The 115,343-nt window shown below is 71.0% G+C and carries 98 protein-coding genes and 2 pseudogenes (2 of these 100 running past the window's edge); 39 read left to right on the top strand and 61 right to left on the bottom strand.

Features of this window, described 5'->3' with window-relative positions; genetic code table 11:
* Window positions 1–686, bottom strand: a pseudogene (locus tag CFN78_RS09650) (helix-turn-helix transcriptional regulator) (it extends 257 nt beyond the left edge of the window).
* Window positions 687–915: 229 nt separating this feature from the next.
* On the opposite strand from CFN78_RS09650, the gene cysD reads away from it, so the two are divergent.
* Entirely contained in the window at window positions 916–1,827 is a 912-nt protein-coding gene (gene cysD / locus CFN78_RS09645) for a sulfate adenylyltransferase subunit CysD (protein WP_094862279.1), read from the top strand.
* A pseudogene (cysC, locus tag CFN78_RS09640) lies at window positions 1,827–3,415 on the top strand (adenylyl-sulfate kinase). The gene cysD and the pseudogene cysC overlap by 1 nt, the downstream one beginning before the upstream one ends.
* 152 nt (window positions 3,416–3,567) lie before the next feature.
* On the opposite strand, the gene CFN78_RS09635 reads toward cysC, so the two are convergent.
* Both CFN78_RS09635 and CFN78_RS09630 read right to left on the bottom strand, forming a co-directional pair.
* Window positions 3,568–4,632 carry a tartrate dehydrogenase gene (locus tag CFN78_RS09635; RefSeq protein ID WP_094862278.1) on the bottom strand — a complete coding sequence of 355 codons (1,065 nt, stop codon included), beginning with the start codon at window positions 4,630–4,632 and terminating at the stop codon, window positions 3,568–3,570.
* Window positions 4,632–6,098 carry an NAD-dependent succinate-semialdehyde dehydrogenase gene (locus CFN78_RS09630; protein ID WP_094862277.1) on the bottom strand — a complete coding sequence of 489 codons (1,467 nt, stop codon included), beginning with the start codon at window positions 6,096–6,098 and terminating at the stop codon, window positions 4,632–4,634. Before CFN78_RS09630 ends, CFN78_RS09635 begins: the two co-directional genes overlap by 1 nt.
* Window positions 6,099–6,246: 148 nt before the next feature.
* Here CFN78_RS09630 and CFN78_RS09625 point away from each other — a divergent pair, with 148 nt between their 5' ends.
* The 4 genes from CFN78_RS09625 (at window position 6,247) to CFN78_RS09610 (ending at window position 11,486) form a co-directional block, all read left to right on the top strand.
* Entirely contained in the window at window positions 6,247–7,503 is a 1,257-nt protein-coding gene (locus CFN78_RS09625) for an aspartate aminotransferase family protein (protein WP_094862276.1), read from the top strand.
* A 16-nt stretch (window positions 7,504–7,519) separates the two neighbouring features.
* Window positions 7,520–8,020, top strand: coding sequence for a DUF3830 family protein (locus CFN78_RS09620; protein ID WP_094862275.1), 501 nt, complete (start codon window positions 7,520–7,522; stop codon window positions 8,018–8,020).
* 221 nt (window positions 8,021–8,241) lie between these two features.
* Window positions 8,242–9,888, top strand: coding sequence for an FAD-binding dehydrogenase (locus CFN78_RS09615; protein WP_094862274.1), 1,647 nt, complete (start codon window positions 8,242–8,244; stop codon window positions 9,886–9,888).
* A gap of 44 nt (window positions 9,889–9,932) precedes the next feature.
* Window positions 9,933–11,486, top strand: coding sequence for an acetolactate synthase large subunit (locus CFN78_RS09610; RefSeq protein WP_094862273.1), 1,554 nt, complete (start codon window positions 9,933–9,935; stop codon window positions 11,484–11,486).
* A 381-nt stretch (window positions 11,487–11,867) separates the two neighbouring features.
* Here the strand turns inward: CFN78_RS09610 and CFN78_RS09605 are convergent, their stop codons facing one another.
* Both CFN78_RS09605 and CFN78_RS09600 read right to left on the bottom strand, forming a co-directional pair.
* Complete coding sequence (locus CFN78_RS09605) at window positions 11,868–14,036, bottom strand: 3-hydroxyacyl-CoA dehydrogenase NAD-binding domain-containing protein (RefSeq protein WP_094862272.1); 2,169 nt, start codon at window positions 14,034–14,036, stop codon at window positions 11,868–11,870.
* A 13-nt stretch (window positions 14,037–14,049) separates the two neighbouring features.
* Window positions 14,050–15,261, bottom strand: a complete 1,212-nt coding sequence (locus CFN78_RS09600) for an acetyl-CoA C-acetyltransferase (protein ID WP_094862271.1) — start codon at window positions 15,259–15,261, stop codon at window positions 14,050–14,052.
* 154 nt (window positions 15,262–15,415) lie between these two features.
* On the opposite strand from CFN78_RS09600, the gene CFN78_RS09595 reads away from it, so the two are divergent.
* The 3 genes from CFN78_RS09595 (at window position 15,416) to CFN78_RS09585 (ending at window position 19,312) form a co-directional block, all read left to right on the top strand.
* On the top strand, window positions 15,416–16,612 hold the full coding sequence (locus tag CFN78_RS09595; protein WP_094862270.1) for a TetR/AcrR family transcriptional regulator: 1,197 nt from the start codon (window positions 15,416–15,418) through the stop codon (window positions 16,610–16,612).
* Between the two features lie 160 nt (window positions 16,613–16,772).
* On the top strand, window positions 16,773–18,068 hold the full coding sequence (locus CFN78_RS09590; RefSeq protein ID WP_094862269.1) for an acyl-CoA dehydrogenase family protein: 1,296 nt from the start codon (window positions 16,773–16,775) through the stop codon (window positions 18,066–18,068).
* A gap of 32 nt (window positions 18,069–18,100) precedes the next feature.
* Window positions 18,101–19,312, top strand: a complete 1,212-nt coding sequence (locus CFN78_RS09585; protein ID WP_094862268.1) for an acyl-CoA dehydrogenase family protein — start codon at window positions 18,101–18,103, stop codon at window positions 19,310–19,312.
* A gap of 97 nt (window positions 19,313–19,409) precedes the next feature.
* On the opposite strand, the gene CFN78_RS09580 is transcribed toward CFN78_RS09585, so the two are convergent.
* From CFN78_RS09580 to CFN78_RS09550, 7 genes are all read right to left on the bottom strand, one after another.
* Window positions 19,410–20,462 carry an alpha/beta fold hydrolase gene (locus CFN78_RS09580; RefSeq protein WP_094862267.1) on the bottom strand — a complete coding sequence of 351 codons (1,053 nt, stop codon included), beginning with the start codon at window positions 20,460–20,462 and terminating at the stop codon, window positions 19,410–19,412.
* A gap of 132 nt (window positions 20,463–20,594) precedes the next feature.
* Window positions 20,595–21,107, bottom strand: a complete 513-nt coding sequence (locus CFN78_RS09575) for a GNAT family N-acetyltransferase (protein ID WP_094862266.1) — start codon at window positions 21,105–21,107, stop codon at window positions 20,595–20,597.
* The gene (gene map, locus CFN78_RS09570) at window positions 21,104–21,871 is read right to left on the bottom strand and encodes a type I methionyl aminopeptidase (RefSeq protein WP_094862265.1); all 768 of its coding nucleotides are present in this window, start codon (window positions 21,869–21,871) and stop codon (window positions 21,104–21,106) included. The genes CFN78_RS09575 and map overlap by 4 nt, the downstream gene beginning before the upstream one ends.
* A 94-nt stretch (window positions 21,872–21,965) precedes the next feature.
* Window positions 21,966–23,120, bottom strand: coding sequence for an acyl-CoA dehydrogenase family protein (locus CFN78_RS09565; RefSeq protein WP_094862264.1), 1,155 nt, complete (start codon window positions 23,118–23,120; stop codon window positions 21,966–21,968).
* On the bottom strand, window positions 23,117–25,117 hold the full coding sequence (locus CFN78_RS09560) for an acetyl/propionyl/methylcrotonyl-CoA carboxylase subunit alpha (RefSeq protein WP_094862263.1): 2,001 nt from the start codon (window positions 25,115–25,117) through the stop codon (window positions 23,117–23,119). Before CFN78_RS09560 ends, CFN78_RS09565 begins: the two co-directional genes overlap by 4 nt.
* A gap of 16 nt (window positions 25,118–25,133) precedes the next feature.
* Window positions 25,134–26,747 carry a carboxyl transferase domain-containing protein gene (locus CFN78_RS09555; RefSeq protein ID WP_094862262.1) on the bottom strand — a complete coding sequence of 538 codons (1,614 nt, stop codon included), beginning with the start codon at window positions 26,745–26,747 and terminating at the stop codon, window positions 25,134–25,136.
* Window positions 26,748–26,869: 122 nt separating this feature from the next.
* Window positions 26,870–27,688, bottom strand: coding sequence for an SGNH/GDSL hydrolase family protein (locus tag CFN78_RS09550; protein WP_094862261.1), 819 nt, complete (start codon window positions 27,686–27,688; stop codon window positions 26,870–26,872).
* Window positions 27,689–27,837: 149 nt separating this feature from the next.
* On the opposite strand from CFN78_RS09550, the gene CFN78_RS09545 reads away from it, so the two are divergent.
* Window positions 27,838–28,428: an SACE_7040 family transcriptional regulator gene (locus tag CFN78_RS09545; protein WP_094862260.1), complete on the top strand. Its 591-nt coding sequence runs from the start codon at window positions 27,838–27,840 to the stop codon at window positions 28,426–28,428.
* Window positions 28,429–28,559: 131 nt separating this feature from the next.
* Window positions 28,560–28,988, top strand: coding sequence for a hypothetical protein (locus CFN78_RS09540; protein ID WP_240519358.1), 429 nt, complete (start codon window positions 28,560–28,562; stop codon window positions 28,986–28,988).
* Window positions 28,989–29,010: 22 nt separating this feature from the next.
* Here CFN78_RS09540 and metX read toward each other — a convergent pair whose 3' ends face one another.
* The gene (gene metX, locus CFN78_RS09535) at window positions 29,011–30,156 is read right to left on the bottom strand and encodes a homoserine O-acetyltransferase MetX (RefSeq protein WP_094862258.1); all 1,146 of its coding nucleotides are present in this window, start codon (window positions 30,154–30,156) and stop codon (window positions 29,011–29,013) included.
* The gene (locus CFN78_RS09530; RefSeq protein ID WP_094862257.1) at window positions 30,153–31,466 is read right to left on the bottom strand and encodes a bifunctional o-acetylhomoserine/o-acetylserine sulfhydrylase; all 1,314 of its coding nucleotides are present in this window, start codon (window positions 31,464–31,466) and stop codon (window positions 30,153–30,155) included. Before CFN78_RS09530 ends, metX begins: the two co-directional genes overlap by 4 nt.
* A 368-nt stretch (window positions 31,467–31,834) precedes the next feature.
* Here CFN78_RS09530 and CFN78_RS29110 point away from each other — a divergent pair, with 368 nt between their 5' ends.
* The 3 genes from CFN78_RS29110 (at window position 31,835) to ald (ending at window position 34,774) form a co-directional block, all read left to right on the top strand.
* Entirely contained in the window at window positions 31,835–31,978 is a 144-nt protein-coding gene (locus CFN78_RS29110; RefSeq protein WP_165777499.1) for a hypothetical protein, read from the top strand.
* Entirely contained in the window at window positions 31,978–33,528 is a 1,551-nt protein-coding gene (locus tag CFN78_RS09525; RefSeq protein WP_094862256.1) for a PucR family transcriptional regulator, read from the top strand. Before CFN78_RS29110 ends, CFN78_RS09525 begins: the two co-directional genes overlap by 1 nt.
* A gap of 139 nt (window positions 33,529–33,667) precedes the next feature.
* Window positions 33,668–34,774, top strand: a complete 1,107-nt coding sequence (ald, locus tag CFN78_RS09520) for an alanine dehydrogenase (protein ID WP_094862255.1) — start codon at window positions 33,668–33,670, stop codon at window positions 34,772–34,774.
* Here ald and CFN78_RS09515 read toward each other — a convergent pair.
* Entirely contained in the window at window positions 34,771–35,499 is a 729-nt protein-coding gene (locus tag CFN78_RS09515) for a TetR/AcrR family transcriptional regulator (protein WP_133116313.1), read from the bottom strand. The genes ald and CFN78_RS09515 overlap by 4 nt on opposite strands.
* A gap of 4 nt (window positions 35,500–35,503) precedes the next feature.
* Window positions 35,504–37,063, bottom strand: coding sequence for an MFS transporter (locus CFN78_RS09510; RefSeq protein ID WP_240519352.1), 1,560 nt, complete (start codon window positions 37,061–37,063; stop codon window positions 35,504–35,506).
* A 459-nt stretch (window positions 37,064–37,522) separates the two neighbouring features.
* Here CFN78_RS09510 and CFN78_RS09505 point away from each other — a divergent pair, with 459 nt between their 5' ends.
* From CFN78_RS09505 to CFN78_RS09495, 3 genes are all read left to right on the top strand, one after another.
* Window positions 37,523–38,653 (top strand): ABC transporter ATP-binding protein, encoded by a 1,131-nt coding sequence (locus CFN78_RS09505; RefSeq protein WP_094862253.1) that lies wholly within the window; start codon window positions 37,523–37,525, stop codon window positions 38,651–38,653.
* Entirely contained in the window at window positions 38,653–39,537 is an 885-nt protein-coding gene (locus CFN78_RS09500) for an ABC transporter permease (RefSeq protein ID WP_094862252.1), read from the top strand. The genes CFN78_RS09505 and CFN78_RS09500 overlap by 1 nt, the downstream gene beginning before the upstream one ends.
* 103 nt (window positions 39,538–39,640) lie before the next feature.
* A complete protein-coding gene (locus CFN78_RS09495; RefSeq protein ID WP_420807868.1) occupies window positions 39,641–43,405 on the top strand; it encodes an ABC transporter ATP-binding protein in 3,765 nt (1,254 codons plus the stop codon).
* A 171-nt stretch (window positions 43,406–43,576) separates the two neighbouring features.
* On the opposite strand, the gene CFN78_RS09490 is transcribed toward CFN78_RS09495, so the two are convergent.
* From CFN78_RS09490 to CFN78_RS09470, 5 genes are all read right to left on the bottom strand, one after another.
* Window positions 43,577–43,969: an Imm32 family immunity protein gene (locus CFN78_RS09490; protein WP_133116312.1), complete on the bottom strand. Its 393-nt coding sequence runs from the start codon at window positions 43,967–43,969 to the stop codon at window positions 43,577–43,579.
* A gap of 179 nt (window positions 43,970–44,148) precedes the next feature.
* A complete protein-coding gene (locus CFN78_RS09485; protein WP_133116311.1) occupies window positions 44,149–44,553 on the bottom strand; it encodes a hypothetical protein in 405 nt (134 codons plus the stop codon).
* Window positions 44,554–44,564: 11 nt separating this feature from the next.
* On the bottom strand, window positions 44,565–49,163 hold the full coding sequence (locus CFN78_RS09480; RefSeq protein ID WP_094862249.1) for a DUF6531 domain-containing protein: 4,599 nt from the start codon (window positions 49,161–49,163) through the stop codon (window positions 44,565–44,567).
* Window positions 49,160–49,474, bottom strand: a complete 315-nt coding sequence (locus CFN78_RS09475; protein ID WP_094862248.1) for a type VII secretion target — start codon at window positions 49,472–49,474, stop codon at window positions 49,160–49,162. Before CFN78_RS09475 ends, CFN78_RS09480 begins: the two co-directional genes overlap by 4 nt.
* Before the next feature lie 28 nt (window positions 49,475–49,502).
* Window positions 49,503–50,045, bottom strand: coding sequence for a YbaB/EbfC family nucleoid-associated protein (locus CFN78_RS09470; protein WP_094862247.1), 543 nt, complete (start codon window positions 50,043–50,045; stop codon window positions 49,503–49,505).
* A gap of 259 nt (window positions 50,046–50,304) precedes the next feature.
* Here CFN78_RS09470 and CFN78_RS09465 point away from each other — a divergent pair, with 259 nt between their 5' ends.
* Window positions 50,305–54,102: a multifunctional oxoglutarate decarboxylase/oxoglutarate dehydrogenase thiamine pyrophosphate-binding subunit/dihydrolipoyllysine-residue succinyltransferase subunit gene (locus tag CFN78_RS09465; protein WP_094862246.1), complete on the top strand. Its 3,798-nt coding sequence runs from the start codon at window positions 50,305–50,307 to the stop codon at window positions 54,100–54,102.
* Between the two features lie 66 nt (window positions 54,103–54,168).
* Here CFN78_RS09465 and CFN78_RS09460 read toward each other — a convergent pair whose 3' ends face one another.
* Entirely contained in the window at window positions 54,169–54,474 is a 306-nt protein-coding gene (locus tag CFN78_RS09460; protein ID WP_094862245.1) for a hypothetical protein, read from the bottom strand.
* Window positions 54,475–54,589: 115 nt separating this feature from the next.
* Here CFN78_RS09460 and CFN78_RS09455 point away from each other — a divergent pair, with 115 nt between their 5' ends.
* From CFN78_RS09455 to CFN78_RS09445, 3 genes are all read left to right on the top strand, one after another.
* Entirely contained in the window at window positions 54,590–55,465 is an 876-nt protein-coding gene (locus tag CFN78_RS09455) for a helix-turn-helix domain-containing protein (RefSeq protein WP_094862244.1), read from the top strand.
* Window positions 55,452–55,688 carry a DUF397 domain-containing protein gene (locus CFN78_RS09450; protein WP_094862243.1) on the top strand — a complete coding sequence of 79 codons (237 nt, stop codon included), beginning with the start codon at window positions 55,452–55,454 and terminating at the stop codon, window positions 55,686–55,688. The genes CFN78_RS09455 and CFN78_RS09450 overlap by 14 nt, the downstream gene beginning before the upstream one ends.
* A 62-nt stretch (window positions 55,689–55,750) precedes the next feature.
* Window positions 55,751–56,278 carry a GNAT family N-acetyltransferase gene (locus CFN78_RS09445; RefSeq protein ID WP_094862242.1) on the top strand — a complete coding sequence of 176 codons (528 nt, stop codon included), beginning with the start codon at window positions 55,751–55,753 and terminating at the stop codon, window positions 56,276–56,278.
* A gap of 42 nt (window positions 56,279–56,320) precedes the next feature.
* On the opposite strand, the gene CFN78_RS09440 is transcribed toward CFN78_RS09445, so the two are convergent.
* Genes CFN78_RS09440 through CFN78_RS09425 form a run of 4 tightly spaced genes read right to left on the bottom strand, consistent with a single transcriptional unit; the run spans window position 56,321 to window position 59,698 of the window.
* Window positions 56,321–57,211 carry an ABC transporter substrate-binding protein gene (locus CFN78_RS09440; protein WP_094862241.1) on the bottom strand — a complete coding sequence of 297 codons (891 nt, stop codon included), beginning with the start codon at window positions 57,209–57,211 and terminating at the stop codon, window positions 56,321–56,323.
* A complete protein-coding gene (locus CFN78_RS09435; protein ID WP_094862240.1) occupies window positions 57,208–57,915 on the bottom strand; it encodes an ABC transporter permease in 708 nt (235 codons plus the stop codon). The genes CFN78_RS09440 and CFN78_RS09435 overlap by 4 nt, the downstream gene beginning before the upstream one ends.
* Window positions 57,912–58,601, bottom strand: coding sequence for an ABC transporter permease (locus CFN78_RS09430; RefSeq protein WP_094862239.1), 690 nt, complete (start codon window positions 58,599–58,601; stop codon window positions 57,912–57,914). Before CFN78_RS09430 ends, CFN78_RS09435 begins: the two co-directional genes overlap by 4 nt.
* 2 nt (window positions 58,602–58,603) lie before the next feature.
* Window positions 58,604–59,698 (bottom strand): ABC transporter ATP-binding protein, encoded by a 1,095-nt coding sequence (locus CFN78_RS09425; protein WP_094862238.1) that lies wholly within the window; start codon window positions 59,696–59,698, stop codon window positions 58,604–58,606.
* Window positions 59,699–59,813: 115 nt separating this feature from the next.
* On the opposite strand from CFN78_RS09425, the gene CFN78_RS09420 reads away from it, so the two are divergent.
* On the top strand, window positions 59,814–61,430 hold the full coding sequence (locus CFN78_RS09420; protein WP_240519351.1) for a bis-aminopropyl spermidine synthase family protein: 1,617 nt from the start codon (window positions 59,814–59,816) through the stop codon (window positions 61,428–61,430).
* 48 nt (window positions 61,431–61,478) lie between these two features.
* Here the strand turns inward: CFN78_RS09420 and CFN78_RS09415 are convergent, their stop codons facing one another.
* Window positions 61,479–62,687 (bottom strand): NAD(P)-dependent malic enzyme, encoded by a 1,209-nt coding sequence (locus CFN78_RS09415; RefSeq protein WP_094862236.1) that lies wholly within the window; start codon window positions 62,685–62,687, stop codon window positions 61,479–61,481.
* Window positions 62,688–63,195: 508 nt separating this feature from the next.
* On the opposite strand from CFN78_RS09415, the gene CFN78_RS09410 reads away from it, so the two are divergent.
* Window positions 63,196–63,798 (top strand): dTDP-4-dehydrorhamnose 3,5-epimerase family protein, encoded by a 603-nt coding sequence (locus tag CFN78_RS09410; RefSeq protein WP_094862235.1) that lies wholly within the window; start codon window positions 63,196–63,198, stop codon window positions 63,796–63,798.
* Window positions 63,799–63,808: 10 nt separating this feature from the next.
* Here the strand turns inward: CFN78_RS09410 and CFN78_RS09405 are convergent, their stop codons facing one another.
* Window positions 63,809–64,255, bottom strand: coding sequence for a hotdog fold domain-containing protein (locus CFN78_RS09405; protein WP_094862234.1), 447 nt, complete (start codon window positions 64,253–64,255; stop codon window positions 63,809–63,811).
* A 99-nt stretch (window positions 64,256–64,354) separates the two neighbouring features.
* Here CFN78_RS09405 and CFN78_RS09400 point away from each other — a divergent pair, with 99 nt between their 5' ends.
* The 4 genes from CFN78_RS09400 to CFN78_RS09385 all read left to right on the top strand — a co-directional run bounded on the left by CFN78_RS09400 (window position 64,355) and on the right by CFN78_RS09385 (window position 67,264).
* The gene (locus tag CFN78_RS09400; RefSeq protein WP_094862233.1) at window positions 64,355–64,936 is read left to right on the top strand and encodes an acid phosphatase; all 582 of its coding nucleotides are present in this window, start codon (window positions 64,355–64,357) and stop codon (window positions 64,934–64,936) included.
* An 11-nt stretch (window positions 64,937–64,947) separates the two neighbouring features.
* Entirely contained in the window at window positions 64,948–65,442 is a 495-nt protein-coding gene (locus tag CFN78_RS09395; protein ID WP_094862232.1) for a GNAT family N-acetyltransferase, read from the top strand.
* A gap of 191 nt (window positions 65,443–65,633) precedes the next feature.
* Complete coding sequence (locus CFN78_RS09390; protein WP_094862231.1) at window positions 65,634–66,848, top strand: aminoglycoside phosphotransferase family protein; 1,215 nt, start codon at window positions 65,634–65,636, stop codon at window positions 66,846–66,848.
* Between the two features lie 26 nt (window positions 66,849–66,874).
* Window positions 66,875–67,264, top strand: coding sequence for a hypothetical protein (locus CFN78_RS09385; RefSeq protein ID WP_094862230.1), 390 nt, complete (start codon window positions 66,875–66,877; stop codon window positions 67,262–67,264).
* 24 nt (window positions 67,265–67,288) lie between these two features.
* Here CFN78_RS09385 and CFN78_RS09380 read toward each other — a convergent pair whose 3' ends face one another.
* Window positions 67,289–67,768 (bottom strand): hypothetical protein, encoded by a 480-nt coding sequence (locus CFN78_RS09380; protein WP_094862229.1) that lies wholly within the window; start codon window positions 67,766–67,768, stop codon window positions 67,289–67,291.
* Window positions 67,769–68,178: 410 nt separating this feature from the next.
* Here CFN78_RS09380 and CFN78_RS09375 point away from each other — a divergent pair, with 410 nt between their 5' ends.
* The gene (locus tag CFN78_RS09375; protein ID WP_094862337.1) at window positions 68,179–69,105 is read left to right on the top strand and encodes a diacylglycerol/lipid kinase family protein; all 927 of its coding nucleotides are present in this window, start codon (window positions 68,179–68,181) and stop codon (window positions 69,103–69,105) included.
* 283 nt (window positions 69,106–69,388) lie between these two features.
* A complete protein-coding gene (locus CFN78_RS09370) occupies window positions 69,389–69,643 on the top strand; it encodes a WhiB family transcriptional regulator (RefSeq protein WP_094862228.1) in 255 nt (84 codons plus the stop codon).
* 348 nt (window positions 69,644–69,991) lie between these two features.
* On the opposite strand, the gene CFN78_RS09365 is transcribed toward CFN78_RS09370, so the two are convergent.
* Window positions 69,992–71,548, bottom strand: a complete 1,557-nt coding sequence (locus CFN78_RS09365) for a sensor histidine kinase (protein ID WP_094862227.1) — start codon at window positions 71,546–71,548, stop codon at window positions 69,992–69,994.
* Window positions 71,549–71,936: 388 nt separating this feature from the next.
* Between CFN78_RS09365 and CFN78_RS30285 the strand changes: the two genes are divergently transcribed.
* Window positions 71,937–72,011 (top strand): 50S ribosomal protein bL37, encoded by a 75-nt coding sequence (locus tag CFN78_RS30285; RefSeq protein WP_098515123.1) that lies wholly within the window; start codon window positions 71,937–71,939, stop codon window positions 72,009–72,011.
* Between the two features lie 72 nt (window positions 72,012–72,083).
* On the opposite strand, the gene rsrA is transcribed toward CFN78_RS30285, so the two are convergent.
* Window positions 72,084–72,425, bottom strand: a complete 342-nt coding sequence (gene rsrA / locus CFN78_RS09360; protein ID WP_094862226.1) for a mycothiol system anti-sigma-R factor — start codon at window positions 72,423–72,425, stop codon at window positions 72,084–72,086.
* The gene (locus CFN78_RS09355; RefSeq protein ID WP_094862225.1) at window positions 72,422–73,057 is read right to left on the bottom strand and encodes a sigma-70 family RNA polymerase sigma factor; all 636 of its coding nucleotides are present in this window, start codon (window positions 73,055–73,057) and stop codon (window positions 72,422–72,424) included. The genes rsrA and CFN78_RS09355 overlap by 4 nt, the downstream gene beginning before the upstream one ends.
* A gap of 307 nt (window positions 73,058–73,364) precedes the next feature.
* Between CFN78_RS09355 and ybaK the strand changes: the two genes are divergently transcribed.
* A complete protein-coding gene (gene ybaK / locus CFN78_RS09350) occupies window positions 73,365–73,841 on the top strand; it encodes a Cys-tRNA(Pro) deacylase (RefSeq protein WP_094862224.1) in 477 nt (158 codons plus the stop codon).
* A 17-nt stretch (window positions 73,842–73,858) separates the two neighbouring features.
* Here ybaK and CFN78_RS09345 read toward each other — a convergent pair whose 3' ends face one another.
* Both CFN78_RS09345 and CFN78_RS09340 read right to left on the bottom strand, forming a co-directional pair.
* Entirely contained in the window at window positions 73,859–74,470 is a 612-nt protein-coding gene (locus CFN78_RS09345) for an alpha/beta hydrolase family protein (protein WP_094862223.1), read from the bottom strand.
* Window positions 74,467–75,300, bottom strand: coding sequence for an SOS response-associated peptidase (locus CFN78_RS09340; protein ID WP_094862222.1), 834 nt, complete (start codon window positions 75,298–75,300; stop codon window positions 74,467–74,469). The genes CFN78_RS09345 and CFN78_RS09340 overlap by 4 nt, the downstream gene beginning before the upstream one ends.
* Before the next feature lie 167 nt (window positions 75,301–75,467).
* Between CFN78_RS09340 and rsgA the strand changes: the two genes are divergently transcribed.
* Window positions 75,468–76,472, top strand: coding sequence for a ribosome small subunit-dependent GTPase A (rsgA, locus tag CFN78_RS09335; RefSeq protein ID WP_094862336.1), 1,005 nt, complete (start codon window positions 75,468–75,470; stop codon window positions 76,470–76,472).
* Window positions 76,473–76,566: 94 nt separating this feature from the next.
* Window positions 76,567–77,436 carry an SCO4651 family lipoprotein gene (locus CFN78_RS09330; RefSeq protein WP_094862221.1) on the top strand — a complete coding sequence of 290 codons (870 nt, stop codon included), beginning with the start codon at window positions 76,567–76,569 and terminating at the stop codon, window positions 77,434–77,436.
* 77 nt (window positions 77,437–77,513) lie between these two features.
* Here the strand turns inward: CFN78_RS09330 and pruA are convergent, their stop codons facing one another.
* The 4 genes from pruA to CFN78_RS09310 all read right to left on the bottom strand — a co-directional run bounded on the left by pruA (window position 77,514) and on the right by CFN78_RS09310 (window position 81,821).
* Entirely contained in the window at window positions 77,514–79,142 is a 1,629-nt protein-coding gene (gene pruA / locus CFN78_RS09325; RefSeq protein ID WP_094862335.1) for an L-glutamate gamma-semialdehyde dehydrogenase, read from the bottom strand.
* 121 nt (window positions 79,143–79,263) lie between these two features.
* Entirely contained in the window at window positions 79,264–79,911 is a 648-nt protein-coding gene (locus CFN78_RS09320; protein WP_094862220.1) for a CatB-related O-acetyltransferase, read from the bottom strand.
* Window positions 79,912–79,914: 3 nt separating this feature from the next.
* Window positions 79,915–80,418 carry a DUF6912 family protein gene (locus CFN78_RS09315; RefSeq protein ID WP_094862219.1) on the bottom strand — a complete coding sequence of 168 codons (504 nt, stop codon included), beginning with the start codon at window positions 80,416–80,418 and terminating at the stop codon, window positions 79,915–79,917.
* Window positions 80,415–81,821, bottom strand: coding sequence for a WS/DGAT/MGAT family O-acyltransferase (locus CFN78_RS09310; RefSeq protein ID WP_094862218.1), 1,407 nt, complete (start codon window positions 81,819–81,821; stop codon window positions 80,415–80,417). The genes CFN78_RS09315 and CFN78_RS09310 overlap by 4 nt, the downstream gene beginning before the upstream one ends.
* A 111-nt stretch (window positions 81,822–81,932) precedes the next feature.
* Between CFN78_RS09310 and CFN78_RS09305 the strand changes: the two genes are divergently transcribed.
* Window positions 81,933–82,706, top strand: coding sequence for a TrmH family RNA methyltransferase (locus tag CFN78_RS09305; RefSeq protein ID WP_240519350.1), 774 nt, complete (start codon window positions 81,933–81,935; stop codon window positions 82,704–82,706).
* Between the two features lie 4 nt (window positions 82,707–82,710).
* Here CFN78_RS09305 and CFN78_RS09300 read toward each other — a convergent pair whose 3' ends face one another.
* Complete coding sequence (locus CFN78_RS09300) at window positions 82,711–83,115, bottom strand: HAD-IA family hydrolase (RefSeq protein ID WP_240519349.1); 405 nt, start codon at window positions 83,113–83,115, stop codon at window positions 82,711–82,713.
* A 195-nt stretch (window positions 83,116–83,310) separates the two neighbouring features.
* Here CFN78_RS09300 and CFN78_RS09295 point away from each other — a divergent pair, with 195 nt between their 5' ends.
* Window positions 83,311–83,883, top strand: a complete 573-nt coding sequence (locus CFN78_RS09295; protein WP_094862217.1) for an Rv3235 family protein — start codon at window positions 83,311–83,313, stop codon at window positions 83,881–83,883.
* A gap of 99 nt (window positions 83,884–83,982) precedes the next feature.
* Here the strand turns inward: CFN78_RS09295 and secA are convergent, their stop codons facing one another.
* The 8 genes from secA to CFN78_RS09255 all read right to left on the bottom strand — a co-directional run bounded on the left by secA (window position 83,983) and on the right by CFN78_RS09255 (window position 94,473).
* The gene (gene secA / locus CFN78_RS09290; RefSeq protein WP_094862216.1) at window positions 83,983–86,877 is read right to left on the bottom strand and encodes a preprotein translocase subunit SecA; all 2,895 of its coding nucleotides are present in this window, start codon (window positions 86,875–86,877) and stop codon (window positions 83,983–83,985) included.
* A 265-nt stretch (window positions 86,878–87,142) separates the two neighbouring features.
* Window positions 87,143–87,820 (bottom strand): ribosome hibernation-promoting factor, HPF/YfiA family, encoded by a 678-nt coding sequence (gene hpf / locus CFN78_RS09285; protein WP_094862215.1) that lies wholly within the window; start codon window positions 87,818–87,820, stop codon window positions 87,143–87,145.
* Between the two features lie 567 nt (window positions 87,821–88,387).
* A complete protein-coding gene (locus CFN78_RS09280; protein WP_240519348.1) occupies window positions 88,388–89,095 on the bottom strand; it encodes a ComF family protein in 708 nt (235 codons plus the stop codon).
* A 124-nt stretch (window positions 89,096–89,219) separates the two neighbouring features.
* Window positions 89,220–91,001, bottom strand: coding sequence for an LpqB family beta-propeller domain-containing protein (locus tag CFN78_RS09275; RefSeq protein WP_420807867.1), 1,782 nt, complete (start codon window positions 90,999–91,001; stop codon window positions 89,220–89,222).
* A complete protein-coding gene (mtrB, locus tag CFN78_RS09270; RefSeq protein ID WP_094862214.1) occupies window positions 90,998–92,710 on the bottom strand; it encodes an MtrAB system histidine kinase MtrB in 1,713 nt (570 codons plus the stop codon). The genes CFN78_RS09275 and mtrB overlap by 4 nt, the downstream gene beginning before the upstream one ends.
* A 7-nt stretch (window positions 92,711–92,717) precedes the next feature.
* Window positions 92,718–93,395, bottom strand: coding sequence for an MtrAB system response regulator MtrA (gene mtrA / locus CFN78_RS09265; protein ID WP_094862327.1), 678 nt, complete (start codon window positions 93,393–93,395; stop codon window positions 92,718–92,720).
* A 157-nt stretch (window positions 93,396–93,552) separates the two neighbouring features.
* On the bottom strand, window positions 93,553–94,209 hold the full coding sequence (locus CFN78_RS09260) for a dTMP kinase (protein ID WP_094862213.1): 657 nt from the start codon (window positions 94,207–94,209) through the stop codon (window positions 93,553–93,555).
* 81 nt (window positions 94,210–94,290) lie between these two features.
* Entirely contained in the window at window positions 94,291–94,473 is a 183-nt protein-coding gene (locus CFN78_RS09255; RefSeq protein ID WP_094862212.1) for a hypothetical protein, read from the bottom strand.
* A 276-nt stretch (window positions 94,474–94,749) separates the two neighbouring features.
* Here CFN78_RS09255 and CFN78_RS09250 point away from each other — a divergent pair, with 276 nt between their 5' ends.
* Complete coding sequence (locus CFN78_RS09250; protein ID WP_094862211.1) at window positions 94,750–95,697, top strand: hypothetical protein; 948 nt, start codon at window positions 94,750–94,752, stop codon at window positions 95,695–95,697.
* 51 nt (window positions 95,698–95,748) lie between these two features.
* Here the strand turns inward: CFN78_RS09250 and ahcY are convergent, their stop codons facing one another.
* Window positions 95,749–97,221, bottom strand: a complete 1,473-nt coding sequence (gene ahcY / locus CFN78_RS09245) for an adenosylhomocysteinase (protein ID WP_094862210.1) — start codon at window positions 97,219–97,221, stop codon at window positions 95,749–95,751.
* A gap of 157 nt (window positions 97,222–97,378) precedes the next feature.
* Between ahcY and CFN78_RS09240 the strand changes: the two genes are divergently transcribed.
* Window positions 97,379–99,760, top strand: a complete 2,382-nt coding sequence (locus tag CFN78_RS09240) for a hypothetical protein (RefSeq protein WP_094862209.1) — start codon at window positions 97,379–97,381, stop codon at window positions 99,758–99,760.
* Window positions 99,761–99,788: 28 nt separating this feature from the next.
* Here the strand turns inward: CFN78_RS09240 and CFN78_RS09235 are convergent, their stop codons facing one another.
* The 10 genes from CFN78_RS09235 to CFN78_RS09190 form a co-directional block, all read right to left on the bottom strand.
* The gene (locus CFN78_RS09235) at window positions 99,789–100,736 is read right to left on the bottom strand and encodes a hypothetical protein (protein ID WP_094862208.1); all 948 of its coding nucleotides are present in this window, start codon (window positions 100,734–100,736) and stop codon (window positions 99,789–99,791) included.
* Between the two features lie 81 nt (window positions 100,737–100,817).
* Window positions 100,818–101,735: an ABC transporter ATP-binding protein gene (locus tag CFN78_RS09230; protein ID WP_094862207.1), complete on the bottom strand. Its 918-nt coding sequence runs from the start codon at window positions 101,733–101,735 to the stop codon at window positions 100,818–100,820.
* Window positions 101,732–102,124, bottom strand: coding sequence for a GntR family transcriptional regulator (locus CFN78_RS09225; RefSeq protein WP_094862325.1), 393 nt, complete (start codon window positions 102,122–102,124; stop codon window positions 101,732–101,734). The genes CFN78_RS09230 and CFN78_RS09225 overlap by 4 nt, the downstream gene beginning before the upstream one ends.
* Before the next feature lie 129 nt (window positions 102,125–102,253).
* Window positions 102,254–103,921: an amino acid permease gene (locus CFN78_RS09220; RefSeq protein ID WP_094862206.1), complete on the bottom strand. Its 1,668-nt coding sequence runs from the start codon at window positions 103,919–103,921 to the stop codon at window positions 102,254–102,256.
* A gap of 85 nt (window positions 103,922–104,006) precedes the next feature.
* Window positions 104,007–104,921: a cation diffusion facilitator family transporter gene (locus tag CFN78_RS09215; protein ID WP_094862205.1), complete on the bottom strand. Its 915-nt coding sequence runs from the start codon at window positions 104,919–104,921 to the stop codon at window positions 104,007–104,009.
* 121 nt (window positions 104,922–105,042) lie between these two features.
* Window positions 105,043–106,275, bottom strand: a complete 1,233-nt coding sequence (gene manA, locus CFN78_RS09210) for a mannose-6-phosphate isomerase, class I (RefSeq protein WP_094862204.1) — start codon at window positions 106,273–106,275, stop codon at window positions 105,043–105,045.
* Window positions 106,276–106,330: 55 nt separating this feature from the next.
* Window positions 106,331–107,422, bottom strand: a complete 1,092-nt coding sequence (locus CFN78_RS09205) for an SIS domain-containing protein (protein WP_094862203.1) — start codon at window positions 107,420–107,422, stop codon at window positions 106,331–106,333.
* Complete coding sequence (locus CFN78_RS09200) at window positions 107,412–107,636, bottom strand: Trm112 family protein (RefSeq protein WP_094862202.1); 225 nt, start codon at window positions 107,634–107,636, stop codon at window positions 107,412–107,414. Before CFN78_RS09200 ends, CFN78_RS09205 begins: the two co-directional genes overlap by 11 nt.
* A 40-nt stretch (window positions 107,637–107,676) precedes the next feature.
* A complete protein-coding gene (locus CFN78_RS09195) occupies window positions 107,677–109,068 on the bottom strand; it encodes a phosphomannomutase/phosphoglucomutase (RefSeq protein ID WP_094862201.1) in 1,392 nt (463 codons plus the stop codon).
* A gap of 194 nt (window positions 109,069–109,262) precedes the next feature.
* Window positions 109,263–109,640, bottom strand: coding sequence for a DUF3499 domain-containing protein (locus tag CFN78_RS09190; RefSeq protein ID WP_094862200.1), 378 nt, complete (start codon window positions 109,638–109,640; stop codon window positions 109,263–109,265).
* 102 nt (window positions 109,641–109,742) lie between these two features.
* On the opposite strand from CFN78_RS09190, the gene CFN78_RS09185 reads away from it, so the two are divergent.
* Window positions 109,743–110,201: a metallopeptidase family protein gene (locus CFN78_RS09185; RefSeq protein WP_094862199.1), complete on the top strand. Its 459-nt coding sequence runs from the start codon at window positions 109,743–109,745 to the stop codon at window positions 110,199–110,201.
* Window positions 110,202–110,230: 29 nt separating this feature from the next.
* Here CFN78_RS09185 and CFN78_RS09180 read toward each other — a convergent pair whose 3' ends face one another.
* Window positions 110,231–113,473, bottom strand: a complete 3,243-nt coding sequence (locus CFN78_RS09180) for a glycosyltransferase family 2 protein (RefSeq protein WP_240519347.1) — start codon at window positions 113,471–113,473, stop codon at window positions 110,231–110,233.
* Between the two features lie 195 nt (window positions 113,474–113,668).
* Complete coding sequence (locus CFN78_RS09175) at window positions 113,669–113,953, bottom strand: WhiB family transcriptional regulator (RefSeq protein WP_165777498.1); 285 nt, start codon at window positions 113,951–113,953, stop codon at window positions 113,669–113,671.
* Between the two features lie 244 nt (window positions 113,954–114,197).
* On the opposite strand from CFN78_RS09175, the gene CFN78_RS09170 reads away from it, so the two are divergent.
* Window positions 114,198–115,001, top strand: coding sequence for a site-2 protease family protein (locus CFN78_RS09170; RefSeq protein ID WP_094862197.1), 804 nt, complete (start codon window positions 114,198–114,200; stop codon window positions 114,999–115,001).
* A gap of 27 nt (window positions 115,002–115,028) precedes the next feature.
* Here CFN78_RS09170 and CFN78_RS09165 read toward each other — a convergent pair whose 3' ends face one another.
* Window positions 115,029–115,343: the 3' end of a hypothetical protein gene (locus tag CFN78_RS09165; protein WP_094862196.1), read on the bottom strand. The gene runs 561 nt beyond the window's last position; only the last 315 of its 876 coding nucleotides appear in the window; the start codon falls outside the window, past its right edge — the gene reads right to left on this strand; its stop codon occupies window positions 115,029–115,031.

Below are 115,343 nucleotides of genomic sequence, written 5' to 3'. Positions count from 1 at the left end.
GGTCGCGGACGAAGGCGCCCGCGTCGCCGCCCGGCAGGTCCCGCTGCCGGAAGCGGGCACCGGTGGCGGCCGGGCCGGTGAGGCGGTCGACCCGGAAAGTGCGTCAGTCGTGCCGGTCGAGGTCCCAGGCGAGGAGGTACCAGCGGCGGCCGAGCGAGACCAGCCGGTACGGCTCGACGTGCCGGTCGCTCGCCGCCTCGGTGCGCGCGGTGTACCGGAAACGCAGCCGTTCGTCGTCCCGGCAGGCCTGCGCGAGCACGGTCAGCGTGACGGCGTCCACGGCCGGGCCCTGGCCCCAGCCGACCGGCACGGTGTACTCCCGCAAGGCCTCGACGCGCCGTCGCAGCCGGGGCGTCATCACTGGACGACCTTCGTCAGCGCCCGCACCGAGGTCTCCTCGATCCCCTCGACCGCGCCGCGGCCGTCCGCAGCCCGACTGCGATCGCCACGGCCTCCTCGTCGTCGAGCAGCAGCGGGGGCATGGCGGCCCCGGACCGCAACTGGTAGCCCCCCGCGACACCGCGGGCCGCGTCGACCGGATATCCCAGCTCGCGCAGCCGGTCGACGTCGCGGCGCAGCGTCCGCTCGCTCACCTCGAGGCGAGCGGCCGGCACCACGCCCGGTCAGTACCGGTGGGTCTGCGGCAGGGACAGCAGTCGCAGCATCCGCGAGCTCGTGTTCGCCATGGCTCCAGAGTCCCCCGTATTCAGGTCACGAACCGGCCGGAATGGCCCCAGCGTAGCTCGCGCCATCCGGCGACCTACGGCGCTTGCGGCCCTGCCGAAAGTTCACCTACGGTCGTCGGGCCGGGTACATATCACCGGGAAACAAGCCGGTGACCAGGCATTACAGCGGGCCTCCGCCGGAGAACCCGGGCGGAACGGTGAACGATTCGCATTCGGTCCGGGAGGCGGCGTGAGAACGGCGTACGAACTGTCCCACCTGCGTGCGCTCGAAGCGGAGTCCGTGCACGTGCTGCGCGAGGTCGCCGCGACCTTCGAACGCCCGGTGCTGTTGTTCTCCGGTGGCAAGGACTCGGTGGTACTGCTGCACCTGGCGATGCGCGCGTCCTGGCCCGCCCGGCCGCCGTTTCCGGTGCTGCACGTGGACACCGGGCACGACTTCGACGAGGTGCTGGAGTTCCGCGACCGGACCGTGGCCGAACTCGGCGTCCGGATGGTCGTCTCCCGCGGGCAGGACGACATCGACGCGGGACGGGTGACCGAGGAGACCGAGCCGGGCGCGAGCCGCAACCGGTTGCAGACGGCCGCGTTGCTCCGCGCGATCGGCGAGCACCGGTTCGACGCGGTGTTCGGTGGCGCGCGGCGGGACGAGGAGAAGGCCCGCGCCAAGGAACGGATGTTCAGCTTCCGCGACGAGTTCGGGCAGTGGGATCCGCGCGGGCAACGACCGGAACTGTGGAACCTCTGCAACGGCAGGCACCGCAAAGGCGAGCACATCCGGGTCTTCCCGCTGTCGAACTGGACCGAACTCGACATCTGGTCCTACGTCAGCGCCGAACGGATCGCACTGCCCTCGTCGTACTATGCCCACCGGCGCGAGGTCGTGTCCCGCGACGGCATGCTGCTCGCCGCCAACCGCTTCCTCGAGCTCCGGCCCGACGAACGGCCGTACCTGGCAAGGGTCCGCTTCCGCACCGTCGGCGACGCCACCTGTACCGGTTGCGTGGAATCGGCCGCCGCCACCCCCGAGGAGGTGGTGGCCGAGGTGGCCGCCACCCGCCTCACCGAGCGCGGCGCGACCCGTGCCGACGACCGGATCTCCGAGTCGGGCATGGAAGACCGGAAGAAGGAGGGCTACTTCTGATGGCGCAGCTCCTGCGGCTGGCGACGGCGGGCAGCGTGGACGACGGCAGGTCCACCCTGATCGGCCGCCTGCTGTTCGACTCCAAGACCGTAGTCGACGCGCGCAAGGGCCTGCTGGAGCAGTCGCGGCGGCACGCCTTCGTCGCCGGCCTGCTCGGCATCGGCCACCTGGTGGTGTGCGTCAACAAGATGGACCTGGTGGGCTGGTCCGCGGAGCGCTTCGCGGAGATCCGCGAGGACTTCCGCCGGTTCGCGATGAAGCCGGACGTCAGCGATCTGACGTTCGTGCCCGTGTCGGCGCTGCACGGGGACAACATCGTGCACCGCAGCACCGAGATGCCGTGGTACGAGGGCACTTCGCTGCTGCACCACCTGGAGAACGCGCACGTCGCCTCCGGCCGGAACCTGATCGACGCCCGGTTTCCGGCGCAGTACGTCATCCGGCCGCGAACCGAGGGCGCGCCGCACGACTACCGCGGCTACGCGGGAACCGTCGCGGGGGGCGTGTTCAAGCCCGGCGACGAGGTGTTGGTCCTGCCCTCCGGTCTCACCTGGCGGATCTCGCACAGCCACGGCCCGTGCGGTGTACCGGTGCCAGAGGCGTTTCCCCCGCAGGCGGTGACCATCCGGCTGGACGACAAGCTCGACATCGGCCGCAGCGGCGCCGTCCCGGCAACCGTCCGTACGCGGGACAGGACCTGGACGCGATGGTCTGCTGGCTCACCGGTGAGTCCACTTTGGACTCGGGGCGGACGTACACGATCCGGCACACCACCCGCACGACCCGCGCGGGCGTGCGCGGCCTCGACTACCGGTTCGACGTCCACTCCCTGCACCGGGTCACAACGGCGAGGTCCTTGTCGCTCAACGAGATCGGCCGGATCAGCCTGCGCACGCAACAGCCTCTGCTGTTCGACGCCTATCGGCGCAACCGGGGTACCGGCAGCTTCATCCTCGTCGACGAGTCGACGAACAACACCGTGGCGGCGGGCATGATCACCGGCCCGAGCGGTCAGGGCTCCGGGGTGGTGTGGCACTCCGGAGCGGTGACCCGCGAGGAGCGCGTCTCGCGGGGCGGCACCGTCTGGCTCACCGGCCTTTCCGCTTCGGGCAAGTCGGCCGTCGCGGTGGAACTGGAGCGCGCGCTCGTCGGCTCGGGACGCCCCGCCTACCTGCTCGACGGCGACAATCTGCGCCACGGGCTGAACGCGGGTCTCGGTTTCGGCGCCGCTGACCGGGCGGAGAACGTGCGGCGGGTCGGCGAGGTGGCCCGGCTGTTCGCCGACGCGGGCATCATCGCGATCGCGTCGCTGATCAGCCCGTACCGCATCGACCGGGACCGCGTCCGGGCCGCACACCAGGCGGCCGGGCTGCCGTTCACCGAGGTGCACGTGGACACCCCGCTGGAGGTCTGCCAACGGCGCGACCCGAAGGGCATGTACGCCAGGGCACGGGCAGGCGAGATCACTGGCTTCACCGGGATCGACGATCCGTACGAGGCGCCCGCCGACCCCGAGGTACTGCTGCGGCACGGGGACGGCGACCCGGCGTCGATGGCCGCTCGCATCGTCGCGCATCTGGATTCCTGACCCGGCCGGCACCGCCCCGGCATGCCGTATCGCACGACACGGGGTGCTCTGCCGCGCGACACGGCATGTCGGAACGCGCGACACGGCATGCTCTGCCGCGCGACACGGGGTGCCGGGGCACGCGACACGGCGGGCCGGGGTCGGGTTCGGGTTCAGCCGAGGGCGGCGGCGACGGCGTCGCCGAGTTCGGCCGTCGTCGACTTGCCACCCAGGTCCGGGGTGGCCACCGAGCCCTCGGCGAGCACCTGCTCCACGGCGTCACGAACGGCCTGCGCGCAGGCGGTTTCACCGAGGTGTTCGAGCATCATCGCACCGGCCAGCACCTGCGCGACGGGGTTGGCGATGCCCTGCCCGGCGATGTCCGGTGCGCTGCCGTGCACCGCCTCGAACATCGACGGGTACTCCCCCGGCGGGTTGATGTTGCCCGAGGGCGCCATGCCGAGGCCACCGGTGACGGCCGCCGCGAGATCGCTGAGGATGTCACCGAACAGGTTCGAGGCCACCACCACGTCGAGACGTTCGGGCTGCTGCACCATCCGCGCCGCCAGAGCGTCCACATGGCACTGTTCACTGTGGACATCCGGGTACTCGGCGGAGATCTCCGCGAAGATCTCGTCCCAGTACGGCATGGAGTGGATGAGCCCGTTGGACTTCGTCGCCGAGCACACCCTGCCCACGCGGGTTCTCGCCAGTTCGAAGGCGTACCGGATGATCCGCTCCACCCCGACCCGGGTGAACACCGACTCCTGCAGCACGAACTCACCGGGCTGGCCCTTGTTGTGCCTGCCGCCGAGTTCGGAGTACTCGCCCTCGGAGTTCTCCCGGACGATCACCATCTCCAGCTCGTCCGCCGACCGCCCGGCCAGCGCCGAGGTGGTACCCGGCAGCAGCCGCACCGGGCGCAGGTTGACGTACTGGGCGAACGCCCGCCGCAACGGAATCAGCAAGCCCCACAAGGAGACGTGGTCCGCGACGCCGGGGAACCCGACGGCACCGAGAAAGATCCCGTCGAACGCGGAGAGCTGCGCGACGCCGTCCTCGGGCATCATCGCCCCGGTCTCGGTGAACCGTTCACAGCTCCAGTCGAACTCGGTCCACTTCAGCCCGAAGCCGTGCAGCGCGGCGGCACGGTCGAGCACCTTGCACGCCTCGACGGTGACGTCGACGCCGATCCCGTCACCCGGGATCGTCGCGATGCGGTAGTCCTTGCCGGCCATCACAGGCCCACCGCGACGTACTTGGTCTCCAGGAACTCCTCGATGCCGACGGTGCCGCCCTCCCGGCCGAGCCCGGACTGCTTGATCCCGCCGAACGGCGCAGCGGGGTTGGACACGATCCCCTGGTTCAGCCCGATCATCCCGGCCTCGAGGCGCTCGGTGACGCGCAGGCCCCGCTTGAGGTCACTGGTGTAGAGGTACGAGACGAGCCCGTACTCGGTGTCGTTGGCCGCGGCCACGGCCTCGTCCTCGGTGTCGAACGGGGTGATCGGCGCGACCGGGCCGAAGATCTCCTCCGAGGCGAGGTTCGCGTTCTTCGGCACGTCGGTGAGCACGGTGGCCTGGTAGAAGTTGCCCGGACCGTCCACGGCGGAGCCGCCGGTGAGCACCTTCGCTCCCTTGTCGGTGGCGTCGCGCACCAGGCCGCCGACCTTGTCGATCGCCGCCTGGTCGATCAGTGGGCCGACGACCACACCGTCCTCGGTGCCGCGTCCCATCGGCAGTCCGGCCATCCGCTCGGTGAGCCTGCGGGCGAACTCGTCGGCGACGCCGCGCTGCACGTAGAAGCGGTTCGCCGCGGTGCACGCCTCACCGATGTTGCGCATCTTGGCCTGCATGGCGCCCTCGATCGCGGCGTCCAGGTCGGCGTCGTCGAAGACGATGAACGGCGCGTTGCCGCCGAGCTCCATCGACGTGCGCAGCACCTTCTCCGCGCACTGCTCCAGCAGTTTGCGGCCGACGCCGGTGGAACCGGTGAAGGAGAGCTTGCGGGCCCGGCCATCGCGGATCAGGGGTTCCATCACGCCACCGGAATCGGTGGTGGTGATCACGTTGACCACGCCCTCGGGCACGCCGGCCTCGGCGAGGATGCCGGCCAGCGCGAGCATCGACAGCGGCGTCTGCGCGGCGGGCTTGATCACCGAGGTGCAGCCCGCGGCGATCGCTGGGCCGATCTTGCGGGTACCCATCGCCATCGGGAAGTTCCACGGCGTGATCAGGATCGCCGGGCCGACCGGCTGGCGGTGCACGAGGAACCGGCCGCTGCCGTTCGGGGCGACGGCGTACCCACCGTCGATGCGCACGGCCTCCTCGGCGAACCAGCGGAAGAACTCGGCGGCGTAGGTGATCTCGCCGCGCGCCTCGGCCAGTGGCTTGCCCATTTCCAGCGTCATCAGCAGCGCGAGTTCCTCGTTGCGCTCGATCAGCAGCTCGTAGGCCCGGCGCAGCATCTCGCCGCGCTCCCGGGGGGCGATCGCGGCGAACCCGGCCTGGGCCGCGACGGCGGCGTCCAGCGCGGCGGCACCGTCGGCCGGCGAGGCGTCCGCGATCTCACACAGCGCCTTGCCGGTGGACGGATCGTGGACGGCGAAGGTCCTGCCGCCCTCGGCCGGCGTCCACTTGCCGCCGACGAACAGCTCCTTGGCGACCGCGTCGACCACTCCGGTCTCGCTGGGTGTCGCGTTCATCCACCTGCCCCTTCCCTATCCGCACGAGCGCGAATTCGGCCGAGCGCGCACGTGATTGCGCAGCTCCGAAAGCCATGCTACGAATATTGTCAACAATCGACAACACCGCGCGCATCACGAACTCGCACCCCGAAGGAGCGTCGCTGCCATGGCCCAGCTCTCCCCGCTGCTCAAGCAGGCCACCCCGGTCGTCGTCGATCACGGCGAGGGTGTGTACCTCTACGACACCGAGGGCAACCGCAACCTCGACTTCACCGCCGGGATCGGTGTCACCAGCACCGGACACTGCCACCCGCGCGTCGTCGCCGCAGCCCAGGAGCAGGTCGGCAAGCTCATCCACGGCCAGTACACGACCGTGATGCACAAGCCACTGCTGGAGCTGACCGAGCGCCTCGGCGAGGTGCTGCCCAGCGGACTCGACTCCCTGTTCTTCGCCAACTCCGGCAGCGAGGCCGTCGAGGCCTCCCTGCGGCTGGCCCGGCAGGCCACCGGCAGGCCGAACGTGATCGTCTTCCACGGCGGCTTCCACGGGCGCACCGTCGCCACGGCCTCGATGACCACCTCCGGCACCCGCTTCAGCGCGGGCATCTCGCCGCTGATGGCCGGCGTGCACGTCGCCCCGTTCCCGAACGCGTTCCGCTACGGCTGGGACGTCAAGACGGCCACCGACTTCGCCCTGCAGGAGCTGGACTACCTCTTCGCCACGGTGAGCGCGGCGAACGAGACCGCCGCGTTCGTCATCGAGCCGGTCCTCGGCGAGGGCGGCTACGTGCCCGGCAACACCGAGTTCTTCGCCGGGCTGCGGCAGCGCGCCGACGAGCACGGCATCCTGCTGATCATCGACGAGGTGCAGACCGGTTTCGGGCGCACCGGCAAGTTCTGGGGCCACGACCACTTCGACGTCCGGCCGGACGTCGTGGTCATCGCCAAGGGCCTGGCCAGCGGCTTCCCGCTGTCCGGCATCGCGGCCTCGAAGGAACTGATGAGCAAGGCGTGGCCGGGTTCGCAGGGCGGCACCTACGGAGGCAACGCCGTCTCCTGCGCCGCCGCGGCGGCGACGCTGAGCGTCATCCAGGACGAGGGCCTGGTGGAGAACGCGGCCGAGCGCGGCCGTCAACTCCTCGACGGCGCACGCCTGGTGGCCGACAAGACCCCGGCGATCGGCGACGTCCGCGGGCTCGGCCTGCTCGTCGGCTCGGAGTTCACCACCGCCGAGGGCAAGGCGGACAGCGCCACCGCCGCGGCCGTGCAGAAGGCGGCCGCGGCGCGCGGGCTGCTGCTGCTCACCTGCGGGGCGCACATGAACGTCGTGCGGATGATCCCGCCGCTGGTCGTCACCGCCGAGCAGATCGACGAGGCGCTGGCCATCTGGGCCGACGCGGTCGCGTCCGTCACCGGCAACTGAGAGAGGGACCCCGGAAGTGGCTCGCTACATCACCATCACGCTCGACAAGCGGGGCGTCTCCTGCCGGGCCGTGCTGCTCGACGCCGAGGCACCGCGCACCTGTGAGGCCGTGTGGAACGCCCTGCCGCAGAGCGCGTCCGCCTACCACGCCAAGTACGCCCGCAACGAGGTCTACACGCTCGTGCCGCCGTTCGCGGAGCCGAAGCCCGGGCGGGAGAACCCGACGATCACCCCGATCCCCGGCGACGTCGTCTACTTCGGCTTCGAGGCGTGGGAGATCGGCAACCCGGCGTACGGCTACGACGAGGGCAGCGAGGCGCACAGCGATCAGGGTGCCACCGACCTGGCGATCTTCTACGGGCGGAACAACCTGCTGATCAACGGGGACGCGGGCTGGGTACCCGGCAACGTTTTCGCCACGATCACCGAGGGCCTGCCGGAGATGGCCGAGGCGGCACAGGATCTGTGGCTGCGCGGCGTCGAGGGCGAGACCCTCAGCTTCGCCCGAGCGGAGTAACCCCACCGCCATTCGTCGACATATTGCGGTCCCCAGAATCGCAATATGTCGACGTATTGCGGTTCGTGGGGCGCGCAATACGTCGACGTACTGCGGCAGGCGCCCTGGTCAGGGGCAGGTGGAGGGAGTCGCGGCCGGAACTCACGTCCGGGTGAGGTGCCGCCTGGTGCGATAGCGTTCGTACGTTCGCAGTGGGCGCATGCCGGAGAACGGAGACGTGAATGGACGCGGATGTCATCGTGGTCGGCGCCGGGCTCGCCGGGCTGGTCGCCGCGAGCGAACTGGCCGACGCCGGCCGCCGGGTGATCCTGGTCGAGCAGGAACCCGAGGCGAGCATCGGCGGCCAGGCGTTCTGGTCGTTCGGTGGCCTCTTCCTCGTCGACAGCCCCGAGCAGCGCAGGTTGCGGATCAAGGACTCGCACGCGCTCGCCTGGCAGGACTGGGAGGGCACCGCGGCCTTCGACCGGCCGGAGGACCACTGGCCACGGCAGTGGGCGAAGGCGTACGTCGACTTCGCCGCCGGGGAGAAGCGTTCCTGGTTGCACGGCAAGGGAATCCGCTTCTTTCCCGTCGTCGGCTGGGCCGAACGCGGCGGATACGGAGCGGTCGGCCACGGCAATTCGGTGCCCCGCTTCCACATCGTCTGGGGCACCGGGCCCGCCATCGTGGCCCCCTTCGAGCGCCGCGTCCGCGAGGCCGTGCGCGAGGGTCGCCTGGAGTTGCGTTTCCGGCACCAGGTCGACGGGTTGACGCTCACCGGCGGCGCGGTCGACGGCGTGCGCGGCACCGTCCTCGAACCCAGCGACGTGGCCAGGGGAGAACGCAGCTCCCGCGCCGGCGTCGGCGAGTTCGAACTGCGCGCGCAGGCGGTGATCGTCACCTCCGGCGGTATCGGCGGCAACCACGACCTGATCAGGAAGAACTGGCCCGCACGGTTGGGCACACCGCCCGAGCACATGCTCTCCGGTGTCCCCGCGCACGTCGACGGCCGCATGCTGGGCATCAGCGAGGACGCGGGCGCGAACCTGATCAACCGCGACCGGATGTGGCACTACGTCGAGGGCATCGAGAACCACTCCCCCGTCTGGCCCTCGCACGGAATCCGGATCCTGCCCGGGCCCTCGTCGATGTGGTTCGACGCGCGCGGAAAGCGGCTGCCCGTACCGCTCTACCCGGGGTTCGACACGCTCGGCACCCTGGAACACCTGCGCGGCACCGGATACGACCACTCCTGGTTCGTCCTCACCCAGAAGATCATCGAACGCGAGTTCGCGCTGTCGGGCTCGGAGCAGAACCCGGACTTCACCGGCAAGGACCTCCGGCTGACGTTCAAGCGGGCGCTGCCCGGCGCGCCCGGTCCGGTGCAGGCGTTCCTCGACCGGGGCGCGGACTTCGTGCAGGCGACGAATCTCGACGAACTGGTGTCGAAGATGAACGCGCTGACCGGTGACGAACTGCTGTCGGCCGCGGACATCCGCACCGAGATCCTCGCCCGCGACCGGGAGATCACCAACCCGTACACAAAGGACATGCAGATCACCGCCCTGCGCGGAGCGCGTGGCTATCTCGGCGACAAGCTCGTCCGGGTCGCACCGCCGCACCGCCTGCTCGACCGGAAGGCGGGCCCGCTGATCGCCGTCAGGCTGCACGTGATCAGCCGCAAGACGCTCGGCGGACTGCAGACGGACCTGTCCGGCCGGGTACTGCGGGCCGACGGCGAGCCGCTGCCCGGCCTGTACGCGGCGGGCGAGGCGTCCGGCTTCGGCGGCGGCGGTGTGCACGGTTACCGCTCGCTGGAGGGCACCTTCCTCGGCGGCTGCCTGTTCTCCGGGCGTCAGGCGGGCAGGGCAGCCGCGGCCGCCGTCTAGCACCCTCGCAGCGCATCGTTGGGACACAACAGGAAGCGAGCACCATGAACGGCGCGCAGTCCGCCATCCGCACGCTCGCGGACGCCGGCGTGGACGTGTGTCTCGCCAATCCGGGCACCTCGGAGATGCACTTCGTGGCGGCGCTCGACTCGGTCCCCGGGATGCGCGGGGTGCTGTGCGTCGACGAGGGTGTGGTCACCGGCGCCGCCGACGGTTACGCCCGGATGACCGGACGACCCGCGGCGACCCTGTTGCACCTCGGGCCGGGACTGGCCAACGGGCTGGCGAATCTGCACAACGCTCGGCGGGCGTACACGCCCGTGGTGAACCTGGTCGGCGACCACGCCACCGGCCACAAGCGTCACGACGCCCCGTTGGAGTCCGACATCGAGGCGCTTGCCGGGACACTGAACGGGTGGGTGCGGCGGTCGGCGTCGGTGGCGGAGGTCGGAGCAGACGTGGCGGCGGCCGTGTCCGCGGCCCAGGACGCCCCGGGCGGGGTGGCCACGGTGATCCTGCCCGCGGACGTCTCCTGGGACGAGGGCGGCGAGCCGCACGAGGCCGTTGCCCCGCGCGGGCCGGGCGCCGTGTCCCGGCGGACGATCGGCGCGGCCGCCGAGGCGCTGCGCTCCGGCGAGCCGGTCGCGCTGCTGCTCGGTGGTGAAGCCTGCCGCGCGGAGGGTCTGCTGGCGGCGTCCCGGATCGCCGTCGCGACGGGCGCGCGGACGTTCACCGAGACCTTCCCCGCACGGCTGGAACGCGGCGCGGGCCTGCCCGCCGTCGAACGGCTGGGCTACGTGCCCGAGCACGCCGCGCACCAACTCGAGGGCGTGCGGCACGTCATCGCCGCCGGGGCCCGTCCGCCGGTGTCGTTCTTCGCGTATCCGGGGCGGCGCGGCGAACTGGCACCGGAGGATGCCGCGGTACTCGCCCTGGACGAACCCGGCCAGGACGTCGTCGCGGCGCTCAACGAACTCGCCGAACTGCTGGCCGAGGGCGTGGAACCCCTGTGTGCCAAGGAATCCCGGCCGGACGTACCGGAGGGTCCGCTCACCGCGCAGAACTGGGTGGACGTGATCGGCGCGGTGCTGCCCGAGCGGGCGATCATCTCCGACGAAACGAACACCTCCGGTCTGATGCTGCCCGGCGCCATGTTCGGCTCGCCCCGGCACGACGTGCTCGCGCTCACCGGCGGGGCGATCGGCCAGGGCATGCCGGTGGCCACCGGTGCGGCGCTCGCGGCGCCGGACCGTCCGGTGATCAACCTGCAGGCGGACGGCAGCGCGCTCTACACGATCACCGCGCTGTGGACGCAGGCGCGGGAGAACCTCGACGTGACAACGGTTCTGCTGAACAACCGGGCGTACGCGATCCTGCGGATGGAGTTGCACCGGGTCGGTGCCGACGCCTCCGGCAAGAAGGCGAACGAGTTGCTTGACCTGTCCCGCCCCGACCTCGACTTCGTCCGTATCGCCGAGGGGATGGGCGTTCCGGCGACCCGTGCGACCACCGGTGGGGAACTGGCCGAGCAGCTCACCCGCGCGATCGCCGAACCGGGCCCCCACCTCATCGAAGCCCTGGTCCCTCCCCTCCTCTGACCCCACCACCCCGTGTCGCGCGCCCGGGCACCCCGTGTCGGGCCGTACAACAGGTCGTGTCGCGCGCCCGGACACCCCGTGTCGCGCTCTCGGGCACCCTGTGTCGGGCGGTTGGGCACCCTGTGTCGCGCTCTCGGGTACCCGTGTCGGGCGCCGGGAGAAGCACCTGGGCGGACGACGAACCGCAGGGACGCCCTGCCGTGCCGGACGGCATCCACGTCGAACGCCGATAGGCGAACGCCTGGCCCAACCGCCCGACACGGGGTGCCGGAGCGCCCGACACGGCATGCCCAACCGCCCGACACGGCATGCCCAGCCGCGCGACACGGCGGTGCCCCCTGCCGCGTGGCGGTAGGGGGCACCGGTCGGTTCTCGTTGGTACTACTCGAAGATCTCGCCCTTCTCGGCCTTCTCGACGAGCGACTGCGGCGGGGTGAAGTGGTCACCGTACTTCTCCGCCAGTTCCCGGGAACGGGCGACGAAGCCCGGCAGGCCCCCGGCGTACTGGTTGATGTACTGGATGACGCCGCCGGTCCACGGCGGGAAGCCGATGCCGAAGATCGAACCGATGTTGGCGTCCGGGATGGAGGTGAGCACCCCCTCGTCGAAACACTTCACGGTCTCCAGCGCCTCGGCGAAGAGCATGCGCTCCTTCATGTCCTCGAACGGGAGCTCGGTGCTGCCGGAACCGAACGCATCCCGCAGCTCACCCCAGATCGCGGTGCGCTTGCCGTCGTCCCCGTAGTCGTAGAACGCCCCGCCGGTCGAACGCCCCTTGCGGCCGAACTCGTCGACCATCCGGTCGATGACGCCCTCGGAGGGGTGACCCAGCCAGGTGCCGCCCTCGGCCTCGATCGCGGCCTTGGTCTCCTTGCGGATCTTCTGCGGCAGCGTCAGCGTCAGCTCGTCCATGAGCTGCAACGGCGGCGCCGGGTATCCGGCCTGCGAACCGGCCTGCTCGATGCTGGCGGGCTCCACGCCCTCGCCGACCATCGCGACGGCCTCGTTGAGGAAGGTCCCGATGACCCGGCTGGTGAAGAATCCGCGGCTGTCGTTGACGACGATCGGGGTCTTCTTGATCTGCAGGGTGTAGTCGACGACCTTGGCCAGCGTGGCGTCCGAGGTCTTCTCCCCGCGGATGATCTCCACCAGCGGCATCTTGTCCACCGGCGAGAAGAAGTGGATCCCGATGAAGTCCTCCTGCCGGGAAACACCGTCGGCGAGGCTGGTGATCGGCAGCGTCGAGGTGTTCGAGCCGAGCACCGCGTCCGGGTTGACGACGCTCTCGATCTCGCTGAACACCTTGTGCTTGAGGTCGACGCTCTCGAAGACGGCCTCGATGACGAAGTCGACCCCGGCGAAGTCGGCCGGGTCCGCGGTCGGCGTGATGCGGGCCAGCAGCGCGTCGGACTTCTCCTGCGTGGTCCTGCCGCGGGAGAGCGCCTTCTCCTCCAGCTTCGCCGAGTACGCCTTGCCCTTGTCGGCACCTTCCTGGGTGACGTCCTTGAGGACGACCTCGATACCGGCCTTCGCCGAGACGTACGCGATCGCGGCGCCCATCATCCCGGCGCCGACGACGCCGACCTTGGTGGCGCTGTACTTCTCGAAGCCGTCCGGGCGGGAGCCGCCGGAGTTGATGTGCTGCAGATCGAAGAAGAACGCCTTCGTCATGTTCTTCGCGACCTGGCCGGTGGCGAGGCTGACGAAGTAGCGCGTCTCGATGATCGTCGCGGTGTCGAAGTCGACCTGCGAACCCTCGACGGCCGCCGCGAGGATCGCCCTCGGGGCGGGCATGTTGGCGCCCTTGAGCTGCTTGCGCAGGTTCGCCGGGAACGCGGGCAGGTTCGCCGCGAACTTCGGGTTCGACGGGGTGCCACCCGGGATCTTGTAGCCCTTGACGTCCCACGGCTGCTGCGCCTCGGGGTTGGCCTTGATCCACTCCTTCGCCTTGGGCAGCAGTTCGTCCACATCGGACACAAGCTCGTGTACGAGGCCGATCTCCAGTGCCTTGGCCGGACGGTGCCGCTGTCCCTGGGCGAGCACGCTGAGCACGGCCGTCTGGATGCCGAGCAGCCGCACGGTGCGCGCGACGCCGCCACCACCGGGCAGCAGCCCCAGGGTGACCTCCGGCAGGCCGATCTGGCTGCCCTTCACGTCGGCGGCGATCCGGTGGTGGGTGGCGAGCGCGATCTCCAGGCCACCGCCGAGCGCGGCGCCGTTGATGGCGGCGACGACCGGCTTGCCGAGCGTCTCCAGCCTGCGGAGCTGCGCCTTCATCGTGTTGGTCGACTCGGTGATCTCGGCGGCGTGCTCGGGCTTCGCCTGGATCAGGTCGTTCAGGTCACCGCCGGCGAAGAAGGTCTTCTTCGCCGAGGTGACGATGACGCCGGTGATGCTGTCGGCCTCGGCCTCCAGCCGGTCGACGATGATGCCGAGCGACTCGCGGAAGTCGGCGTTCATGGTGTTCGCCGACTGCTTGGGGTCGTCCAGGGTCAGCACGACGATGCCGTCGGCGTCGGACTCCCAGCGGATGGTCTTGGTCTCAGTCATGGTCTTCCCGCCCTCAGACGCGCTCGATGATGGTGGCGAGGCCCATGCCGCCGCCGATGCACAGGGTGACCAGCGCGCGGCGGGCCTGGCGGCGCTCCAGCTCGTCGACCATCGTGCCGACGAGCATCGCGCCGGTGGCGCCCAGCGGGTGCCCCATGGCGATGGCGCCACCGTTGACGTTGACCTTCTCCTGCGGGATCTTCAGGTCCTTCATCCACTTCAGGACGACGGACGCGAAGGCCTCGTTCAGCTCGAAGAGGTCGATGTCGTCGACGGTGAGCCCGGCGAGGTCGAGGACCTTGCGGGTGGCCGGGGTGGGGCCGGTGAGCATGATCGTCGGGTCGGAGCCGGTGACGGCCGTGGCCACCACACGGGCACGCGGGGTGAGACCGAAGTCCTTGCCCACCTTCTCGTCGCCGACCAGCACGAGCGCGGATCCGTCGACGATGCCGGAGGAGTTGCCGCCGGTGTGCACGTGGTCGATCTTCTCGACGGCGTGGTACTTCTGCAGCGCCACGGCGTCGAAACCGCCCATGTCGCCGATGCCGGCGAAGGCGGGGTTGAGCTTGCCGAGCGAGTCGACGGTGGAGCCGGGACGGCGGTGCTCGTCGTGGTCGAGGATCGTCACACCGTTGACGTCGGTGACGGGCACGACCGACTTGGTGAAGTAGCCGCCCGACCATGCCGCCTCGGCCTTGTCCTGCGAGCTGACGGCGAACGCGTCGACGTCTTCCCTGGAGAAGCCCTCGATGGTGGCGATCAGGTCCGCGCCGATGCCCTGCGGGACGAAGTAGGTGTCGTAGTTGGTGGCGGGGTCGAGGAACATCGCGCCGCCGTCGGATCCCATCGGGATGCGCGACATGGACTCCACGCCACCGGCGATGATCAGCCGGTCCCAGCCGGAGCGGACCTTCTGCGCGGCCTGGTTCACGGCCTCCAGGCCGGACGCGCAGAACCGGTTGACCTGCACGCCGGCGACCGCGTCGGGCAGGCCGGAGGCCATCGCCGCGGCCCGCGGGATGACGCCACCCTGGTCACCGACCGGCGCCACGACGCCGAGGATGATGTCGTCGATCACGGCGGGGTCCAGGTTCGGGTGCCGCCGCTTCATCTCCTCGATCAGGCCGACGACGAGGTCGATCGGCTTGGTCCCGTGCAGCGCGCCTTTCTTGCCCTTGCCACGAGGCGTGCGGATCGCCTCGTAGATGAACGCCTCACTACTCACAACGGTCTCCTCGCAGGTACTGCTCTGGTTTCGTCGGGTGTACTCGTCGTCAAGATGCTTCGAGCGGTGCTAATCGCTATTAACATAGTCCCGCGAATTCTCCTGCTGTCAACGGGTTGTACCTCACCCGAGTGCGGATAAGGTGGGCTCACCTATGGACACCACCAGAACTCCCGCGCGCCGGCCGCGCGACCGGAAGAACCAGCTCGCCACGGTCGCGGCGGGCCTTTTCCGTGCGCGCGGCTATCACGGGGTGGGGATCAACGACATCGCCGCGGCCGCCGGTGTCACCGGTCCGGCGCTGTACCGGCACTTCGCCGACAAGCAGTCGGTGCTCGCGCACGTGCTGCTCAGCGGGATCGCCGACATGGAGACGGTCACCGAACGAGCGCTGGCCGATCCGGTCGCCCCCGCTCCGGAACAGGTGAACACCCTGCTCAGGAACCTCGCCGAGCAGGCCGTGGAACGTCGCGAACTGACCGCGCTCTGGCGCTGGGAAGGCCGCAACCTCGGACCGGACCACCAGCGGGAGATCCGGCGGCGGTCGGCGGGAATGCTCGCCGAGTGGAACCGGATGCTGCGCGCCCTCCGGCCCGGTCTCGACGTCGCGGACGCCGAGGTGCTGTGCTGGGCGGGCATGAGCGTGTTCGGCAGCGTCTCGGTCCACCGCACCACCCTTGCCCGCAAGCGCTTCACCGAGCTGCTGGGCGAACTCGCCCGCCGAGTGTTGCACGTCACACTGCCGGATCCGGCGGAGCACTCCCCGCCCACGCCCCCTGCGCCACTGACCGAGCCCTCGCGGCGCGAGCAGGTACTCACCGCCGCGACCGAGCTGTTCCGCCAGCGCGGGTTCGCCGCCGTCAGCATGGAGGACATCGGCGCGGCGGTCGGCATCGCCGGACCGAGCGTCTACCGCCACTTCCCCAGTAAGGCCGGCCTGCTGACGGCGATCTGCCGCCGGGCAGCCGACCGGATCGCCCTCGGCGCCGAGTACGCGCTGCGGACCTCCGCACCGCCGGACGAGCGGGCGGCGCTGCGCGGACTGGTGGAGTCCTACGTGCACACGCTCACCGCGTCCTCGGAGCTCGCCGTGTCGTTCTCCAGCGACCCGGCGCACGTCTCGCCGAGCGCGCAGGCCGAACTCGTCCGCACGCAGCGCGACTACGTGGCGCAGTGGGTGAGCCTGCTGGTGGCCGTCCACCCGGGCCTGTCCGAGCGAGAGGCGAAGATCACCGTGCACGCGGCGCTGACCGTCGCCAACGACCTGGCCCGCACGCGCCGGGTGAACGGCCGTCCCGGTCTCGAGCCCGAGCTCGTCACCCTGCTCGTCGCCGTGCTCGACCTCGCCTGAGCCGCCAGCGAGACCGACAGCGGGGCCGACGACGGGGCCTGCGCGGGTCATGGCGACGCCCACGCTGGTGTCCGCGCCGGGCGGACGGTAACCTACTGACGAGTAGTAACGGCGAGGGAAGAGGCACGACGTGAGCGCACCGCAGAAGAAACGAGACGCCATGGGCATCGGGCTCGCCGCGCTCACCCGGCTCGCGGGTTCCCGCGCCGTCGAGCGCGCCGGCCTGCGCCAACCCGTGCAGAACCTCGTCTCCTCGGCCACCCGGGGCGGCTTCAAGGCCGCGGGCGCGGCCAACCGGACGTTCAGGACCGCCCGGCAGCGCGGCGGACCCGTCCGGCTCCCGGCCGCGGCCGACACCGGCCTGTTCGACCTGGACCCCAGCGAGGACCAGCAGCTCATCGTGGACACCGTGCGCGAGTTCGCGAGCGAGCAGCTCCGTCCCGCCGCCTCGGACGCCGACGCCAAGCTCGCCCCGCCGGACGGCCTGCTGACCCGCGCCGCCGAGCTTGGCGTGACGCTGGTCGGCGTGCCGGAGGACCTGGGCGGGGTCGGCACCGAGCGTTCGGTGGTCACCGGCGCGCTGGTGGCCGAGGCGCTCGCCCACGGCGATCTCGGGCTCGCGGTCGCGGTGCTCGCGCCGTCCGCGGTGAGCACGGCGCTGGTGGCCTGGGGAGACGGCCAGCAGCAGGCCGACTACCTGCCCGCATTCGTCGGCGAGAACGTTCCGGCGGCGGCGCTGGCCCTGCAGGAGCGGACGCCGCTGTTCGATCCATTCACGCCGCGGACACGCGCCCGGCGGACACCCAAGGGGTACCGGCTCGACGGGGTGAAGTCGCTGGTGCCCAGGGCCGCGCAGGCGGAGCTGTTCATCGTCTCGGCCGACCTGGAAGGGCGCGGTCCCGCGCTGTTCATCGTCGAGTCCTCGACCTCCGGCGTCAGCGTCGAGGCGGAGCCCGCCATGGGCCTGCGCGGCGCGGCGACCGGGAAGCTGACCCTGGACGGGGTCGCGCTGCCCGCGGGCGCGCTGCTCGGCGGCGGCACGGCCGAGACTTTCGCCGAGGTCGTGCGGCTGTCCCGGCTGGGCTGGGCGGCGCTGGCGGCAGGCACCGCACGGGCCGTCCTCGACTACGTCGTCCCGTACGTCAACGAGCGCACGGCGTTCGGTGAACCGGTGAGTCACCGGCAGGCGGTCGCGTTCTCCATCGCCGACATCGCCATCGAACTGGAGGGCATGCGGCTGGTGATGCTGCGCGCGGCGTCACGGGCGGAGCAGGGCAAGCCGTACGCCAGGGAGGTCGCGCTCGCCCGGAAACTGGCCACCGACAAGGGAATGCAGATCGGCAGCGCCGGGGTGCAGCTCCTCGGCGGCCACGGATTCGTCAAGGAGCATCCAGTCGAACGCTGGTACCGCGACCTGCGCGCGATCGGCGTCATGGAAGGCACCGTCCTCATCTGAGCCCGCGCTCCCCATCGCTGGAAGGCAATCCCATGATCAACCTCGAGGTCCCGAAGAAGGCCGGCGCACTGGTCAACCAGGCGTACCAGGCCGCGTCGCAGGTGCTGCGGCCGATCTCGCGCAAGTACGACCGCGCCGAGCACGCCTACCCCACCGAACTCGACATGTTCGCCGCCGTGCTGGACGGGCTGAACTCGTCCGGCGAGGGCGGCGCGGGGGCGGCCGGTGTGCGCCGTGAGGACACCGGCGGCGCGAAGAGCGGCAACCGCAACGGTGGCAACCTGAGCACGGTGCTCGGCACGATCGAGATGTGCTGGGGCGACGTCGGCCTGCTGCTGTCGATGCCGAGACAGGGCCTGGGCAACGCCGCGATCGCCTCCGTCGCGAATCCGGAGCAGCTCGAACGTTTCGCCAAGATCTGGGCGGCGATGGCGATCACCGAGCCGGACTGCGGTTCGGACTCCGCGGCGATCACCGCGAGCGCCCGGCTGGACGGCGACGAGTACGTGCTCAACGGGGAGAAGATCTTCGTCACCGCGGGGCAGCGCGCGGACGCCGTCGTCGTCTGGGCCTCGCTGGACCGGTCGAAGGGCCGCGCGGCCATCAAGTCGTTCGTGGTGGAGAAGGGGACCCCGGGGTTCGAGGTGGTGCGCCTCGAACACAAACTCGGCATCCGGGCGTCCGACACGGCGGTGCTGCGCTTCGAGGAATGCCGCGTTCCCAAGGAGAACCTGCTCGGCAGCCCGGAGGTCGACACCAAGAAGGGCTTCGCGGGGGTCATGCAGACCTTCGACAACACCCGCCCGCTGGTGGCCGCGATGGCCATCGGTGTCGCGCGTGCGGCGCTGGAGGAGACGGCCCGCGTACTCGCCGAGGCGGGGGTGACCGTCGACTACGACAAGCCCGCGAACAACCAGCACGCCGCGGCCGCCGCCTACCTCCAGTTGGAGGCCGACTACGAGGCCGCATACCTGCTGACGCTGGAATCCGCGTGGATGGCGGACAACCGCAAGCCGAACTCGCTGCAGGCCTCGATGGCCAAGGCGAAGGCGGGCCGCTCGGTCGTCGACATCACCCTGCGCTGCGTCGAACTCACCGGGACCCTGGGCTACACCGAGGAATCGCTGCTGGAGAAGTGGAGCCGCGACGCGAAGATCCTGGACATCTTCGAAGGGACACAACAGATCCAGCAGCTCATCGTCGCCCGCCGGCTGCTCGGCAAGACCTCGGCGGAACTCAGGTAGGCCGCGGGGTAGCGAAGAGCGGTTCGCCGTTCGCCCGGAACGGGAGCCGCCGTCGGACCACAGGCCATCAGTCGCGGCGCCCGGTTCGCCCGGGTGCTCAGCGGCCGATCTGACCGGCGAGGAACTCGTCGATGTGGCGCCAGGTCGTACTCCGCGCGCGACGGCCGGTGAGTACGCCGAGGTGCCCGCCGGGCGCGGTCTCGAACCGGACGGACGCCGCGTTGCCGAGCAGGCCGACGAGCCGCTCCACCGCCGGTTTCGGGGCGATGGTGTCGTTCTCGCCCGCGACGATCAGCGTCGGCACCTTCACCTCCGACATGGACACGGCCCTGCCACCGAGGTCCATGCTGCCCTCGGCGAGATCGTTCGCCCGGAAGAGACGGTGGTAGATCTGGCCGAACGTGCGCCCGGGGTAGGCGATCATGTTGTCCATGAAGTGGTCCACGGCCTCGATCTGGGCCAGGAAGTCCCGGTCGTCCAGGTTCTTCAGGATCGCGAGCGGCTTGGTGATTTCCTTGTGGATCCCGGTGGCCCTGAACACCTGGGTGACCACATAGGACGGTGCACCGCCGAGCGCGCGGTAGAACGGCGTGAGCAGGTGCCCGCCGGTGAGGTCCACCAGTGGCCGGAACGGGGCGATGATCGGGATCGCGGTGGAGTCGAACGGGGCCGCGATGGTGACGATCGACTCGATCGGCAACTCGGGCTGGTCGGCCGCGGTGAGCAGCGAGAAGATCCCGCCGAGACACCAGGACACCAGGTGCACCCGCTGCCCACCGGAGTCGGCGCTGACCTTGCGGATCGCCCTGGGCAGCACCTCGTCCACCCAGTGCTCGATACCGAGCCTGCGGTCGGAGAACGCGACGTTGCCGTAGTCGACGAGGTAGGTGTTGTGCCCGGCTTCCACCAGGTGCTCGGCCAGGCTGCAGCCACGGCGCAGGTCGAAACACAGGGCGGGCGCGGCCAGCGGGGGCACGAGCAGGATCGGCGGACCGTCACCCTCGCCGCCGGTCATCCGGTACACCGAACGGTTCGGCCCCTGGTCGATCAGCACCCTTGGCACGGGCCGCAGGTCCGCGACGCCACCACCCATGACTTTCCCGAGCAGGTTGGACGCGGCGGCGGCCAGCCGTGCGGGTGGTGAAGCCATCGTCGATCTCCCTGTTCTCGGTCCGCCTCACCCGCCAGTCTGCCCGCGGAAGGCGCCGGCAACAAGGACGTGCGGCACACCGGGAACTCGCGGCCGGTCCATTTCGGACAATGCGCCGGACGATGCGCCCGGTCAGCTCACCCGCTGCTCGAAGACCTGCCCGATCCAGCCGCAAACGTCGAAGCGGCCGCTGCGCACGAAGCCCTGGCTCTCGTAGTACCGAACGAGCGCGCCGTCACCCCCGGCCCAGCAGTCGACGCGCAGCAGTCCGATCCCGCGTTCCCGCGCCATCTCCCGCCCGTGTTCGAGCAGCGCCGCACCCACCCCGCGGCCGGTGCACGCCCGGGAGGTGATCAGCAGGTCGACGTACAGCTCCCGCTCGGGCGCCGGCTCGACGTGCGCGGGGCAGGTCCCGGTGAGTGTGATGGCACCGGCCGGGACGCCGTCGAGCAGGCCGATCGACAATCCGCCGCTCTCGGCCATCTCGCGCACCCGGGCGGTTCGCTTCTCGTTGCCGGAGAACGGTTCCGTGCCCCATTGTCCGCTTCGCCCGCGCTCGGTCAGCCAGGCGACGGCCTCGTCGAAGAAGCCGAGCACGAGGTCCTGGTCGGCGGGTGTTCCCGGCCGGATCACCAGTTCGCTCACGGCACGGTCAGGACGCGCGGCCCGTCCTCGGTGACGGCGACCGTGTGCTCCACGTGCGCGGCACGGGAACCGTCCGCGGTGTAGAGGGTCCAGCCGTCCTCGCCCTGCCGGTAGGCGTCTGTCCCGCCGATGACGAACATCGGTTCGATGGCCAGCACCATGCCGGGCCGCAACCTCAGCCCGGTACCCGCCCGGGCCTCGTTGGGTACGTGCGGGGCCTCGTGCATGGCTCTGCCGATGCCGTGCCCGCCGTGATCGGCCAGCAGCCCGTAGCCCGCGGCGCGGCCGACGGCGGCGATGGCGTGGCCGATGTCACCGAGCTTGGCGCCCGGGCGCACCTGCTCGATCCCGGCAGCCAGCCCGGCCTCGGTCGTCTCGATCAGCGTGAGGTCCGCGGGGTCCGCCTCACCGACGACGAAGCTGATCGCCGCGTCACCGTGCCAGCCGTCGAGGTGCGCGCCGAAGTCGATGCTCAGCAGGTCGCCGTCCCGGAGCCGGTACTCGGTCGGGACGCCGTGCACCACCGCGTCGTTCACGCTCGTGCACAGCACTCCGGGGAACGGGCTCGGCGCGAACCGCGGCTGGTAGCCGAGAAACGAGGATCCGGCACCGGCATCCCGGATGACCCCGGCCGCGATCTCGTCGAGTTCGAGCAGGCTCGTCCCGATCGCGGCCCGCTCCCGTACGGCGGCCAGCGCCCTGGCGACGACGCGGCCGGCCTCGCGCATGATGTCCAACTCGGCCACGGTCTTCAGTTCAATCATCGCCACACCTCGTCTACGTGATAGTTATACCGGTATATCTATCACAGTCGGGCGAGCCGGGGGTGATCGCGGGGCGGCGGCCACGCCCCGGCCGCTACCGCAGGCCGAGTTCGCGGGCGATCAGCATGCGCTGGACCTCGCTGGTGCCCTCGCCGATCTCCAGGATTTTCGCGTCCCGGTAGAAGCGCCCGACCGGGAACTCGTTCATGAAGCCGTAGCCGCCGAAGATCTGCGTGGCCTCCCGCGAGTTGTCCATCGCCGCGTCCGAGGCGGTCAGCTTCGCGATGGCCGCCTCCTTCTTGAACGGCTCGCCGCGCAGCATCTTCGACGCCGCCGCGTAGTAGGCAAGGCGGGCGTTGTGCGTGCGCAGTTCCATGTCCGCGATCTTGAACTGGATCGCCTGGTACGTACCGATCTTGTGGCCGAACGCCTCCCGCTCGGCGACGTAGCGCAGGCACTCGTCCACGCAACCCTGGGCGAGACCGACGCTGAGCGCGGCGATCGCGACCCTGCCTTCGTCCAAAATGGACAGGAACTGGGCGTAACCGCGGCCGCGGGTGCCGAGCAGGTTCGCCTCCGGCACGGTCGCGTCGTCGAACGAGAGCTCGTGCGTGTCCGAGGCGTTCCAGCCGACCTTCGAGTACTTCGGCGCCACGGCGAAACCGGGTGTGCCCGAGGGCAGGATGATCGCCGAGATCTCCTTGCGGCCGTCCTCCATCGCGGCGGTGACGGCGGTGACGGTGACCAGCTTGGTGATGTCGGTGCCGGAGTTGGTGATGAACGACTTGGACCCGTTGATCACCCACCGGCCGTCCACCAGCTTCGCACTGGTGCGGGTGGCACCCGCGTCGGAACCACCGCCCGGTTCGGTCAGCCCGAAGGCGCCCAGCGCGCGCCCCGCCGCGAGGTCCGGCAGGTACCGCTCCTTCTGCTCGGGGGTACCGAAGCGGTAGAGCGGCATCGCGCCGAGCGAGACCCCGGCCTCCAGCGTGATCGCGACCGAGGAGTCGACCCGCGCCAGCTCCTCCAGTGCCAGGCAGAGGGCGAAGTAGTCGCCGCCCATGCCGCCGAACTCCTCCGCGATGGGCAGGCCGAACAGGCCCATCTCCCCCATCTTGGCGACCAGGTCGTACGGGAACGCCTCCCGCTCGTAGAAGTCGCCGATGACCGGCTTGACCTCCCGCTGCGCGAAGTCCTCCACCGACTTGCGCAGCGCGCCGTACTCCTCGTCCAGCCTGAAGTCGATCATGTGTCCTGCTCCTCGGATGCGGGGGTGACCACGGCAAGGGGCTCGTCCAGCGCGACCTGTTGGCCCGCCCGTACGTGCAGTTCGCTGACCACACCGTCGACCGGTGCGGTGATCGTGTGCTCCATCTTCATCGCCTCGACGATCAGCAGCGGCGTCCCGGCCGTGACCGCGTCGCCGACGGCCGCCTTGACGACCAGCACGGCACCGGGCATCGGACTGGTCACCGGCCCGCCGCCGGAGGTTTCCGCTTGCGTGGCAAGCAGATTCGGCCGCTCGCCGACCGCGACGCCATGCCCGTCCCTGGACAGCCAGAGCGTGCCGTCCGCAGTCTGGGCGTGCCGGTAGCGGCGGAACTGCCCGCCGTGGCGCACTTCCAGCTCCTCGCCGGACCAGCGCGCCGAGACGGGGGCGGGCTCCGCCCCGTCGACGCCGACCGTGGCATCGCCGGGCAGGCCCTCGACGCGCACCAGCGCCTCGGTGTCCCCGGCCTTCAGCCGGAACACCACCCCGCCGGAGCCGCCCATCCGCCAGCCGTTCGGCACCTCCCACGGATCGACCACACCGCCGCCGGTGCCCGCGGGCAGCAGGCGCAGCATGCGTTCCATCGCGGCGGCCACCAGGAACTCCTCGGGAGTACCACCGCCGACGAGCACATCCAGCCTGCGCTCCACCAGTTCGGTGTCCAGCCTGCCCGCGCGGACGTCGGCGTCGGCGAGCAGCGCCCGGAGGAAGGCGACGTTCGTGGCGACGCCGAGCACCGCCGTCGACGCCAGTGCCCGGTCCAGCCGGTGCTGCGCCGCCGCCCGGTCCGGTCCCCAGGCGATGACCTTGGCCAGCATCGGGTCGTAGTTCGAGCCGACCACCGTCCCGGCGTCCATACAGGAATCCACCCGCACGCCCGCGCCCGAGGGCTCGTGTACCGCGAGCACCGTGCCGCCGGTGGGGACGAATCCGCGAGCCGGGTCCTCGGCGTACACCCGGGCCTCGATCGCGTGCCCGTCCAGCCGGACGTCCTCCTGCGCGACGGTCAGCCGTTCCCCCGCTGCGATGCTCACCTGCCACTCGACCAGGTCGAGACCGGTGACCATCTCGGTGACCGGATGCTCCACCTGCAGCCGGGTGTTCATCTCCATGAAGAAGAACTCGTCCGGCCGGGCGGCGGAGACGATGAACTCCACGGTGCCCGCGCCGACGTAGCCCACGGACCTGGCCGCCTCGACCGCGGACGCGCCCATCCGCTGCCGGGTCGCTTCGTCGAGCAGCGCCGACGGCGCCTCTTCGACGATCTTCTGGTGCCGCCGCTGCAGACTGCACTCACGCTCGCCGAGGTGGATCACGGTGCCGTGCGCGTCGGCGAGCACCTGGATCTCGATGTGCCGCGGGGTGGTGACGAAGCGTTCCATCAGCAGCGTGTCGTCACCGAAGGCGCCCCGGGCCTCGCGGCGGGCCGACTCGGCGGCCGCCTCCAGTTCCCCGCGCGCGGACACCAGGCGCATCCCCTTGCCGCCACCGCCCGCGGACGGCTTGAGCAGCAAGGGATATCCGACCTCGTCGGCGGCGTCGCCGAAGCCACCCTCCGGAATGTCCACATCGGACTTTCCGGGTACGACGGGAACCCCGGCCGCCGAGACGGTCGCCTTGGAGCGGATCTTGTCGCCCATCGCGTCGATCGCCTCGACCGGCGGCCCGATGAACACCGCGCCCGCCTCGGCGCAGGCACGGGCGAAAGCGGCGTTCTCGGCGAGGAAGCCGTACCCGGGGTGCACCGCCTGCGCGCCAGACTCCCGGACGGCGGCGATGATCGCGGGGATGGACAGGTAGCTGGCGGACGCCTCGGCGGGACCGATCCGGACTGCCAGGTCGGCCTCCCGCACGTGCCGCGCGTCGGCGTCGGCGTCGCTGTAGACCGCGACCGACCGGATGCCCATCCTGCGCAGCGAGGCGATGACGCGCACGGCGATCTCACCACGGTTGGCGACCAGAACTGTGTCGAACATGATGTCGAACCTGCCCCTACATCCGGAAGACGCCGTAGCCGACGGGATCGAGCGGCGCGTTGGCCGCCGCGGAGAGGGCGAGCCCGACGACCGTGCGGGTGTCCGCCGGGTCGATCACGCCGTCGTCCCACAGGCGGGCGGTCGAGTAGTAGGGACTGCCCTGCTCCTCGTACTGCTCGCGGACCGGCGCCTTGAACGCCTCCTCCTCGTCCGCGGACCACTCGCCACCACGCGCCTCGATCCCGTCCCTGCGGACGGTGGAGAGCACCGAGGCCGCCTGTTCCCCGCCCATCACCGAGATGCGGGCGTTCGGCCACATCCACAGGAACCGGGGCGAGTACGCGCGCCCGCACATCGAGTAGTTGCCCGCGCCGAAGGAACCGCCGATGATCACCGTCAGTTTCGGCACCCGGGCACAGGCCACCGCGGTGACCATCTTGGCTCCGTGCTTGGCGATCCCGCCCGCCTCGTAGTCCCTGCCGACCATGAACCCGGTGATGTTCTGCAGGAACAGCAACGGGATCGAGCGCTTGTCGCACAGTTCGATGAAGTGCGCGCCCTTCATCGCCGACTCCGCGAACAGCACCCCGTTGTTGGCGATGACGCCGACCGGGTGCCCGTGTACCCGAGCGAAACCGGTGACGAGCGTGCTGCCGTACTCCTTCTTGAACTCGGCGAACCAGCTGCCGTCAGTGATCCGGGCGATCACCTCGCGCACGTCGTAGGGCGTGCGCGAGTCCTTCGGCACCACGCCGTAGAGCTCCGCCGGGTCCACCGCCGGTTCGGCGGTGGGCAGCACGTCCCACGGCCTGGGCGTGCGCGGGCCGAGGGTGGAGACGATGGAACGAACGATCCGCAACGCGTCGGCGTCGTCGTTCGCTAGATGGTCGGTGACCCCGGACTGACGGGAGTGCACGTCGCCACCGCCGAGTTCCTCCGCGGTCACCACCTCGCCGGTGGCGGCCTTCACCAGCGGCGGGCCGCCGAGGAAGATCGTGCCCTGATTGCGCACGATCACGGCCTCGTCGCTCATCGCCGGGACGTAGGCGCCGCCCGCGGTGCACGAGCCGAGCACGGCGGCGATCTGCGGGATCCCCCTGGCGGACATGGTGGCCTGGTTGTAGAAGATGCGGCCGAAGTGCTCGCGGTCCGGGAAGACCTCATCCTGCCTCGGCAGGAACGCCCCGCCGGAGTCGACCAGGTAGATGCACGGAAGGTTGTTGTGCAGAGCCACTTCCTGCGCCCGCAGGTGCTTCTTCACCGTCATCGGGTAGTAGGTGCCGCCCTTGACCGTGGCGTCGTTGGCGACGATCACGCATTCCCGGCCGGAGACGCGGCCGATTCCGGTGATGATCCCGGCGGACGGCGCCTCGTCCTCGTAGAGGCCGGTCGCGGCCAGCGGCGAGAGTTCGAGGAAGGGCGAGCCCGGATCGAGCAGCGCGTCCACCCGGTCCCTCGGCAGGAGCTTGCCGCGTTCCACATGGCGGGTACGCGACTTCTCGGATCCACCCGTACGGGCGACGGCGAGTCGCTTGTTCAGATCTTCCACCAGCTCGGCGTGCGCGGCGGCGGACTGCGCGTACGCCTCCGCCCGCGGATCCGCGGAGCTGGTGAGCACCGGCGCGTCCATGGCCTCCCTCGTCATCCGCAGGCAGAAAAAAAACTCAGGTTAGTAGGCGTTAACCCCGAGCGGGATGTTAGCGCCTACTAACCTGAGTGTCCAGCGGTGTGCGAAGAGGTGCGCGGCGGTCGTCAGCCGGTGACGCCGGTCAGCGCGGGAAGGTAGCCACCCGACTGGCCCGCGGCGTTGGGGTGGTACGACTCGTCGACCGGAACGGTGACACTGCGCAGCCACCAGTCTTCCGAGCAGATGCCGTGACCGGCGAAGTTCGTCCGCACGTCGGCGAACTTCGCGCCGGCAGCGGAGGCACGCTCGGAGGTGACCTCGGACAGCGCGTCCGCGCCGGAGTTGATCGCCTCCCGCTTGACGTCGCTAAGCCCGCCGTTGCAGGAGCCGCCGATCTCGTAGAAGCGCGGGTAGTTCAGCACGACGAGGTCGGCGTTCGGGGCCTTCGACTTGATCTGCGAGTAGACGTTGTCGAGGCGGCCGGGCAGCTCACTGGTGGCGAAGGCCTTGGCCTCGGCGACCCGGTCGACACAGCCCTGATCGTTGCTCAGCGTGCAGTCGATCATCACGTCGACGAAGCCGGCGTCGTTGCCGCCGATGGAGATGGTGACCAGCGAGGTGTCGGCGTTCAGCGCGCCGAGCTGGCCGGAGAGGACGTCGTCGGTGACGGCGCCGAGGCAGGCTGCGAACTCGAAGCTGGCGGGGCTGTTGGCGTTGGCCCAGAGCTGCGGGTAGGCGTTGGCGCTGCGCTTGCAGCTACCGGAGTCGCCGTAGTCACCCGCCCCCACGCCCGCGGAGTACGAGTCGCCGAGGGCGACGTAGTTGACGGCGGCCTCCTCGGCCGCGGACGCGGTGGTGCCCGCGCCGAGCGTCGCCAGGGCGGCGACCCCGAGCGCCGCGAACATGCGGGTGAACGAGCGAGACGAACGAGAGCGCGCGGTCATGGGGAGCCCTTCGTGAGTGATAAACGCGACTTAGAATTACCAGGTCCGTTAATCACTGCGGAAGCGCAGGTCACAGAGTTACGCCGACTGGCTCAACTCGAAAGGCCATGACGTTAGCGCTCGCTAACGTCGGCGCATACGATGTGCCGATGCCGTCCCAGCCGACACCGCTCGCGACCAACGCGAAATCCAGCAGACGCGAGCAGATTCTCGCCGCGGCGGCGGAACTGTTCGCCAGGCACGGTTTCCACGGTGTCGGCATCGACGACATCGGCGCCGCCGTCGGCATCTCCGGCCCGGCGCTCTACCGGCACTTCCGCAGCAAGGACGCCATGCTCGGCGAGATGCTGACCTCGATCAGCACCTTCCTGTTGGACGGCGGCAGCGGCCGCGCCGAGGCGGTGGCCGACGCCCAGGAGGTGCTCGCACAGCTCGTCGAGTTCCACGTCGACTTCGCGCTCGCCCACCCCGCGCTGATCACCGTGCAGGAACGCAACCTGGGCAATCTCACCGACGAGGACCGCAAGCAGGTCCGCGCCCTGCAACGGCGGTACGTCGAGGTGTGGGTGCGGGCGATCCGCGACGCCGTGCCCGGAGTCGGCGAGACGGAGGCCCGCTCCGCCGCACACGCCGTGTTCGGGCTGATCAACTCCACACCGCACAACCGCCACCTCAGTGACGCCCAGCTCGCGACCCTGCTGGGCAGGCTCGCTCTCGGTGCACTGCGCGCCGCGGGCTGACCTCCGGCAAGGGAGCGCACCCGCGGAGGATCCCAATTCCGCGATCTCTGGTGTTTGATGGGCACGTGCAGCCGAGTAGCGAGGACGACGAAGGCGGGCTGGTCGCCCAGGCGCAGCGCGCCCTCATCGCCATGCACCTGGGCGCCGACGACGAGGCGCTGGATCAGGTGCGGCCGACGGCGCCCGATACCGAGGGGCGCTCCGCCGAGACACGCGAGATGATGCTGCTGCTGTTCGGCGAGTGCAGCGGCATGGTCGCCACCCTCGGCGACGGCGGCACCGCGCCGGTGAAGGTGCAGGTCTTCGACTCCGACGGCGAGGAGGTGTCGATAGACCAGGCCGATCCGCCCGTCCGCACGGCGGTGCGGACGCTGCTCGCCGAGGTGCACGGCAACACCGACGCGGCCGCCGAGCAGGTGGAGATCGCGCTGGCCAACGCCGCGCCGGACGAGGTGGAGAGCCTGCTGCTGCAGGCCCTGCGCTGGACGATCCGGTTGTCCGGCGAGTGCATCGAACGCGATCTGCCGGTATCGGACTGGATCGCCGAAGCCCTCTCCTGACGCAGCAGGGCACGGGTGGGCGTCAGGTGGCGTGCGCCAGCAGCCGGGTGACGTGCGGGGTGATCTGGGCCGTCTCCAGCAGGAAAGCGTCGTGCCCGTACAGCGAGGAGATCTCCACGTGCTCGCCACCTGTCCCCTCGGCCAGCGCCCGCGTCTGCGCGACGGGATAGAGCCGGTCGCTGTCGACACCCACCGTCATCGTCCGCGCCCGGACCCTGCGCAGCGCGGCACCGACACCGCCGCGGTCCCGGCCGACATCGTGGGTGTTCATCGTGCGGGTGAGGGTGACGTAGCTGCCCGCGTCGAACCGGCGGACCAGCTTGTCCGCGTGATGGTCCACATAGGACTCAACAGCGAAACGGCCACCACGCAACGGATCCTCCGCACCTTGCGGCACGCGTCCGAACCGGTGTGCCAGTTCGGGTTCACTGCGGTAGGTGATGTGCGCGATGCGCCGGGCCACGCCCAGCCCGTGATGCGGCCCGTCGCCCGGATCGGCGTCGTAGTAGTCGCCACCGCGCCACCCCCGGTCGCCGGTGATGGCGTGCAACTGGGGCGAGGCCCAGGCGATCTGGTCGGCCGAGGCGGCGGCGGGCGCGGCGAGCACCAGCAGCGACGCGACCCGGTCCGGCTGGGAGACCGCCCACTCCAGCGCCCGCATCCCGCCCATCGACCCGCCCAGCACCGCGGCCCACCGGCCGATGCCGAGGGCGTCGGCGAGCGCCACCTCGGCCGTCACCAGATCCCGTGTCGTGAGGACGGGAAACCTGCTGCCCCAAGGCTTTCCGTCCGGATCCACTGAGGACGGACCGGTCGAACCCTGGCAGCCGCCCAGCGCGTTGGGCACGACGACGAACAGCTCCTCGGTATCCAGCCCGAGCCCCGGCCCCACCAGGCCACCCCACCAGCCGGGGGTGGGGTGGCCCGCTTCCGCGGGGCCGGCGACGTGGCTGTCACCGGTGAGGCCGTGCTCGATCAGCACGGCGTTGGCACCGTCCGGGGCGAGGGTTCCCCAGGTCTCGTACGCCAGGGTGAAGCCGGGCAGCTCGTCCCCGGCCTCCAGCGCGAGCGTGTCCGGGGACGAGACCCACTGCCTGCGCCCCGCCGGATCGCCCGCCCGCCACGCACCGGTGACGGGCGGGAGATCCGGCGCGGACGCCTGGGTCACTGAGCGGCCTTGGCCGCCCGGAAACCGGCCTCCAGATCGGCCTTGAGGTCCTCGACGCCTTCCAGCCCGACGGCGAGGCGCACCAGACCGGGCGTGACGCCACTGGTGAGCTGCTCCTCCGGGCTGAGCTGGCTGTGCGTGGTGCTGGCCGGATGGACGATGAGGCTTCGGACGTCACCGATGTTGACGAGCTGGCTGTGCAGCTCGGTGCCGTCCACGAAGGCGCGACCGGCGTCGACGCCGCCGTGCAGGTCGAAGGAGAGCACCGCGCCCGCTCCGCCGGGAAGGTACTTCTTCGCCGCCTCGTACCACGGGCTGGACGGCAGGCTGGCATAGTAGACCTTGGCCACCTCGTCCCGCGCCTCCAGCCACTCGGCGAGCGCCTTCGCGTTGAAGACGTGCCGCTCCAGGCGCAGCGACAGCGTCTCGATTCCCTGCAGGATGAGGAAACTGTTCAACGGGGCGATCGCGGCACCGGTGTCGCGCAGGATCTGCACGCGGGCCTTCGCCGCGTACGCGCCCGGTCCGAGCGCCTCCCAGTACTTGAGGCCGTGGTAGCTGGGGTCCGGCTCGTTGAAGCCGGGGAAGCGCTCCGGGTCGGCACCGAAATCGAAGGTGCCGCCGTCGACCAGCACGCCGGCGACCGTGGTGCCGTGGCCGCCCAGGTACTTGGTCGCCGAGTGCACGACGACGTCGGCGCCGTGCTCGATCGGGCGCAGCAGGAACGGCGTCGGCACGGTGTTGTCCACGACCAGCGGTACCCCGGACTCGTGGGCGGCATCGGCGACCGCGCGGATGTCGAGGACGTTGCTGCCCGGGTTGGCGAGCGTCTCGGCGAAGAACAGCTTCGTGTTCGGCCGCACGGCGGCCCGCCACTGCTCGATGTCGTCCTGGTCGTCGACGAAGGTGACCTCCACGCCGAGCTTGGGCAGGGTGTAGTGGAAGAGGTTGTAGGTGCCGCCGTACAGCGAGGGGCTGGAGACGAAGTGGTCCCCGACACCGGCGAGGTTCAGGATCGCGGCCGTCGTGGCGGCCGAACCGGAAGCGAAGGCGAGGGCTGCCACACCGCCCTCGAGAGCGGCGACGCGCTGCTCGAGAACGTCCTGCGTCGGGTTCATGATCCGGGTGTAGATGTTGCCTGGCTCGGCGAGGCTGAACAGGTCGGCGCCGTGCTGGCTGTCCCGGAAGACGTACGAGGTCGTCTGGTAGATCGGCGTGGCGCGCGCACCGGTGGCGGGATCGGGCTCGGCACCGGAGTGGATCTGCTTGGTCTCGAAGGACCAGGCCCGGCCCTCGGCTGCTTCGGTCATCTGCTTCTCCTCGCGGTGCGGGCGTCTTCGGTCGGCTGGCCGCGCGCAGGCCATGAGGCGAAGCTATCCAGGTCTGCCATCCGGCCCAACCGGGTTCCACCCCCTGGGAGCGCTCGCCCCGGCCACCGCGCCAACCACGATGCGCTTGTTGCCGCAATATGTCGACGTATTGCGATCCATCGTGCGCAAGGCATCGCCATACGTCGACATATTGCGTTCCGTCTCGCCGCAATATGTCGACGTATGGCGGAATGGCGCACGTGTTGCCACTCGATCGGGTGGCTGAGGTGATCCGTTCGGGGGCGGACGGGACCTGGGGCGGGTTGTGTCCACACGGATGGATCGGGTGCGGAAAGTACGATGGGCCGATGGCGATCGGCAGCCGGGCCCTGGCCCGTTCCGCGCCGCTCACCCCGGCGGCACGCCCATTGCTGCCCCCGACCTCCGGCGTCCCGGCCCCGGCCATCGCCCGCAACGGGCTTTCCCTCCGTCACAAGGTTTCCGAACGCTGATGGCAGCCGTGCAGAGCGTCGTCGACCGGGTCGGGCCGACCCTGTTGCGCCTGCTGCACACCCCCGCCGACTGCCCGGCCGTCGGCGACGTGGTGATCGCCGAGCCGGACGGTGGGCAACTCGCGGCGGGCGACCTGGTGCTGGGCGTGGCCACCTCCGCCCCGAGCGAGGCGGTCGCGCTGATCGAGGCCTGCGCCGCCCGCCAGGTCGCCGCCGTGCTGCTGAAGGCCCCGCTCGCCGGGAAGGCGGCCATCCGGCGCACCGCCCGCTCCACCGGGATCGCACTGGTCGAGGTGAACACGGCGACCTCGTGGGCACAGCTCGTCTGGTTGCTGCGCACCGTCCTCGACGCGATCACCGACGAATCCGACGAGCGCGAGGGCGACCCGGTCGCGAGCGATCTGTTCCGCCTCGCGGACGCGGCGGCGGCCGTGGTGGACGCCCCGGTGACCATCGAGGACACCAACTCCCGGGTGCTCGCGTACTCCTCCCGCCAGGACCTCACCGATCCCGCTCGGGTCTCGACGATCATGGGCCGCCGCATCCCGGACGACGTGCTCACCCGTTTCCGCTCCCGCGGCGTGTTCCGCGAGCTCTCCCGCGGCCACCAGACGATCTTCGTACCGGGTCAGCGGGACGGCACGCTGCCCCGGCTGATCGTGCCGATCCGGATGGGCGGGGAACTGCTCGGATCGATGTGGGCGGTGGTCACCGGACCGGTGTCCGACGAGCGGGCGGCCGCCTTCGCCGACGCCGCCCCGGTGGTGGCACTGCACCTGCTGCGCAGGCGGACGCAGGTGGACGCCGACCGTCGCGCCTCGGCCGAACTGCTGCGCGGACTGCTCGACGGCACCGTGGCCGCTCGCACCGCGGTGACCGAACTCGGCCTGGCCGCGGAACCGCACCGCGTCGTGGTGATCGACACCGAGGGCGGGCGGGGAACCTCGGACGGCGAGGCGCTGCGGCTGTCCCTGCTGGAGCGCATCGCCCAGGGCATGGGCACCCGGCAGGTGGCGACCGAGCTGCGCGGACTGCTGTACGCCGTCGTCCCGGACGGCGAGTGGCCGGCGCTGCGCGAGGCGCTGGCCGACCTCCCGGCGCGCGGCAAGATCGCCACGCTGCGGGTGGCCGCGGGTGGCGCGTTCGACGTGGCGCGGCTCGCGGTGTCCCGCGCGCAGGCGGAGGAGGCGTTGTCGCTGCTGCGTTCCGGCGTCGTCGCGGGCGAGGTGGTGAGTTTCGGCGAGGCGTGGCCGCAGCTCGCGTTGCACCGGGCGGCCACGGTCTCGACGCCGGCAAGGGTGGGCGAGCTGGGACCGCTGGATTCCTTGCGGGAGCACGACTCCGCCCACGGCACCGAGTACGTGAGCACGCTGTACGAATGGCTCCGGCACCCCGGCGATCCGCGGTCGGCCGCGCGTGCACTGCGGATCCATCCGAACACCCTGCGGTACCGGGTCCGCAAGCTGCTGGAGCTCTCCTCGCTGGACCTCGACCAGCCCGACGTACGGCTCGCACTCGTCGTGCAGCTCGTCGCCCTGCGCTGGAACTGACGTGCGCGCACGGCGACACTGGCAGTGCTGCTGGAACAAGAAAGAAGGGGCAAGCTTGTGCCGGTGGCACGATGACACCGCCGTCCGGGTGGTTCACCGTTGTCACCACCGCAGTTCATCCAGGCCGCAGGAGGCAGCCGTGCGCATCGCCGTTCCCCGTGAGATCAAGAAGCATGAATACCGGGTCGCGCTGACCCCGGCCGGCGTGCACGAACTGACCGGCCGCGGCCACGACGTCTTCGTGGAGGCCGGGGCGGGCATCGGCTCCTCGATCACCGACGAGGAGTACCTCGCCGCCGGGGCCAAGGTGCTCGGCACCGCCGACGAGACCTGGGCCCAGGGTGAACTGGTGCTCAAGGTCAAGGAGCCCATCGCCGCCGAGTACGGCAGGCTGCGCCGCGACCAGGTGCTGTTCACCTACCTGCACCTGGCGGCCGACCGTGCGCTCACCGACGCGCTGGTCGACGCGGGCACCACCGCCATCGCCTACGAGACCGTGCAGACCGCGAACGGCGCGCTGCCGCTGCTGGCCCCGATGTCCGAGGTCGCGGGCAGGCTGGCCCCGCAGGTCGGCGCCTACGCACTGATGAAGCCCAGCGGCGGGCGCGGCGTCCTGCCCGGCGGCATCCCCGGCGTGCACCCGGCGCGGGTCGTCGTCATCGGCGGCGGCGTGGCGGGCATCAACGCCGCCAGGGTCGCCCTCGGCCTCGGCTCGGACGTCGAGATCCTGGATACCAACGTCGACCGGCTGCGGCAGATCGACAACGACTTCGGCGGCCGGATCCGCACCGTCGCCTCCAACGCCCTGTCCGTCGAGGAGTCGGTGCTCGAGGCCGACATGGTGATCGGGGCGGTGCTCGTTCCCGGGGCGAAGGCGCCGAAGCTGGTGTCCAACCACCTGGTGTCCCGGATGAAGCCGGGCAGCGTGCTCGTCGACATCGCGATCGACCAGGGTGGTTGCTTCGCCGACTCCCGGCCCACCACGCACGACGAGCCCACCTACGCGGTGCACGACTCGGTGTTCTACTGCGTCGCCAACATGCCGGGTGCGGTGCCGCGCACCTCGACCTACGGCCTGACCAACGTGACGCTGCCCTACGCGGTGCAGCTCGCCGCGCACGGCTGGGAGACCGCCCTTCGCCAGGACGCGAGCCTGGCGAAGGGGCTGAACACCCACGCCGGTGCGGTCACCAACGAGGCGGTCGCCGTGGCGCACGAGCTGCCGTTCGCGCCGGTCGCGCTCTAAGGCCGCACAGGCGAGGCCAGCCCGGCGAGCAGCTTCCCGAGTCCGTACTCGAAGTGCTCGCCGGGCTGGCCTAGTTCCACCCGCGTCACGTAGTGGACGATCCGCGGCAGCTCCCCCGCATAGCGGTCGGTGAACCGTCGCATCATCTCGCCGTGGATCTCCTCCGGCCGGACGCCCTGCGCGGAGATCCGCTGCATCCACTTCACCTCGTTGCCCGCGTAGGCGTAGACGAAGTTGTTGATCGTCCCCACCGCGAGGCCGATCTCGGCGCGCGGCATTTCGGACCGTTCCAGCGCACCGATCAGCGAGTCGGTGAGCCGCATCGACACCGGGCCGGAGTTCATCAGGGAACCGAGCAGGCCCGGCACCCACGGATGCGCGTGGATCGCCGTCCGGATCCCGCGCGCCACCGCCCGCACCGCGTCCTGCCAGGGCAGGTCCTCCGCGGCCGGATCGACCTCGGTGAACACCTCGTCGAGCGCGAACTCCAGCAGCGCGTCCTTGGTGGGAACGTGCCAGTAGAGCGACATCGGGGCCACCGACAGCTCCGCGGCGAGCCTGCGGATGGACAGCGCGCCGAGGCCGTCCCGGTCGAGCATCCCGATCGCGGTCCGGACGATCTGGCCGCGGTTCAGCCCCGACGGCCTGCCCGGCCGCGACTCGGCGGCGCCCGCCGCGGACAGCCACACGCTGTCCAGCGGCGAGACACCGGCGTCCTCGGTCACGCCGTCACTGCCCTCCCGCACCGGTCACGACCGGGCTGGTGACGCCGGCCGTGGGCTGCTGGCGCAACATCGTCCACGCGACGACGCCCGCGCCGAGTGCCGCGACGGCACCGCAGACCAGGCTGAAGCTCATCCCCGACACGAAGGCGTTCTGCACGGTGACGATCACGTTCGGCGCGTCCGGTGCCTGCGCGGCCGCGCCCAGCGCGAGGCCGACCGAGCGTTCCGAACCGTCCGGCAGGAACGGCGGCAGGTCGGCGGCGAAACGGGCGGCCATCACGGTGCCGAGGATCGCGACACCGAGCGCGTTGCCCGCCTCCTGCAGGGTCGACATCAGGCCCGAGGCGATACCGGCACGCTCCGGCGGGATCGCGCTCATCAGCGCGTTGGCCGAGGCAGGCATGGCGACGCCGACGCCCATGCCGATCAGGATCATGCCGACGAGCGTCGGCGCGTACCCGCCGTCGGCGCTGACGGTGCTCAGCGCGACGAAACCGGCCGCGACGACGCACAGGCCGATCAGCACCGTCCGGGCCGCGCCGAGCAGGGCCAGCACCTTGGGGCTGACGGCGTTGATCACCAGCACGCTCAGGGCCAGCGGCATCACCCGGAACCCGGCCTCCAGTGGGTCGTAGCCGAGGACGAACTGCAGGTACTGGGTGAACAGGAACATCGATCCGGCCAGCGCGAACGCGATCAGCGCACCGGACGCGACGGCCCCGGTGAAGTGCTTGTTGGCGAACAGCGTCACGTCGAGCATCGGCGAGGCGGCGCGGCGTTCCCAGAGGATGAACCCGGTCAGTGCCGCGACCCCGATCGCCAGGGGCACCAGCACCTGCGTCGATCCCCAGCCGTGCTCGGCCACGGACACGATGCCGTAGACGATCCCGATGCCCATCACCATGGACAGCAGAACGCCGGGGACGTCCGCCCGGCGACTCGTCGGATCCTTCGACTCCGGCACCAGCAGTGCGATGGCCGTGATGGCCAGCAGCCCCACCGGCAGGTTGATCAGGAAGACCGAGCCCCACCAGAAGTGCTCCAGCAGCGCGCCGCCGACCACCGGGCCCAGCGCAAGCCCCATCATCGCGACCGCGGACCAGGCCGCGATCGCCTTGGGCCGCTCCTGCGGGGTGAAGATCTGCATCAGCACGGCGAGCGTGCCCGGCATCAGGAACGCCGCGCCGACGCCCATTCCACCGCGGGCGATGATGAGCTGCAGGGACGTCTCGGCGAAGGCGGCGAAGGCGGAGCCGCCGGTGAACAGCACCAGCCCGATCAGCAGGGATCGCTTGCGCCCGAAGCGATCGGAGAGCGAACCGGTGGTCAGCAGCAGGCCGGCCAGCACCAGCGAGTAGGCGTTGATCATCCACTGGATGTCGGCGGTCGACGCACCGAGCGAGTTGGTGATCGACGGGATCGCGACGTTGAGCACCGTGTTGTCGAGAACCACGACCAGAAGCGACAGGCACAGGACGGCGAGGATGATCCACCGCTGCGGATGTCCCTGCTCGGCCGCGACGCCCGGCGTCGGGTGGGCAGGGTCGTGTTCGGAAGTATGCACGGCCGGAATCCCCTCAGATTCTCGTACAACGTAAGAGACACGTACATCGTACGAGCAGGCGTGCGCGGCCGTCACCGGAGTTTTCTCACAGCGCAAACCGATCGCGAAGGGTGACGGGATCCGGGAACGTAAGCGGCGGCCCGCTCAACCAGCCTGGGGGTCACTGGGAGCGGGCCGCCACTGGCCAGTTTAGGTCGTAACTTCTGTTCGCGCCTCCCGGGGCCTGCAACTTGCGCGAATTGCTACATCCAGGTGGCGTCACGGTCCGGCGAGGTCGAAAAAGTTGAGACCGGCATCCGGGGTCTCACCGAAGGAAAACCTCCGCATAGCCGACTTGGCGACCACATTTTCCGCGACGCAGGGTGACGAACGTCGCCAGGCAGTCCACCGCCTCCCCCGATCGGGCGCTTGCGGATGAGGCAGGATGAGCGTCGACCGACTTGCCCGAGGGGACACACGATGCACGACGGTAGCGGCCGCATAGCGGTGCACAATCTGACGAAACAGTTCGGCCAGGTCACGGCCGTCCAGAACCTCAGCTTCGCGGTGGAACCCGGATCGGTGACCGGATTCCTCGGACCGAACGGGGCGGGCAAGACCACGACGTTGCGAATGCTGCTCGGGCTGGTGACGCCCACGGCGGGCACGGCCACGATCAACGGCATGCCGCACAACCGGCTCGGCTCGCCGGCGACCGTCGTCGGCTCGGTGCTGGAGAACGAGGGCTTCCACCCGATGCGCACCGCGCGCAACCACCTGCGGGTGTACGCGGCCGCGATCGGCGTGGCCGACCAGCGGGTCGACCAGGTGCTCAGTCTGGTCGGGCTGACACCCGCCGCCGACCGCAACGCGGGCGGTTTCTCCCTGGGCATGCGGCAGCGGCTCGCGCTGGCGACGGCCCTGCTCGGCGACCCCCAGGTGCTGGTACTCGACGAGCCCGCGAACGGTCTCGACCCGGAGGGCATCGCCTGGCTGCGTACGTTCCTGCGCACCTTCGCCAAGGAGGGCCGGACGGTACTGGTGTCCAGTCACCTGCTGGCCGAGGTGGAGCAGACGATCGACAACGTGGTGATCGTCAGCCGGGGGCAGACGATGTACCAGGGCAGGGTCGACCAGCTCCGCAAGTCCCAGCAGGCACGGGTTATCGTGCGCCCCTCCGATCCGCAGGCACTGGTCACCGCGTTGCGCGAGGCCGGAGCCGTGGACGTCCAGCCGACGCCCGACGGCGAACTGGCGGTCACCGGCACCAACGCCAAGCAGGTCGGCGACGTGGCGCTGCGCGCGGGCGTGGCGATCTACGGGCTGCACGAGGACTCCGCGGACCTGGAGAAGATGTTCTTCCAGCTCACCAGCGGCCAGTACGCGGGCGGGCAGTACAGCGGTGGCCCGCAGGCGCGGGGCCAGGGCCAGTACGGCGGTGGCCAGTACGGCGGGCCGCAGGGCCAGGGCGGGCCGTACGGCGGGCAGGCTGCCCCAGGAGCGCCCCCGCCGCAGCAACAGGGCTGGGGGCCTCCGCCCGGCGGAGCGCAACCGCCGCCGGGATACGGACAGCAACCCGGCCACGGCCAGGAATGGGGAGGTCAGCGCTGATGGGGAACCTGATCAAGGCCGAGCTGCGCAAGACGCTGACCACCAAGAGCTGGTGGGGCCTGCTGATCCCGGCGGTGGTGTTCTCGTTCGGCTTCGCGTTCGGCTGGGGCAACGTCGTCAACGAGTTCGGCGACTACCTCGGCAGCTCCGACGCCCGCACACTCACCAGCATCCTCGGACTCGACCCGGACGCGCTGCCGGTGGGCCTGCTGGCGATGGCACACGGCATCAACATCGGCACGATCTTCCCGATGATCTTCGGCGTGTTCGCGCTGGCGGGTGAGTACGGGAAGAAGACGATCAGCACCACCTTCCTCACCGCACCGAACCGCGGTGCCGCGCTGACCGCGAAAATGGTCACCTACATCGGCTGGGGTGTGCTCTACGGCGTGGTGAACGTGTTGTTCGCCAGCCTCGGCACGGTCCTGACGGTGGACGGCGCGCGGATGCCGGACACCGGGCAGTTCATCGGCGTGCTCGGTGCCGGGGTACTGGCGACGACGCTCGCGACCCTGTTCGGCATCGGCGTCGGCGCCATGTGGCGCAGCGTCACCGGCAGCGTCATCACCTTGATGATCTACATGCTGATCGTGGAGAACATCCTGATCATCGTGGCATACGCCTCGCTCGACCTGGACTGGCTGGGCGGCGTGCTGCCCAACGGGGCGGCGAACGGCATCGTCGGCGCGATCGGCGCGGAGGCGTTCGGTGCGGCCGGGGTGACCCTGCCCGGTCTGGACGCGCAGCTCCAGTGGTCCCTGCAGTTCGCGGCCGGTGCGCCCGGCGCGTTCTCCTGGTGGGCCTCGGCGCTGATCTTCGGCGGCTGGACGCTGGCGTTCTTCGGCACCGGCTGGTTCGTGAACCAGCGGCGCGACATCACCTGAGCCGCGCCGGATCCGCCCCGGAGCCGCGCCACCCCCCGCCGCGCCCGTCGTCCCAGTACGCCGGGCGCGGCGGTGTGTCGGGGGACGCGCATAGCCTGGATCGGTGACCACCACGGCCCCGCCACGCCCCACCGGATCCGCCGGCGCCACCGCGGCACCACCGGCCCGCGGCTGGATCCGGCGACTGGCGACGGCCTGCTGGCGGCACCCGCGGCTGGTGGTGCTCTCGCTGGTGGCCGCGATGCTCGGGGTCGGCCTGCAGGCGAGCGGGCCGCTGCTGGTCCGGGTCGCCGTGGACGACGCGGTCGCCGGGCAGACGTCCCGGCTCGGCGTGCTGGTCGCCGGGCTGCTGGTACTGCAGGTGCTCGCGTTCGGCACCGCGTTCCTGCGCCGGTACGTCGGCGGGAAGCTGGCCCTGGACGTGCAGCACGATCTGCGCCGCACGGTGTTCGGCGCGGTGTCCCGGCTGGACGGCGGCAAGCAGGACTCGATGCGCACCGGGCAGATCGTGTCGCGGGCGATCACCGACCTCCAGCTCGTCACCGGCATTCTCATGCAGGTGCCGCTCTCCGCGGGCTCGGTGATCTTCGCCGTGCTGGCGCTGGGCGCGATGCTGTGGATGTCCCCGCTGCTCACGCTGATCGCGCTGGTGGTCGCCCCGGCGATCGCGATCGTGGTGGCGGTGAGCCGGACCCGGCTTTTCCCGGCGACCTGGTCCGCGCAGCAGCGGGCGGCGGACATCGCGCAGCAGGTCGAGGAGACCGTCACCGGGGTGCGGGTGGTGAAGGGGTTCGGCCAGGAGAACCGGGAGGTGCGCACGCTCGAACGGGCGGCGCGGACGCTGTTCGCCGAGCGGCTGCGCTCGGCCCGGCTCACCTCGATCCCGGCGGCCACCACCTCGGCACTTCCGGCCGCGGGGCAGGTCGCGGTCCTCGGCGCCGGCGGTTACCTGGCGCTGCGCGGCGAGGTCAGTCTCGGCACCTTCCTCGCCTTCGCCACCTACGTCTCCGCGCTGGCGGGCCCGGCGCGCATGCTGTCCGGACTGGTGGTGCAGGCCCAGCTCACCAGGGCCGGTGCCGAACGGGTCTACGAGCTGGTCGACGCGCAGCCGGAGGTGGCCGACGCGCCGGGGGCGCGAGCGCTGCCGGACGGTCCGCTGGAGGTGCGTTTCACCGACGTCCGGTTCGGCTACACCCGCTCCGATCCGGTGCTGGACGGGCTCTCCCTGCACGCCCGGCCCGGCGAGACGCTCGCACTGGTGGGTACCGCCGGGTCCGGCAAGTCGACGATCTCCTTGCTGCTGCCCCGTTTCTACGACGCGCACGCCGGGTCGGTCCGGATCGGCGCACCGGACGCGACGGTGGACGTACGGGACGTGCGGCTGGCCGACCTGCGCCGGAGCCTGGGGATCGTGTTCGAGGAGGCGTTCCTGTTCTCCTCCTCCGTCCGGGACAACATCGCCTACGGCCATCCCGACGCGAGCGAGGCGGACGTGGTCGCCGCCGCGAAGGCCGCCGAGGCGCACGAGTTCATCCTGGATCTGCCCCAGGGCTACGACACCCCGGTCGGCGAACGCGGGCTCACCCTCTCCGGCGGGCAGCGACAGCGTCTCGGGCTGGCGCGCGCGCTGATCACCGACCCGCGGGTGCTGGTGCTCGACGACGCCACCTCCGCCGTCGACACGGTCACCGAGGCCGCGATCCACGACATGCTGCACAAGGTCACCGCCTCCCGCACCACGCTGCTGATCGCGCACCGGCGGTCCACGCTGGCGCTGGCCGACCGGGTGGCCGTGCTCGACGGCGGGCGGGTGGTGGACACCGGCACGACCGAGGAGCTGCAGCGGCGCTGCGCCCTCTACCGGGAGCTCATCTCCGGACCTGGCGACGACCTCGAGCAGCGGCATCCCGATCGGCCTCTGGATCCGGACGCCTCGGGGCGGACACCGGCGTTGTGGCCTGCGGATGGGGAGGCGGAATCACCCGCCTGGTCCGGCACGGCGGCACCGGCCGCGGCGCGGGCGCCCGGGGCGCCGCGCGGGGCGGGCGCGGCGATCAACGTGCCGCCGACCCCGGAGCTGCTCGCCGCGGTGGCGAAACTTCCGCCCGCACGGGACGAGCCGGGGCTGCGCGGTATCGACGCCTCCGCCCCGGACCCGGAATTCCGGCTGAGCCGCGTCCTGCGACCGGTGCGGGCACTGCTGGCGCTGGTGGTGGGCCTGGTGGCGGCCGACGCGCTGGCCACCATCGCACTGCCCACGCTGTACCGGTACGGCATCGACGAGGGCGTCACCGCGGGGGCGCTGTCGGCGATCCTGCTGGCCACCGGGATCGGGGCGGCGGTGATCGCGGTGGACTGGGCGGTGATCGCGGTGCAGACCCTGGTCACGGCCAGGGCCGGTGAGTCGGTGCTGTATCTGCTGCGAGTGCGCAGTTATGCGCAACTTCAGCGGCTCGGTCTCGACTACTACGAGCGGGAACTGTCCGGCAAGATCATGACGCGGATGACGACCGATGTGGACGCGCTGTCCTCGTTCCTGCAGACCGGGCTGGCGCAGGCGGTGGTGAGCGCCATGACCGTGCTCGGTATCGGCGGCGCTCTGCTGTTCACCGACGTCTCCCTCGCGCTGTACGCGCTGGCCGTACTGCCGGTGCTGCTCCTCGCGACGGTGATCTTCCGCCGGCTGTCCTCGGCGGCGTACACCGAGGCCAGGGAACGGGTCAGTGTGGTGAACGCCGACATGCAGGAGAACGTGAGCGGGCTGCGTGTCGCGCAGGCGTACAGCCGGGAGGAGCGTTCGGCACGGAACTTCGCCTCGCGCAGCGACGACTACCGGCGTTCCCGGCTTCGCGCGCAGCGCTACATCGCCACCTATTTTCCTTTCGTGACAATGCTTTCCGGTATCGCCGAGGCCACGGTGCTGGCCGTGGGGGCGTACCGCGTGGCCGAGGGCACGCTCTCGCCCGGCGTGCTGCTGGCGTTCCTGCTCTACCTCGGCCTGTTCTTCTCCCCCATCCAGCAGCTCTCCTCGGTGTTCGACGCCTACCAGCAGGCGAAGGTGGGGTTGCGCCGGATCGGCGACCTGCTCCGTACACCGACCTCGGTGCCCGCCGCCACGGACCCGGTGCCGGTGCCCGCGCGGCTGCGGGGTGCGGTGACCTTGGACGGGGTCGACTTCGCGTACACCGGGTCGGACGGCCCGGCGCTGCGCGGGGTGTCGCTGGAGGTGGCCCCAGGAGCGACCATCGCGCTGGTCGGCGCCACGGGTGCCGGGAAGTCGACGGTGGTGAAGCTGCTCGCCCGGTTCTACGACGTCACGGGCGGGACGGTGCGGATCGATGGTGTGGACATCCGGGACTACGACCTCACCGCGCTGCGCGGGCGGATGGGTGTGGTGCCACAGGAGGCGCACCTGTTCACCGGCACGGTCGCGGACAACATCCGCTACGGCTCGCCCTCGGCGAGCGACGCCGAGGTCGAGGCCGCCGTCCGCGCGGTCGGTGCGCTGGACGGCATCGCGGGTCTGACGTCGGGGTTCCGCCAGGAGGTCGGCGAGCGCGGCCGTTCGCTGTCGGCGGGGCAGCGTCAGCTCGTCGCGCTCGCCAGGGCGGAGCTGGCCGGCCCGGACGTGCTGCTGCTGGACGAGGCGACCGCCGCGCTCGACCCGGCGACCGAGGCGACGGTGCTGCGCGCCACGGATGCGTTGACCCGCAAGCGAACGACGTTCGTGGTGGCGCACCGGCTGGCCACGGCGGCACGCGCGGACCGGATCGTGGTGCTCGATCACGGGCGGATCGTCGAGCAGGGCACGCACGCGGACCTGGTCGCGGCGGGCGGGCACTACGCACGCTTGTGGGAACGGCAGTAGCGGCCCGGCCCGGCCCGGCTCGCGTCAGCTCGGCGCCGCGGTCCGCCGGTCCCGCGGCGGACGACCCGGCCCGCCTCGAAGCCGAGTTCGACCTCGGCCCGTCAGCCCCGGCGCCCGGGCCGAACGACCGACCGGGTGCGCGGCGGGTGTCCGTGTCAGGCGTGCTCGGGATCAGGTCCGCGCCGCCGCGATGGTCAGCGGTAGAGAGTCCTCGCCGAGGTAGTGGTGGCCCGGGAAGTACTCGATGTGCACGTGGTGACGAGGATCGGTCAGCTCCGCGGCCGTGCGCACGTTCCCGGCGAGGATCCGCAGCGGGTCCGCGCCGCCCCGGATGACGAGCGCGTTCCGTGCCCGGTCGACCGAGATGACGACCTCGCGGCCACTGCTCTCGGCCACTTCGACGGTCGCGATGGCGTGTTCGTACGGGGCGACGTCCGTGGTCGTGTCGAGCGCGACGGCGCCGCCGGCGCTGTCGAGCGTCGCGGCGAACTCCGCGTACTCGTCGGGATTTCCGGACAGTTCCAGTTCGGTCAGGCCGGCCGAGTGGGAGCTTGCGATGATCATCGGTGCCTCACGGTAGGTCGCCCGGGCGAATCGTCGTCGGGCGATCATGGCGCGCGAGTAGGCGTAGGGCCCCGGTCGCACCCGCGAACGTCGCCGGGTGGCCCGGCGCTATCAGGTGCCCCACCGTCGACCGGAACCGCGGCGCGCCTTCGGACCACTCGGGGGTACGGCGGACGCGGTCAGCCGGCCCTGCGGTGAACCACCCAGCCCGCGTCGAAGCCGAGTTCGACCTCGTCCCGGAGACCCAGCGCGCCCGTCACGGCCATCGCGGCCGCGGCGCGCATCGCCGATTCCTCGATGTCGGTCAGCTGCACCTGAGCGTGCACGATCTCGACGAGCAGACCATCCACCTCCCGCCCACAGTCGCGGGCCAGTTCCATACCGTCTCCGGCTCCGGCGATCGCCGCGTCGACGTACTCGGCGTCCGTCCGCGGCTGAATCGACGTCCGGTCGTCCTCCGGCACAGACCAGACCACGGGGGGCTCCCCGGATCCCGCACCGGATCGCACGCGCACGGTCACGTTGCCGTAGTAACCCCTGCCGTTCTTCTGCCGCTGCAGCGTGAACTCACCCTCGGCCGGCATCGTCCCCACCATCATGTTCTCCAACTCTGCAGCAGATGAAAGACCCCGCTTCGGAAATAGTGCTCGGAGCCGAAATTGCCTGTGGGACGGGTGATGTGATCATAATCGTTGCGACTTCCGGCCTGCCAGATGGCGGTCGCCGTGTCGTCGTCCATGGCACCGAGATCCGCCGATCGCAGCCTGTCGAAATCCTCCCCGGAAATGCGATGCTGCACGATCTCCAGGTCGCCCGGCGCGCCGTCGCGACTGCTGACCCGGTCCAGGTACCTCTGTGCGCCTTCCCGGTCTCCCCACGCGTAGAGACCTTCACCGAACTCGGATCGCGGCCTGCCGTTCGCGTCCACACCGGACGGCCACGGCTCGCCACCGTTGTGGATCAGGCGGTCGGCGTCGGCTCGGCTCTGGACGCTGTAGAAGTCGCGGCATGGCGCCAGCCCGGCCGGGTCGATCTCCATCAACGGGTTGGGGACGTAGGCCTGCGGATTGGGGGACGGCGCCAGCCCCAGCGGATCGTGCGAGGTGTAACGGCCAGTTTCCGGGTCGTAGTAACGGAAATGGTTGTAGTGCAGGCCGGACTCCGGGTCGAAGATCTGCCCGGGAAAGCGCAGTGGTGTGTCCGCACGGGCGGCCGAGGTGCCCAGGTCCTTCCCCCAGACCGTCGCCCGGCGCCGCCACACCGGCTCTCCTTCGGCGTCGACCAGATCCGTCGGCGTGCCGACCAGGTCGGTGACGATCGAATAGAACTCCTGATCAACCCATTCCTGTTCCGCTGAGCCGCCACGTTTCCGCTCGACCTGGGTCACCGCCCGGAACGTTCCCGGTTCCCAGTTCCAGCACGTCGCCCGCCCCGAGGAATGCACCTGCTCCGCGGGAACCATTCCGTCCCAAGCGAAATCGATCCGTTCGGCCGGTTGCCCGGACTCGGTCGCGAGGCGCAGCTTCGCCACGCGCCTGCCGATCGGGTCGTAGAGATAGCGCCACCGGGCACCATCCGGCGTGGTGACGCCGACCAGCCGGTCGTCGGCGTCCCAGGTGTAGTGCCAGTTGTCCGGCTTCGCCGACAACCGCTTCTTCTGCCGCAGGACGATCCTGCCCTGCCTGTCGTAGCGGTACCGCAGGTTCCCAGCCCTGGTGACCGCCGATCCGAGGAATTCACGGGCGCCCTGCGCCTCGACCTCGCCGTCCCAGGCAGCACTGGTGATGTTGCCCGCGCCGTCGTATGCGTAGCTCTCCGACCATCCGCTTCCCCGGACCGCCGTGATCCGGGATCCGGGATCCAGGTCGAACGAGCGCGCGTCACCGGTCGAACTGTCGATCCCGGCCAGGACGCCGTTCGTGTTGTAGCGATAACGACGTTCCATCAGCAGGTTCGTTCGCGCGACAGCGGTGCGGTCACGAGGCACGGCGGAGACGGTCTGGGTGGCGAGCCGATGATCGACGTCCCAGGACTGCGCGATGATCGTGCCGGTGTCGAGCAGTCGCTCGGTTTCGCGGCCGAGCGCGTCGTAGCCGAAACTGACGGTGTGCCCGGCGGTCACGAGTTCCGCCGGCCGGGGCCCTTCGCCATACCGCCAGGTCGTCTCGGCACCCGTGGGAGTCCGCCTGGACGTACGCCGCCCGATCGGGTCGTAGGCCGAGGTGACCATCCTGCCGTTGACGCCTTCGGCGACGACTCTGCCGAGCGGGTCCCGGATCAGATCCAGCCGAACATGCTCGTTGGCCGCACCGATCATCCGGCTCATCGGGTCGAATTCGAAAGTCTCCACCGTGTCGCCGTGCTCGCGGCGGACGACGTTGCCGAGCCGATCCCGAAGGTAGTCGATGTCCTGACCGAGGCCGTTCGTCCGGCAGACGAGCTGGCCGGCCGCGTCATAGCGGTAGCCGATCGTGCGCCCGTTGAAGTCGGTCTCGGAGATCAGCCGCCCGGCCGCGTCGTACGAGTACCGCCAGACCATGCCCTGGGAGTTGGTGACCGAGGTCAGCCGCAGTGCCTGGTCGTAGCCGAAGCGAAGGCGGGTCCCGTCCGGCCGGACCTCCTCGAGCGGGAGGTCGAAGTGCGTCCGGGTGATCGTCGTGCGTCCACCGAGCTGATCACGGTGCTCGATCAGGTTGCCCTCGCCGTCGTATCGCCAGGTCTGCTCGCCCCCGTCGGGCCTGGACCGTGCGAGCAGGTTTCCCTCCACGGTCCAGCGCAGAGTGACGGAACGACCGGCCGCGTCGGTGATCTCGACGATTCGTCCGAACTGGTCCCGCCGATATCGCGTTGTGTTGCCCTCGTGGTCGGTTTCCAGGATCGGCAGTCCCGCCGCGTCGGTCTCGGTGCGCCGTGTCCTCCCCAGAGCATCGGTCACCGACACCCGTTGCCCGGCCTCGTTGTAAGTACACAGCGTCCTGGCGCCGGACGGGTCGACCACCAGGGTGACCTTGCCCGCGCCGTCGTACTCCCGGCGCCAGGTCGCACCGTCGGGATCGATGGTGACGGTCGGCCTGCCCATCTCGTTGTGCTCGGCGCGGGCCTGCGTGCTGTCGGGGCGGGTGAGCACCACCAGCCCGCCGCGTTCGTCGTACTCGTAACGGGTCGTTCGTCCGAGCGGGTCCGTACGCTCGATGAGCTGATCGAACTCGTTCCACACCTGGCTGGTTGTGTGGCCGAGCGGGTCCGTCTCGGCGACCAGGTTCCGGGATCGGTCGAACCGGTAGGTGGTGGTGTTGCCGAGCGCGTCGGTGAATCGGGTCATCGAGCGCTCGCCGTCGTAAGCGAATGTCCCGTTCAGGAAGCCGCCGGAGCCCTGGTTGGCGACACATCGGCCGTCCGCGTCGTAGAAGTACCGGTACCACTCGCCGTTTCGATCGACCCAGCGGACGATGCGCCCCTCGACGTCGTACTCGAAGGTGAGTGATCGCCCGGAACTGTTCGTCACGGACGAGAGATCGCCGGACTCGGTGTAGGCGAATCCGGCCAGCGTGACGCTGTCGCCGTCCGGGGGCGCCAGCCGGAGTGCGTGCACGCGCCCCTGCCGGGCGTCGATCTCGATCCGGTAGCCGCCGGAGTGTTCGACGAATCGGGCAAGCCCGTCGGCGTGACGGCCGATCACGAGCTTGTTGCCGCTGTGGTCGGCGATCGACGCGAGCCGGGCGACCTGTCCCCGGCCGCGGTCGAACCGGAACGTCTGCCCCGAGTCCGGACGGTGCAGGGCGTACCCGCTCTCTTCCCGCGTCAACGGCCACCGGGGGCCGACCTCCGGCAGGACCTCGCCCGCCGGCGGGAGTTCCGGGTAGACGAGCAGCATCCCGTCCTCGCCGACGAACACGACTCCGTCGTCGTCGAACTCCAGCCGCTGGTCGAGGGTGCACGCCCACGAGCGGCCGAACGAACGGCCCGCCCGGTAGGACGACACGTGGGTACGACGGAGGAGCAGCGGTAGCACCCCGGCGAGATCGACATCGGTCTGCACCAGAACCATCTCTCCGGTGGCGACGTCGATCGGGTCGTTGCAGGTGTTGCGCTGGTCGACCGGCGTTCTCGTGTCGTGTGGGTCGGCCGGCCGGTTCGCACTCTCGCCCCTGCCGCCGGGGGTGCCGTCCCCGTTGCGGCCCGCGCCCGCGGGTGCGGAGCCGTCGGGCGACGTGCCCGGGGACCCTGGATCGGCGCGCGGACCGGCCGGGGTGTCCGGCGGCCTGCTGCCCGAGGGTGTGGTGTCCCTCGCGCCGGAGGGTGAGGTGCCGCCGGGCGAACCGGACGAGGGCGAGGTGCCCGAGGGCGAGGTGCCGTCCGGCCCCCTGACGGTGGGTGCGTCCAGGTCCGGACCGCCTCGGGTGCCGGACGGCGTGGTGCCACCGCCGTCGATCTTGCGGCCGAGCTTGGCCAGCTTCTCGATGATCTCGCCGAGCTTGTCGATGATCTTGCCGATCCGCGGCGAGACGTTGCTGATCGTCTTCACCAGCTTCTGCACCAGCTCGCTGACCTTCGAGATCGCCTTGGAGATCGCGGCCGTGGCCTGCGCCGCGATCACCGGGGTCGCGAAGCCGAGCGTGGCCGCGGCCTCCAGTGCCCAGGTGATCAGCTTGCCGACGAGTTCGGCCACCAGGTCCCGGACCAGCTCGCGGACCGCCGCGACGACCTCGCCCATCACCATCACGCCGACGGAGATGCCGTCCGCCAGCGAGGAGGCACCGGCCAGCGCGTCGGCCTGTTCGGCGGCATGCTGCCGGTAGGCGTCCCCGCCCGCGCCGAGCCAGCCCGCCGTGCCGTTCCGCGACTCGGTGCCGTACTCCTGGGCGACCGCGCCGACCTCGGCGGCGACGTTCGCCCAGGTCTCGGAGAAGGACTGGATCACCGGCGGGTCACCGGCGAACCAGTCGAGCGCCTCCTTGAGCGGCTCCACATGCTCGATCAGCCAGGAGACGCCGTAGGAGGCGAGGGTGCCGATCGGGTCGATGACCATCGACAGCACTTCGAGGCCGACGCCGACCGCGCCGAGGCCGGCCTCGACCCAGGATCCGTCGGCGACGCCGTTGGCCAGATCGACCGAGGACTCGGCGATCCCGATGCCGGTGACGGCGGTGGTCCGCGACTGCTCCTGCGCGACGAGCGGATTCGGCCCGGTCACAACGACTCCCCGTGTCTGTTGATCTCCGTGCCGGTGACGCCCTCGCGCTCGGCGTATTTCGAGGAGGCGTCGCGGACCTTGCCCGCGGTGTCCGCGACCGACTCCGCGCCCTGCTCCAGCGCCTGGACGCCCATCTGCTCGAACGGGTCGAGCAGCAGCGCGAACGGCTGGCAGATCACGCCGAACGCGCTGTTGTCCATGCTCACCTGCTGGGCCGCCCGCACCGCGGTACGCAGTCGCTCGGCGAGTCCGTCGACCTTGCCGGCATGGGTTTCCAGTTCCTCACCAAGTACTTCGAAGCCGCCGGACATGCCTACCCCCAAGTCTCCGTGTACCGCCTCAGTCGCGCCGCATGAAGGACTCGCCGCCGAAGTCGTCCCCGTCGGATTCGGTGGCCCCGCCGCCCCGCCCGCCGTCCGCTCTGGGCCGGGGTGCTCGCGGCGGTGCCGGTTCGTCCTCGGGTTCGCGGTCGTAGAGCCTCGCCCTCGGCGCTTCGGGTGCGGACGGCTCGTCCTCCTCCAGCGGCGCGGGGAACTGCTCGGTCGCGGTGGCCAGGATGTGCCGGGTGGTCGTGTCGTCGCCCACGGTCGCCGCGGTGATCTCGGCGAGCCGCTCCGGGTATCTCGACTGCGCCTTGCGCATGGCGGCCAGTACGGCGGCGGCGATCTCCTCGGCGGCCATCGACTTGACCGCCTCGGTCATCCGCACGTCGGTGGGCAGGCCGTTGTGCCCGACGGTCACGCTGACCGCGCCCGAGGCGACCGATTCGGTGATCGATATCTGCTCGACCTGCCGCTGCATCTGCTCGTAGCGGGCCGCCTTCTCGGTGGCACCGCGCTCCCAGTCGGCCACCATGCGCTCGACATCGGACAGATCCGCCACCGTGAACCCCCTTCGCCCGTCATGGAGACGGCGCCCGCTCGACATCGGTTCCGCCAGATTGCCCCGAACTCGGCGTGCTCGTCCACTGCGATCGAACGAGCGGTCCGCTCGCCTAGACCGGATCGATTCAGTGACGAACGCCAAACGCCCGCCGCCGCGCTAGGGCCAGTTAGCTCACACGGCTGAAGGCAGGGGGGTTAGCCTGGTAGGCGCGTAATCGGACAAGTTAGATCGAGACGGATAGAGGCGAGTCCAAGCCGTGTCCAGCAGCAGCCCTGCGTCACAGTTCGGCCCCAACGAATGGCTCGTCGAGGAGATGTACGACCAGTTCCTCGCCGACCCCTCCTCAGTAGACGCCGCGTGGCATGACTTCTTCGCCGATTTCACGCCGACGCAGGCCGCGAAGGACGACGCCGGCGCGGCGAAGGACGGCGCGGCTTCCGGCTCCCCGCAGGGCAACGGCACGGCGCCGTCCCGGGCGGAGCAGCCCTCGGCGAGCGGGTCGGCGAAAGCCCCGGAGAAGCAGGCCCCCGCGAAGCCCGCTCCCGCGAAGCCCGCTCCCGAACAGCAGGCCCCGGCCAAGCAGGCCCCCGTGGCGAAGCCCGCCGCCGCGCCCGCGAAGACAGCGAGCGCACCCGCACCGGCGAAGGCCCAGGCCGCCCCGGCGAAGGCGGACGCCAAGGATTCCAAGGACGCCAAGGCCCCGGCCAAGGACGCACCGGAGAGCAAGCAGCTCCGTGGCGCCGCGGCCGCGATCGCGAAGAACATGGACGCCTCGCTGACGGTGCCGACGGCCACCAGCGTGCGCGCGGTGCCGGCGAAGCTGATCGCCGACAACCGCATCGTGATCAACAACCACCTCAAGCGCACCCGGGGCGGGAAGATCTCCTTCACCCACCTCATCGGCTACGCGATGATCCGGGCGCTGCGCGAGTACCCGAACATGAACCGGCACTACGCGCTGGTGGACGGCAAGGCGCACTCGGTCACCCCCGAGCACGTCAACTTCGGTCTGGCGATCGACATGAAGGGCAAGGAAGGCGCCCGGACGCTCGTCGTCGCGTCGATCAAGAACACCGAGAACATGACCTTCCTGCAGTTCTGGCAGGCGTACGAGGACATCGTCAAGAAGGCGCGCAACAACAAGCTGACCGCCGACGACTTCTCCGGCACCACGATCTCGCTGACCAACCCCGGCGGCATCGGCACGAACCACTCGGTACCGCGACTGCAGGCGGGCCAGGGCACGATCATCGGCGTCGGCGCCATGCAGTACCCGGCACACTTCGAGGGCACCAGCGAGAAGACGCTGGTGGACCTGGGCGTCAGCAAGATCATGACGCTCACCTCGACCTACGACCACCGGATCATCCAGGGCGCCGAGTCCGGCGAATTCCTCAAGCACATCCACCAGCTCCTGCTCGGCGAGGCCGGCTTCTACGACGACGTCTTCACCTCGCTGCGCCTGCCGTACGAACCGGTGCGCTGGGTGCAGGACATCCCCGAGGGCGCCGTCGACAAGACCGCCCGCGTGATCGAGCTGATCGACGCCTACCGGATGCGCGGCCACCTGATGGCCGACACCGATCCGCTGAACTACCGCCAGCGACGGCACGAGGACCTCGACGTCCTCTCGCACGGCCTCACCCTCTGGGACCTGGACCGGGAGTTCGCCGTCGGCGGCTTCGCGGGCAAGGAGCGGATGAAGCTGCGCGACGTGCTGGGTGTGCTGCGCAACTCCTACTGCCGCACGGTCGGTATCGAGTACACGCACATCCTCGACCCGGACGAGCGCCGCTGGATCCAGGACCGCGTCGAGGTGCCGCACGAGAAGCCGGACACCTCGGTGCAGAAGTACGTGCTCTCGAAGCTGAACGCCGCCGAGGCGTTCGAGACCTTCCTGCAGACCAAGTACGTCGGGCAGAAGCGGTTCTCGCTGGAGGGCGGCGAGACCGTCATCCCGCTGCTGGACACGGTGCTGGACAAGGCGGCCGAGCACGAGCTGGACGAGGTCGTCATCGGCATGCCGCACCGCGGCAGGCTGAACGTGCTGGCGAACATCGTCGGCAAGCCGATCGCGCAGATCTTCCAGGAGTTCGAGGGCAACCTCGATCCCGGCCAGGCGCACGGTTCCGGTGACGTGAAGTACCACCTCGGCGCCGAGGGCAAGTACTTCCGGATGTTCGGCGACGGCGAGACGCGGGTGTCGCTCACCGCGAACCCCTCGCACCTGGAGACCGTGGACCCGGTGCTGGAGGGCATCGTCCGCGCCAAGCAGGACATCCTGGACAAGGGCGGCGAGGGCTTCACCGTGCTGCCGGTGCTGTTGCACGGCGACGCCGCGTTCGCCGGGCAGGGCGTGGTCGCGGAGACGCTGAACCTGGCTCTGCTGCGCGGTTACCGCACCGGCGGCACCGTGCACGTGATCATCAACAACCAGGTCGGTTTCACCACCGCCCCGGAGAACTCGCGGTCCTCGCAGTACGCGACGGACGTGGCGAAGATGATCGCCGCCCCGGTGTTCCACGTGAACGGTGACGACCCGGAGGCGGCGCACTGGGTCGCGCAGCTCGCCGTCGAGTACCGCCAGACGTTCAACAAGGACTTCGTGATCGACATGATCTGCTACCGCCGCCGCGGTCACAACGAGGGCGACGATCCCTCGATGACCCAGCCGGCGATGTACGACATCATCGACACCAAGCGCAGCGTCCGCAAGACCTACACCGAGTCGCTGATCGGCCGTGGGGACATCTCCGTGGAAGAGGCGGAGGCCGCGTTGCGCGACTTCTCCAGCCAGCTCGAACACGTGTTCAACGAGGTGCGGGAGCTGGAGAAGCACCCGGTGTCGGCGAGCCCGTCGGTCGAGGAGGAGCAGCAGGTACCGGCCCAGGTGCCGACCGCCGTCTCCCGCGACGTGGTGGAGCGCATCGGTGACGCCTTCGGCGAGGCGCCGGAGGGCTTCAGCCCGCACCCGAGGGTCAAGCCGGTGATGGAGCGCAGGCAGAAGATGTCCCGCGAGGGCGGCATCGACTGGGCGTTCGGCGAACTGCTGGCATTCGGTTCGCTGGCCATCGAGGGCAGGCTCGTCCGGCTGTCCGGTCAGGACTCCCGGCGTGGCACGTTCACCCAGCGGCACTCGGTGCTGATCGACCGCAAGACCGGGCAGGAGTACCAGCCGCTGCAGAACCTGGCCGAGGAGCAGGGCCGGGTGATGATCTACGACTCCGCCCTGTCGGAGTACGCGGCGGTCGGTTTCGAGTACGGCTACTCGGTGGCGAACTCCGAGGCGCTGGTGATGTGGGAGGCGCAGTTCGGCGACTTCGTCAACGGCGCGCAGACCATCATCGACGAGTACATCTCCTCCGGAGAGGCCAAGTGGGGACAGCTCTCCGACGTCGTGCTGCTGCTGCCGCACGGCCACGAGGGCCAGGGCCCGGACCACACCTCGGGCCGGATCGAGCGGTTCCTGCAGCTCTGCGCAGAGGGCTCGATGACGGTCTCGGTGCCGTCGACCCCGGCGAACTACTTCCACCTGCTGCGCAGGCACGCCCTCGACGGCGTGAACCGCCCGCTGATCGTCTTCACCCCCAAGCGGCTGCTGCGCGACAAGGCGGTGAAGTCGGGTGTGGAGGACTTCACCTCCGGCTCGAAGTTCCTCTCCGTCATCGACGACAACGACGTGTCGCCGGAGAAGGCGCGCAAGGTGCTGCTGACGTCCGGGAAGATGTACTGGGAGCTGGTGGCCGAGCGGACGAAGCAGGAGATCGAGGACGTCGCGATCGTCCGGGTCGAGCAGTACTACCCGCTGCCGAAGAAGAAGCTCGCCGCCGCGCTGGAGCGGTTCACCAAGGCCACCGAGATCATGTGGGTGCAGGAGGAGCCGGAGAACCAGGGTGCCTGGCCGTTCTTCGGGCTGAACCTGCCGCGCAAGTTCCCGGAGCTGCTGGCCGGCCTGCAGGTCGCCGCGCGGCGGCCGATGGCGGCCCCCTCGGCGGGCTCGTCGAAGGTGCACGAGGTGGAGCAGAAGGCGATCATCGCGAAGGCGTTCAGCTAGAGACCGAACCACGAGAAGGAGCCGGATCCCGCGGGATCCGGCTCCTTTTTTGTCCACAGAGGACGGTCAGGCGGTCAGCGTGGCGATCTGCCGCTCCGGATCGGTGGTCACCCGGTAGACGACGGCGATGGTGCGGCACGGCCAGGCGTCCGCGCAGAAAACGCACTGCCCGGCGGTGTCGGCGACGTGCTCCGCGACGACGGAGCGGATGGTGGTGACCAGATCGTCGAGCACCTGCCCGGCGCGCTCCTGCTGCGCGCCGGTCCACTCGGCGAAGTCCTCGATCAGGCAGTCCGCGGCGTCGAGACGTTCGTAGATTTCGTTGCGCAGCAACCAGAATGCGCGGTCCAGGGCGGGGGAAACGGTTGACATGGAGACCTCCTCGACTCTAGGAGACCGATTTCACTCCACGCATTCAATGCTGCTTTACGGGGAACCGCTTGCGTTTCCCGCGCCAACGGATACCGCGACGGTCTAGTTTCCGTTCATGGCAGAGCCCGAGACGACCGTCCGCAGCCGCGAGCTGGGTGAGGAACTGCGCCGGGTACTGACGCGTGCCGGGCTGACCGGCAAGCAGGTGGCGCACCAGCTCGACTGGGCGCAGAGCGACATCTCCCGGATGCTCACCGGCCGCCGCCGGATGAAGGAGACCGATGTCGCGACCTTCCTCGGCATCTGCCGGGTACGCGGCCGGGAGCGGGAGCGGATTCTCGCGCTCTGCCGCGAGGCGAACCGCTCCGGCTGGCACCAGCAGCACGGCTCCCGGCTGCCCAAGCAGCTCCGCACCCTGATCGACCACGAGGACAACGCGCTGCGGATGGCCGAGTACGAGGGCGCGCTGGTGCCGGGGCTGTTGCAGACCGGCGACTACGCCCGCGCGGTGATCAGCCGGATCGCCAACGTCCCGGAGGGTGAGGTGGACGAACGGGTGGCCGCGCGGCTGGCCAGGGCGGCGATCTTCGGCCGCCGCACCCCGGCCCGCTACGTCTTCTACCTGCACGAGTTCGCGCTGCGGCTGCCGGTGGGCGAGGCGGCGGTGATGTCCGAGCAGTTGCACCATCTGCTGCGGCTGGCGGTGCGGCCGTACCTGAGTCTGCGGATCGTCCCGGCGGCGCACGGGGCGCATGCCGGGTTGGCCGGTTCGTTCCGGTTGATGGAGTTCGCCGCGATCAAACCGGTGGTCTACCTGGAGAGCGAGACCTCCACCCTGTTCCTGGAGGAGGACGCCGAGATTGCCGCCTACCGCAACATTCTCGCCGCCCTGGCCGACACCGCGCTGGATGAGCGACAATCGAGGGACCTGATCGGCAATCTGGCGATCGAGCTGTACCACGATCCGGAGGATCACCATGTCCACCCCTGAGCCGAGAATCACCTGGCGCGTCAGCAGCCACAGCGCGGGCAACGGCAACTGCGTGGAGGTCGGCTGGCGCACCAGCTCGCACAGTGCGGGCAACGGCGGCTGCGTGGAGGTGCGCGAGGTACCCGGCGAGGTACACGTGCGCGACACCAAGAACCGCACCGGCGGCGAACTCCACCTCCCCCGCGAGGGCTGGAACGCCTTCCTCACCACCATCCGCGCCTGACCACCGCGCCTGCGCACGGAAATCGGGTTGCCGGAACGTCCGGGTCGCGGCACGGTGCCTGGATGCTGATACGCCGCGAAGCGGACGGGGATGCCCGAGCCGTGCACGAGGTCCACGCCCGCGCCTTCGGCGACCAGGACGCACCGGACCGGACACCCGTCGAGGCCCCGCTGGTGGACGAACTGCGCGCCGAGGGCGACCTGCTGCCCGCACTGAGCTTCGTCGCCATCGGCGGGGACGGCGGCGTCACCGGACACGTCTGCTGCAGCCGCGCCACGCTGGACGGTTCGGACGCCGGACTGGTCGGCCTCGGCCCGCTCGGCGTCCGGCCGGAACTGCACCGCGCGGGCATCGGCTCCGCGCTGATGTACACCATCCTGGGGGCCGCCGACGCGCTCGGCGTTCCGGCCGTCGTACTGCTCGGCGAGCCCGCCTACTACTCGCGCTTCGGCTTCGTACCCGCCGCCGACCACGACGTCACCGCTCCCGACCCGTCCTGGGGCGGGTACTTCCAGATCCGCACGCTCGGCGCGTACCGGAGCGAGCACTCCGGCGCGTTCCGCTACGCCCCCGCCTTCGAACGCCTCTGAGGGCCCCGGTCCGCCCCCGTGCAGGAGGCGGACCGGGGGCCCTCAGGCGAGGCCGTTCTGCTTGAGGAAGTCCTCGGCGATGTCCAGCGGGTTGCGCTTCTGTTCGGAGAACTCGACGTTGAGGTCGGTCAGCTTCTCCGTGGTCAACGCCGCCGAGGCCGCGTTGAGCCCCTGGATCTCACGCTCGGAGAGCGTGCCCTTCGCCACCAGCGGCACGATGTTCTGTGCCGGGAACATGTTCTTGTCGTCCTCCAGCGGAACGAACCCGTTGCTGGCGATCGTGGACGAGGTGCTGAACAGGTCGGCCACCTGGATGTCGCCGGAGCGCAGCGCGGCGACCGTCACCGGGCCGCCGGTGTCGGTGGTCCGGATCTCCTTGAACTCGCAGCCGTACAGCGCCTTGATCTTCTCCTTCCAGCGATCGCTCCACTGGCCGGGACCGCCGAAGACCAGCTCGCCGCAGCGCTTGCCCAGATCGGAGAAGGTGCGCACGCCCGAGTCGGCCAGTTCCTTGCGGACGACAAGCAGGTCCTTGTCCTCGGCGGGCGCCTGCGGCAGGACCTCGAACTGCTCCGGAACCTTCTGCTTCAGCTCCGCGAAGACGTCCTCCGAGGTGGTCGCCTCGCTCGCCTTGTCGAAGTACTGCAACAGGTTGCCGCTGTAGTCCGGGACGACCGAAAGCGAACGGTCCTGCAGCGCCTTCACCACGACCTCCCGGCTGCCCACCGGCGGCCGGACCGTCACGTTCTCCGCACCGGCGTTGCGCAGCGCACCGGCGTAGATCTGCGCCAGCAGCAGGCTTTCCCCCACGTCGGAGGCGCCGATGATGATCTCGCCGGTGGGCCCGCCCTCGGCGCCACCCTCCAGCGGGTTCCCGCACGCGGTCGCCAGCAGCGCCACGCTGGACAGGATCGCGATCCACATCCGCTTCATTCCGCACCTCCCGGAGCACTCACGCGTTTGCCCGACGCGGCCTCGGCGGCCAGCCGGACACCCTTCGGCACCACGGCGCGCTGCAGAGTCGCGAACACCACGTCCAGCACGATCGCCAGCAGCGCGGTGAGGATGGCGCCGGCCATCACCTCGGCGTAGTCGAGGATCGCCAGCCCGTCGAGCAGGAACCTGCCGAGTCCGCCGAGCCCGATGAACGACGCGACGGCGGCCGTCGCCACGAGTTGCAGCACCGCGTTGCGGATACCGCCCAGGATCAACGGCAGCGAGATCGGCACCTCGACCTGCCACAACCGTTGCCAGCCGGTCATTCCCACGCCCTCGGCCGCGTCCACCACCCCGTGATCGGTGGCCTGCAGCCCGGCGTAGGTGCCGGCCAGGATCGGCGGGATCGCCAGCACCACGAGGCCGATCATCGCCGCCAGGTAGTCCTCGGTGAGCAGCAGGAACAGGAAGGTCACCAGGCCGAGCGTCGGCAGCGCCCGGATGACGTTGCTCGCGCTCACCAGTGCCACGCCGCCCCGGCCGGTGTGCCCGACGAACAGGCCGAGCGGCACCGCGATCGCCATCGCGACCACCAGCGCCAGACCGACGTAGCCGAGGTGCTGGGCCACCCGGAAGGGCACCCCCTCGCTCCACGACCAGTTGGCCGGGTCACCGAACCACGAGAACAGGTCGCCGATCATGCCGCAGCCTCCTCGGTCACGGGCTGCTTCTTCCTGGACGCGCGTTCCCACGGCGTCAGCAGATTACGCAACAGCACCAGCAACAGGTCGACGATCAGCGCCAGCAGCAGCGTCAGCACGATGCCGACGATGATCGGCGCGTAGTACTCACGCTGGAAACCGTCGGTGAACAGCACGCCCAGTCCGCCGGTGCCGATCAGGGCCCCGACACTGACCAGGCTGATGTTGCTCACCGAGGCCACCCGCACGCCCGCCGCGAGAACCGGTACCGCCAGCGGCAGTTCCACCGCGAAGAAGCGTCTGCCCGGCCGGTATCCCACCGCGGTGGCCGCCGCGATCACCGTCGGCTCGACATTGTCCAGCGCGTCGAGCACCGGGCGGACCAGCAGTGCGGTGGTGTAGATCGTCAGCGCGACCACCACGTTGATGCTGTCCAGGATCTTCGAGCCGATGAGGCTCGGGATCACCACGAACAGCGCCAGCGAAGGAATCGTGTACAGCAGGTTCGACAGCACCAGAACGACACTGCGAGCCGGCTTCCACCGCTTGCCGACCCAGCCGAGGGCGATCGCGAACACGATGCCGAAGACCAGCGGCAGCAGCGCGAGGTAGATGTGCTCCAGCGTCGTGCTCAGCAGTTGCGCACGGTTGTTGGCACTACCGAGAAAACTTCCCAGTTCGTCCACGCCTACTCACCCACGCCCTGCGGGTGCTTCTCGATCACGTCGAGCACCTGCCTGGCGGTGACCACACCGATCGCCCGGCCCTGGTCGTCCACCACCACACCCTTGCTCGCGGGCGAGGACAGGGCCGCGTCCAGCGCTCCGCGCACCGGGGTTCCCTGCTGGTAAAGGGAACCACCGGGAAGCAGGTGCTCCTCGGACAGCACTCCGTCCACAGTGGACTTCGGTGCGAGCCAGCCGCGCGGCTTGCCCTCGGCGTTGACCGCGAGCAGCCACTCGGTGTCCGAGGACGCCGCGTCGTCACCGACCCGCACCAGTGGGATCTCGTCCACCCGCACCTCGTCCGCGGCGAGGAAGGACAGGCCACGGTAACCGCGGTCGCGACCGACGAAGGAGGACACGAAGTCGTCCACCGGCTGCCGCAGCACCTCCGAGGGCGTGCCGTACTGGGCGAGCTTGCCGCCCACCCGCAGCACCGCGATCCGGTCGCCGAGCCGGACGGCCTCGTCGATGTCGTGCGTGACGAACACGATGGTCTTGCCGAGCTGCGACTGCAGGCGCAGCAGTTCGTCCTGCAGTTCCTCGCGCACCACCGGGTCCACCGCCGAGAACGGCTCGTCCATCAGCAGCACCGGCGAGTCGGCGGCGAGGGCTCGCGCCACGCCGACGCGCTGCTGCTGGCCACCGGAAAGCTGTGCGGGGTAACGCTTGCCGAGACCGGCGGGCAGCCCGACCGTCTCCAGCAGCTCGTTCGCCCTTGCCCGCGCCTGCGCCTTGTTGCCGCCGGAGAGCAGCGGGACGGTGGCCACGTTGTCCAGCACCGTCCTATGTGGAAATAGACCGGCGTGCTGGATGACGTAGCCGATCCCGCGCCGCAGCAGGGCCGGGTCGGACTCGCGGATGTCCTTGCCGTCCAGCAGAACCGTCCCGGAGGTCGGCTCCACCATGCGGTTGATCATCCGCAGCGAGGTGGTCTTGCCACAGCCAGAGGGACCGACGAAGACGGTGATCGTGCCGTCCTCGACGGTCAGCGACAGGTCGTCGACCGCCACCGTTCCGTCCGGATATTTCTTGGTAACGCCCTGGAACTCGATTGCCACTCGTCACTCCGCTCCTGGGCCCGGCGCACAAAAACATCCCCAGCCGGGCGGGTCGAAAAACCGTAGCCCACATCGGAGGGAATGGCACGACTTCCTACGATCTAGGCTGCGTTGTGTGAACACGACGACTGTGCGGGACGGCGACGGCGAACAGGAGCGCACCACGCTCGACGAGGTGATCGCCGCGCAGGGTGTGCACGTGCGTCCGCTGCGGCAGGCGATCGCCCTACTGCTGGGCGACTGGCGGCAGCACGACGACCTGGTCCGCGACAGCACCCTGCCGCGGCGCAGCCTGGGCGAACTGCTCGACGCGCTGGCCGGCGACCTGGAACACCGGGAGGTGCGCGGTGGCGGGCGGCTGATGCGGATCGCGCCCTCGGCGGCGCCGCGCTACCGCCCCTACGCGGAGCGCGCCGACCAGACGGGCAACGGCGGCGACGGCGGCGGGGAGCCACCCGCCGCGCTGCTGGCCGCGACAACCCGGGACGTGGCCGAGGTCCCGGTTCCGCTGGCCGCCCTCGACCACGTCCAGGCAACGCCGGAAACGGTACTGCGCCGGGCCTTGTGGCTCGACGAGCGCTACGACCTGCGCACCGCGCGGCTGCTGTTCCTCGGTGACCACGACCTCACCTCGCTCGCCGTACGGGCGGTGCGGCCCGAGGCCGACCTTACGGTGGTCGATCTGGACGAACGGCTGCTGGCCTATGTGGACGAACGCTCCGCGGGCTCGATCCGGACCGTGCACGCCGACCTGCGGTTCGGTCTGCCGCCCGTCGCCGAGGGTGCGGCGGACCTGGTGTTCAGCGACCCGCCCTACACCCCGGAGGGCATGGGACTGTTCGCCGCCCGCGGGATCTCCTGCCTCGCCGAGCCGGCGCGCGGCAGACTGCTGCTGGCCTACGGCTACAGCCCCCGGCACCCGGCGCTCGGCGGAGCGGTACAACGCCGTCTCAGCGGCCTCGGCCTGACCTTCGAGGCGATCATCCCGGACTTCCACCGTTACCTGGGCGCGCAGGCGATCGGCAGTGCCGCGGACCTCTACGTCTGCCAGCCCACCGCGCAGGCGGCGAAGGCCACCGGCCGCCGGACCGGCATCTACACGCACGGCCCGCAGTCCGTCGAATCGGAACGGCCCGAGCGGGACCTGCTGGACGGCCTCGCCGGGATCGCCGCGGCGGACGGGCACACCGTCGAGACGCGGCGGGCCGACTGGGCGAAACCGGCGTCGGCGCCGGCGGGCACGGCGCTCGTGTTCGACCTCACGGCGGACCCTGGGCCGTGGCTGCTGCGCGTCCTGCTCGCGACGAACGCGGGCCGGGTCGCCACGCTGCTGCCCAACTCGCACCCCGACCTCGGCGACGCGCGCTCGCAGGCCGCGCTGTCCGAGCTGCTGGCGGCGAAGTACCGGCTGCGGTTCCTGCGCAGCACCCCGGACAACACCCACGCCGTCGTGCTCGCGGACGCGGTGGCCCCGGAACCGGACGAGGTGGACGGTGCCGGCCTGGTGGCGCGTTCGCTGCTCACCCGTGCGCACGGCAAGCTCGCCAACACCGCGCGGGAGGCGCTGGTACGCGCGTCCGGCACGGGCGGGACGGCGATGACGAAGAACGAGGCGCGCGCCGCCCTCGCCCCGCTGATGACCGGGCTGGACGGTTTCCGGTTGATCGACCTGCCACGGCACCGGCTCGCGGCGGTGCTCACCGGGGCGGCGGAACTGGCCGCCGCCCGGTGATGAGTGGTGCCGGCCGCACGGGGCCGGCACCACCACACAGCCGGAAGCTCAGGCGACGCCGTCCTCGGCAGCGGCCTTGGCGACGGCGGCGGCGACCTCCGGGGCGACCCTCGGGTCGAGCGGGCTCGGCACGATGCGGTCGACGCTCAGGTCGTCCGCTGCCACCGCGGCGATCGCGTCCGCGGCAGCCAGCTTCATCTTCTCGGTGATCGCACGGGCGCCCGCGTCCAGCGCCCCCCGGAACACGCCGGGGAAGGCGAGCACGTTGTTGATCTGGTTGGGGAAGTCACTGCGGCCGGTGGCCACCACGGCCGCGTGCCTGCGCGCGACGTCCGGGTGGATCTCCGGGTCCGGATTGGACAGCGCGAAGACGATCGGGTCGGCGGCCATCGAGGCGAGCAGGCTCTCCTCGATCGTCGAGCCGGACAGTCCGATGAACACGTCGGCACCCGCGAGCGCCTCGGCGGGCCCGCCACGCAGCCCGGTGGAGTTGGTGGCCGCCGCGAGTTCCTCCTTGACCGGGTTCAGGTTCTCGCGTCCGGAGTGGATGATGCCGCGGGAGTCGAGGACGGTGATGTCCCCCGCGCCCGCCGCGCGCAGGATCTTCGCGCAGGCGACCCCGGCCGCTCCGGCACCGGAGATGACGACGCGCTGATCGCCGATCGCGCGGCCGGTGGCCAGGTTCGCACCGCGCAGCGCGGCGAGCACCACGATCGCGGTGCCGTGCTGGTCGTCGTGCATGACCGGGCAGTCGAGCGCCTTCTTCAGTCGGTCCTCGATCTCGAAGCAGCGGGGCGCGGAGATGTCCTCCAGGTTCACCGCACCGTAGGACGGGCGCAGCCGCACCAGGGTCTCGACGATCTCGTCGACGTCGGTGGTGTCGAGCACCAGCGGGATCGAGTCCAGGTCGGCGAAGGTCTTGAAGAGCACGGACTTGCCCTCCATCACCGGCAGCGAGGCGCTCGCGCCGATGTCGCCGAGGCCGAGCACGGCCGTGCCGTCGCTGACGACGACCACCAGCCGGTCGGCCCAGGTGTAGCGCTCGGCCAGCGAGGCGTCCTCGGCGATCGCCCTGCTGACCTTGGCGACGCCGGGGGTGTACGCGATGGACAGGTCGCGGGCCTGCGCGATCGGCCGCGTCGCCGCCACCGACAGCTTGCCGCCCTCGTGGCCGGTGAAGATCTCCTCGTCGGTCACCGGCACGGTCGGGGCGGTGGTCCGCGCGATCGCGGACTCCGGGCTCAACTGGTCGTTCATACCGTTCCCGTCATCGATAATGCGCGTCATCGATCCTGCCTCGTTGCGTGTACCGGGGTCACACGTACCGGACACCGGCCGTACGGCCTTCAGCCTCGGTCACGGTTACCTCCGGGCCCGCGATCGTCGACGCCGTGCGTTGGCGCACGGCGCTTCCCCAGTGACATGGTCGTCTCGGCGGGTACCTGACACGGTGGCGTCGGTACGCCGGAGGCGTGCGTCATCGAACTTGTCGTAGCTGCCCTGGTGCGGCGCGGCCACGGACGCGGCGGTCGGTCCAGTGTGGCAGCACCCCGGCCGGAACCGATCCCCTGGTGCGGCTGATGTCACAAAGATGGCGGAAATCCACCGGAAAACGGCGACGGAATTCACCCGGGTGGCGCCAGGACAGCGCTTAGCAAGACGTCCGTCCGGCTTTTTTGTGTGCCGCAAAGGGTTTCGGCTTTAACGATTCCGCATGCCGAAGGCGCGCAACGGTGACGAAATCGCGGCCTCTAGGGTGAATCGCATGCACGTTCGTGAACTGGCCGTCCGAGACGTCTACGAGTTCTCCCCGCGACTGTTCCGGGACACCCGGGGATTCTTCGGCGCACCGTTCCAGGAAGAGGTGTTCGTCAAGACCGTCGGGCACCCGCTGCGCCTCGGCCAGATCAACCACAGCGTCTCCCGCCTCGGCACGATCCGCGGTGTGCACTTCGCCGACACCCCGCCGGGGCAGGCGAAGTACGTCTACTGCCCGGTGGGGGCGCTGCTCGACGTGGTGGTGGACCTGCGGGTGGGCTCGCCGACGTTCGGCACCTGGGACGCCACCCGGCTCGACGCCGAGGCGTGCGCGGCCGTCTACGTACCGGAGGGCGTCGGCCACGCCTTCGTCGCGCTCGAGGACGACACGGTGCTGGCCTACCTGTGCAGCACGCCGTACAACCCGGGGGCCGAGCACGCCATCGCGCCGCTGGACCCGGAACTCGGCCTGCCGTGGCCCGCCGACCTCGAACCGGTGCTGTCCGAAAAGGACAGGTCGGCACCGGCGCTGGCCGAGGCGTCCGCTGCCGGGCTGCTGCCGGACTACGCCGCCTGCGTCCGGCACTACGAGAGCCTGCGCGGCGCCTGAGCCGCGCGGGTCACTTCCGGCGGGTGACCCAGATGGTGATGGTTCCGGTGACGACCGGCTTGCCGGTCTTGTCCGACACCACCACCGGCACCTCGACGTCCATGCCCTCGTCGCCGAACTCCGGGATCTCGTCCAGCCGGGCGACCGCGCGCAGGCCGGTCTCGGCCTTGGCGACGTAGGAGACCGACATCCCCTTGGGCAGCCAGCGATGCGTCGAGGGCACCGTGGACTCGGCGAGCATGCCCATCGCGATCTCGGCCATGTTGCAGGCGGCGATCGCGTGGAAGGTCCCGATGTGGTTGTGCACACCCCACCACTTCGGCGAGGTCACCTCGCAGTAGCCGGGCCGCATCTCCCGCACCGAGGGCAGCACCGTGCGGAAGTACGGCACCCGCAGGCACATCGCCGCGGAGAACAACGCGCGCCCGCCCGGTTTTCCTGCCAACCTCGTCCACATGGCCGCTGTAGCGCTCACTGAGACTCCTTTTGTTACTCGCGGGTAGCTTTGCAGAAGGCCGTCAGAGTACGCAATACGAGGAGACGGGAGGCACACCGCGTGGGTCAACTCTTCCTGCTGCGGCACGGGCAGACGGAATGGTCTGCGGACGGCAGGCACACCGGACGGACCGACATCGACCTCACCGGCACCGGCGTGGAACAGGCACGCGCCGCCCGTCGCACGGTCGCGGCGATGCTCGGAGACGGACCCGTCCGGGTTCTGGCCAGCCCCCGCCGCCGCGCCCTGCGCACCGCCGAACTGGCCGGGCTCACCGTCGACGAGACCACCGAGGAACTCGGCGAGTGGGACTACGGGGACTACGAGGGCATCACCACGGCGCAGATCCGCGAAACGGTGCCCGGCTGGACCGTGTGGACCCATCCGGTTCCCGGCGGCGAGAGTGCCGAACAGGTGGGCGCCCGCGCCGACCGGGTACTCGCCCGGCTCGGCTGCCCGCCGGTGGACGAGGACGTGGTGCTCGTCGGGCACGGCCACTTCAGCCGGGTACTGATCGCCCGCGGCCTTGGCCTGCCAGCCGCCGCCGGAGTCCACTTCGGACTCGAACCGGCGACGGTGAGCGTACTCGGCGAGGAACGCGGCACCCCGCAGCTACGGCACCTCAACGTCCCGTCCCTGTGAAGGAGAAACCCTTGCCGGACAACAGGATCCGCCGCGTCACCGAAGCCGACGCCGAGGCCGTCGTCGGCCTGGTGCACGAGCTCGCCGAGTTCGAGCGGGCACCGGAGGAATGCCACCTCACCGCGGCGCAACTGCGGGCGGCGTTGTTCGGCGACGCGCCCGCCCTGTACGGCCACGTCGCCGAGATCGGCGGCGAGGTCGTCGGCTGCGCGTTGTGGTTCCTCAACTTCTCCACCTGGCGCGGAGTGCACGGCATCTACCTCGAGGACCTGTACGTCCAGCCGGCGCGGCGCGGTTCCGGGCTCGGCAAGGCGCTGCTCGCCACGCTGGCCGAGGAGTGCGTCCGGCGCGGGTACGAACGGCTGGAGTGGTGGGTGCTCGACTGGAACCCGGCCACCGGGTTCTACCGGTCCCTCGGCGCCGTGGCGATGGACGAGTGGACCGTCTACCGGCTCACCGACGGCCCGCTCCGCTCGCTGGCCGCGGGCGAACCCCCCGAGCGGTGACGACACCCGGCTGACGGCCACCCTCGCCCCACCCCCACATGGCCCAACAAACCGCAATTCGTCGACGTATTGCGCTCGATCCGGGCGCAATACGTCGACATATTGCGGTTCGGGTGGTGGGCGAACCGGGATGAGAAGGCCTTCATCGGCCACTCACCCGCCCCTCACCACCCGAACCCATCGTTGTTCCCATGACCACGAACGCACCGGCCGACCTGGCGCTGCTGACCGGCGAGACGGCTGGCGAGCTGATGACCGCGCTGCTCGCCACGGCGGGCGCGACCCCGCTCGGCCGTAGCCTCCGCCACGTCGACCACCAGCCCGGCGTGCGCACCACCGTCGCCTACGCGGCCCGGGTGCGCTGGGCGGACGGCAGCGAGACCCGCGAGCAGTTCGGCGCCTCCTCGGGGAAACTGCCCGAAGGGGTGGCCGTGCTGGACGACGGACGCAGCCGTGTCGGCATGTGGCGCGTCCCCTTCGACCCCGACCTGCCCGCCCTCGCCGCGGCGCACGACCCCGCGCGGGCCGGGCGCCTGGCCGCCGGCCTCGGACTCGGTGACGGACCCGCCCGCGTCCACCTCGTGGCGTACCGGCCGCGTCGCCGTGCGGTGGTGCGGATCAGCGGCAGCGGGGGCACCTTCTTCGCCAAGATCGTGCGGCCCGGCCGCGCGGAGGCCCTGCACGAACGCCACCGACTGCTCAGCGAGGCGGGTTGCCCGGTCCCCGCCCCGCTCGGCTGGAACGCGGACGGGCTCGTCGCCCTCGGCGCGCTGCCCGGCCGGACGCTCCGCAGGCACCTGCTCGACGCCTCGGCGGACGCGGTCGATCCCGCCGAGGTGCTCGCCGTGCTCGATGCCCTGCCCGCCTCGATCGCGGGCGGGGCACCGCAGCGCACCTGGGGCCAGCGGGCACCGTTCTATGCCTCGCTGATCGCCGCCTCCTGCCCGGAACTCGGCGAGCGGGCGCACCGGATCGCCTCGGCCGTCGACCATCGCGCCCCGGAGGGCCCCGCCGTGCCCGTGCACGGCGACTTCTACGAGAGCCAGCTCATCCTCGACGGCCCCACCGTCACCGGCCTGCTGGACGTCGACACGGCCGGGACCGGGGAACGCCTCGACGACGCGGGCTGCCTGCTCGGCCATCTCGCCGTGCTGTCCGGCCTGCATCCCGCCGCCGCCACCACGATCGACGGGCTCGCCGCCGGGCTGCGCGCCCGCCTCGCCGCCGGGCTGGATCCCGCCGCGCTCGCGCGGCGCACCGCCGCCGTCGTGCTCTCACTGGCCACCGGGCCGGCGCGGGTACGGACCCCTGACTGGCGTGCGGCGACCCAGGACCGGATCGCGCTCGCCGAACGCTGCCTCGGCAGCACCCAGAAGCTGTCCACAATGGACTCCGCGGTCGCGTGAGCGACCGTGGCGACGAAAGGAAACCCATGAACCACAAGCGCACCTGGATCGTCGTCGGCGCCACCGCGGCACTGCTCGGTGGCGGCGCGGGACTGGCCGCGGCGAACGCGGACGACGTCTCGCTCAACGACCAGCGGCAGGCCCCCGTGGTCATGCAGCAGGCCGGCGACACGCCCGCCGCCGCACCCGCGGACGCCTCGCCGGAGTCCGCCGACTCGCCCACCGAGTCCCCTGCGGACTCGGCCGACTCCCCGCAGGCCGGACCGCAGGCACAGCAGCAGCCCGCCGCGAACCAAGGCGCGGCGGACGCCACCCCCGATGACAACACGCCCGACGAAGACACCCCGGCCGACCAGGCCGACGACACCCCGGACGACGGCGACAGCAGCCCGGACGACGGCGACGACACGCCGTAGTCCCCGCTGACGGCGAGGGGCGGGTCAGGACTCCCCGGCGCGTTTGCGCCGGGCGGCCCGCCCCTCGGCCCCGTCCCGCCGGGCCGCTTCCTCCTCGGTCTCGCCGTCCTCCGTGCCGAGCGCCCAGGCGCGCGAGGGCCTGCGGAACAGCAAGACCAGCACCACCACGCCGAGCAGCCCGATCGGCACCCCGAACTCCGGCTGCCCGCCGGGCCCGCCGGTGTACCAGCCGACACCGATCAGCAGCAGTGCCACGACCACGCTCGGCGAACGCGCCCAGGTCTTGCCCAGCACCAGCCCGGCGGCGCAGGCGAGCGTTCCGGCGCTGACGACCAGGTAGTAGCCGACCTCGGCGAAGACGTTGTTGCCCGGTCCCGAGTCGCCGCCGATCCCGGCGAGCAGGATCCCGGCGAAGACGAGCATCGCGATACCGGGCAGCGCCGTGATGGCCCCGGCGGCGCGTACCTCCCGCGGTGCGGGCGAGACCTTGTCGGCGAAAGGCACGGGTACCAGGTCCTTCCGGGCAGATGGCGGAAACCGTTGCGGCACACGGACACGAGTGGCCCACACAGGCGAGCTACGGTGCGTGAACACTTTCGATGGTATGCCACCCGGTCGGCCGTTTCCGCCGGGCACCGCACGGGTGAAGATCGAAGGGTCGTCGATGAGCGGGCGGTCGGCCCGGGTGCACTTGTCACGACGAGCGGTACGTCGCCTACGGACGGAGGGCCGCCGGGCAGAACGGGACGAGACGGGACGGCGGGACGTCCGGGAACGCACGGGCCTGGCCGGTGTACGGAACGGACCGCGGCGCCCGGAGCGGACCGGCCGGTGCGCCGGATCGGGAGAAGGCCGGACGAGGTTCCGGCCGACGCGCGGTCCGGTGCCGTGGCGACGTCACCTACCCTGCGGTAGTGCGCGCAGTCCTGATCGTGAACCCGCAGGCCACGGCGACCACCCCAGGTGGCCGTGACGTCCTGGCACACGCTCTGGCCAGCCAGCTCAAGCTCGACGTCGTGGAGACGGACTACCGAGGGCACGCGATGGAGTACGCCCGCGCGGCCACCCGCGACGACGTGGACCTGGTGGTCGCCCACGGCGGCGACGGCACGGTGAACGAGGTCGTCAACGGCCTGCTGAGCGCTCGCGGCCGCGCCCCGGGACCGGACGAGGGCGCGCCGATGCTGGGCGTCGTACCCGGTGGCTCGGCCAACGTCTTCGCCCGCGCCCTCGGCCTGCCCCGCGATCCGGTGGAGGCCACGTACCAGCTCCTCAACGCCATCGAGGACCGCCGGGGCAGGCAGGTCGGCCTCGGTGTCGCCGACGGCCGCTGGTTCACCTTCAACGCCGGCCTCGGCTGGGACGCCGACGTGGTCGCCGGGGTCGACCGCAGACGCGGCAAGCGCACCAGCCCCGCGCTGTACATGCGCACCGCTCTCGCCTCCTACCTCCGCCCTCCGCTGGGCAGGGCCACGCTGACCGCGCAGGTTCCCGGCGAGGAACCGGTGGAGGTGCGCACCGTGTTCGTCTCCAACACCGACCCCTGGAGCTACCTCGGCTCACGTCCGGTGCACCTCAATCCGGGCTGTTCCTTCGACGGCGGACTGGGGCTGTTCGCACTGCGCAGCCTCGGGCTCCCGCCGGTGCTGCGACACCTCCGGCAGGCGCTGCGCAGCCGAGGGAAACAGCGCGGACGGAGTCTGCTGCGTCACGACGACCTCCCGATCGTGCGCATAGACGCCGATCAGCCGGTAAACTTCCAGGTGGACGGGGATCTGGTCGGCCAGAGAACCACCGTGGAGTTCGTCAGCGTCCCCGGCGCGATCACGGTGGCTGTCTGACGATCGGGCTTGCGGAACCGCTCAACTGATCACCTGCGGCAAAGTGACTGCGCCGCTCGTCGAGTCAGAGGCTCCACTCACCGCAAGATTAATTCCATACGAAGGTCTTTTGAGCGTGAAAGCGCAGGTCAGACCGGTCGCTGGGCCGGGTGACCTGACTCACCGATCTTCGGAAACCCCTTGTCCAACTGCGTGCTTCGTGAAAGCATTCACAAGCACCCCAAAAAACGACCGCCATGACGACTGTGGCGCGGAGTACCGCGCCCTCAAGAGGAGTTCGAAAATGGATTGGCGCCACGACGCGGCCTGCCGAGACGAGGACCCGGAACTGTTCTTCCCCGTGGGAACCAGTGGTCCTGCTCTGCTTCAGGTTGCCGAGGCGAAGGCCGTGTGCCACCGCTGCCCCGCTGCTTCCGACTGCCTGTCCTGGGCCCTGGCCAGTGGCCAGGATGCCGGAGTGTGGGGCGGGATGTCCGAGGACGAGCGCCGTGCGCTCAAGCGTCGTCGCACCCACATCGGCACACGCACCAACGCCTGACGTTCCGCACAACCAAGCTCGATCGGTTCTACGCCAACGTATTCGGTGGCGCTGATTCAGCGCGCGCTGGTACAACCCGCATTAGGCGTACCGGTCGAAAACGACATTACAGCGGTGGTTCACCCGCCCGGCACCCGGGCCTCGTGACAGCCGCCAGGGAGTACCCAGATCTCCCGAGCTGAACGCCTCCGAGGGCCGGCCCCGATTTGTCGGGACCGGCCCTCGGGCGTCGGCACACAATTCCGCCGCGATCATCGATCGGGCGGTTTTTCCATATCCGCCAGTACATTCGGGCAGCCGCCACCGATTTCGCCCGCCGGATCACGCACACGCGCACCGGAGCTGGGTTCAGAGTCTGCGGCTGAGCGGGATACGCAGTGCCGCCTCGGTGCCCCCGGCACGCGGCCCGCGCAGCGACAGCGACCCGCGCAGCTCCGACTCGACCAGGGTGCGGACGATCTGCAAGCCCAGCCCGTCGGTGCGCTCCAGCGAGAAACCCGAGGGCAGCCCACGGCCGTCGTCGCGAATGAGCACGTCCAGCCAGCGCGCCGAACGCTCCGGAGTGATCTCCACCTTGCCCTGCCTGCCACCGGGGAACGCGTGCTCGACCGCGTTCTGCACCAGTTCCGAGAGCACCATCACCAGCGGGGTCGCGATCTCCGCCACCACGATGCCGAACGATCCCGTCCGCCGTACCGACACGTGCGATTCGGCGGTGGCGACCTCGCCGACCATCGGCAACACGTTGTCCAGCAAGGCATCCAGGTCGACGCGCTCGTCCACGGAACCGGCGAGCGCCTCGTGCACCAACGCGATCGAGGACACCCGGCGCACCGACTCACCGAGCGCCTGCCGCGCCTCCGTGCTCTGCGTGCGCCGCGACTGCAGGCGCAGCAGGGCCGCCACGGTCTGCAGGTTGTTCTTCACCCGGTGATGGATCTCCCGAATCGTCGCGTCCTTCGACAGCAGCGCCCGGTCCCGCCGTTTCACCTCGGTGACGTCCCGGACGAGCACGATCGCGCCGGCGGGCCGGTCGTGCGGGCGCAGCGGGAGCGCCCGGAACAGGACCACGGCGCCCCGGCGGGAATCCACCTCGATCCGGGTGCCCGGTTTCCCGTCGAGCGCGTCCAGCACCCGATGGGCCACCTCGGTCGCGTCGAACGGGTCGCGGATCAGCGAACGGGTCAGCGGCGCCAGCCGGACACCCACCAGATCCGACTCGTGGCCCATCCGGTGATAGGCGGAAAGCCCGTTGGGGCTGGCGAAAACGACGGAACCGGCCTGATCGAGCCGGATCAGGCCGTCACCGACCCGGGGGCTGGTGTGGACGTCCGCGGTGGAACCGGCCCGGGGGAACGTGCCGTCCGCGATCATCTGGCACAGATCGGCGGCACTTCCCAGGTACGCGATCTCCAACGGGCTGGGCACGCGCGGCACGGCCAGATTGGTCTCCCGGCTCAGCACGCCGATCACCCGGCCGAGAAAGGTCACCGGGATGGCCTCGCGGCGCATCGGCATGTCCAGGTACCAGTGCGGGTCCTCCTCCCGGCAGATCCGCACCTCCCGGATCGACCGGGCGAGCTGCGGATGCTCGGCACTGGTGAAACGGGTGCCCACGACGTCCTCGGGATGCGCGGTCGGCGCCGTCGTCGGCCGGGCCTGCGCGACGCAGACGAAGTGGTCCTCGCCATCCGGCTCCGGCACCCCGGCAGCGGCTTCCCCGCCGTCGCCGGCAGCGCTCCCCCCGGTGTCCCCGGCGGCGTTCCCGGCGGGGACCCAGAGCAGGAAGTCGGCGAACGACAGGTCGGCGAGGAGCTGCCACTCGCCCACCACCGCCTGCAGATGATCGACGGCCTCACCGGAGAGCCCGGTGTTCTCGGCCAGCAGGTCCGTCAGCGTCGACACGGGCGGCTATCCCGCGTCGCCACGGACGGATCGGACCGCACGAACGACGCGGACCGGCAGGCGCCCGGGAGCGGACGCGACCGCGCCCGGTCCCGCCGCGGGCACGGCCCGGAACTTCTCGGCCATCGGTGACTGCCCTCCTGGCGATCGGCGGCGGTACATGAGAGGCGCGGACCGGCGGGGTGGACCGCACCGGAGGCGACATCGGCAATCCAACCAGAGCCGGAGACCGGCGGCACGGGACGAGAGACCGGCCGCACAGGGCGGGCAGCCAGGGCAGGTGCGCTGATGACACAATGAGCCGGGTACGTCCCTGGCCCGGCAGGCGCACCCGCGCCTCGCGAGGAGCACCTCGCAGGGGCCGCGAAGCAGCAGGCAAGGAGGGAACATGTCGAAGCGAGCCCGCAAGCGTCGCGACCGCAAGAAGAACGGCGCGAACCACGGCAAGAAGCCCAACGCCTGAGTACCGGCGATGGCAACGAACGGCCCCGGTCACCTGAACAAGGTGCCGGGGCCGTTCCGCGTTCGGGGGCGGCTACTCCGTGGTCTGCTCGATGTGCACTTCCGTGCGCTCGACCGTGGTGTTGCCGCGCTGCTCCACGGTTCTGCGGATCGAGGCCCGCAACCGGGCGCGCAGGTCCTCCGGGGCGTGCTCGCCGCCGCACTTGCGGGCGAGTAGCTGCTTGATCTGCTCGTCGATGCCGTACTGCTCGAGGCAGGGCGGGCAGTCGTCGAGGTGCCTGCGCAACTCGGCCTCGTGCTCGGCCCCGCACTCCTTGTCCAGCAGCAGATAGACCTCCGCCAGCAGTTCGTCGCAGTCGACGTCGGAGGATCCGCCACAGGCGCCCTCGTACACGCCGTCTTCCTTCGCCGTCATCGCCTTGCCACCTCCTGGTTGCCGGACCGGATGAAACCACGGTCCCTGGCCACGTCGGCGAGCAGGTCGCGGAGCTGTCCGCGACCGCGGTGCAGACGCGACATGACCGTGCCGATCGGCGTCTCCATGATCTCGGCGATCTCCTTGTAGGCGAAGCCCTCGACGTCGGCGAGGTACACCGCCAGCCGGAAATCCTCGGGGAGCTGCTGCAGCGCCGCCTTGACGTCGTTGTCGGGGAGATTGTCCATCGCCTCGACCTCGGCCGACCGCAATCCCCGCGAGGTGTGGCTCTCCGCCTTGGCGAGCTGCCAGTCGGTGATCTCCTCGGTGGGCTGCTGGATCGGCTGCCGCTGCCGCTTGCGGTAACCGTTGATGTAGGTGTTGGTGAGGATGCGGTACATCCACGCCTTGAGGTTCGTGCCCCGCTTGAACGACGAGAACGCCGCGTACGCCTTGAGGTAGGCCTCCTGCACCAGGTCCTCGGCGTCGGCCGGATTGCGCGTCATGCGCATCGCGGCCGAGTAGAGCTGGTCGAGCAGCGGCATCGCGTCCTGCTCGAACCGCTGGGTCAGCTCGTCGGGCCGTTCCTCGGCGGTGCCGGCGGACTCGGCGGGGTGCTCCGTACTCGGCAAACCCTGTCCTTCCCGATCCACGTCGGCAGCGGTCCGCCGTGCCGGATGGCAGCACGACGATCCCGTTGCCGGGTGCGCATAAGTCGCCTGCGACGATACGCCGTTTCCGGGCTTCCGGCTGGGCGCCGAGGCCAGGACCGGACGCTTCGTGCGATCGGTTCGGGGGGCCGTGGTGGCTACGTTCGTCAGCACATGGGCGTCAACGTCCCCGCACCGCCCGGCATTCCCTCCCCGTCCCCGCCACCGGGCCCCCACCTCGGCGGATGCCGCCCGGTGAGGTAATTCACCGGCTGCCTACGCTGTCCGTGTGGCAGGCAAGGGGACCCCGGCGACCGCGCTGCTGAACCGGCAGCGGATACCGCACACGGTGCACTCGTACGAGCACGTTCCGCGCGCGGCCTCGTACGGCACCGAGGCGGTGGAGGCGCTGGGGCTCGATCCGGCCAGGGTGTTCAAGACGCTGGTGGCCGAGGTCGACGGGAAGCTGACGGTCGGCGTCGTGCCGGTCGGCGGCCAGCTCGACCTGAAGGCGCTCGCGGTGGCGGCTGGCGGCAAGAAGGCGAAGATGGCGGACGCCGCGGCGGCGCAACGGGCCACCGGCTACGTGCTGGGCGGCATCTCCCCGCTCGGCCACCGCACCCGGCTGCCGGTGGTGATCGACGAGTCCGCGGAGGCGTTCGACACCGTGCACTGCTCGGCGGGCCGACGCGGGCTGGAACTGGAGCTGGCGCCGGCGGACCTGGTCCGGCTCACCGGCGCCGTGCTGGCACCGATCGCGGGCTGAGCCCGGCCGCCACCGCCTCAGCCCAGCGGGCGCAGTACCCGCTGCAGCCACTCCCCCGCCGCGCGGGCGACGCCGTCCAGGTCCGCCTTCAGCGAGTGGTCACCGGCCAGGGTGACGATCTCGTGGTGCGATCCGCCCTCCGGCAGGCCGAACGGGTCCCGCTCGCCCTGCACCACCAGGGTCGGCACCTCGACGGCGTCGAGTTCCGGTTGCCGGGTCTTCTCCGGCTTTCCCTTGGGTACCAACGGAAACGCCAGGCACAGCACGGCGACGGCCTGGCCTTGCCCCGCCGTCCGGCAGGCGACGCGGGCACCGGAGGAACGCCCGCCGAAGACGAGTGGCAGCCCGTCGAACCAGCGCCGCCCGAGTTCCGCGGCGACGGCCAGCCACGCCTCGTCGAGCTGCGCGGCGGGAGCGGGCGCCCGCCTGCCCGCCACGCGGTACGGCTGCTCGACCAGCGCGACGTGCACCCCGGCACGCTGGGCCGCCCTGGTGACGGCGACGAGGTCGCCCGCGTGCACGCCGCCCCCCGCCCCGTGCCCGAGCAGCAGCCCCGCCCCGCCCTCCTCGGCGCAGTGCAGTTCCGCACGGGCGACGCCGTGCGGGGTGCCGATCTCGATGGTGGTCATCGCTCCGGCGTACCGAACAGCGCGCCCTGGCCCGCCTCGTCCGGGGCACCTGCCGCCGGGTCGAGGTCCGGCACGGCCTGCTCGGCCCGTTCCACGAGTTCCGCCCCGTTGTTGCGGACGTTGTTGACCAATGTGGACACCGGCCGCAGTTCGAGCGCGTCGGCCAGTTCGAGCGACGGGGGCGTCAGCAGCTCGTCCACCTCGGCGTTGTCCGGATCGAGCCAGGTGTCCCAGTACGTACGCGGCAGCAGCAGCGGCATTCGGTGGTGCACGTCCTGGAGCTGGCCGACCGCATCGGTGGTGAGGACGGAGAAGGTGATCAGCGGAGCCTGGTCCGGCTCCCCCCTCGGATCGCGCCAGGTCTCCCACAGCCCGGCCATCGCCAGCGGCGAACCGTCCTTCGGTGTCATGTAGTACGGCTGCTTCGGCGTCTTCTTCGCCGCTCCGGCGGTACCGTTCGTGCCGGCCCGCCACTCGAACCAGCCGTCGGCCGGGACGAGGCAGCGCCGGGCCCGCAGGGCCTTGCGGAACGCGGGCTTCTCCGCCGCGCTCTCCGCCCTCGCGTTGATCATCCGGCTGCCCATCGCGGGGTCCTTCGCCCAGAACGGCACCAGGCCCCAGCGCATCACCCGGAGCGTGCGGGTGGCGGGCTCGTCGGCGAGGACCCTGCCCTCGGCGTCCCGCGGATGCCGCTGCACGACGGTCACCACGTCCTTGGTCGGGGCCACGTTGTGATCGGCCCGGAAGGCGTCGCCGCCCGTCTCGTCCAGCGCCGCGAACTCGGCGGTCAACGTGGCCGGGTCCTTCGTGGCGGCGTATCGGCCGCACATCGGCCAACCTCCTCGTGTCGGCGGCACACGGTCCACCCGGCGCCGCGAATTCCATCCTGACACGCGCACCGGGCCGGTGCGAGTACACGCCGGGCCGTCCCGGCCGGGCATGGGGGATCATCGACAGCGGCAACGACGAGGTGGACGACGAGACGGGGGTGAGGCGGGTGGCCCGCAGGGACTGGCGCAAGCTGGACGAGACGGACGTGCGCGTGCGCCCCGGCAAGGGAACCCGGCCCCGCAGCAAGCTCCGCCCGGCGCACGCCGACGCGACCACGGCGATGGTGACCGGGGTGGACCGCGGACGGTGGACCTGCGCCGTCGAGCGCGACCCCGGGCGGGTGGTCACCGCGATGCGGGCCCGCGAACTGGGCCGCACCCCGGTCGTCGTCGGCGACACGGTGGGCCTGGTCGGCGACGTCACCGGCCGGACCGACACCCTCGCCAGGATCGTCCGGGTGGACGAGCGCGCCAGCGTGCTGCGCCGTACCGCCGACGACACCGATCCCTACGAACGGGTGGTGGTGGCGAACGCGGAACGGCTGCTGATCGTCACGGCGCTGGCCGACCCGCAGCCGCGCACCGGCTTCATCGACCGGTGCCTGGTCGCCTGCTACGCGGGCGGACTGGAACCGGTGCTCTGCCTGACCAAGGCCGACCTCGCCGACCCGGCCGAACTGCTCGCCCGCTACGCCGACCTGGACGTGCCCGCCGTGGTGACCAGCACCGACCTCGATCCGGCCGAGATCGCCGAACTGCTGCGCGGACGCGTCTCGGCGCTGGTCGGCCACTCCGGCGTCGGCAAGTCCACGCTGATCAACCGGATCCTGCCGGACGCGCACCTGGCCACCGGCGTGGTGAGCGGCGTCGGCAAGGGACGGCACACCTCGGTCGCGGCGGTGGCGCTTCCGCTGCCGGACGGCGGCTGGGTGGTGGACACACCGGGCGTGCGCTCGTTCGGCCTGGCCCACATCACCCCGGACGACATCGTCGGCTCGTTCCCCGAGTTCGCCGAGGTGGCGGAGGAGTGCCGGGCCGGGTGCGGACATCTCGGTCCGCCGGACGATCCGGAATGCGCCCTCGACGACGTCGTGACCAGCGACGACGGCAGTTCCGGCAGGCTGGCCTCGCTGCGCAGGCTGCTGCTGTCCAAAGCCGGTACCGAACAGTGATGTTCGGGAGGGAACCTTACGATGGGGGCGAAGCGTCCCATTGCTGACGTTGAAAAAGCTTTGTCCGTGGTTGACGGAGACAGGGGAACAGAAAATGCGTAAGACAGCGATCGCGGCCGGCGGGTTCGCGCTCGTCCTCGCGCTCAGCGCGTGTGGCGGCGGCGACAACGGGACCGACCAGGCGAGCCCGGCGATCGGTGGCGGTTCGGCGCTGTTCGGCAACGCCCAGGAACTGGTGCAGGCCGCCGAGTCCAAGACGCAGAACAGCAAGTCGTCGAAGTTCAGCATGGACATGTCCATGGCCGGGATGACCATCGCCGCCAAAGGCGAGGGCCGGTACGACGGCGAGAACAGCGCGATGTCCATGACCATGGACATGATGGGCCAGCAGATCGAGATGCGGTTCGTCGACCGCGCGATGTACATGAAGATGCCGCAGGGCATGGGCGGCACGGCCGACAAGCCGTGGATCAAGATCAGCGCCGACGGCACCGACCCGATGTCGCAGCAGATGGGCGGTCAGTTCGACCAGCTCACCGAGCAGAGCGACCCGACCAAGATGCTGGAGTACATCAAGCAGGCCGGGACGATCACCAACAGCGAGACGACCCAGCTCGACGGCCAGGAGACGACGCACTACTCGATCGACCTGGACTTCGACAAGATGATCGACCTCGCGCCGGGCGGCCTGGAGAAGGAGCAGGCCGAGCAGATGCGCGGCAAGATCGGCGTCATCCCGATGGAGCTGTGGCTGAACAGCGAGCAGCTCCCGGTGCAGATCACCATGGACATGGGCGCCATCACCAAGGCGGCCATGGAAGCCGCGGGCGCTCCGGCCGGCGGCGCGCCGACCGAGGGCAAGATGACCATGAAGTACTCCGACTGGGGCGCCGAGGTCGACGTCGCGGCACCGCCCGCCGACCAGGTCGGCGAGATGCCGAACATGGGCGGCCTCGGCGGCTGACCCGTTCCCGACCGCTACGCGACAGTGGCCCCCGAGCGTCGCTCGGGGGCCACTGTCGTGTGCGAGGTCGGCGGACCTCAGCCCATGTGCGGGTACTCGATGAACGCCGGGGCGTCGAAGGTCTCCTTGATCGACCGGGGACTGGTCCAGCGCAGCAGGTTGAACATCGAACCCGCCTTGTCGTTGGTGCCGGACGCCCGCGAGCCGCCGAACGGCTGCTGGCCGACGATCGAGCCGGTGGGCCGGTCGTTGACGTAGAAGTTGCCCGCGGTGAAGCGCAGCGCCTCGTGCGCCTGCCGTACGGCGGCGCGGTCGTCGGCGAACACCGCACCGGTCAGCGCGTACGGCGAGGCGGCGTCGGCCAGCTCCAGCACCCGCGCGTAGTCGCCGTCCTCATAAACGTGCACGGCCAGGATCGGGCCGAAGTACTCGGTGGAGAACACCGCGTGCGAGGGGTCATCGGAGACCAGCACCGTGGGCTCGACGAAGTAACCGATTTGGTCGTCGCAGTTCCCGCCCACCAGCACCTTCAGCGCCGGGTCACTGTCCACACTGGACAACAACTCCTTGTGCTTGGCGAAGGCGCGCGCGTCGATCACCGCGCCGCCGAAGAGGGAGAAGTCGGTGATGTCGCCGTACTTCACCGTGCGGGTGAGGTCGGCGAGCTGCTCGCGCACCCCACCCTCCCACAGCGAACGCGGGATGTAGGCGCGCGAGGCGGCGGAGCACTTCTGGCCCTGGTACTCGAACGCGCCGCGGACGAGGGCGGGCACCAGCTTGTCGGTACGGGCCGAGGAATGGGCGACGACGAAGTCCTTGCCGCCCGTCTCGCCGACGATGCGCGGATAGCTTCCGTAGACGTCGAGGTTGTCCGCGATGGTGCGCCAGAGCAGCTTGAACGTCGGCGTGGAACCGGTGAAGTGCAGGCCCGCGAAGCCCGGGTCGGCCAGTGCCACCTCGCTGACGGCGCGGCCGTCACCGGTGACCATGTTGATCACGCCCGGTGGCAGGCCCGCCTCCTCGAAAGCCTGCATCGTGAAGTGCGCGGCGAGCTGCTGTGTCGGGGTGGGCTTCCAGACGACCGTGTTCCCCATCAGCGCGGGCGCGCTCGGCAGGTTCCCGGCGATGGCGGTGAAGTTGAACGGGGTGATGGCCACGACGAAGCCGTCCAGCGGGCGATACTCCATCCGGTTCCAGGCACCGGGCACCGACATCGGCTGCTCGGCGAGGATGCGGCGGGCGTAGCCGACGTTGAAGCGCAGGAAGTCGATGAGCTCGCAGGCGGCGTCGATCTCGGCCTGCTGCACCGACTTGGACTGGCCGAGCATGGTCGCGCCGTTGATCGTGTCCCGGTACGGGCCCGCGATCAGGTCGGCCGCGCGCAGGAACACCGCGGCGCGCTCGTCGAAGGGCATGGCGGCCCAGTCGCGGGCGGCCCGCTTCGCCGCGGCCACGGCGTCCGCGGCGTCCTGCGGGGTGGCGTTGGCGGAGGTGCCGAGTACGTGCGCGTGGTCGTGCGGCTGGACGACGTCGAAGGCTTCCCCGCCGGCGAGCCTGCGCTTGCCGTCGATGGTCTGCGGCAGCTCGTGCTTCTCCGCCTCCAGCTCGGCGATCCGGCGCTGCAGCGACTCCCGCTCCGCGCTGCCGGGCGCATAGGTGTGCACGGGCTCGTTCACCGGTGTGGGAACGGATGTCACTGCGTCCATGGGTTGCTTCGCCTCCAGGGTTACCGGGTCGTGGATGCCGTCCGCCTGATGAGCGGCCACCGGCCATCCTGTCACGGCACGCCACCCGTGTCGGCCCGGCGAACGCGCGCCGGCCGGACGGTCACCCCGCGGGCGGGGCGGCGGCTTCGAGATCGGCGATGCCGCCGGACATGACGGTGGTCAGGTGCTGGGTGAGGTGCCCGGACGGCCAGTCCCACCAGGCCACGGCGAGCAGGCGGGCGACGTCCGGCTCGCTGTAGCGGGTGCGGATGAGCGTCGCCGGGTTGCCGCCGACGACGCCGTAGTCGGGCACGTCGCCGACCACCACGGCACCGGAGGCGACGATCGCCCCGTGACCGATCCGGACTCCGGGCATGATCATCGCCCGGTAGCCGATCCAGACGTCGTTGCCGACCACGGTGTCCCCGCGTCCCGGCAGGCCGATGATGAGACCGGCCTGTTCCGCCCAAGCACCGCCCATGATGGGGAAGGGGAACGTCGAGGGGCCGTCCATCCGGTGGTTGGCACCGTTCATGACGAACCGCACCCCGGTGCCCAGAGCGCAGAACTTCCCGATGACCAGCTTCTCCGGGCCGTAGTGGTAGAGAACGTTGCGGGTCTCGAACTCGGTCGGCGCGTCCGGATCGTCGTAGTACGAGTACTCGCCGACCTCGATCAGCGGAGAGGTCACCAGCGGCTTCAGCAGCACCACCCGCGACTGGCCGGGAATCGGGTGCAGCACCATGGGATCCGGCGCGTCCGGGCTCATCCGCTAGAGCAGTTCCAGGAAGAACGGCAGCTCCTGCACGGCGTACCAGGCGAGTTCGTGGTCCTCCGCCTCGCCGAGCGTGAACTCCGCGTCCTCGTCCCCGAGGTCGGCGGCGTCGATCACCTCGGCGGCGGCGAGCACCGGCTCCTCCGCCTCGGCCGTGTCCACGTGCACGGCGGCGATGCGGCCGCGTGGCACCGGCCCGCCGAGGCGGACCACCGCGACGTCCAGGTCGGGACGCAGCGTGACGTCGTCGACGTCGGCGGAGACGACGGCCCGGCGAGCGGGCTCCTTCTCGCCGTTCTCCCGTTCGGCCGCCATCAGCCGCAGCGAGGCGCGGGCCGCGTCCAGTAGCGCCGCGTACTCCAGCTCCTCGGTGTCGCCGGAGGTGTACGACTCGCGCAACGCCGGGGTCAGCGCGAACCCAGTGCCGCTCACCGGGGCGAACTCGCCCTCGGTGTCCAGCTTCCGCAACATCGCGATCGTCGCGGGCAGATACACCCTCACCAGTCGATTCCCTTCAGCTCGTCGAGCGAGTCCTCGATCATGCCCGCCAGTACGTCCACATCGGACACCGCCTTGCGGTCACCGTTCAGTCCGAAGTAGACGCCGCCGTCGTAGGAGGTGACCCCGATGGCCAGCGCCTGGTTCCGCAGCAGCGGCATGACCGGGAACATCTCGGTCATCCTCGCCTGCCCCGCGTACATGGGCACCTGCGGCCCCGGCGAGTTGGTGATCACCAGGTTGAAAAGCCTGCCGGAGAACGAACTCGCCGCCCGCGCGCCGAGTGAGTGCAGGGTGGCCGGGGCGAACCCGCCGACCCGCAGCAGTGCGCGGGCGGCCACCGAGCGGCCGGACGCCGCGTGCTCCGCCATGGCGTGCCCGACGTGCTGCAGGCGCAGTACCGGGCTCGGCTCGCCGACCGGCAGGTCCACCAGGTATGCGTCCACCTGGTTGCCGACGAGGCTGGCCGAGGAGAACTCCACCGTCTCCTCGTCGATCACCGCCAGCGGGACGAGAGCCCGCACGGTGGTCTCCGAGGTCATGCTCGACCCGCGGGAGAGCAACCACTCGCGCAGGGCGCCGGCCAGCGCGGCCAGCACCACGTCGTTGACGGTGCCGCCGTGCGCGGCCCGGACCTGCCGGAAGTCCTCCAGCGCGGTCCGCACCACCGAGAACACCCGGCCGCCGGATACCTGCGTGTTCAGCGGACCGGAGGGCGCGGGCCGGGTGACCGTGCGCAGGGCGGAGGCCACCGTGGTGCCCACGGCACCGACGAACTTCTCCGCGGCCGAGATCGCGTGCGAGGCCGAGCGGACGTTCTCCACCAGCGCCCCGGGGCTCTGCACCGTCTCGCCCACGGCGTCCAGCAGGAGCTGTGTGCGGCCCGGCGCCCGGCGCGGCGTCCACGTGTCGGTCGCGGGCTCCCGTTCGGTGGGCGAGGGGTCCAGGATGAGCTGGCCGATCTCGATGGTCCCGACGCCGTCCACCACGGACTGGTGCGTCTTCGTCACCAACGCCACCCGGTCGCCCGCGAGGCCCTCCACGAAGTACGCCTCCCACAACGGGCGTTCGTGATCGAGCGGACGGGACATGAGCCGGGCGACCAGTTCGAAGAGCTGCGCGTCGGTTCCCGGGGCCGGCAGGGCGGAGCGGCGCACGTGGTAGTTCAGGTCGAAATCGACGTCGTCGATCCACACCGGCCGGGCGAGGTGCCCGGGGACCGTGGCCACCCGCTGGCGGTAGCGCGGCAGGTAACCGAGCCGCTGCCCGATCAGCGCGAGGAACTGCTCGTAATCGAAACCGGACTTGGGGCGGTCGAAGATCGCCACCCCGCCGACGTGCATCGGCGTCACGGAATCCTCGATGTAGAGGAACGAGGCGTCCAGCGTGGACAGGCGATCGGGCATGCACCGATCCTGACACAGGCCGAGGGTCCGGCGCGTGTCCGCGTGCGGCGTCGCACTCCACCCTGCCCGGCCGGTCCCGGGCCCGCGCGGCCACGTGCGACACTGCGCGCCGTGCGTGACGAGGCTGGTGCGAGCGGCAAGGTGTCCCCCAAGGACCGGTTCCTGACGGTGTACGGGCGCAAGCCGGTGCTGGAGGCACTGCAGGATCCGGCGCTGGAAGTGGACAAGGTGATCCTCGCCGACACCGCCCGCGGCCCGGCCGCCGCCGAGATCGAACGCGCCGCCCGGGACGCCGGGGTCGCCGTTGCGCGGGCCAGTCCGCACCGGGTGAAGGTGCTCGCGGGCAACGGGAAACAGGACCAGGGCGTACTCGCCGACGTGGTCGTGCCGCGGATGCGGCCACTCGACGCGGCACTGGACTCCCGCACCGCGCCCGCCCGCGTGCTGTTGCTGGACGGCATCACCACCCCGGCGAACGTCGGGATGATCCTGCGCACCGCGACCGCCGCGGGCATCGGTGGTGTGGTGGTGCCCCGCCGGGGCGTCGCCGCACTGGACCCGCTGGTCGTGAAGGCCTCCGCCGGGGTCGCGTTCCGGGCACCGGTGTTGCGCTGCGGCACCGCGGGGCAGGCCGCCGAGCAGCTCACCGCCGCGGGCTACGGCCTGTACGCGCTGGGCGCCTCGGCCCGCGACACCGTGTTCGGGGTGGAGTTGCCGTCCAGGGCGGCCTTCGTGCTCGGCGGGGAGACCGCGGGGGTCAGCCCCGAGGTCGCCGAGCAGGTCACCACCTGGCTGTCGGTGCCGATGCCCGGCGAGGTCGAGTCGCTCAACGTCTCGGCGGCGGCAGCGGTGCTCTGCTTCGAACTGGTTCGCCGGGAACTCTGAGCGCTCACCCGGACGGGAAAAGCGCGTCCAGCTCGTCGAGTGTCGCCGGCACGCCGGTGTGCCACACACCCGTCATGCCCGCCGCGACGGCTCCGTCGACGTTGCGGCGTGAGTCGTCGACGAACACGCAGGCGTCCACCGGCAGGGCGAGGCGTTCGGCGGCGATCCGGTAGACCTCGGCGGCGGGCTTGGCCACGCCGACCTCGCCGGAGAACACGAGGGCGTCGAAATGGGCGCCGAGTTCCCGGCGGGCCGCCGGTGCGGCGCCGGGGGCGTTGGAGAGCAGGGCGGTGCGTACGCCCCGTGCGCGCAGCACGGCGACGGCGGCGAGCAGCTCGCCCGCGTCCGGCTCGGTCAGCACGCCCGCGTAGTCGAGCACCAGACCCCTCGGCACGCTGTTTCCCGCCACGAGGGCGAGCGTAACGCCGTCGGGCGGCACCCGGGCGATGCGATCGGCAAGCCGTGTACCGCAACTTCCCCTTCCCCGGTCGCATCCGCGCGCGGATTCACCGGCTTGTGCCGTCTTCGTCCGCAACGCCCGGTCCGCCCGCTCTTACTCCGGGCGGCCGACGGGGCCGCCACCGACCGATCCGGGAGTCCGCGGATGTCCACCTCACGCCCCTGCACGGGCCTGCGCCAGCTCACACCGTACGAACCGGGCGAGCGCGCTCCCGCCGCACCGCTGGCCGCGTTCACCCGCCGACTGCATGCCGAGAGAGCGCTCGAACCGTCCCGGAGACGGCGCGGTCACACCTCCGGAGCCCCCGGCGATCCCGGCCGGTTCGACCCGCGCCGCGCCCGGCGGATACTGGCCGCGGTGCTGGAGGTCTGCGACGGCCGCCGCGCCGCGGCACAGCTTCGCGGCCACCTCGGCCAGGAGGTCTACCAGCGGCTGGCGGCTCGCGGCCCGGACGCCGGCGAGCGCTATGCCCTGCGGACCTTCCACGCCGGGGCGCCCGCGGACGACGTCGTCGAGGCGTTCGGCACCGTGTCGGCCTCCGGCGGGCGGGTACTGGCCGTGGCCGCACGGTTCCGGCTGCTGCCCGAGGGCATGCGCTGCACCGTCGTCGACCTGGTCGGACGGCGACGGCCGGGGCCGGAGACCGCGCACCCGGCGCGGGATCTCCGGCCCCGGCCGTCCCCGGAGATCCGGGTGCCGAGACAGCGGCGCTGCTGAGGTGCCAGGCGGTGGCCTGCGAGGCGGCGGGAAGCCCTCGTACCGGTGTCGTACCCGGACTTCCCGCCGACCGGCCTCGGCACGGTCAGGCGCGTCCGCTCAGCGGCGGGCGCCCTTCTTGCCCTTCTTGGCGTCCGCCCGGGCGGCCGCGCGACGCTCCCGGCGGGTGGCCGCCGCGTCCGCGGCACCGTCGGCGCCTCCGGCCTCGGAGTGCGACTCGACGCCGCCACCCTCGGCAGGACCGGACATGGTCAGGGCACGCTGCGACTGGTCACCGTCGAGGCCCTTCGCCCGCAGCGCCGCCGGTGCCTGTTCCCGTTCCACTGCCCGCTCGACCGGGCTCGGCCCCGGCTGCGCCGGCGTCGGCTGCGAGTGCCTGCCCGCACCGCCCGCCTGCGCGCCGTTGCCCGCGGGCCTGGCCTGCTGCGCTCCGCCGCCGACCGTGGGCACGGCGGCGGGGGTGGAGGCGAGCTGCACCGAGGACTGCTCCTGCTGGGCGGGCTCGACCTGGAGGTTGAACAGGAAGCCGACGGCCTCCTCCTTCAGCGAGTCGAGCATCGCGCCGAACATGTCGAAGCCCTCGCGCTGGTACTCGACCAGCGGATCGCGCTGCGCCATGGCGCGCAGCCCGATGCCCTCCTTGAGGTAGTCCATCTCGTAAAGGTGCTCACGCCACTTGCGGTCCAGCACGGACAGCACGACGCGGCGCTCGAGTTCGCGCATGGCACCCTCGCCGACCTGCTCGTCGAGCTCCTGCTCGCGACGCTGGTAGGCCTGCTCGGCGTCGGCGAGCAGCGCCTCGCGCAACGCGTCCGCGTCGAGGTCCTCGGCCTCCTCGGCGATGTCCTCCCACTCGACCCCGACCGGGTAGAGCTGCTTCAGCGCGGTCCACAGCTTCTCGTGGTCCCAGTCCTCCGCGTAACCGTCGGAGGTGGCGCCGTTGACGTAGGCGTTGACCACGTCGCGCAGCATGTGCTCGGTCTGCTCACGCAGATCCTCGCCCTCCAGCACACGACGGCGCTCGGCGTAGATCACCTTGCGCTGACGGTTCATCACCTCGTCGTACTTGAGGACGTTCTTGCGGATTTCCATGTTCTGCTGCTCGACCTGCGTCTGCGCGCTCTTGATGGCCTTGGTGACCATCTTGTGCTCGATCGGCACGTCGTCCGGCAGGCGCATCGTGGTCATCACGCGCTCCACCATCGAGGCGTTGAAGCGGCGCATCAGCTCGTCGCCCAGCGACAGGTAGAACCGCGACTCGCCCGGGTCGCCCTGGCGGCCGGAACGACCGCGGAGCTGGTTGTCGATCCGGCGCGACTCGTGCCGTTCGGTGCCCAGCACGTACAGCCCGCCCGCCTCGCGGACCTCCTCGGCCTCGGCCTTGACCTCGGCGGTGATCTGCTCCAGCACCTGCGGCCAGGCGGCCTCGTACTCCTCGGAGTTCTCCACCGGGTCGAGACCGCGCTCGCGGAGCTGCTGGTCGGCGATGACGTCCGGGTTGCCGCCGAGCACGACGTCGGTACCGCGACCGGCCATGTTGGTGGCGACGGTGACGGCGCCCTTGCGTCCGGCCAGCGCGATGATCAGCGCCTCCCGGTGGTGGTGCTTGGCGTTGAGCACCTCGTGCGGCACGTTCAGCTTCAGCAGCAGCTTGGACAGCAACTCGGACTTCTCGACGCTGGTCGTGCCGACCAGGACGGGCTGGCCCTTCTCGTGCTTCTCGGCGATGTCCTCGGCGACGGCCTCGAACTTCGCGTCCTCGCTCTTGTAGATCAGGTCGACCTGGTCGGCCCGCACCATCTTGCGGTTGGTCGGGATCGGCACCACGCCGAGCTTGTAGGTGGTGTGGAACTCGGCCGCCTCGGTCTCGGCGGTACCGGTCATCCCGGCCAGCTTGTCGTAGAGGCGGAAGAAGTTCTGCAGGGTGATCGTGGCCAGAGTCTGGTTCTCCGCCTTGATCTCGACGCCTTCCTTGGCCTCGATCGCCTGGTGCATGCCCTCGTTGTAGCGGCGGCCCGCCAGGATCCGGCCGGTGAACTCGTCGACGATCAGGACCTCGCCGTTGCGGACGATGTAGTCCTTGTCCTTCTTGTAGAGCTCCTTGGCCTTCAGCGCGTTGTTCAGGTAACCGACCAGCGGCGTGTTCGCGGCCTCGTAGAGGTTCTCGATACCGAGCTGGTCCTCGATGAAGGCGACGCCCTTCTCGCTGACGCCGACGGTGCGCTTCTTGATGTCCACGTCGTAGTGCACGTCGACCTTCATCAGCGGCGACATCCGGGCGAACTCGGAGTACCAGCGCGAGGATTGGTCGGCCGGGCCGGAGATGATCAGCGGGGTGCGCGCCTCGTCGATGAGGATCGAGTCGACCTCGTCCACGATCGCGAAGTTGTGCCCGCGCTGGACGCAGTCGTCCAGGCTCCATGACATGTTGTCGCGCAGGTAGTCGAAGCCGAACTCGTTGTTCGTGCCGTGGGTGATGTCGGCGGCGTACTGCTGCCTGCGCACCTCCGGCGACTGGTCGGCGAGGATCACGCCGACCTCGAGGCCGAGGAAGCGGTGGATGCGGCCCATCCACTCCGCGTCTCGTTTGGCGAGGTAGTCGTTCACGGTGATGACGTGGACGCCCTTGCCGGAGATCGCGTTCAGGTACGCGGGCAGCGTCTGGGTCAGGGTCTTGCCCTCACCGGTCTTCATCTCGGCGACCTGGCCGAGGTGCAGCGCGGCGCCGCCCATCAGCTGGACGTCGAACGGGCGCTGGCCGAGCACCCGCCAGGCGGCCTCCCGGATGACGGAGAACGCCTCGGGCAGCAGGTCGTCCAACGACTCGCCGTTGCCCTCGTCGTGACGCTTGCGGAACTCGTCGGTCTTGGCCCGCAGTTCGGCGTCGGAGAGGTCCTTGACGTCGTCTTCGAGGGTGTTGATGTGGTCTGCGATGTTGCGCAGGCGCTTGAGCATCTTGCCCTCACCCGCGCGGAGCAGGCGGTTCAGAACCATCCGGTCGACCTCACTAGCTGATCGTGATCGCACCCGAGCGGTCTCGGGCGGTGGCAGGTACGCAACCATCCTGGCAGGTCGCGTGCTGCCCCCCATCGTAGGGAAGTATGTGTCATGAGTGCATCAGGTCCTCGCCTGTACGCAGGCGGCGGCCCGCACGCGAGGGCGTGCGGGCCGCCGGGGATCCGTAACCGGGCTCGTGAACGTCCGTTACGGGCGTTTCCCTCCGATGCCGGATCGAGCGTCCTGTGCGTCGTCCGTTCGGCTAGCCGAGCCGGATGACGCCGTAGTCGAAGCCCTTGCGCCGGTAGACGACGCTCGGCTTGTCCGCGGCGGAATCGTGGAAGAGGTAGAAGTCGTGGCCGACCAGTTCCATCTCGTAGAGGGCCTGGTCGACGCTCATGGGATCGCCGGAGTGCTGTTTCTCCCGCACGATGCTGCCGGGGCGGTGCTCGGCGACGCCATCGTCCCATCGCTGCTCGGGGAGGTCGATCTCCTCGGCGTTCGTGCCGGTCGCCTCGGGCGCCTCCAGCACCGCGGTGGCGGCAGCCGGACGCCTGCCGTTGCTCACCGGGCCGTTGCCGTTCACGGCGGCGACCGAGGTGGCTTCGGCGACGGACTCGGGCACGCGGCGTCCGTAGTGGACCCGCCTGCGGTCGTGCATGCGGCGCAAGCGGTTCTCCAGCTTGCTCACCGCGGCGTCGAGCGCTGCGTAGAAATCTCCGGCACAGGCCTCCGCACGCACGGCCGGGCCCTTGCCCTTGCCGGTGATCTCGACGCGCTGGCAGTTCTTCGACTGCCTGCGGTTGGGCTCGTGGAAGAGCTCAACGTCGTAGCGGATGACCTTCTTGTCGTAGCGCTCCAACCGAGCCAGCTTCTCGTCGACGTGCTCCCGGTAGTGCTCGGGAACCTCCACGTTGCGGCCCTTTACGACGATGTCCATACACGACCTCCTCGCTGTAGTGACGGCGAGCTAGATATTCGTTGTGGCGTCGCGATTGCCGTAGGAGACGCGGGAATCCATTGCCGTCAGGGAACGGATTCGCCCCGCGGGTGAGGAGTGGGATTCCGGCTGCCCGATCACGGGATACCCGTGCATCTCGCCGGTTACGAACTCAGCCCTCCTGCGACGCCAGGGACATTGCCTTGTCACCTCCCTTGCGCGGGCGGATCTGCTGATAGCGCAGCACGCTAGCCCCGAATCGGCGGTTGCAACAGCCCCCGGGCCGGGGGATGTGGACGGCCCCAAGATCGCTACGGAGGGGCGCGAACCGTGGTCCGCTGCGGTAATCGGCCCACCCGGCCGAGGATGACGCCAAGGTGGATTTCACACAGACGGCGCATTGCCGTGCCGCCGGTGTCCCACAGCGTGCGCGGCCGGCGGTCGCCGGGCCCACCCCTGCCGGGTGAACGGGCGCGGTGCCGGCGTACGACCTCATGCACCTCCAACGGCCGGGAACCCGGTGAAGGTTCCTGAATCCACGACCCGTCCGAGGAGCATCGCCGTCGGTCAGCCCGCGGCGGTGAGCGCCAGTACCGCGCCGACGGTGATGCCCGCCGCCGCCAGCGCGGACGTACACGCGGCGGCGGTGACGCCGGTGGTGACCACGTCGTCCAGCAGCACCACCGAGGTGCCGCCCGGCGGGGCCCCGGCCGGGACCAGCCGCAGCCTTCCCGCCAGGTTCGCCGCCCGCTGCTCGCGGGCCAGCCCCACCGCGTCCCGCGCCCCGGCCGTGAGCCGCAGGGCGGGGGCGACGGCCGCGGGGGCGGCCGCCGGACCGGAGGCGAGTACCGCCGCGCACCGGCGGGCGAGGGCGTGCACGTGCGGTCCGCCGCGCGCCCGGGCAGCGGAGCGGCGGGACGGAACCGGCACCAGCCACCACTGCCCGTCCGACGGCAGCGCTCCGGGCAGGTTCGGCAGGGCGCGGGCGAGTGCCGCGCCCAGCGGCCCCGTGAGGTCGCGCCTGCCGCGTTCCTTGTGCGCCAGCACGATCCGGCGCGCCACGCCCCGATACGGCGCAAGGGCGTAGACGGGGGCGTGCCCCTCGGTCGCACCGCGGGTCACCCGGCGTGGAGCGTCCCAGACCGAGGCGCAGCCCGCACAGCACACCGCCCCGGCCAGCCCGCAGCCCGCGCAGCACGGCGGCAGCACCGTGTCGAGTACGACCCGGCGCACGCACCGCAACCGGTCCGCCGTCCGGACTCCCCCAGCCATCATGCGCCGAGTATGCCGACGCGCACCGACAGTCCGGCGAGGATCGCCCGCGCACCGACGTCGCCCATGCCCGCCGCACCCCCGCCACCGCGCTACGTCGACATACCGCGGGTCCCGGGCGAAGGGGTCAGCCCGGGTAGAAGGGTTCCGCGCCCGGTCCCTGGGTGTGCTGGTGCGGACGCCAGACCTCGCCGACATCGCTGGCGGTCCACATGCCGCCGGCATCGGCGACGACGATCGAACGGCTCGGCGCCGCCGTGATGGCCCGCACCGGCGGGGTCAGGTTGGAGCTGTTGAACTTGTCCATCCGCAGGCCGTCGATCGGCACCCGCACGACCGGGGTCGCCGAGTTGGTCGCCGCGACGAGCGTGTCCTGACTTGCCCAGTCGACGTCCAGCACCCCGCTCAGGTCGCCGCCCTGCAGGATCCGCGGGAAACGCAGCGTCACCGAGTCCGCCTCGCGGACCACCGAGGCGACCACGAGCTGCTCGCCGGCGATCAGGGCGACGCGGGCGCCGTCGCGGGAGAGCCGCAACGCGGTGATCGGGCCGAGCGCGACGATCTCGTTGGCGTTGACCGCCTGCGGCAGCCACCGGCCCTCCGGGTTCGGCTGCACCCGGACGACCTTCGTGCCGTCGGCGACGGTCCACAGCTCACCGGAGGTGCCGGTGGTGGACAGTGCCGGACGCCAGGACGGCCGGGTGAACGTGCCCGCGGAGGGGTCGACCACCGGCGCGTCCCGGCCGTAGTCGCCGACCCGCAGGCGCATACCGCCCTCGGTGCGCTCCACCACGGCGAGCCGTTTGCCGTCGATCGACTGGGCGGCGCTGACGACGTCGTACGCACCGGTGCCCGCGGGCCCGGGAACGGGCGCCCCGTTGCCCAGCGAACGGATCCGGCCGTCGACGGTGACCAGCCCCGGCAGCTCGGAACTCGGCGCGGACGGCGCGTCGTAGGAGGGCAGGTCGCTCGGCCGCCAGTCGAGCTGGGCGGGCACCAGCGGGCTGCCATCGGAACGCAGGCGAATCCGGCTGCTCACCACCGGTTGCAGCGACTTCACCACCTGCGCGGCGATCAGTCTGCGGTCGTTCTCGCTCAGCCCGCCGACGCCGGTCAGCGGTACCTCGACGGCGCCGTCCGCGGCGGGTGCCACGTTGGTGTCCAGTGCGGCCGAGCCGCCGAGCGGATTGCGCACGGCACCGTTCAGGCCGTCCGAGGGTCCGCGCAGCAGCAGCGCCACCACCCGGCCCGGCAGCCCGGCCTGCGGTTTCGCCTGCACGTAGCGCAGATCGGGCACCAGCGCGTTCGACTCCGGCACGAAGAAGTACAGCGGCACCCGGACGAAGTTGGCGTTGAAGTCGCTCTCGGCGACCACGATGTTGTTCGGCGGGTCGACGATGCGCCACTGCCCGTCGGCCTGCTTGCGTACCCGCATCGGCATCTCGTACGGGTCCTTGCTGGCGATGAACGCCCCGTCCGGATCCAGCCTGCCGACGTGGAAACCACGCAGGTAGACCACCCGTTCGTTCGGGTCGGCGGACTGCTCGGGACCGGTGGCCTGGTTGGTGCCGAAGATGTCCTCGATGATCGTGATCGTCCGGGTCGGGTTCCACGAGGCGCGGGCGGCGTCGTCGAGGTAGAGCCGGGCGGCCTCGTTCTGCGCCACGGACTGGGCGCTGGCGTGCACGAAGTCGCGTACGACGCTGAGCGGGTCGAGGTCCTTGGCGGGTTGCGGGACGTCCGGCGAGACCTGCCCGAGGCGGTTGTCGTCGATCGCCGTGGGCGCGGATTCAGCCGGGACGGTCGCGCAGCCGGCCAGCAGCACCAGCGCCGCCAGCGCGGCGAGCAGTCCCCCGCGCCGCGGCCGGTGCACGGTGTACGGCCTGTGCGCGATACGTGTCCGGCTCACCAGACCTCCTCCCGTTCGGCCAGGAACGCCTCGGTCCGCTGCGTCTCTTCGTCCGGATCGGCGTCCGCGACGCGGCCCTCGATCGCGGGCGGCCGGAACGGCGAGAGATCCAGCGGACTCTCGCCCATCGGCACGTCCTGGGTGCGTGGCAGCGTCAGCCGGAAGCAGGCGCCCTGTTCCGGCTCACCCCACGCCTCCAGGATGCCACCGTGCAGGCGGGCGTCCTCGTGACTGATCGCGAGGCCGAGCCCGGTCCCGCCGGTCCTGCGGTTGCGGGACGGATCGGCACGCCAGAAGCGGTTGAACACCAGCTCGGCCTCGCCGGCGCGCAGGCCGACCCCGTAGTCGCGGACGGTCACCGCGATCGTCGTCTCGTTCATGGCCAGCCGCAGCGTCACCGGCCTGCCCTCGCTGTGGTCGACCGCGTTCGCGAGCAGGTTGCGCAGGATGCGCTCCACCCGGCGGAAGTCGACGTCCGCGGTCACCTCCTCGTCCGGCAGGTCCAGTTCGATCCCACTGCCCGCGGTGCCGGCGATGACCCGTACCTGCTCGGCGGCGCGTTCCGCGATCGGGCGCAGGTCCATCGTCTCCGCCGCCAGTTCCTCCACACCCGCGTCCAGCCTGCTGATCTCCAGCAGGTCGCCGAGCAGCGCCTCGAACCGGTCCAGCTCGTCGACGAGCAGCTCGGTGGAACGGGCCAGCCCGGCGGGGAACTGTTCCCGGGAGGCGTGCAGCACGTCGGCGGCCATCCGGACCGTGGTCAGCGGCGTCCGCAGCTCGTGCGAGACGTCGGAGGTGAACCGGCGCTGGAGCTGGCCGAACTCCTCGAGCTGGCGGATCTGCCGCTGGATGCTGGCGGCCATCTCGTTGTACGAGACGGCGAGCTTGGCCAGGTCGTCCTCGCCGATCACGGCGAGCCTGCGATCGAGGTCGCCGTCGGCGAACCCGCCCGCGGCCGAGGCGGCCCGCCGCACCGGGTTCACCACCTGCCGGGTGACCAGGTTGGTGATGCCGGCGAGGAGCAGGAGCAGCACGAAGCCGCCCACCATCAGCGTGTTCTGCACCGTCGAGACGGTCGTCTGCTCGGCCGTCAGCGGGAACAGCAGGTAGAGCTGCATCTGCCGGGCCGTGCTGGTCACCGGGGCGCCGACGATCTGGTACGTGGTGCGCCCGGCATCGGTGGAGATGGTGTGAATCTGCTCGGAGACCTCGCCCGCCTCGACGAACTGGCGCAGGCGCGGCGGCACCTTCCAGTAGTCGCCGGCCGCGACCGTGTCGGCGAGACGGTCCGGGACGCCGCTGGCCAGCACCGGCTCGAACGCGCCCGCCGCGGAACTCTGCGCGCCCTGGGCCGCGGGCGAACTGCTGGTGATCTTCGTGAGGGCGTTCTCCAGGCGCTCGCGCAACGCCTCCGGCTCGGCGTCGATGCCGATGAGTTCCTTCTCCGCCGTCTGCACCACGGCCTGGGTCTGCGCGACGGCGGCGCGGACCTTCGTGTCGATCAGGCGCTCGGTGATCTGGTTCTGCAGGACCATGCCGAGCACGAACACGACGGCCGAGGAGAGCGCCAGCGTGGACATGGTGACGCGGAACTGCAGCGACTGGCGCCAGAGCAGGCCGATCGTCGTGGCCCTGCGCCGGAACGCGGCGGCGACCCGGCGGGCCACGGCCAGCACACGCCGGACGAGCCGGGCCAGCCTCGGTCTCATCGCCGGATCACGGCGGGCCGGCCTTGTACCCGACGCCGCGCACCGTCAACACCACCTCGGGGTGTTCCGGGTCCTTCTCGACCTTGGAGCGCAGGCGCTGGACGTGCACGTTGACCAGCCGGGTGTCGGCGGCGTGCCGGTAACCCCAGACCTGCTCGAGCAGTACCTCGCGGGTGAAGACCTGGCGCGGCTTGCGGGCCAGCGCGACCAGCAGGTCGAACTCGAGCGGGGTCAGCGGGATGGCCTTGCCCTCCCTGGTGACCTCGTGGCCGGGCACGTCGATGGTGAGGTCGCCGATCGCCAGCGACTCGGCGGGCTCGGCCTCGGTGCGGCGCATCCGGGCGCGCACCCGGGCGACCAGCTCCTTCGGCTTGAACGGCTTCACCACGTAGTCGTCCGCGCCGGACTCGAGGCCCAGCACGATGTCGACGGTGTCGCTCTTGGCGGTGAGCATGACGATCGGCACGCCGGACTCGGCGCGGATGGCCTTGCAGACGTCGATGCCGTTCATCCCGGGCAGCATCAGGTCGAGCAGCACGAGATCGGGTTTGAGCTCCCGCAGCGCGGGGAGCGCGCGGGAACCGTCGGCGACCACAGCGGTGTCGAAGCCCTCCCCACGCAGCACGATGGTGAGCATCTCCGCGAGCGCAGGGTCGTCGTCGACCACCAGAACACGTGCCTTCATGTACACATGTTCGCACTGCCGGACCGCGCGCATGCGCACGACCCGGCGATCAGGTGCGGCCGGACGCCCCGCTTCCCCCGGTCGGACGATCACCTCCCCGGACCGGGCGGCCAGGCCGCACGAGACCCGGCAGGGCTCTCCGGGGCGCCGCGGGGGGTCAGTGCACCGCGGGTGTGGCCAGCAGGGCACCGGCCAGCGCGGTGGTGTCTACAGTGGACACACCGTCCACGGGGTGCCACGGGGAGAGCCAGGACGCGGCCGCGAGCTGGTCGTACACCGCCGCGCAGCGGCGCTGGAGGGCGTCGTCAGACTCGAACACGTCCCGTTCCCGCCCGGCCTCGCTGCCCGCCCGGCTCAGTGCCCGGTCCGCCGCCACCTCGAAGGGCACGCGAAGCAGGAGCTGCGTGTCCGGGACCGGAAGGCCGAAACGCTCGATCTCCAGCTCACGCACCCAGCCGACGACCTCGCCCTCGGCGTCCTGGTGCAGGCGGGCGGCCTGGTAGGCGGCGTTCGAGGCGACGTAGCGGTCCAGCAGCACGACGTCGTGGCTCGCCAGGTCGGCGCGGATGTCCCCGGCGGCATCACGGCGGTCGAGCGCGTAGAGCAGGCCCATGCCGTAGACGGAACCACCGAGGTCGCCGTGTCCCGAGTGCAGTGCCTCGCGGACCAGGTCGGCGTGCACGCTGCGCCCGTAGCGGGGAAAAGCGTGCGCGGCGACGGAGGCGCCCGCCTCGTGCAGCGCCCGGGTCAGCGCCTCGGCGAGCGTGCGCTTGCCCGCGCCGTCGAGCCCTTCGATGACCACCAGCCGCCCCATGGGGGCAACGATACGAAGCCGTCCGCCGTGCGGGAACGGCGGGCCCGCGCCGCCCGGCCCGGAGCCCGCCGCCCGCGCCGTTCAGTCGCGCGTGTCCGTCGGTTCGGGGACCAGGGAGCGCGAGCCGAAACGTACTGCGAACCGCAGCAGCAGGGCGACCATGACGAAGAGTGCGGCCAGCATGACGACCGTGGTCCATACGGGGGTCTGGACCATCGGCTCCGCGTCGCCGGGGACGGTCAGCACGGTCGAGATCAACCGCATGTCGGCCCTCCTCTTCTCGGGGCCACCGGCCCGCACGCAAGGTGCCCTGCGCAAGTCACCTTGAGCAGTCGGCGAACGAACGGCAAGGTGGTGTCCGAGAGGTCCGGAGCGTTCCGCGTTCACAGCGGAACGCGGAACGACAGCCTGATCCGGAGGTGACGGCCGTGTACCAGGCGATCCTCGGATACGCTTCGCATCCCGCTGACGTGAACGTTCCGCGCCGTTCACCGGGGCCGGCGCCCCCGCTCAAGGTGGCTCGAGGTGGAAGGACAACCGGTGGCACAGCGAGTGAACGACGAACCCGGCCAGGGTGAACCCGCCCTCACGGGCGACTTCCACGAGGTGCTGCGCCTCGCGATCGCCCGGCGGGGGCTTTCGCTCGCCCGGATCCGCGCGCACCTGGAACACCGCGGGGTGCACATCGGCCTGTCCACGCTGAGCTACTGGCAGCGCGGGATCCGGCACCCCGAGGTGCCGAAGGCGGTGCCGGCCGTCCGGGCGCTGGAATCGGTGCTGGACCTGCCGGAGGACAGCCTGGTCGTGCTGATCGGCCAGCGCGGGGAGCGGACCAGGGACAACCGGGTCGCCCCCTCGTTCACCTACCTGCACCCGGACCAGACGGGGCCCGCGGCCGAGCGCCTGCTCACCGAACTGGGCGACCCGGGAACGATGGCGGGCAACGCCGACCTGGAGATCATGTTCGTGCACGACACGTGCACCTTCGACGCGCAGCAGCGTGAGGAGAAGCTGGTCACCAGGCTGGTCACCAGGGCGCGCAAGAACGGCCCGGACCGGTACGTGATGGTCTACAACGGCGACGACGGCTGCCGGATCGAGGACGTCACCTTCAACACCGGCGAGGGTTGCCGCACCGGCCGGATCCGCCGCCGGGCCGGGGAGCAGACGCTGGCCGTGGAGCTGCTGTTCGACCGGAAGCTCGCCGAGGGCGACGTGCACGTGTTCAGCTACGAGGTGTTCGACTCCTCCGGCGGGGTCTCCCCCGGCTACCACCGGATCTTCCGCTACGGCTGCTCGACGTTCCTGCTGCAGTTGCAGTTCGACGCGCTGGCCCTGCCCGCCCGGTGCACCCGGCAGTTCCGTCCGCACGGCGGAGCGCAGCCCTCGGAATCCGAGGACCTTCCCTGCGACGTGCGCGGGGTGACCAGCGCCTTCTTCCACGACAGCGCTCCCGGCCTGGCCGGGGTCGCCGTGGAGTGGACCTGACCTTCGCCGGCGGTGACGGGCGGGTGAAGCCGCCCGTCACCGCCGAGCGCGTCAGTAGCGGTAGTGGTCGGACTTGTAGGGGCCCTCGACGTCGACGTCGATGTACTCGGCCTGGTCCTTGGTGAGCTTGGTCAGCTCGCCGCCGAGCGCGTCGAGGTGGATCTTGGCGACCTTCTCGTCGAGCTTCTTCGGCAGCCGGAACACCTCGTTGTCGTACTCCTCGTGCTTGGTGAACAGCTCGACCTGGGCGATCACCTGGTTGGAGAAGCTGTTCGACATCACGAAGGACGGGTGGCCGGTGGCGTTGCCCAGGTTGAGCAGGCGGCCCTCGGAGAGCACCAGGATCGTCCGGCCGGACGGGAAGATCCACTCGTCGACCTGCGGCTTGATGACGATCCGCTTGATGCCGGGGTAGCGGGCAAGACCGGCCATGTCGAGCTCGTTGTCGAAGTGACCGATGTTGCCCAGGATCGCCTGGTGCTTCATCGAGGCCATGTGCTCGACGGTCACCACGTCCTTGTTGCCGGTCGTGGTGATCACGATGTCGGCCTCGGGCAGCGCGTTCTCCAGCGTCCGCACCTGGTAGCCGTCCATCGCCGCCTGCAGCGCGCAGATCGGGTCGATCTCGGTGACCACCACGCGGGCGCCCTGGCCGCGCAGCGACTCCGCCGCGCCCTTGCCGACGTCGCCGTAACCGCAGACGACGGCGACCTTGCCGCCGATCAGCACGTCGGTACCGCGGTTGATGCCGTCGATCAGCGAGTGCCGGATGCCGTAACGGTTGTCGAACTTGGACTTGGTCACGGCGTCGTTGACGTTGATCGCCGGGAACAGCAGCTCACCGGCGGCGGCGAGCTGGTAGAGCCGCAGCACGCCGGTGGTGGTCTCCTCGGTGACGCCGAGTACGCCCTCGCCGATCTTCGTCCACTTGCCCGCGTCGGCGGCCAGCGACTCGGCCAGCAGGCCGAGGAAGACCTGGTACTCCTCGGGGTCGTTCTCGTCCGCGGACGGCACCACGCCGGCCTTCTCGAACTCGGTGCCCTTGTGCACCAGCATCGTCGCGTCGCCACCGTCGTCGAGGATCATGTTGGGACCCTCGCCGTCCCAGGTGAGCATCCGCTCGGTGCACCACCAGTACTCCTCGAGCGACTCGCCCTTCCACGCGAACACCGGGACGCCCTTCGGCTCCTCCGGCGTTCCGTACGGGCCCACCACGACGGCCGCGGCCGCGTGGTCCTGGGTCGAGAAGATGTTGCACGACGCCCAGCGCACCTCGGCGCCCAGCGCCACCAGGGTCTCGATCAGCACTGCCGTCTGCACGGTCATGTGCAGCGAACCGGCGACGCGCGCACCGCGCAGCGGATAGACGTCCGCGTACTCTCGGCGCAGCGCCATCAGGCCGGGCATCTCGTGCTCGGCCAGGCGAATCTCCTTGCGGCCGAACTCCGCCTCTGCGAGGTCGGCGACGGCGAAATCGAGCCCGCCCACGGTCTGCAGGCGCGCGGCAACGCTTTCGGGGGGCATACGGTGTTTCCTCCATGGCTTGTCGAGAGCTGAACAGTACCGTCGATCGGTCGTCACGTGAGCACGATCGGGTGAGGACACAGGTTTCCGCAGTTCGCGGGCCGCGTCGTCCGGCGGGGGCGGCCCCGCGGATGTCCCAGCGAGGGAGAATTCTTCCGTGCCATTTCCCGGTCCCGACACCCGCGTGGTCGAGTTGCGCGTGCCCGGACTGATCGGCTCGGGTGGCGAGTCCGGTGGTGGGTCACTGCTCGACTCGGTCACCACCGTCGACGTGGCGGGTGACGGCGTGGGCAGGGTGGTGCGCCCCGCCGACCGGCTGCGCAGGCCCGCTCCCGGCCCGGTGCTGCAGGCGCTCGGCCGTTCGATGCCGCGCACGCTGGAGGGCTACCTGTGGAACGGGATGACCTCCGGCGGGGCGGCGAAGGCGACCTGGGCGCTGCTCTTCCCCTTCTCCCTGGCGAACGTCGCGTTCTGGATGCTGCCGCCGGTGCCGGACGCGAGCCGGACGGCGCGGGTGCTCGGCGCCGCCTGCCGGGGCCTGCTGCGCGTCGCGGCCCTGTTGCTGACGATGCTGCTGATCAGCCAACTCGCGGTGATCAGCCTCGACCTGCTCGCCGCGCAGTGCCTGGCCCCCGGCGCGGCCTGCCTGCCGGACGCGCCCTCCTGGCTGCGCGAAACAGACTGGGTGCGCACGACGATCGGGATACTGCCGCTACTGCTGGTGATCTCGGTGCTGTACCGGGTGTCCGGGGCGGACTGGCCGGTGCATGCCGAAGACCCGCCCGGCGACCATTCGGCGCGGCTTCCCGGCGACGGCCTGCGAGCCCGCGCAGACGTCCCCGCCCTGCGCTGCCTGCACGCCGTCGTCGCGCTGGCGTGCGTGGCGCTGCTCCCGCTCGGCGGCCCGTTCCAGGTGCCGGACGGGGCGTTCGGCGTGGTCGCCTGGTCGGTGGCGCTGGGCTTGCTGGCCGTGTCGCTGGTGGCCGCGCTTGCCAACGACGCGGGCGGGCCTGCCGTGCTCGGGGCGTGGCCCCGGCGGATCCTGCTGACGCTCTCGGTCGCGCTGGTCGTTGCCGTGGCCGTGGACCGGACGCCGTTGCCGGTGGCCCGCCCGGCCACCCGCCCGCTGGCCGGGGCGGACGGCACCGTCGAGGGCATCGGGGCGACGCTGCTGGTGGTGTGCGTGCTCTTCGCCGTGCTGCTCGTCCCGGCGGCGCTGCTGGCCAGGCCCTCCTGGCGTGCGCTGCCGCGCAGGCTGCGACCGTGGGCGGGTGGCTGGGCGGCGGCCCCCGCGCTGGCACTGGCCGGGCTGCTCGGCGGCGGGTTCGGTGCCGGGCTGGGGATCGCGGCCAGGAAGCTGATCGGTACCGACGAGCTGCGGCTGCCCGCGAGCTACGAGCTGATGGCCATCCTGTGGGGCGCGGGACTGCTCTTCGCCGTGCTGCAGGCCCTGTACATGTTCGGGGTGGCGGTGCCGCTGCGCCGGTTGCGCCGTGGCGTGCCGGACGTGGTGAAGCTGATGCAGCCCGGCGCGGGCGACCGACGCGAAGCGGCCGCGGCCTGGGCCCGGTCGAGCTGGGAACGCCGGAACCTGCACCGCTTCGCCATCACGCAGGCGATGGCGATGTCGGCGGGGGCGCTCGCGCTCGTCGTGGTCCGGCTCGGCCTCGGCGAGCTGCCGTCCTGGCTCGACCAGCTCTCCACGGTGGGCGTGCTGGCACTCGGCGCGCTGGCGGCGGGTCTGGTGCGCGTCATCTACACGGCGGCGACCGGCCCGGAACGCAGCAGGCACCTCGGCGCGCTGGCCGATCTGGTGTGCTTCTGGCCGCGAGCGGCGCACCCGACCGTCCCGCCCTGTTATGCGCTGAAGGTCGTGCCGGAACTGGCGGCCAGGACCAAGGAGCACCTCGCCGAGCCGAACACCCGCGTCGTCCTCGCCGGCTATCACATCGGCGGCCTGCTCGCGGTGGTCACGGCGGCCCGGCTGATGGCCACCCTGCCGGAGCGCGACCGGGAACGGGTCGGCGTGCTGACGGCCGGTTCCCCCCTGCAGTGGGGGTACGAACGCGCGTTCCCCTCGGTACTCGGCCACCGCTCGCTCGCCGAACTGCACGGACTGCTCGGTGGACGCTGGCGCGGGCTGTGCCGCGGCACGGACACCTTCGGCGGCGGGGCCACCACCTGGCGGCACGAGGTCGTCGACGGCAGGCTGCACGGCGTCGGCTACCTGCCGGACGGCACCGTCGGTCCGGTGCGGCCCGCGGCGGAGGGTCCCGCCGGCGCGCTCGTGCTGGGCGGCGACCACTGGCTCCCGGACCCGATCCGCGGCCCCACTCCGGGTCACCGGTGGGCGGCCGGTGTGCTCAAGCACGCCGACTACCTCGCCGACCCGGAGTGGGACCGCGCGGTGGCGATGGCCGCCGGGCTCCTCCGCCCCGGACGGCCCGCCACCCCTTCGGCCGAGCAGGTCCCCCTGTTTCCCGACCTGTCGGCCCTGAGCCGGTCACCCGCCGTGCAGCACCCCGAACCGCACAACTAGGGCGCAACCGGCCCGCGTTCGGCGCGCCTCAGCGGCGGCGGGTGGTTCGGTAGAGGGCGATTCCGCCCAGCACCAGCGCTCCCGCGGCCAGCAGTCCGAACTCGGTCCACTGGAAGCGCCAGTAGCGCTCGGCGGGATGCGAGTAGTAGACGAGCCGGTGCCCGCTGCCCGCTGCGCACTCCTCACCGATCGAGGTACCGCTGACCAGCGGGCACGTCCGGCCGTTCAGGCCACTGACGCCCTGCGCGGGGCGTTCGGTTCCGTCCGGCGAGAGGGCGACGATGTCGACGAGTTTCGCGTCCGGCGCCACTCTCTCCGAACTCGTGGCGACCGTGCGCTCGGGGGTGGCGTAGTGGGGCCGCACCACACCGCCGACGAGGACGAGAGCGGCCGCGACGACGACGAGGGTGATCGCCATCGCCGGAAGCACCCGCCGCACGAGTGCCCCGGCCGCCACTCCGGCCGCGAACGCGAACAGCCACCAGCCCGCGGAGGCGATTCCGGCGAGCGGGAACACGGAGGTGCCGCGAAACGGGTCGCCGTCGCCGAGACCGTCGTACGCGCCGTACCAGGCGGACAGCATCACTCCGGCGATCAGGCCGCCCGCGGTGACGGCCACGCCCAGCATCCCGAGCCGGGTGCCCAGCCAGCGATGCCCGGGCATGCTCTGGGTCCACGCGAGGCGGTGCGTTCCGCGCTCGAACTCCCGCGCCAGCAGCGGCACTCCCCAGAACGCGCCGACGAGCACCGGAACGGCGATCAGGTAGCTCACGACAACCGATACCGGCGCGAACAGTGACCGCGCCTCGGACCGGGCGTCGACGAACGCCTGCGAACCGGCCGGTGCGCCCGCCGCCCGCTCGACGGCACCCGCGGCGAGCAGGCCGTTGACGAGCAGAACGGTACCCAGTGCCACCAGGAGGACGGCGGTGACCAGGAACTGTGCCCGGTACTGCCGCCAGGTCGACCACAACATGACAGTCCCTTCGGATCGGTGCGCGGACAGGCGTGGCGACGGGAGCGCGAACGCCGGTGCCCGCGGGAAGTGATGCCGCGCTCAGGCGGGTACGACGGCCGGCCGCGGCAACGATGCGGACTCGGGGCTGCGCAGGTAGGCGAGCACCATCTCCTCCAGCCCCGCCGGCCGCTGTGTCCACTGTGGATCGAGTACCGGCGGTTCGGTTCCGTTGCGTATCAACAGGGTTGCCTGCCGTTCCCCCCTGGTGCCGGTCACGACGGACAGCCGCCCGGCGACGCCCTCGGCAAGTCCGGCCGGCCCGGAGAGCACCCGGTGGCAGGCGAGCAGTTCGTCGATGTCACCGCTGACCTGGACCTGCCCCCCGTTGAGGACGACCAGCCAGTCGCAGGTGTCCACCAGGTCGGACACGACGTGCGAGGACATCAGCACAGTGGTGCCCGTCTCCGCCACGGTTCCCATCAGCGCGCGCATCACGTCGTCCCTGGCGAGCGGATCGAGGCTGGCCAGCGGCTCGTCCAGCACCAGCAGGTCGGGCCGCTTGGCCAGCGCCATGGTGATCGCGACCTGGGCACGCTGTCCGCCGGAGAGCTTGCCCACCTTGCGGGACAAGGGAATGCCGAGCCCGTTGACGCGCGCGCGGGCGAAGTCGCCGTCCCAGCGCGGATTGAGCTCGCGGCCGAAGCGAAGCATCTCGGCGACGGTGAAATAGTCGTAGAGCGGCTTGTCCTGGGCGACGAAAGCCATGCGCGCCAACATGTTCTCGTCGGATGCGACGTCGCCACCGAAGAGCCTGGCCACTCCCGCGTCCGGACGCAGCAGGCCGACGAGGGTGTGCAGCAAGGTGGTCTTGCCCGCGCCGTTCGGGCCCACCAGTGCGACCACGCGCCCGGCGGGCACCGAGACGGTGCAGTCCCGCAGCGCCCAGTTGCGGCGGTAGCGCACGCCGAGCCCGGTGGTCTCGAATGCGGGCCGTTCGGCGGGCTTCTCAGTCGTCATGCGATTTCCTCCCGAAACGAGTCTCCGACTACCAGGGCGAAAAGCGCCTCGAGGTCCTCGATGTCGAGCCCCGCCTCCCGTCCGGCGCGAACCCAGCTCTGCAGCTCGGCCCGCAGTCGTGCGTGGTCGGCGAGTCCGGCGCCGCCGAGCGTGCCGGTCACGAAAGTCCCCTGCCCCGGCTTTCCGGTAGCAAGGCCCTCGCGTTCCAGTTCGCGGTAGGCCTTCGACACGGTGTTCGGATTGATCGCCAGCCGGTCCACGACCTCCTTGGCCGTGGGCAGCCGGTCGCCCGGCTCGAGCAGCCCGAGCCGGAGCGCGTGTTTGACCTGATGGACGAGCTGGAGGTACGTCGCCACCCCGGACCCGCGGTCCAAGTGGAAGTCGAGCACGCCCATCACCCTTTCACTATTAGAATAGTAAAAGGGTGATGCAGGATCGGGCGACTGTCAACCGATCGGCACAAAAAAAAACGGCCGGCGCGCACCCGAAGGTGCGCGCCGGCCGTCGGAAGAGCTCGGTCAGTCCCTGTCGCCGGGACTGTCCCCCCGCGTCTTGCCCGGGGTCTCGCCGGGCGCCTCGCCCGGGGTCTCACCGGAGGCGGACGCACCACCGGCAGTCGCGTCCGAAGCGGCGTCGGAAGCGCCACCGGCAGCGGCCGGGGGGCCCGCGGAACCGGCCGCGACCGGTTCCCCTCCTTCCCGGATCCGCTTGCCCAACAGGGAATGCCGCTTGCTGTAGGCGAAGTACACGACGACGCCGAGCACCATCCAGGCCAGGAAGCGGACCCAGGTCAGCACCGTCAGGTTCAGCATCAGCCACAGGCAGGCGATGATCGCGACGATCGGGATGAACGGCACCCAGGGCGCCTTGAACGCGCGCGGCAGGTCCGGCCGCGTCCGCCGCAGCACGATCACGCCCGCCGAGACCAGGATGAACGCGAACAGCGTGCCGACGTTCACCATCTCCTCGAGCTTGTCCGCCTCGAAGAAGGTCGCCGCCACGGCCACCAGGCTGCCGACGATCACCGTCGCGCGGGCCGGGGTGCCCCGCTTGCCCGACTTCGCGATCGAGCGCGGCAGCAGCGCGTCCCGCGACATCGCGTACATGACCCGGATCTGACCCAGCATCAGCACCATGACCACGGTCGTCAGACCGGCCAGCGCACCGAAGGAGATGATGTTCGCGGCCCAGTCGTTGCCGTTCAGCGAGAACGCGGTGGCGAGCGTCTTGCGCTGCCCGTCACCCGCGTCGGTCGCCATGTCGGTGTACGGGCGCATACCGGAGACCACCAGCGAGACCGCGACGTAGAGCACCGTGACGATCGCCAGCGAGCCGAAGATGCCGCGGGGCACCGACTTCTGCGGGTTCTTCGTCTCCTCGGCCGTGGTGGCGATGATGTCGAAACCGATGAACGCGAAGAAGACCAGGGAGGCACCGGCCAGCAGGCCGAACACACCGAAGGTGCTGCCACCGCTGCCGGACAGGAACGACAGCAGCGACTGCTCGATGCCGCCGTCACCGGCGCCGCCCTCGGCGGCGGGCGGGATGAACGGCGAGTAGTTGTCGACGTTGATGTAGCCGATGCCCAGCACCACGACGAACAGCACCACCGCGACCTTGATCGTGGTGATCACCAGGCTGAACCGGGAGGACAGCTTCGTGCCCATCGCCAGCAGCACCGTCAGCACGACCACCAGCAGCAGCGCGCCCCAGTCCACCGAGACGCCGCCGACCTCGGCGATGGTGGTGAAACCGTCACCGAGGAAGTTCGCGACCACCTCCTGCAGGTACGTCGACCAGCCCTTGGCCACGGAGGCGGCACCCACCGCGAACTCCAGCACCAGGTCCCAGCCGATGATCCACGCGATGAACTCGCCGAAGGTGGCGTAGGAGAACGTGTACGCACTGCCCGCGACCGGGACGGTGGACGCGAACTCGGCGTAGCACAGCGCCGCCAAACCGCAGGCGATCGCGGCCAGGACGAAGGCGACCGACACCGAAGGCCCGGCGACGTCACCCGCCGTCCGGGCGGTGAGCGTGAAGATGCCAGCGCCGATGACGACCGCGACACCGAAGACCGTGAGGTCCCAGGTGCTCAGGTTCCGGCGAAGTTTCGTATCTGGATCGTCGGTGTCGGCGATGGATTGCTCCACCGACTTCGTCCGCCACAAGCCGGTCCCCGGCATGGTGAATCTCCTGACTCGCTGGGCCTCAGGTCGCCGGTCACCCTAATAGGTCCATCGCAGCCCGTCAGTCCGGGTCTGCGCTGAGCTACCGGACGGAGCGATCCAGGTCCGGCTCGAGGTAGATCAGCCGTGCTGCGGGGACCTTCGCGCGGACCCGCGACTCGGCCTCGTCGATCGCCCGCGCGACATCGGCCACCGCCAGCCCCGGCGTGAAGGCCAGCTTCGCGGCGACCAGCAGCTCGTCCGGGCCGATGTACTGGGTGCGGATGTGGATGACGCGCTCCACCTCGCCCTCGGCCAGCTCGGCGGTGATCGCGTCCAGTTCACGGTCGCCGGAGCCCTCGCCGATCAGCAGGCTCTTCATCTCGATGATCAGCACCACGGCGATCACCCCGAGCAGCACACCGATCATGATCGTGCCGACCGCGTCCCACACCGGGTCGCCGGTGGCCACCGAGAGGCCGACCCCGAACAGCGCGAAGACCAGGCCGAACAGCGCGCCGGCGTCCTCCAGCAGCACCACCGGCAGTTCCGGCGTCTTCGACTGGCGGATGAACTGCCACCACGTCGCGTCGCCCTTGACCAGCTTGGACTCCTTGATGGCCGTCCAGAAGCTGAAGGTCTCCAGCGCGATGGCCAGCACCAGGATCACCACGGCGACCATCGGCGAGGTCAGCGCCTCCGGCTCCTGGAGCTTGTGCACGCCCTCGTAGAGCGCGAACGCCGAGCCGAGGGTGAACAGCATCAGCGCGACGATGAAGGAGTAGAAGTAGCGGTCGCGGCCGAAGCCGAAGGGGTGCGCCTTGGTCGCCTTGCGCTGGGCGGTCTTCTGCCCCAGCAGCAGCAGGCCCTGGTTGGACGTGTCGGCCACCGAGTGCACCGACTCGGCCAGCATCGAGGACGATCCGGTGATCAGGAATCCCACGAATTTCGCGATCGCGATACCCGCGTTCGCGAACAGAGCCGCGAGAATCGCCTTCGTCCCGCCGTTTGCCGCCACCTGAACCCCCGTCGCTCGTCGATCAGCAGGGATGCAGCCTAGGGGAGGCCGCCACGACGGCCGCGAGCACGTCCGGGGACCGCGCACGACTCGACCGGCGGCCCGCGAACGGGCGGGACGGTCAGCAGCCGCCCGCGGTCGCGCGGTACAGGCGGGCGGGCGCGCCGTCCGCGGGACGGACGGTCACCGCGGGATCGTCCGCCGCCAGCCAGGCCGACTCCCCCCGGCGCAACCGTGCGGGCCCGCCGTCCGGGCACACGACGTCGAGCGCCCCCTCGACGCACAGCAGGATCTGCGGACCCGAGCAGCCGAGTTCCAGCTCCTCGTCCTCCCCCGCCGCCCAGTACGCCGAGGACAGCTCGAACTCGGCCGCCTCCGTGCGGTAGACCACCAGCCGCTCGCCGGGTGCGATCGGCCCGCCGCGCAGAACCGGCATGTCCGGGCAGCCGAAATCCAGTACCCGCAACAGTTCCGGGACGTCCACGTGCTTCGGGGTGAGGCCACCGCGCAGGATGTTGTCCGAGTTGGCCAGGATCTCGACGGCGGCGCCGTGCAGGTACAGATGCAGGTTCCCGGCGGGCAGGAAGAGCGCGTCGCCCGCGTGCAGCGTCATCCGGTTCAGCAGCAGGGCCGCCAGCACCGCGGCGTCGTGCGGATGCGCCTCGCCCAGCTCCAGCACGGTGCGGCACTCGACGTCGAACCGTCCGTGGTTCTTCAGGTGCAGGACGCAGGCGTCGAGCACCTCGGGCAGCAGCGCGTCGAGCGTGCGCTGCGGCAACGTGATCCACGTGGTGAACAGCGCGCGCAGACCGTCCGCGTCCGGCTGGGCGGCCAGCAGTTCGGTGTAGCGGGTCAGGCCGGGGGTGTCGATCTCCCGCAGGAACTCCACCGTGCGCGCCGGGTCACGGAACCCGGCCAGCGCGTGGAACTCGGTCAGCGCGCAAACCAGCTCGGGCTTGGCCGTCGGGTCCGGGTAGTTGCGGTTCGCGGCGCCACGGGCGATCCCGGCGGCCTCCTCGCGGCGGAACCCCTCCGCGGCCTGCGCCGCCGACGGGTGGGCCTGCATGGACAGCGGCTCCTCGATGGCCAGGATCTTCAGCAGGAACGGCAGCCTGTTACCCCACTGCTCGGCACACCGGGCGCCGAGCTGGCCGACCGGATCGGCGTCGACGATCTCCAGCAGCGTCCGCTCGGTGCCGTCCGCGCGGGTGATCCGCGAGGGATCGCCGGGATGAGCACCCATCCACAGCTCCGCCTCGGGGTGCGGTGCGGGAACCGGGCGGCCCAGCAGCTCCGGGATGATCGTCCTCGATCCCCAGGCGTACGGGCGCACGGCGTTGCGCAGCAGCTCCACTTCTCACCTCAACTCGAAACCGGTACCGGCCGGTCAGAATATGCGCCGGGCCGGGTCACACAGCGGCGGGCGTGTACCGGCCTGCCCCGCCAATGGTCCCAGTGGCGAGCCCGAGGTAGACGGCGGCCAGCTCGAACCGCATCGCGAGCACGGCGGCGCGGGCGGTCTCGTCGGCGTCGAACTCCTCCGCGGGCGCGACCACGTCCACGCCCGGCAGCGCATCGTCCGCCCGGTGCCGGGCGGCGTCGGCCGTCGGCCCCGTGCGCACCGCCAGCAGCACGATCCTCGGCGGTGCGCTGCCTGCGGGGATGTCGTCCGGATCGGCGAAGATGTCCCGTTCGCTGGTGCCCATCACGGCAGCGCGGTGCAGCGCGTGCTGGGCCCGGGCCTGCCGGTAGTCGGCGACGTCGCAGACGGTCGCGGCGTGCGCGGCGAAGGCGTGCGCCCCGTGGGCGGCGGCGGCCACCGCGAGGTGGTCGAGCCCCCACAGCAGCGGGGTGCGGTCGACCAGCCGCAGCGCGAGGGACTTCGCCGGGTTGACGAACGGGTCGTGCCCGAGGTGATCGCGTTCGGCCTCGGCGTCGAGCTGGTCGGCCAGCGCGGCCACATCCGCCGTGAACAGGCCCAGCGCGTTCACGGCCAGCAGCCCAGCGGCGAGCGCCCGCGGGAACGCCAGCTCCGGCGGCACCGGCACCCGGGGCACCAGCACCAGGCCACGCCCGGCGACCGAGGAGGCCACCGGCCCCTCCGGCGGCGCGGAGAGCACCACGGTCGCCCCGTAGCGCGCCGCCCGCTCCAGGGTGGCGGCCAGTTCCCGGTCGCCCGGGTCGTCGGTGTGCGCGATGACGACGTCGAGCGCCCCGATCCACGCCGGGACCACGTCGGCCACCACCACCGGCACCGGGCAGGAGGCGGTGAGCAGCGAGGCGAGCATCCGGGTGGCCGTGCGGCTGACGCCGGGCCGCGAGATCAGGACGACGGCGCGTGGCCTGCCGACGTCGAGTCGGTCCGCGAGCCCCAGCTCCGCCGCCGACTCGACGGTCGCCCGTACCTGGGCGCCCGCCATCGCGACGGCACGCAGCAGGCCGGCGCTGTCCGCCTCGGCCAGCCGGACCGGATCGTCCAGCAGAGTGTCGTCAAGCGTCATCGGTGCCGGACGCCTCGGAGTTCCCCGGCCCACCGGTCGCCTCGTCGAGGAGCAGCACCGGGATGCCGTCGCGCACCGGGAACACCCGGCCGCACGAGGTACAGGTCAGCGCGTCCGCCTCGGGATCGCCGGGCGATCCCACCCGCAGCGGGGCGTGCTCGGGACAGGGGCAGGCCAGAATCTCCAGTAGCTGCTCGTCGAGGGTGACGGCCATGGTTCCTCCAGGTCGGCCGGCGATGCCGGCGAGAACGGTGTCAGTGGCGGACGATGGCCAGTACCTCGTCCGCGAGGGCCCGTACGGCGTCGGCGTCGGCGGCCTCCACGTTGAGGCGCAGCAGCGGTTCGGTGTTGGACGGGCGCAGATTGAACCAGCCACCGGAGGGCAGCTCGACGGTCAGGCCGTCGAGCTCGTCGATCCGCACCCCCTGCCGCGCGGCGTAGGCGTCCTTCACGGCGAGCTGGCGGGCGACCTGGTCGTCCACGGTGGAGTTGATCTCGCCGGACGCCGCGTAACGCTGGTACCGCGCCGTCAACTCGGACAGCGTGCCGTCCTGCTCGCCGAGCGCGGCCAGCACGTGCAGCGCGGCCAGCATCCCGGTGTCCGCCCGCCAGAAGTCGCGGAAGTAGTAGTGCGCCGAGTGCTCGCCGCCGAAGATCGCGTCCGTCTCCGCCATCTTCTCCTTGATGAAGGAGTGGCCGACGCGGGTGCGGACCGCCTTGCCGCCGTTCTCGGCGATGATCTCCGGGACGGCGTGCGAGGTGATCAGGTTGTGGATGACGGTGGAGCCGGGCGACTTCGCCAGCTCTCGTACCGCCACCAGCGCGGTGACGGCGCTGGGCGAGACCGGCTCGCCGCGCTCGTCGACGACGAAGCAGCGATCGGCGTCACCGTCGAAGGCCAGGCCGCAGTCGGCGCCGGACTCGCGCACCTTCGCCTGCAGGTCGACGATGTTCGCCGGGTCGAGCGGGTTCGCCTCGTGGTTGGGGAAGTTGCCGTCGAGCTCGAAGTACATCGGCACGATCTCGATCGGCAGTGCCTTCCGCGGCCCGCCCTCGACCGAGGCGGGCAGCTCGCCGAAGACGGTGGGCACCGTGTGCCCGCCCATGCCGTTTCCCGCGTCCACCACGACCTTCAGCGGACGGCTGCCGGAGAGGTCCACCAGACCGCGCAGGTGGGCGGCGTAGTCGGTGAGCACATCGCGCTCGGTGATCCGTCCCGGTGCGCCCTCGAACGCGGGCACGCCCTGCTCCACCGACTCGCGGATCTCGGAGAGCCCGGAGTCCTGCCCGACCGGGGCGGCGCCTGCGCGGCAGAGCTTGATCCCGTTGTACTTGGCGGGGTTGTGGCTCGCGGTGAACATCGCGCCGGGCATGCCGAGCGACCCCGAGGCGAAGTAGAGCTGGTCGGTGCTGGCCAGTCCGATGGACACCACGTCGAGCCCCTGGGAGGTGACGCCCTCGGCGAACGCGGCGGCCAGCTCCGGTGAGGAGTCCCGCATGTCGTGGCCGATCACGACCGAGGGCGAGTCCGGCTTGATCAGCAGCGCGAACGCGGAGCCGAACGCGCGCACCAGCTCCGCGTCGATCTGCTCACCCACCACACCGCGGATGTCGTAGGCCTTCACGATGCCCGACAGGTCAGACACGTACCTCTCCCCGATTCGTCGTGTTGAAGCTGTTGAAGCTGTTGAAGCTGTTGAAGCTGTTGAAGCTGTTGAAGCTGTTGAAGCGCAGTGAGTCGTGCGGCGCGCTCCGTGCGCAGCCTACCGGCGGGCGGGGACAGGGCGCGTGGCCGTGCCCGCAACGAGACGGCCCGCGGTGTGCGAGGGGAGGGGCTCGGTCAGGATCGTCCGGGCAGCACGCGCAGGTGGCCACGGCGGCCGCCGGAGGATCCGGCCCCTCCCGCGGCGGCGTCCGGCTCCGGCATCGGCGGCGCCTGCCGGTCGTGCCTGCCCGCCTCACGGACGGCCTCGGCCAGCGCGGTCAGCTCGTCACTGGAGGGTTCCGGGGCGGCGAACTCCCCCTCGTGCCGGACGACCTCCCAGCCCTTCGGGGCGGTGAGGCGCAGCGCGTGCTCCTCGCACAGGTCGTACGAGTGCGGTTCGGACGCGGTCGCCAGCGGTCCGACGACAGCGGTGGAGTCGCTGTAGGCGTAGGTGAGCGTGGCGACGGCGGGCTCGAGGCAGCCCGTCCGTGAACACACCCGCACGCTTCGCACGGAAACGACGATAGCGCCTCACCCGCCCGGGGCACGGGCGACACGCGAGAGGCCGGTGAACGCGCGGCGTGGGGCTCGCCGTCACCGCGTACCCTTTCGTTCGTGGCGACGGCTCGTGGATCCCGGCAACGGCAGCTCAAGCGTAGGGACCGGCACGGCCGTGGCCTGCGTGGACAGCTCTTCCCCGCCACGCTGCCCGCCGCCGCGAGCCGGGCGGAGAAGTTCGACGCGCTGGTACTCGACGCGCTGGAGCCGATCGAGGCCCGCTGGCGGCACGAACTGACCAAGCTGGACGTGGCCGTGGACGACGTCCCGGAGGTCGCCGATCCGGCGGACACCGAGGGCGTACTGCACGACGGCACGGTGCCGCTGTCCCGGCTGGTGCCAGCGGGCGTCGACCGGGCCGGGCTGCCCACCAGAGCGCGGATCGTGCTGTACCGGCGGCCGTTGGAGGCGCGCGCGAAGGACCCGTCCGAGCTGGCGGAACTGGTACACGAGGTGCTGGTGGAGCAGGTCGCCGGCTATCTCGGTCTCGAGCCGGACGTCATCGACGGCGACTGACACCGAAGCGCACCGACCCTGCGGCCCGGCTACGCCCGTTCCGTGCGCCTGCGTCCCGGGATCGCGGTGAGCGCGGTGAACAGCACCGCCGCCACCTGCCCGAGCAGCAGGATGCCGCGGGCGGGCTGGACGTGCTCCACGACGACCGCGGACTGCCGTGGCGGCACGGCCACCGCGACCTGGTGCCCCCAGGAACGCACGATGGGCACCGCTTCGCCGTCGACGCTCGCCCGCCAGCCCGCCTCCTCCTCGGCGGCCAGCACCAGCAGCCTGCCCTCCGGCCCGTCGGAGACGCGGACTCGGACGTCCGGCGGCCGGGCGTCGACCGGGGAGACCGCGGTCGCGTCGACGGGCGGCATCCCGGTGACCGACCGGCGGGCCTGTTCCGGTGACACCAGCGCCACCTGCCCGCCGGTCGGGGTGAGCCGCAGGACCGGCCTGCCGTCCGAGGTCGGCGGCGCGGCCGCGATCAGGTCCCCGGCGAGGCCCCGTACGGCCTCACCGGCGGAACCGCCGGAACCCTCCGGCAGGACCACGAACAACACCCCGCCCGCGGCGGCGTAACCCGCGGCGGCACGCACCTCCTCGGCGGTTCCGGTGAGCAGCGAACGCTGCCAGCCGGCGAGCCTGACGGGGGTGGCCGGAGGCGGCACGAGCGCGGCGTCGCCGTAGTGCGGCGGCCGGGCGCTCGACTGCTCCGGCTGGTCGCCGAGCACCAGCACGGAACGTCCGGTGCCGGCGAGCTCGGCGGTGAGCGAGGACGCCAGCGTCCACGTCCCGTCCCGCAGCGGGCCCTCCCGCCCCTCGACGGCCGCACCGGCGACCAGCGCGAGCAATACCGCGGCGCCACCGGCGACGGCCAGTCGCGGCACGGCGGCACCGGTGCGCCCCCGATCGTCGCGCACGGCCGTCCAGACCCCGGCGAACGCCCACAGCAGTCCGGCGCCGACCAGCAACAGCGGCACCCCCGCGCTCGCCCCCTGCCCAGCCAGGCGCACCAGCCCCAACCCGGCCAGTCCCAGCACGGCCAGCGCCACCCCCGGCAGCACCCGCGCCGTCGGCCGGAACACGAAGGCGACGACGGCAGCGGCGACGAGGGCGATCCCGATCGGCCAGGCACCCGGTCCGCCGGGCGCGAGGCCGAGCAGCTCGGCCGCCGAGGCGGACGGCGCGGCGGGGCCGAAGAACAGCGTCCGGTGGGTCAGCAGGGCGGGCAACCAGGGCAGCAGGAGCAGCAGCGGCAGCAGCGCGACGAGCGCGACGGCGGCGACTCGGCGGGCCTGCCGCCCGGCGGAGGGCAGCACCAGGTAACCCAGCAGCAGCCCGGCGAGCGCGAGAGCGTGCGCGACCGGGGCGAACGCGCCGAGCACGGCGACCGCGAGCGAGGTCAGCACGGCCACGCTCAGCCAGCGACGCTCCGCCCTGGTGAGCACCGCGACGATGCCCGCCACGACGGGCGGCAGCAGGATGTGCGCGACCACGAGGTCGAGCCGGCCCTGGGCCACCCCGGCGGTGGCGGCGGGCAGCAGGGCGTACGCCGCCGCGGCACCCGCCTTCACCCAGCGGCGTACCCGGATCCGGCGGGCCGCGGCGTACGCGGTCAGCGCCGCGATCGGTGCGTTGCCGAGCAGCAGCAGGGCGACCAGCGCGGCGGCCCCGCCGAGCGGGGCGAGCGGCGCGCCCAGCAGCCCGAGTACCGCGAAGGTCACCGGTGCCGCCGTCGCCGTGCCGCCGGAGCCCGGGTGCCAGGTCGACAGGTACGCCGACCACAGCTCGCCGAGCGAGCCCACCGGGCGCAACGCGCCGCCGGAGAGATCGAGGCCCAGCCTGCCCGCGTGCACGATCACCGCGAGCAGCGAGAGCACGACGAACAGCACCACCGGCGGGGCGAACAGCGTCGCCGCGAGCACGCGCCTGCGGTCCACCTCGACGAACACGAACTCCTCGCGCGCCCGCCCCGGCGAGGGCCTGGGCCCCGGGCGACCGGCTGGCCGCTCCGGCAGTTCGACCGCCAGCACGGTCGCCGGCTTGCGCAGGCCCTGCGCCCGGGCGCCGCGCGGACGCAGGGAGCCGGCGGGCAGCGCGGCGGGTCCGATGGGACGTCCGGCCGCGGCATCGGATTCGCCTGCGGGCGGCGGTTTCCAGGCGGTGGCCCCGTCCGTGCTCTCCGGCAGCCTGCCCAGTGCCGCCTCGCTGGCGACCCGGCTGCGCACCAGCCGCAGCACGGTCCCGCCGACGGCCCCGCGCAGGCGGGTCAGCCTGCCGGTGAACAGGCCGCGTACCGATCCGCCCGCGGTGCTCCGCCCGGACCTGGCGGCGCGCAGCCCGCCCCGCCCGCCCAGCAGGTACCCGATCGCGGCGAACTCGGCGTGTGCCCTCGGGCCGTTGCGCACCAGGGCGAACGCGAGCCCGCGCAGCAGGCACAACAGCACCAGCCGGGGAATGCCGAACACGAAGGACAACGGCGCGCAGTTCACCAGGAAGGTACGCAGGCCGTGGGCGCGGTCGGCGGCCTCGACGGAGGTGCTCAGCGCGTCGGCCCGGCGTTTCCCGCCGGACACCGCGCAGGCGTGCCGGATGCGTGCGGCCGGAACGCAGAGCACCAGGCTGTCCGCCGCGTTGGCGCGCCAGCCGAAGTCGGTGTCCTCGCGCAGCATCGGCAGCGCACGGTCGAAGCCGCCGATTTCGGTCCACAGTTCGCTGCTGATCAGTACGCCCGCGCTGGGCACGGCGAGCACCTCGGTGCTCTGCTCGTACCCGCCACCGGCGAGCGCGCCCGGCTGCCGGTGCCCTGAGGCGTCGATGGACAGCCCGGCCTCGACGATGAGGCGTTCGTCGGTCCAGTCGAGGGCCAGCGGGCCGAGCACGCCCGCGGACGGTGCCGCCTCGGCCGCGCGCAGCAGGATGTCGAGGCACTCGGGTTCGGGTGCGCTGTCGTCGTGCAACAGCCAGATCCACGGCCCCGCGTCGCCCCAGCGCTGCCCGGCGTGCTCGACGGCATGGTGCACGGCCGCGGCGAAACCGGTGTCGGCGGCGAGGGTCAGCACGCCGTCGACGATGTCCTCCGCGGCGGCCGCCTCGAGCAGTCCGGCGGTGCCGTCGGTGGATCCGGTGTCCACGGCGAGGATGTGCCGGGGACGGATCGTGCTCGCCTCCACCGCCTCGAGCGCGCGGGGCAGCCAGGTCTCGCCGTTGTGGCAGACCAGGACGGCGAGCAGCGGCGCGGTGCCCGCGGAGCTACCCGAGGACGAGCGCGTGGACGTACGGGGCAACGACCCCTCCAGGAGAAACGGTCCGGCCGGACAGGCCCGGGCACCCGGGCCCCGGGCATGTCACCCTTGGACGACAGTGTGACCTCTCGCCGGGACGACACGGCCGGGGGGACCGGCCACCGCCACCGAACCGTCCACAGTGGACCCCAGTGGCCCGCCGGCCCTTCCGGGCACGGCGCCCGCACGCTCGAGCGCTCAGACCGCGCGCTTCTTCAGCTTCCGGCGCTCCCGCTCCGAAAGTCCGCCCCAGATACCGAAACGCTCATCGTGTGCCAGTGCGTACTCGAGGCAGTCGTCCTTGACCTCACAGCCCTGGCAGATACGTTTCGCTTCCCGGGTCGAACCCCCCTTCTCGGGAAAGAACGCTTCCGGATCCGTCTGGGCGCACAGAGCGCGCTCCTGCCAGTCCGGTTCCTCGGCCATGTCGAAAAGGTCCCCGAAGACACCCGGCTCGTGTGCCGGGCGCTCTCCCCAACCCATGACCTGCCCCCACTCACTACCTTCTGCGCCTAACCGCACGTCCGCCTCCTCGCTTCTCACGCACTCCCCAGGCTGGCGGACGCCACCCCCCGCACCCCTTTGCTGCGGCGAATGACATCAATGTGATTACACCCGTGTAGTGCGGTCAGGTCAAGCCGAGTACCAAGGTTGGGGGATGCCCAACGGGCGACACGCAAGCGGACACGCCGAGCGTGACCCGGCGTCTATACGGAAGACTGGGGTCGTGCAACGTTCAGCCATCCGCCCGAGCCCGCTGTTCTTCGGCATTCTCGCCGTGACGATCGCGGGCGGCGTACTGACAGTCCTGCAAGCCCCCCTGCCCGTCGAGGAGTTCGGCGGCGAGTTCATGGTCACCGCCATCGAACACCAGCCGCTGGGCACCCTCGGCATCGTCCTGCTCGTGATCGGCGGCTGGGCGGCGTCGCTGACCCTGCACGAGTTCGGTCACGCCGTCGTCGCCTACAAGGGCGGAGACCACGAGGTGGCCGCCAAGGGCTACCTGACGATGGACATCCGCCGCTACACCGACCCGGTGCTCTCGCTGGTGCTCCCCCTGCTGCTGCTCGCGTTCGGCGGGATCCCACTGCCCGGTGGCGCGGTCTGGATCAACCGCTGGGCGCTGCGTTCCCGCTCCACCGCGTCCTGGGTCTCGCTGGCCGGCCCGCTGAGCAACCTGGTGCTGGGCGTCGCGCTGACGATGTCGGTGGCGTTCATCCCGATGGCACCCGGGCTGATGGCGGGGCTGTCCTATCTGGCGCTGCTGCAGATCCTGGCGTTCGTGCTGAACATCCTGCCGGTACCTGGTCTGGACGGGTTCGGCGCGATCGAGCCGTACCTCTCGCCGCAGGTGCGCGAGTTCGGCATGAAGGCCCGGCCATGGGCACCGCTGGTGCTCTTCGCCCTGCTGATCGGTGTCCCGTTCGTCGGCGACCTGTTCTTCGGCCTGGCCGACAGCGTCTTCGGGCTGCTCGGCGGTGACGAGTACCAGTCGAGCGTCGGGCAGACGGCGTTCATGTTCTGGCGCTGACCCGCCGCCGGTTCCGGCGACCGGAGCTCAGGCGGGGTGCGCGGCGAGCCACTTGCGGGCCCGCTTCGCCACCCGCTTGAGCCCCGAGCGCTCGCCGAAGTAGTCGCCCACCATGCCGACGACGGGCAGCATGCCGATCGCGTGGTGGTAGAAGCGGCCGCTGGGGCGCTTCTCCAGTTCGTCGGTGATCGACAGCAGGGAACGGCCGAGCCGCCACAGTGTCTTCGCGCAGGCCTTCAGCGTCGCCTTGCCGTGCTTGCGCGAGGATTCGGACAGTTCCTCGGTGAGTTCCTCGGTCTCGGTGTCCTCCGCGGCGGCGTCGTGCTCGGCGTGCCTGCCCGC

The organism is Amycolatopsis antarctica (genome assembly GCF_002262875.1).
GTDB lineage: Bacteria > Actinomycetota > Actinomycetes > Mycobacteriales > Pseudonocardiaceae > Amycolatopsis > Amycolatopsis antarctica.
This window is presented reverse-complemented; position numbering and strand designations above follow the sequence as displayed.

What these genes read in the sequence shown, in the direction of transcription:
- CFN78_RS09635 (WP_094862278.1), bottom strand. Translation starts at nt 4,632, where the DNA reads ATGGCCGGCAAGGACTACCGCATCGCGACGATCCCGGGTGACGGGATC.
- CFN78_RS09630 (WP_094862277.1), bottom strand. Translation starts at nt 6,098, where the DNA reads ATGAACGCGACACCCAGCGAGACCGGAGTGGTCGACGCGGTCGCCAAG.
- CFN78_RS09625 (WP_094862276.1), top strand. Translation starts at nt 6,247, where the DNA reads ATGGCCCAGCTCTCCCCGCTGCTCAAGCAGGCCACCCCGGTCGTCGTC.
- CFN78_RS09615 (WP_094862274.1), top strand. Translation starts at nt 8,242, where the DNA reads ATGGACGCGGATGTCATCGTGGTCGGCGCCGGGCTCGCCGGGCTGGTC.
- CFN78_RS09610 (WP_094862273.1), top strand. Translation starts at nt 9,933, where the DNA reads ATGAACGGCGCGCAGTCCGCCATCCGCACGCTCGCGGACGCCGGCGTG.
- CFN78_RS09605 (WP_094862272.1), bottom strand. Translation starts at nt 14,036, where the DNA reads ATGACTGAGACCAAGACCATCCGCTGGGAGTCCGACGCCGACGGCATC.
- CFN78_RS09595 (WP_094862270.1), top strand. Translation starts at nt 15,416, where the DNA reads ATGGACACCACCAGAACTCCCGCGCGCCGGCCGCGCGACCGGAAGAAC.
- CFN78_RS09590 (WP_094862269.1), top strand. Translation starts at nt 16,773, where the DNA reads ATGGGCATCGGGCTCGCCGCGCTCACCCGGCTCGCGGGTTCCCGCGCC.
- CFN78_RS09585 (WP_094862268.1), top strand. Translation starts at nt 18,101, where the DNA reads ATGATCAACCTCGAGGTCCCGAAGAAGGCCGGCGCACTGGTCAACCAG.
- CFN78_RS09580 (WP_094862267.1), bottom strand. Translation starts at nt 20,462, where the DNA reads ATGGCTTCACCACCCGCACGGCTGGCCGCCGCCGCGTCCAACCTGCTC.
- map (WP_094862265.1), bottom strand. Translation starts at nt 21,871, where the DNA reads ATGATTGAACTGAAGACCGTGGCCGAGTTGGACATCATGCGCGAGGCC.
- CFN78_RS09565 (WP_094862264.1), bottom strand. Translation starts at nt 23,120, where the DNA reads ATGATCGACTTCAGGCTGGACGAGGAGTACGGCGCGCTGCGCAAGTCG.
- CFN78_RS09560 (WP_094862263.1), bottom strand. Translation starts at nt 25,117, where the DNA reads ATGTTCGACACAGTTCTGGTCGCCAACCGTGGTGAGATCGCCGTGCGC.
- CFN78_RS09555 (WP_094862262.1), bottom strand. Translation starts at nt 26,747, where the DNA reads ATGGACGCGCCGGTGCTCACCAGCTCCGCGGATCCGCGGGCGGAGGCG.
- CFN78_RS09550 (WP_094862261.1), bottom strand. Translation starts at nt 27,688, where the DNA reads ATGACCGCGCGCTCTCGTTCGTCTCGCTCGTTCACCCGCATGTTCGCG.
- CFN78_RS09545 (WP_094862260.1), top strand. Translation starts at nt 27,838, where the DNA reads ATGCCGTCCCAGCCGACACCGCTCGCGACCAACGCGAAATCCAGCAGA.
- CFN78_RS09540 (WP_240519358.1), top strand. Translation starts at nt 28,560, where the DNA reads ATGCACCTGGGCGCCGACGACGAGGCGCTGGATCAGGTGCGGCCGACG.
- CFN78_RS09530 (WP_094862257.1), bottom strand. Translation starts at nt 31,466, where the DNA reads ATGACCGAAGCAGCCGAGGGCCGGGCCTGGTCCTTCGAGACCAAGCAG.
- CFN78_RS29110 (WP_165777499.1), top strand. Translation starts at nt 31,835, where the DNA reads ATGGCGATCGGCAGCCGGGCCCTGGCCCGTTCCGCGCCGCTCACCCCG.
- CFN78_RS09525 (WP_094862256.1), top strand. Translation starts at nt 31,978, where the DNA reads ATGGCAGCCGTGCAGAGCGTCGTCGACCGGGTCGGGCCGACCCTGTTG.
- CFN78_RS09505 (WP_094862253.1), top strand. Translation starts at nt 37,523, where the DNA reads ATGCACGACGGTAGCGGCCGCATAGCGGTGCACAATCTGACGAAACAG.
- CFN78_RS09500 (WP_094862252.1), top strand. Translation starts at nt 38,653, where the DNA reads ATGGGGAACCTGATCAAGGCCGAGCTGCGCAAGACGCTGACCACCAAG.
- CFN78_RS09490 (WP_133116312.1), bottom strand. Translation starts at nt 43,969, where the DNA reads ATGATCATCGCAAGCTCCCACTCGGCCGGCCTGACCGAACTGGAACTG.
- CFN78_RS09485 (WP_133116311.1), bottom strand. Translation starts at nt 44,553, where the DNA reads ATGCCGGCCGAGGGTGAGTTCACGCTGCAGCGGCAGAAGAACGGCAGG.
- CFN78_RS09475 (WP_094862248.1), bottom strand. Translation starts at nt 49,474, where the DNA reads ATGTCCGGCGGCTTCGAAGTACTTGGTGAGGAACTGGAAACCCATGCC.
- CFN78_RS09460 (WP_094862245.1), bottom strand. Translation starts at nt 54,474, where the DNA reads ATGTCAACCGTTTCCCCCGCCCTGGACCGCGCATTCTGGTTGCTGCGC.
- CFN78_RS09455 (WP_094862244.1), top strand. Translation starts at nt 54,590, where the DNA reads ATGGCAGAGCCCGAGACGACCGTCCGCAGCCGCGAGCTGGGTGAGGAA.
- CFN78_RS09450 (WP_094862243.1), top strand. Translation starts at nt 55,452, where the DNA reads ATGTCCACCCCTGAGCCGAGAATCACCTGGCGCGTCAGCAGCCACAGC.
- CFN78_RS09445 (WP_094862242.1), top strand. Translation starts at nt 55,751, where the DNA reads ATGCTGATACGCCGCGAAGCGGACGGGGATGCCCGAGCCGTGCACGAG.
- CFN78_RS09440 (WP_094862241.1), bottom strand. Translation starts at nt 57,211, where the DNA reads ATGAAGCGGATGTGGATCGCGATCCTGTCCAGCGTGGCGCTGCTGGCG.
- CFN78_RS09435 (WP_094862240.1), bottom strand. Translation starts at nt 57,915, where the DNA reads ATGATCGGCGACCTGTTCTCGTGGTTCGGTGACCCGGCCAACTGGTCG.
- CFN78_RS09415 (WP_094862236.1), bottom strand. Translation starts at nt 62,687, where the DNA reads ATGAACGACCAGTTGAGCCCGGAGTCCGCGATCGCGCGGACCACCGCC.
- CFN78_RS09410 (WP_094862235.1), top strand. Translation starts at nt 63,196, where the DNA reads ATGCACGTTCGTGAACTGGCCGTCCGAGACGTCTACGAGTTCTCCCCG.
- CFN78_RS09405 (WP_094862234.1), bottom strand. Translation starts at nt 64,255, where the DNA reads ATGTGGACGAGGTTGGCAGGAAAACCGGGCGGGCGCGCGTTGTTCTCC.
- CFN78_RS09390 (WP_094862231.1), top strand. Translation starts at nt 65,634, where the DNA reads ATGACCACGAACGCACCGGCCGACCTGGCGCTGCTGACCGGCGAGACG.
- CFN78_RS09385 (WP_094862230.1), top strand. Translation starts at nt 66,875, where the DNA reads ATGAACCACAAGCGCACCTGGATCGTCGTCGGCGCCACCGCGGCACTG.
- CFN78_RS09370 (WP_094862228.1), top strand. Translation starts at nt 69,389, where the DNA reads ATGGATTGGCGCCACGACGCGGCCTGCCGAGACGAGGACCCGGAACTG.
- rsrA (WP_094862226.1), bottom strand. Translation starts at nt 72,425, where the DNA reads ATGACGGCGAAGGAAGACGGCGTGTACGAGGGCGCCTGTGGCGGATCC.
- CFN78_RS09345 (WP_094862223.1), bottom strand. Translation starts at nt 74,470, where the DNA reads ATGACCACCATCGAGATCGGCACCCCGCACGGCGTCGCCCGTGCGGAA.
- CFN78_RS09340 (WP_094862222.1), bottom strand. Translation starts at nt 75,300, where the DNA reads ATGTGCGGCCGATACGCCGCCACGAAGGACCCGGCCACGTTGACCGCC.
- CFN78_RS09330 (WP_094862221.1), top strand. Translation starts at nt 76,567, where the DNA reads ATGCGTAAGACAGCGATCGCGGCCGGCGGGTTCGCGCTCGTCCTCGCG.
- pruA (WP_094862335.1), bottom strand. Translation starts at nt 79,142, where the DNA reads ATGGACGCAGTGACATCCGTTCCCACACCGGTGAACGAGCCCGTGCAC.
- CFN78_RS09320 (WP_094862220.1), bottom strand. Translation starts at nt 79,911, where the DNA reads ATGAGCCCGGACGCGCCGGATCCCATGGTGCTGCACCCGATTCCCGGC.
- CFN78_RS09310 (WP_094862218.1), bottom strand. Translation starts at nt 81,821, where the DNA reads ATGCCCGATCGCCTGTCCACGCTGGACGCCTCGTTCCTCTACATCGAG.
- CFN78_RS09295 (WP_094862217.1), top strand. Translation starts at nt 83,311, where the DNA reads ATGTCCACCTCACGCCCCTGCACGGGCCTGCGCCAGCTCACACCGTAC.
- secA (WP_094862216.1), bottom strand. Translation starts at nt 86,877, where the DNA reads ATGGTTCTGAACCGCCTGCTCCGCGCGGGTGAGGGCAAGATGCTCAAG.
- hpf (WP_094862215.1), bottom strand. Translation starts at nt 87,820, where the DNA reads ATGGACATCGTCGTAAAGGGCCGCAACGTGGAGGTTCCCGAGCACTAC.
- CFN78_RS09280 (WP_240519348.1), bottom strand. Translation starts at nt 89,095, where the DNA reads ATGATGGCTGGGGGAGTCCGGACGGCGGACCGGTTGCGGTGCGTGCGC.
- mtrB (WP_094862214.1), bottom strand. Translation starts at nt 92,710, where the DNA reads ATGAGACCGAGGCTGGCCCGGCTCGTCCGGCGTGTGCTGGCCGTGGCC.
- mtrA (WP_094862327.1), bottom strand. Translation starts at nt 93,395, where the DNA reads ATGAAGGCACGTGTTCTGGTGGTCGACGACGACCCTGCGCTCGCGGAG.
- CFN78_RS09260 (WP_094862213.1), bottom strand. Translation starts at nt 94,209, where the DNA reads ATGGGGCGGCTGGTGGTCATCGAAGGGCTCGACGGCGCGGGCAAGCGC.
- CFN78_RS09255 (WP_094862212.1), bottom strand. Translation starts at nt 94,473, where the DNA reads ATGCGGTTGATCTCGACCGTGCTGACCGTCCCCGGCGACGCGGAGCCG.
- ahcY (WP_094862210.1), bottom strand. Translation starts at nt 97,221, where the DNA reads ATGCCCCCCGAAAGCGTTGCCGCGCGCCTGCAGACCGTGGGCGGGCTC.
- CFN78_RS09235 (WP_094862208.1), bottom strand. Translation starts at nt 100,736, where the DNA reads ATGTTGTGGTCGACCTGGCGGCAGTACCGGGCACAGTTCCTGGTCACC.
- CFN78_RS09230 (WP_094862207.1), bottom strand. Translation starts at nt 101,735, where the DNA reads ATGACGACTGAGAAGCCCGCCGAACGGCCCGCATTCGAGACCACCGGG.
- CFN78_RS09220 (WP_094862206.1), bottom strand. Translation starts at nt 103,921, where the DNA reads ATGCCGGGGACCGGCTTGTGGCGGACGAAGTCGGTGGAGCAATCCATC.
- CFN78_RS09205 (WP_094862203.1), bottom strand. Translation starts at nt 107,422, where the DNA reads ATGACGCTTGACGACACTCTGCTGGACGATCCGGTCCGGCTGGCCGAG.
- CFN78_RS09200 (WP_094862202.1), bottom strand. Translation starts at nt 107,636, where the DNA reads ATGGCCGTCACCCTCGACGAGCAGCTACTGGAGATTCTGGCCTGCCCC.
- CFN78_RS09175 (WP_165777498.1), bottom strand. Translation starts at nt 113,953, where the DNA reads ATGGGTTGGGGAGAGCGCCCGGCACACGAGCCGGGTGTCTTCGGGGAC.